Origin of the sequence: Sphingomonas endophytica, from assembly GCF_014199415.1 — a bacterium.
Taxonomy (GTDB): Bacteria; Pseudomonadota; Alphaproteobacteria; order Sphingomonadales; family Sphingomonadaceae; genus Sphingomonas; species Sphingomonas endophytica.
In genome coordinates this window covers 1-111,133 of sequence record NZ_JACIJN010000003.1, presented here as the reverse complement: position 1 = coordinate 111,133, position 111,133 = coordinate 1, and the positions used below count along the sequence as shown (strand labels likewise).

The following is a 111,133-nucleotide window of genomic DNA, read 5'->3' as shown; positions in this document are numbered from 1 at the left end:
CATCCTGTTCATCTGCGGCGGCGCCTTCTCGGGGCTCGAGAAGATCATCGGCGATCGCTTGCAGGGCAAGTCGATCGGCTTCGGCGCCTATGTCGCGACTCCGGAAGAACGCCGCACCGGCGAGGTGCTGCGCCAGACCGAGCCGGAGGATCTGCTCAAGTTCGGGCTGATCCCCGAGTTCGTCGGCCGTCTGCCGGTGATCGCGACGTTGGAGGATCTCGATATCCCGGCGCTGGTCAAGATCCTCGCCGAGCCGAAGAACGCGCTGGTGAAACAGTATCAGAAGCTGTTCGAGATGGAGGAGGTCAAGCTCGGCTTCACCGACGATGCGCTGACCACGGTCGCCAAGAAGGCGATCGAGCGGAAGACCGGTGCGCGCGGGTTGCGTTCGATCCTCGAGGCGATCCTGCTCGACACGATGTTCGACCTGCCGGGGATGGACTCGGTCGACGAGGTGATGATCGACAAGGACGTGGTCGAGGGCCGCAAGGACCCGGTCCGCGTCTATGCCGAGAAGAGCAAGAAGGCCGGCGAGGTCGCCTGATCTTAAGGCGCGGGGCGAAGGGAGCTGGGCTCCCTTCGCCCCGTCGTTCCGGGCTTGACCCGGGACCCCGCTTCTTCTGCTGCCAGTGCGCCGCTCGACCGAGTGGTGCGCGCTGTCTAGATCATGATGACGTCTGGTCGAATGAGCCGACCGTCATTGCGAGCGTAGCGAGGCAATCCACGGCGTCCTGATCCGGCTCTGGATTGCTTCGCTACGCTCGCAATGACTGACGATTTGGCGTTATCACACCCTAGCCCCTACCGCATGGCGACGTGTTCCGGCCTCCACCGTGCGGTGACCGCCACACCCGTCGACTATGTGTAGCCGTGGACCCCGGAACAAGTCAGGGGTGACGAAGTGCTCGAAGGTTTGGTCGAGCTTTGTCGTAGATCGCTGCCACCCGCGATGGCCTGCCCCCATTGCAGACTGTCCCAGATCGTTTCACCCGCGGATCATGTCCGCGCCTCATGCATTGGTCGGGAGAAGGGAGCCCACCGATCGCATGACCCTCGAAGACGACGCCCTGCCGCCCGCCGATGTGCGCCGCTCGCTGCTCCACCGGCTCGACCTGCCGTTGTGGACACTGGCGATGCCGCCGCTCGGACTGCTGACCGTGCTGCTGTCGCTCTACAAATTTGGTGCGGCCGGGACGATCGGTGCGACGGTCGTGCTGTTCGGCTGCGTGCTCGCCGCGGTCCACCACGCCGAGGTGGTCGCACACCGCGTCGGCGAGCCGTTCGGCACGCTCGTGCTCGCGATCGCGGTGACCGTCATCGAGGTGTCGCTGATCGTCTCGCTGATGCTTTCCGACGCCGGCGACGCGTCGGCGCTGGCGCGCGATACCGTGTTCGCGGCGATCATGATCATCCTCAACGGCATCATCGGGCTGTGCCTGCTGGTCGGCGGGCTGCAACATGGCGAACAGCGCTTTACCTTGCGCGGGGTCAGTGCCGCGCTCTGCACGCTGGCCGCGCTGGCGGTGCTGACCTTGGTGCTCCCCAATTATACGCTCACCACGCCGGGACCCTATTATGCCACCTCGCAACTGGTGCTGGTCGCGGTGGTCAGCCTGTTCCTCTACGGCGTCTTCGTGATGGTGCAGACCTTGCGCCACCGCGAATATTTTCTTCCCGAACAGGGCGACGAAGACGGCCATGCCGCGATGCCGAGTCGCGCGACCACCGCGGTCGCCTTCGGCACGTTGCTGGTCGCGCTGGTCGCGGTGGTGCTGCTCGCCAAGGCGCTGTCGCAGACCGTCGAGGAAGCGGTGCTCGGCGCGGGGCTGCCGCTGGCCGTGGTCGGCGTTGTGATCGCGGCGTTGGTGCTCGCCCCCGAGAGCCTCGCCGCCTATCGCGCCGCGGCGCGCAACCGCATCCAGACCAGCCTCAACCTCGCGCTCGGCTCGGCACTGGCGACGATCGGGCTGACGATCCCGGCGGTCGCGATCGTCAGCCTCGTGCTTGATCTGCCGCTCGCGCTCGGGCTCAGCGCGATGAAGATCATCCTGCTCGCGCTGTCGCTGTTCATCGCGACGATCTCGCTCGGCACGGGGCGGACCACCGTGCTGCAAGGCGCGGTGCATCTGGTGATCTTCGCCGTCTATCTGTTCACCACGGTGGTGCCCTGACTCGTCATTGCGTCGCTACGCTCGCAATGACGAGCCCTCAAAGGTTCACCCCCGCTGCCGCGCCGCGAGCGCCAGCCCCGCGCCAATCTGCACCAGCGCATAGAGCCGTCGCCGCCCCGGTCGCCCGACGAACGGCCGCACCGTCCGCTCCGCGCCCAGCGCACGTTCTTTCCACAGATCGGTATGCCGCGCGGTCTGCGTCAGCCCGAGCAGCCCGTCGCCGATCATGAAGATCGCGGCCATCTCGACCACGCGTCCGGTCAGCGGGGCTTTTGTTGCTGCTGTCGCCATTGCTGATATTCCTCCACCGCCACCGAGCGGCGCAGGATGCGCGCCGCCGGATCGATCACCACATGCGCCCCGGGCGGCACCGTGACCGTCGCGGAGCCGTCGGGCAGCTGGACCCGCCGCATCACGCCATCGACCGTCAGCTCGACCGGCATCGCGAAGACGCGCGCGCGCTCCGTCCGCCAGGCGAGCCGCAGCGTGTCGCCGTCGCGCGTCGTCACCAGCTCGGGCAACGCGCGATCGCGCAGATAGGTGTCGAAGAACCACGATAAATCGCGCCCGCTTTCCTCGCGGACGATCGTCTCGAACTCGCGGGTCGAGCCGTAGCGTGGCGTGAAATTGCCCGGTTTCGGATCGCGCCGGCCATAGACGAGCCGCCGCACCGAATCGAAGAAGGCGCGGTTGCCGATCAGCCAGCGCAAGGTGTGGAGCGTCCACGATCCCTTGTAATAGATGTCGGTGCCCGCGCCGCCCTTGCTCGGCTCATAGACCTCTTCCTCGGTCAGTACGCGGTCACGGACGATCGGGGCGCGGTTGGTGACCTGGTTGCGCTGCGCCTCCAGCATCACCGCATAGCGCGCGTCGCCCTCGCGCCACTGGCCGTAGAGCGGCTGCATGTAGCTGCCGAAGCCCTCGTGCAGCCAGTAATCGTCCCAATTGGCGGCGGTCAGCTGGTTGGCGAACCATTCGTGGCTGAATTCGTGGTGGAACAGCCAGTCGAACCCTTCGGGCGCCTTGGCATAGCCGTTGCCGTAGGCATTGATCGTCTGATGCTCCATGCCCTTGTGCGGCGTCTCGACTACGCCGAGCTTCTCGTCGCCGAATGGGTAGGGACCGATCACGCTTTCGAAGAAGTCGAGCGTCGGCGCGAATTCGTCGAACAGCTTCTTGGCCTGCGCACCCTCGCCGGGCAGGTGCCAGTAATAGAGCGGAATGGTGTTGCCGTAGCGGCTCTTGTAGCTGCCCTCGATCACCTCATACGGCCCGATGTTGATCGCGATCGCATAGGTGTTGGGCTGGCGCGCGCGCCAGTGCCAGACGGTGCGTCCATCGGGCAGCGTCTCGACCCTGAGCAGCCGCCCGTTCGACGGCGCTTTCAGGCCCTTGGGCGCGACGATGTGGAGCGTCGCCACCTCCGGTTCGCCGGTCGGGAAGTCGAGGCACGGCCACAGCAGGTCGCAGCCATAGCCCTCGGTCGTGCTCGCGATCCATGGCCGGCCATCGGGCGTCTGCGCCCAGACCATGCCGTCGTCCCACGGCGCGTTGATCGCGACATGCGGCGTGCCTTCATAGACAATCACGACCGTCGCCTGCGTCGTGCGGGTCAGCGCGTGCGGCACGACGATCCGTCCGTCGGGACGCGCCGCGCGCACCGGCTTGCCGTCGACCGTCACCGACTCCACCTTGTAGTTGGAGTCGAGGTCGAGCGTGATCGCCGCCACGTCGCGCCGGGCGGCGACGACCAGCGCGGCGCGCGCCATCATCCGGCGCGTCGCCGGGTCGGGGGCGAACGACAGATCGGCGGAGCGCAGCATCAGATCGGCCTGTCCGGCGGGCCGCACGCCCCCGGAAAGCTGCGTCTGTTCGCTGATCGGCGGCTCGCCCTTGCCCGGCAATTGCGCCGCGCCAGGGGTCGTGGAAACGGCGAGCGCGAGCAGAAGATTGATGCCGCGGGCGAACGCACCATATAAAGAAGGTAGGCCGCCCCCGACCGGCGGCACCGGAGTATCCATGACGTCTGCTTTCCCCGTTCTGCCGCTTCGCGACATCGTCGTCTTCCCGCACATGATCGTGCCGCTGTTCGTCGGGCGCGACAAGTCGGTCGCCGCGCTGGAAGCCGCGATGGCCGCCGACAAGGAGATTTTCCTCGTCGCGCAGCTCGATCCGGCCGAGGACGATCCGGCACGTGACGATCTCTATTCGATGGGGGTTACGGCCACCGTCCTGCAATTGCTCAAGCTGCCCGACGGCACCGTGCGCGTGCTGGTCGAGGGCAAGGCGCGCGCGACGCTGGAAACGCTGGAGGAAAGCGGCGAGTTTCTGACCGCGACGGTTGCGCCGGTCGCCGATGCCGTGGCCGAGGGGCCAGAGGCGGCGGCGCTGATGCGCTCGGTCGTCGACCAGTTCGAGAATTACGCGAAGCTCAACCGCAAGCTCCCCGCCGAGCTGGCCGCGCAGCTCGCCGAGATCGACGATGCCGGCCGGTTGTCGGACACGGTCGCGGGCAATATCCAGGTCAAGGTCGCCGAGCGGCAGGCGCTGCTGATGCAGGCCGATCCGCTCAAGCGCCTCGAGATGGCTTACGCGCTGATGGAGGGCGAGCTCGGCGTCCTGCAGGTCGAGAAGAAGATCAAGAGCCGCGTCAAGCGTCAGATGGAGAAGACGCAGCGCGAATATTATCTCAACGAGCAGCTGAAGGCGATCCAGCGCGAGCTGGGCAATGAGGGCGAGGAAGGCGAGGGCGACGAGATCGCCGAGCTGACCCAGAAGATCGCCACGCTCAAGCTGTCGAAGGAAGCGCGCGCCAAGGCCACCGCCGAGCTGAAGAAGCTCAAGACCATGGCGCCGATGAGCGCCGAGGCGACGGTCGTGCGCAACTATCTCGACGTGCTGCTCGGGCTGCCATGGGGCAAGAAGAGCAAGATCAAGAAGGACATCCCCGCCGCCGAGGCGATCCTCAACGAGGACCATTACGCGCTGGAGAAGGTCAAGGACCGGATCGTCGAATATCTGGCGGTGCAGGCGCGCACCAACAAGCTGAAGGGACCGATCCTGTGCCTCGTCGGCCCGCCGGGCGTGGGCAAGACCTCGCTGGGCAAGTCGATCGCCAAGGCGACCGGGCGCGAGTTCATCCGCCAGTCGCTGGGCGGCGTGCGCGACGAGGCCGAGATCCGCGGCCACCGCCGGACGTACATCGGCTCGCTGCCCGGCAAGGTGGTGACCAACCTCAAGAAGGCCGGCACCAGCAACCCGCTGTTCCTGCTCGACGAGATCGACAAGCTGGGGCAGGATTTCCGCGGCGATCCCGCCTCGGCGCTGCTCGAGGTGCTCGATCCGGAGCAGAACGCGAAGTTCAACGACCATTATCTCGAGATCGACATCGACCTCTCGGACGTGATGTTCGTCTGCACCGCCAACTCGCTCAATCTCCCGCAGCCGTTGCTCGACCGGATGGAGATCATCCGGCTGGAAGGCTATACGGAGGACGAGAAGGTCGAGATCGCCGAGCGCCATCTGGTCGACAAGCAGATCGAGGCGCACGGGCTCAAGCCGGGCGAGTTCACGCTCACCAACGAGGGGCTGCGCGCGCTGATCCAGCGTTATACCCGCGAGGCCGGCGTCCGTACGCTGGAGCGCGAGGTGGCGAAGCTGTGCCGCAAGGCGCTGCGGCAGATCTTGGAGGGCAAGACCGAGAGCGTCACGATCACGCCGGACAATCTCTCCGACTATGCGGGAGTGCTGAAGTTCCGGCACGGTTTGTCGGAAACCGAGGATCAGATCGGCGCGGTCACCGGGCTCGCCTGGACCGAGGTCGGCGGCGAATTGCTGACGATCGAGAGCGTCACCGTCCCCGGGAAGGGGCAGGCGAAGGTCACCGGCAAGCTGGGTGACGTGATGAAGGAATCGGTGCAGGCCGCCTATTCGTTCGTGCAGGCGCGCGCGCCGTCGTTCGGGATCAAGCCCAGCCTGTTCCACCGCAAGGACATCCATATCCACTTGCCCGAGGGCGCGGTGCCCAAGGACGGTCCGTCGGCCGGGATCGGGCTGGTCACGTCGATCGTATCGACGCTGACCGGCACCCCTGTCCGCAAGGAAGTGGCGATGACCGGCGAGGTGACGCTGCGCGGACGCGTGCTGCCGATCGGCGGGCTCAAGGAGAAGCTGCTCGCAGCGCTGCGCGGCGGGATCGAGACGGTGCTGATCCCCAAGGAGAATGAGAAGGATCTCGCCGAGATTCCGCAGAACATCCGCGAGGGGCTGAAGATCGTGCCGGTTGCGCATGTCGACGAGGTGCTGCGGCTTGCGCTGGTGCGTCCGCTCGAGGCGATCGACTGGACCGAGGCCGACGAGCTCGCCGCGCTGCCCCCGGCGCCGATCGCGCCGGTCGGGGGCGAGCTGCACCACTAAATCACATCGATTGTCAGGCGATTGAGACCGCCGTACCGGGATTCCGGTGCGGCGGTTTTGTTTGACTCCGCCATAGGCGGACGCGTTAATGGCCGGGTGCGGGTGCCAATCCGCGAATCCATTCCATCTACGTAATATTTTTTGAAAGTGGGGTTTTGCGGGATGAACAAGCAGGAACTGATCGCGCAGGTCGCGACGGCCGCCGGATTGGGGAAGAATGAGGCGAGCCGCGCGGTCGAGGCGGTGTTCGACACCATTTCGGCGTGCCTCAAGAAGGGGGACGAGGTGCGGCTGGTCGGTTTCGGCACCTTCGCGGTCAGCAAGCGCAAGGCCTCGACCGGTCGCAACCCGCGCACCGGGGAGCCGATGACGATCAAGGCGTCGAGCCAGCCGAAGTTCAAGGCCGGCAAGGTGCTCAAGGATTCGCTCAACTGACGCGAATTTGCTCTGGACAGGGCGGAGGGGCTTGCGTAATTGCGCCGCTCCGCCAACGGATGGGCGCGTAGCTCAGCGGTAGAGCACACCCTTCACACGGGTGGGGTCACAGGTTCAATCCCTGTCGCGCCCACCATCCGGTTCACGAAAAGCCCCGCGGGTCAGCGACCGGCGGGGCTTTTCGCGTCCGGGCGAAGGGGCGGCGCCCCAGGTGCTCGTCAGCCCGGACTTGATCCGGCGTCCCGCCTTTTATCCACGTTCGGAATGGAAGCGGGATCCGGAATCACGTCCGGGAAGACCGCGGCAGCGCGATACGTGAAGCCGGAATGAAGTCCCGTCTCCGGACATGTCATGCAACCGTAACGACCACGTCACGCAACCGTCTTCCAAATCGCATTCAGCCGTCATTTTTACCGCCTAGCGGCGCTCTCGACGATCGGGCGGGCATCAGGCCCGACTCGGATCAGGGCCTTGTAAACCGGCCTGTATTTCGAAGGGAGTGAGTTCATGGTCAGCTTCAGCCGCCGCAGCAAGATGCTGCTGACATCCAGTGCCGCATTGTTGCTGGCGTCGTGCGGCGCGGACGATGTGGCGTCGCCGGGCGCTGGCAGCATTCCGATCACGATCAATCAGCCGGCCCCGACGCCGACCCCGACCGGCCCCGCAACGCCGACCCCGCTGACCGCCGCGCAGTTCGCGCTGGCGACCGCCGTCAACGGCGTCAGCATCACCGCCGATGAGCAGGTCGCGCTGGTCAACGCCGGCCAGAACAACAACCTTCAGGGGTTCGGTACGACGCTGAACGGCGTCTACCCGGTGAGCGGCACCTCGCTCGCCACCGCCAGCAACCCGCAGACGGTGCTGGGCAACAGCAGCTTCCTCCAGAACACCAGCTTCGTCGGCGCGCTCAGCGGCCCGAACGACAATGCCTTTTCGGGCTGGACCTGCAATTCGTCGAGCGCGACGTTCCTCAACAGCAGCGCGTGCACCGCGGTGCCGTCCGTCGGCAGCGGCGGTTCGGCTGCGGCCTGCCCGACCGGGACGATCGATGACGGTCTGGTGCAGACCTTCCGTGCGTGCCGCCTGCCGGCCGTGATTTCTGCCGACCTGACGCTGCCGAAGATTGCCGGCGTGTTGTACCGCTTCCGCGGCCTGACCGAGGTTGGCGTCGACGGCGGCGCGGCGGCGACGCTGACGATCCAGCCGGGCGTCGTGCTCGCGGCGGACTCGACCGAGACCTCGAACGACGTCGTGCTCGTCAACCGCGGCAGCAAGATCAACGCGGTCGGCACCGCCGACGCGCCGATCATCTTCACCGCGCAACAGAACCTCGCCAGCAACGGCGTGTCGGATTCATCGCAAGGGCTGTGGGGCGGGGTGATCCTGCTCGGCAAGGCGCCGACCGCGGTCTGCGCCACCGGCACCGGTCCGAACACCGCCGACGGCACCTCGGCGGGTGCGGCTGCGCCGTGCCAGCAGCAGATCGAGGGCGTCAGCGGTCGCCTCTACGGCGGCACCGATGCGGCCGACAGTTCGGGGACGATGCAGTACGTCCAGATCCGCTACACCGGGATCGCGATCAGCGAGGGCAACGAGCTGCAGGGCCTGACGCTGGGCGGCACCGGCTCGGGCACGACGATCGACCACGTCCAGAGCCACAATTCGGCCGATGACGGGATCGAAATCTTCGGTGGCGCGACCAACCTCAGATATTTCGTCGTCACCGGCGCCGACGACGACGGCTTCGACGTCGACAACGGCTGGCGCGGGTTCATGCAGTTCATCATCGCCGCGCAAAAGGCCGGCGGCTCGACCGCCGACTCGTTCGCGACCGAGATCGACTCGAACAATGCCGAAGACCTGCTGCCGCGCACCTACGGCCGCTACGCCAACTTCACCTTCATCCAGACGAACTCGGCCCCGGCCGCGATCCGGCTGCGCGGCGGTGCGGACTTCGCGTTCGTCAACGGCATCGTGAAGACTCAGTCGGGCGCGGCGTGCCTCAACGTGATCGCGGGCGCCGGTTCGGGCGACACGCGCACGACGATCCGCCCGGCCGACAGCGCGTTGCAGGACGTCGGCCCGCCGACCTTCAACTCGATCTACTTCCAGTGCCAGGGCCGCTGAGCCGCCGCGCTTAGTCCCTCGTGAAAGGGCGGAGCCCGGGGAGCGCCTGATCGCGCCGCCCCGGGCACGCTTTTATTACCTTCGATCGGAACACCCGACCATGCGCCAGCGCACCCTCGCCACGCTCCTTCTCCTGACGACCACGCTGGTCGCCCCCGCGGCGCTCGCACAGGTCGCTCCGGCCCCGTCGACGCCGGCCGGCCCGCCGCCGACCAGCACCACCTCGCCGGGCCCGGCGACCTCCGCCGACCGCCAGGCCGAGGCGACGCAGGATGCCGTCCCGGGCGGCGCCGACGATCAGGCGGAAATCTCCGCGCCCGGCGTCGACGCCAGCACCGCCGGCGACATCGTCGTGGTCGGGCGCAACATCCCCAATGCGGTCCGCGCCACCGCGCAGGTCGTCAACGTGCTGTCGAGCGCCGATATCGCGCGGACCGGCGAGGGCGACATCGCCGGCGCGCTGACCCGCGTCACCGGCCTGTCGGTGGTCGGCAACGGCTATGTCTTCGTGCGCGGGCTCGGCGATCGCTATTCGTCGGCATTGCTCAACGGCTCGCCGCTGCCGAGCCCCGAGCCGCTGCGCCGCACCGTTCCGCTCGACATCTTCCCGACGACAGTCGTCGGCTCGGCGCTGGTCCAGAAGACCTATTCGGTCAATTATCCCGGCGAGTTCGGCGGCGGCGTCATCAACCTGACCACCAAGGCGATCCCCGACGAGAATTTCTTCACGGTCGGCGCGTCGGGCGGGATCGACACCGAGACGACCGGGCGGCTCGGCTATACCTATTTCGGGTCGAAGACCGACTGGCTCGGCTATGACGGCGGCGAGCGCAACGTTCCTGATTTCATCAAGCAGGCACCGGCCGGCAACGGCGTGATCCCCAGCGCGCAGGTACTGCAATTGTCGAACGCGCGCACGACCTTGCTCCAGCGCAACAGCGACACCCCCGCCAATTATTCCGGCAGCCTCGACCTCGGCGTCACCGGCGATCTCGGCGGCACCCGCGTCGGATTGATCGGCAGCGTCGGCGTGTCGAACAATTGGCGCACCCGCGATGCGGTGCAGCAGGACACGGTCAGCGACGACGGCACGATCCGCAACGATTTCCGAACCGTCATCACCGACAATCGCGCGGTGGTGAACGGGCTGCTCGGCTTCGGTGCGGAGTTCGGCGAGAACAAGATCCGCTGGACCAACGTCTATATCCACGACACGCTCAAGCAGGGGCGTGCCTCGGCGGCGACCGTCTACAATAATTCGAGCGGCAACCCGCTGTTCCAGCAGAACACGAGCTGGTTCGAGCGCAAGCTGATCGAGACGCAATTGGTCGGCGAGTTCAAGCCGGTGCAGGATCTGTCGATCGACCTGCGCGGCGCCTATGCCAATTCGCAGCGCAACTCGCCCTATGAGCGGCAGTTCATCTATCTCTGCAACACCTCACTCAACACCGATCTGAGCAACGCGCCGGTGTCGGACACCGGGGTGAGCTGCCCGGGTGTGTGGCAGGCGACCAACGCCTTCGACCGTTTCGCGACGGTGGTGTTCAGCGAGCTGAACGAGAACCTCTATTCGGGTCAGGCGGACGTCGCCTACAAGTTCCAGGGCGAGCGCCCGATGACGCTGTCGGCGGGCTATTATTATTCGGAGAACGAGCGCAGCTCGACGCGCCTGCCGTTTACCTATCAGACGGTGGCGGGCGGAGCGATCCCGTTCCCGTGCAACCTGTTCCGCCCCGATTACCTGCTGTCGCCCGACGTGGTGAACGGCTGCCCGGTGCCGGGCGCGGGCAATCCGTCCGACACCGCGGTGCAGATGCGCTTCGACGCCGGGCAGAACGGCTCCTACGCCTATGACGCGCTGCTGCGCGTCCACGCCGGCTATGTGCAGGCCGAGGCCGAAGCGTTCGATGGCGTCCGCGCGATCGTCGGCGTCCGCTACGAGACCGCAACGCAAACCGTGACGCCCGTCAACGCCACCGGCACGCGGCTCAAGAACGACTATTTCCTGCCCGGCGCGACGCTGACGTGGAATTTCGCGCAGGACATGCAGTTGCGCCTCGCCGCGTCGAAGACGATTGCGCGTCCGCAGTTCCGCGAGCTGGCGCCGCAGGCGTTCCGCGACTTCGAATCGGATCGCCTGTTCTTCGGCAACCCGCGCCTCAAGGACTCCGAGTTGTACAATCTCGAGGCGCGCTACGAGTGGTTCTTCGCGCGTGACCAGCGGATCACGCTGGCGGGCTTCTACAAGCGCATCGACAATCCGATCGAGCAGGTCGGCTTCTTCCCGACTCCCGATGCGCGGCTCCAGACCGGCTTCACCAACCTGCCGCGCGCCAGATTGTACGGCGCCGAGATCGAGGCGCAGAAATATATCCCGCTCGACTTCATCTCCGCCGGCATGGCGGGCAAGCGCGCGGTGGTGATCGCCAATTACACCTGGACGCATTCGGCGCTCACCGCCGACCGCACCTGCGTCCCCGGCGTGCTGGAGGGGACGACGCTCGGCGGCTGCCAGACCAACTTCGCGCCAGCCGCCAGCCTGTTCCGTGACGGCGCACCGCTCACCGGCCAGTCCGACCACCTCGTCAACCTGCAACTCGGGTTCGAGGACAAGGACAATGGCACGCAGGCGACCCTGCTGTTCAACTACGCCAGCGAGCGCGTGACCAACCGCGGCCCGTCGTTGCTCGGCGGTGCCGGCTTCCAGCCCGACATCATCGAGAAGCCGGGCATCCGCCTCGACTTCGTCGCCCGCCAGACGGTCGATTTCCTGACCAAGAAGGTCGAGATCAAGGCCGAGATGCGCAATCTCACCGGCACGCGCTACCAGGAGTTCCAGACCTTCGAGGGCGGCAATCGCGTCGACATCAACAACTACCGGCTCGGCCGGCTGTTTACGCTGGGGGCGAGCGTGACGTTCTGACCGGAGCACAAATCGCTACGTCATTGCGAGCGCAGCGAAGCAATCCAGGGCCGGATCAGGACGCCCTGGACTGCTTCGCTGCGCTCGCAATGACGAAAGCGCTTACCACCCCCACGCCCGCTCGCGATACCATTTGGTGATGATGTACTTCGTCCCGGCGCGCACCTTCATCCCGTGGTGGATCGTCGCCGGGTTGAGCGTGCCGTCGGCGCGGCAATTGTTCCAGCAGACCAGCTTGCCCAGCTCGGGCTGGATCGTCTTGTCGACCGCCTTGAAGCGCGTCGCGCCGCCCGCCTCGGGTTCGTTGAGATAGATCATCGCGGTCCAGGTGCGGTTGCCCGCGACGCTGCAATAACGCGCGAAGTCCGCGCCGTCGGGCTCGAAATAGTCGGTATGCGCCTTGAACTCCTGCCCGACCGCGTAACGCTGCCCCTGGATCGGCTCGCCGTGGCGCGGGTCGAGCCCGGTCGCCGCTGCCAGCGCCGCGTCGACTGCCGCCACCACCCGATCGGTTGCGGGCAGGTCGCAGGTCTCACTGGTGCGGAACGCGGTGTCGCCGTTCGGGTCGGCGATCGTCGATGGACGACGGCCGAGGTCGATCAGATCCACTAGATGCGCGCAATCCGCCGGGTCGAGGAACGCCCGCCTGACGAACAGCGTCAGCTTCGGACTGGGCAGGCGCTGGAAGCCGGGCAGGGTGGCGAGCCGGGCGGCGATCGGGTCGGTGGCCATTGCGGGTTAGTGCCACAGGTAAAGGCGCGGGCCCAAGCGCAGAAATATTACACAAAGCTGCAATAGCCACGTAATATGGTTTACCTAGCGGCCGTTCGCGGGGAGTTGGCCTGGCCGATGCGATTGAAGTTCGATGCCCGTGCGCGGGCGATCCTGCGGCGGCTGCCCGTGGTAAACGTCTATTCCGCGGCCGAATTGGCGCTGCTCGCGGTGCTGGCGGTGCAATGCGCGCGGCTGGCGTGGGTGTTGCTCACGCCCGTTGCGCCGCTGGGCGCGTGGGTGCCGGCCGGACCGACCATCCCCGCCGATGCTGCCGGGGTGCTGGCCGGCTTCGATCCCTTCTACCGCGTCAGCGGCGCGGCGCAGGCGCAGGGGCCGAGCGCGGTCACCTCGCTCCAGCTCACGCTGTACGGCACCCGCATGGACAATGCGCAGGCACGCGGCGCGGCGATCATCGCCGGCCCGGACGGCGTGCAGAAGAGCATCGCGGTGGGTGAGGAGGTTGCGCCCGGCGTCACGCTCAAGGCGGTCGCGTTCGATCACGTCACGCTCGACCGCGGCGGGCGCAGCGAGGATCTGTTCCTCGATCAGTCGGGCAGCAGCGGGATCGTCACCGCGCCGTCCGGCGAGGCCGCGCAGAACCCCCCGCCAGCGGCGCGCCCGCCGGCCGCGCCCGGCCCGGTCGCGCCGCTCGACACGCCGGGCGGCGGGCCGGTCGCGCCGGGCGCCGCCAACGTCTCGCCGCAGCAACTCCGTACCGAGATCAACGCGATCCCGCGGATCGAGGGCGGCAAGGTCACCGGCGTCACCGTCCGCGGGCAGGGTGGCACCGCCTTCCGCGCCGCCGGGCTGCGCGACGGCGACGTCATCACCACGGTCGCGGGTCGCCCGATCAGCGGCCCGTCCGATCTCGACATGCTCACCCGCGCGCGCGCGTCGGGCGGCACCCTGTCCCTCACGGTGGAACGCGGCGGCCAGCCGCTGCCGCTCACCATTCCGGTAACACGATGAACCGCACCGCTATTCTCCTGTCTCCGCTCGCGCTCGTCGCCGCCGTGCAGCCCGCGCTGGCGCAGACCACGCTCAACGTGCGCGATGCCGACATCCGCGCGTTCATCGCCGATGCCGCCAAGGTGACCGGGCGCACCTTCATCATCGACAATCGCGTGCAGGGCAAAGTGACCGTCGTCACCGATCGCCCGCTGTCGCGCAGCGAATATCTGGAGGTGTTCCTCTCTACGCTGCGCGCCAACGCGCTCATCGCGGTGCCGACCGCCAATGGCGCGTTCCGCGTCCAGCCGATCGACAATGCCGCCAGTCAGCCGGGCCGGATCGGGCTCGCCGGGTCACAGCGCAACCAACTCGTCACCGAGATCATCCGGTTGCGTTCGGTCGATGCCGCGCAGGCGGTCGACACCGTCCGGCCGCTGGTCAGCGCGCAGGGTTCGGTCACCGCCAACCGCGGCGGGAACAGCCTCGTCGTCGTCGACTTCGCCGACAACGTCCGCCGCGTCCGCGAAGTGGTGCGGCGGATCGACGCCGACACGTCGGCGACGCGGATCATCGCGCTCAAGAACGCACGCGCCAGCGAGGTCGCGACCGCGCTGACCGGCCTGCTCGGCGGCGGCGCGCAGGGCGGCGCGGCGGCGGCGACCGGCGGTGCCTCGGCGGTCGCGATCGAGAGCAGCAACGCGGTGGCGCTGCGCGGCGACCCGCAGACCGTCGCGCGGCTTGCCGGGCTAGCGCGCGAACTCGACCAGAGCGCGCGCAACGCGACCGAGATCCGCGTCGTCTTTCTCGAAAACGCCGACGCCAATCAATTACTGCCGGTGCTTCAGCAACTCGTCGGCCAGGCGCCCGACGCGGTGCAGGAACAGGGGCTCAGCCGCACCGGGCTCAGCACGTCGAGCACCGGTTCGACCGGCGTCGGCGCGACCCCGCAGCCCGCGACGCGCAGCCAGTCGCAGCAGACCGCGACCCAGCAATCGGGCAGCCAGCCGCAACAGGCCGCGATCCGCGGCGAGGGCGCGCGCACCGCGGCGGTGGTGACGCGCTATGCCGGCGCGAATGCGATCGTCGTCGCCGCCCCCGCCGACGTCCAGCGCCAGCTCGCCGAGGTGATCCGCAAGCTCGACCAGCGCCGTCAGCAGGTGCTGGTCGAGGCGATCGTCGCCGAAGTGTCGGACAGCACCGTCAACCGGCTCGGTGCGCAATTCCTGCTCGGCAACATCGACGGCGGCGCGTTCGCCGCCTCGACGTTCAGCAATTCCGCGCCGAACATCCTCCAGATCGCGGGCGCGGTCGGCGCGCAGCGGCTCGGCAGCACGCAGACGACGGTGGTCGCGCCGGACGGCACCCGCACCACCACCAACGTCAACAACAGCGCGTCGAACCAACTCACGCAATCCGCGATCAGCTCGATCATCGGCTCGCAGGGCGGGTTCGGCGGGTTCGGCGGGCAGGTCGGCAGCACGATCTTCGGCGCGATCATCAACGCGGTGAAGAGCGATACGCAGTCCAACCTGCTGCAAGTCCCGCAGATCATGACGCTCGACAATCAGGAAGCGCATACGCTGGTCGGGCAGGAGATTCCGATCACCACCGGCGAGGCGCTGTCGAACAATTTCGACAATGCCTTCCGCACCACGCAGCGCCAGAACGTCGGCATCGGGCTCGACGTCCGCCCGCAGGTCAATTCGTCGGGCACGATCAAGATGAACCTCCATCTGGAGGTCAGCTCGATCGCCGGCCCGGTCAGCAGCAACAATTCCGACCTGATCCTCAACAAGCGCGAGGTCGAGACGGTGCTGACCGTCGACGACGGCGCGATCGGCGTCATCGGCGGGCTGCTCTCCGACGAGGAGCGGCGCACGATCGAGAAGATCCCGTTCCTCGGCGACATTCCGGTGCTCGGCAACCTCTTCAAGAGCCGTGCAAAGACGCGCGCCAAGTCGAACCTGATGATCTTCATCCGCCCGACCGTGATCCGCTCCGCGGAAGAGAACCGCCGCGTCACCGAACGCCGCTACGGCTATCTGCGCCTCCAGCAGGGCTTGCAGGACCCGACGGCCGAACCGTCGATCGACGAGCTGGTGCGCGATTACATGGGCGCGACCCCGCCGCTGCCCGCGCCGGGCGAACCGGGCAGCATCGAGGACCCGCGCGTCGGCGTGCCCGTCTACCGCAACTCGACCAGCGTCATCACTGGGAGCAAGCGCAAATGATCCTGCGCACCGGCGCGGAGATCGATGCGGCTGCCGCGCCGCTGCCGCCCGCACCGGACGGCGCGACGGTGCTGAGCGACTCGGTGCCGGTCGTCCCGCCACTCGCCTTGCCTTATGCGTTCGCGCGTAAATTCGGCGTCGTCCTCGATGGGGACGGCGTCGCGCTGCGCGAGGGCAGCGACCCGCGCGCGTTGATCGAGGTGCGGCGCGTGCTCGGTCGCGCCTTCGATGTCGCGGTGGTCGCACCCGCCGCGTTCGACCGGCTGCTCGGCGAAAATTACGCGATGGACGGGCAGGCGACCGCCGCCGCCGCGGTCGGCATGGGCGACGAACTCGATCTGCTCGCCGAGGGCTTGCCGACCGCCGAGGATCTGCTCGACACCGCCGACGATGCGCCCGCGATCCGGCTCATCAACGGGATCATCGCCGATGCCGCGCGCAACGGCGTGTCGGACATCCATATCGAGCCCTATGAGACCGGCCTCGTCGTGCGGATGCGCATCGATGGCGTGTTGCGCGAGACGCTGCGGATGCCGCCGCATGTCGCGCCGGTGGTGGTCAGCCGTATCAAGGTGATGGCGCGGCTCGACATCGCCGAGCGGCGCGTGCCGCAGGACGGCCGCATGGGGCTGACGCTCGGCGGCAAGTTGCTCGACGTCCGCGTCTCGACGCTGCCGAGCCGTGCGGGCGAGCGCGTCGTGCTGCGTATTCTCGACAAGGAGAATGCCGGCATCGACCTCGACGCGCTCGGGATGAGCGCGCCGATGTACGCGCTGCTGCGCGAGGCGATCGCCGAGCCGAACGGCATCGTGCTGGTGACCGGGCCGACCGGCAGCGGCAAGACGACGACGCTCTACGCCGCGCTGCGGTTGCTGAACGACGGCAGCCGCAACATCCTGACCGTCGAGGACCCGGTCGAATATGCGGTCGAGGGCGTCGGTCAGACGCAGGTCAACGCCAAGGTCGGGCTGACCTTCGCCGCCGGGCTGCGCGCGATCCTGCGGCAGGACCCCGACGTGGTGATGATCGGCGAAATCCGCGACCGCGAAACCGCCGAGATCGCGGTGCAGGCGTCGCTGACCGGCCATCTCGTGCTGTCGACCGTCCACACCAACGACGCGGTCGGCGCGATCACGCGGATGCGCGACATGAAGGTCGAGTCGTTCCTGCTCGCCTCGACGTTGCGCGCGGTGATCGCGCAGCGCCTTGTGCGACGCTTGTGCAAACATTGCGCGCGCCCGGTGGCAGCATCGAAGACGGTCGCGCCGCTGCTCGGCATCGATCCGGCGACGACCGTCTACGAGGCGGTAGGCTGCGAGAATTGCAACAGAACCGGCTTCCGCGGCCGGATCGGCGTCTACGAAGCGGTCCGCGTCGATGCGACCGTCCGCCGCCTGATCAACGAGGGCGGCGACGAAGATGCCATCGCGCGCCACACCTTCGCCAACAACGACACGCTCGCCACGGCGGCGCGGCGGCTGGTGGAGAGCGGCCAAACCACTGCGGAAGAAGCGATTCGCGTCTCGCGCAGTGAAAATGCCGACGCCGCCGAGGTGGCGATCGTCGATGCGCACTAAGCCTCAACGTGCCCCCCTCCCTCTCAGGGAGGGGCTGGGGGAGGGTAGCGTGTCCGCGGTACGTTCCGACGCGCGCTGGCGGCTCCGCACCACCCGGCCGCTACCCACCCCCGACCCCTCCCTTTCAGGGAGGGGCGGGTAAGGTCATGGCTGACTTCGACTATCTGGCGATCGACACGCGCGGGAACGAGACGCGCGGGCACGTCAGCGCCACCGACATGGACGCCGCGCGCGCCGCGCTCGACCGCAAGCGGCTGTACGTCGTCCGCCTCGAACCCGGCAGTACCCCGCAGGCGCGCAGCCGCCCGTTGTTCGGCCTCGACCTCGGCCGCGCGAAGATGTCGGGCAAGCAATTGACCTTGTTCACCCGTCAGTTGGCGACGCTCAACCGCGTCTCGCCGCTGGAGGAATCGCTCCGCACGATCACCCGCCAGACCGAGCAGGAGAGCGTCCGCGCGATCGTCCAGACCGTCCACAGCGCGGTCGTCGAGGGCCGCCGGCTCGCCGATGCGATGGCGCGCGAGCCGAAGAGCTTCCCGCCGCTCTACCGCGCGATGGTCGCGGCGGGCGAAAGTTCGGGCAGCCTGCCCGAAATCATGGAGCGCCTGTCGACGCTCCTCGAACGCCAGGCCGAAATCCGCGGCAAGTTGCTGACCGCCATGGCCTATCCCTCGGTGCTCGCCGCCGTGGCGCTCGGTGTCGTGCTGGCGCTGATGACCTTCGTCGTCCCGCAGGTGGTTGAGCAATTCGACACGGTCGGTCAGGAACTCCCGCTGCTCACCCGGCTCGTGATCGGCCTGTCCGACGTGCTGGTCGGCTGGTGGTGGCTCATGCTGCTGGTGCTCGTCGCGCTGGGGTTCGGCGCATGGGCGGCGCTCCGTCAGCCGCCGATCCGGCTGGCGTTCGATACGTGGCTGCTCCGCGTACCGCTGCTCGGGCGGCTGTTCCGCGATCTCCATGCGGCGCGAATGGCGCGAACCCTGTCGACGATGGTCGCCAGCCGTCTCCCGCTGCTGGAAGGGCTTAGCCTCACCGCGGGCACGATCCGCAACCGCCGGCTGAAGGCGGCGTCGGACGAGATCACCGAATCGATCCGCGGCGGCGGCAGCCTCTCGGCGGCGATGCGCCGCGCCGGGGTCTTCCCGCCGCTGCTCGTCTATCTCGCGGCGAGCGGCGAGGCGGCGGGGCGGCTCGACGAGATGCTGGAGCGCGCCGCCGATTATCTGGAGCGCGAGTTCGACCGCTTCACCGCGACCGCGATGTCGCTGCTCGAACCGTTCATCATCGTCATCATGGGCGCGATCGTCGCGACGATCGTGCTATCGATCCTGCTCCCCATTCTTCAGCTCAACACGCTGGCCGGACAATGAGATTGCCTATGTCGACCGAACAGAAGAACCGCCGCCGGAAGCGCAACGGCTTCACCCTCGTCGAACTGATGGTGGTGATCGTCATCATCGGCCTGCTCGCGACGATCGTCGCGCTCAACGTGCTGCCCTCGGGCGACACCGCGCGCATCCAGAAGGCCAAGGCCGACATCGCGACGATCGAGCAGGGCCTCGAACTCTACCGGCTGCAAATGGGCAATTACCCGACGACGACGCAGGGCTTGCAGGCGCTGGTCACCCCGCCGGCGGGTGCCGACGCCGCGCGCTATCAGGCCGGCGGCTACATCAAGCGCTTGCCGCAGGACCCGTGGAACCGCCCGTACCTCTACGCCTCGCCCGGTCAGCACGGCGCGGCGGACGTCTGGACGCTGGGGGCCGACGGCAAGGACGGCGGGCAGGGGATCGATGCCGATATCGGGTCCTGGCAGTAACGCGCTACCGGCGCGCCAGCGCGGCTTCACGCTGATCGAGCTGATGGCGGTCATCACCGTCATCGGGCTCGCGTCGGCGGCGGCGGTGCTGATGATGCCCGACACGCGCGGCCGGCTGATGGACGAGGCGGCGCGCTTCGCGGTGCGCACCCGCGCCGCGCACGATGCCGCGATCGTCGAGGCGCGTCCGGTCAGCCTGTGGGTGACGCCGGGCGGCTATGGCTTCGACCAGTGGCGCGGCGGGGCATGGACCCCGCTCGACGGCGCGCTCGGCGTCGAGCGCTGGAAGCCGGGCACCGCGACCACCGGCCCGGCGCGCGACCGGCTTACCTTCGACACCACCGGGCTCGCCGATCGCGCGATGACCGTGACGCTGACGCGCGAGGGGATGCGGACCGACGTGGTGATCGATGCCGACGGGACCGTCCGTGTCGCGGGCTGACCCGCGCACGCGCGGCTTCACGTTGGTCGAGATCATGGTCGCGCTCGTCGTGTTCAGCCTCGCCGCCTTGGCGCTGATCCGGCTGGAGGGACAGACGATCCGCTCGACCGGATTCGTATCGTCGGCGCTGCTCGCGCAGATCGTCGCGCGCAACGTCGCGATCGAGGCGGTCACCGACGCGCAGCCGCCGACGCGCGGGCGCGCCACCGGCGTCGAGCAGGCCGGCGGGCGCACCTGGACGTGGGTGCGCGATACGCAGCCGCTCGGCGATGGCGATGTGCAGCGGATCGACGTCGCGGTCAGCGACGCGGGCGGCGCGGTGATGGGTCGCGCGACGATGGTCCGTCCCCCGCCCGCGCCGGTCGCACAAGTCAGGACCGGGCCGTGACCCGCCGTAGGACGCATGACGCTGGCTTCACCTTGGTCGAGGTGATGATCGCGCTGATGATCTTCGGGATGATCGCCGCGGCGGGTGTCGCTCTGCTCGCGTTCAGCGTCCGTGCGCAGGGGGCGACCGGTGCGGCGCTCGACGACAATGCCGCGCTCAACCGGCTGGTGTCGATCATGACCGCCGATATGGCGCAGGCGCAGGATCGCCCGACCCGCGACGCCGCGGGCACGCTGTTCCCCGCCTTCTCGGGCGACCGCAGCGCCCAACCGATCCTGCGCTTCGTGCGCGGCGGCTGGGCCAACCCCGATCAGGCCCCGCGCGCGACGGTGCAAAAGGTCGAATATCGCCTGTCCGCCGACGGGATCGAGCGCGTCGCCTATCCCGCGCTCGACGGCGCCGCGCCGCTGCCCGCGGCCTTGCTGGTCGACCGCGTGCAGGAGGTGCGCGTTCGCTTCCGCTACGCCGGTGCGTGGAGCGATACGTGGCAGGGCGACGAACGCGCGTCGCTGCCGCAGGCGATGGAGCTGTTCCTCGTGCGTGCCGGCGGGCAATCCTACCGGTTGCTGTTCCTCGTCGGCACCGGCGCCCCGCGCACCACCGACGACACCAACAACGGCCAGCAGGGGTCCGGTCCCGGCACCCCGGCCGGCGCGATCGATGCGCCGCGCTAGGCCGGGCGAGCGCGGCGCCGCGCTGCTCACCGTGCTGCTGCTCGTCGCGGTGATCGCGGTGATGGCTGCGAGCGCGCTGGAGCGGTTGCGGCTGTCGACGCGGCTCGCCGCCAATGCGGTCGCGCTCGATGCCGCGCGTGGTTACGCCTATGCCGCGGAGACGCTGGCGACGCGCCGCGTCTCGACGCTGCTGCAACAGAGCCGCGACCGCGTTGCGCTGACCGGCGGGTGGAGCGGGCGGCCGTTCGGCTTGCCGATCCCGGGCGGCACCGCGACCGCGCGGGTCACCGATGGCGGCAATTGCTTCAACCTCAACGGGTTGGTCACCTTCGGCTTCGGCGACGCCTATCTCGTCAACCCGCAGGCGCTGACGCGCTTCCAGCGGCTGTTGCGGTTGCTGCGCGTACCCGATGGCGATGCGATCGCGGTGGCGACCGCCGACTGGCTCGACAGCGACGACGATCCGCTGCCCGGCGGCGCGGAGAACAGCGCCTACCGCGGCTATCGCACCGCCGGCACGCTGATGGCCGATGTCAGCGAGTTGCGCGCGGTGAAGGGTGTCACCCCCGAGGCGTACAAGCTGATCCAGCCCTGGGTCTGCACCCTGCCGGTCGCGCGGCAATCGGTGCTCAACGTCAACACCCTGCTCCCGGAACAGGCGCCGTTGCTCGCGATGCTGCTGCCCGATACGATGGGCGTCGCACAGGCGCAGGGGCTGCTGCTCCGCCGCCCGCCGGGGGGCTATGCGCAGGCCGGGCAGTTCTGGGCGCAACTGGCGAGCGCGGGCGGGGCGACCGATATCGGCGCGCAATCGCAGACCGGCGTGACGACCAAATGGTTCGCGCTGCGCATCGACGTGGTCAATGGCGGCGCGGAATTGCATGAGGAAGGGCTGATCGACGCGCGGACTCTTCCCGTCCGGCTCGTGACGCGGCAATGGGGGGATGTACCATGACCGTTGCGACGCTCCTTTTCCTGCCCCCCGACGATTCGCAGCCGTGGCGCTGGTGGCGGATCCGCGACGATATGGTCGAGCGTGAAGGTGAGGGATTGCCCGAGGTCACGGCGGAGGACCGCGTCGTCGCGGTCGCGCCCGCCGATGCGGTGACGCTGCACTGGGCGTCGCTGCCCGCGCGTTCCCCGGCGCAGGCGCTGGCGGCGGCGCGCGTCGTGGTCAGCGACGCCACTGCCGAGCCGGCGCATGACCTGCATGTCGCGGTCGGGCGCGAACGCGATGGCGAGCGCGCGATCGCTGTCGTCGCCCCGGCGCGAATGGCGGGGTGGCTGGCGGCGCTGGCGCGCGGCGGGGTCGATCCGGCCGCGGTCGTGCCTGCGCCGCTGCTGCTGCCCGAACCCGAAGAGGGCTATGTCCGCGCCGACCTCGGCGGGCAGGTGGTGGCGCGCGGCCGCACGACCGGCTGGGCGGACGAACCGGTGCTGACCGGGCTGGTGACGCGCGGCGAGACCCCGCGGCTGGTTGATCGCGACGCGCTGCGCGCCGCGGCGATCGGGGCGGTCGCCGAGCCGGTGATCGATCTGCGGCAAGGCGCGTTCGCGCGGCGTCGCAGGCGAACCGCGATCGACTGGGTGCTGGTGCGGCGGCTAGCGGTGCTCGTCGGGCTGACGGCGCTGGCGACGCTGGCGATCGATGTCGTGCGGATCATGCGTTATTCGTTCGGCGCCGACGCGATCGAGCAGCGCGCCGCGACGATCGCGCGACAGGGGTTGCCGCGCGGGACCGGCGACGGCGATGCGAGCCGGATGCTCGGCGAGCGCCTGTCGGCGCTGCGCGGGCCGGGGCAGGGCTTCACCCGCACCGCTGCGGCGGTGTACGCGATCGTCGAGGCGGTGCCCGACACCGAAATCACTGCCCTGCAATTCGAGCCGAACGGCGCGCTGCGCGTGTCGCTGTCGCTGGCGGGCGAGGCGCAGGCGAATACGGTCAAGTCGCGGCTCGCCGACGCCGGGTTCACGGTCGAGTCGAGTGTCTTCCAGCAATCGGCCGGTCGCCTGACCGGCGACATGACGGTGCGGTCATGACGGCGTTGAAGGCGTGGTTCGACGGACGCTCGCTACGCGAGCGGCGATTGTTGCTGGTGATGGTCGCGCTGGCGGCGGTGACGCTGGTGTGGGGCGCGGTGATCCGCCCGGTCCGCGATGGCCTGTCCTCGTCGCGCGAGCGCTATACCGATGCGGTGATCCGGCTCGGCGCGGCGCAGGCCGGGCTCCGGCAGGTCAAGGCGTTGCAGCGCCGCGCGACCCCGCTGTCGGCACCGCTCGCCGACATCGTCCGCGCGCGCGCCGACGCCGCGGGCTTCACGCTCGCCAGCCTCGACGTCGAGGCGCCCGACCGCCTCCGCGCCGCGATCGCGACCGCGCGCGCCGGCGCGCTGATGCAATGGATCAGCGGACTGGAAGCGGAGGGGATTCTGGTCGACTCGCTGAGTGTCTCCGGCAATGGCGCGGGGAGTGTCACCGCGACGATGACGCTGCGCGCACGGGGGATCTGATGCGTATCCCGCTCACCACTGGTCGCCGCACGTTGTTCCTTGCGCTCTTCGCGGCGGCGATGCTCGCCTTTCTCCCGCTGCGGCTCGCGCTCGGCTGGAGCGGGCTCGACGGGCAAGGGTTCGCCGCGCGCGAAGTGACTGGCAGCCTGTGGTCGGGGCGGCTGGTCGAGGCGCGGTTCGGGGATATCGCGCTCGGCGATCTCGACGCCGGTCTGTCGCCGTTCGCGCTGCTGATCGGTCGCGCCCGGATCGCGCTGGCGAGCGAGTCGAACGATCCGGCGCAGCGACTGGCGGGCGTGGTCGAGATCGGGCGCAATCGCGCCGCGGTGCTCGACGCCAGCGGCCCGCTCTCGCCCGGCAACGCCTTTGCGCCGCTCCCCGTATCCGCGCTCAACCTCGACGGCGTCACCGTACGGTTCGTGGATGGCGCCTGCCAGGCCGCCGAGGGCCGTGTCCGCGCCAGCCTCGCCGGCGCGTTCCTCAGCCAGCCGCTGCCCGGCGCGCTGAGCGGCAGCGCGCGCTGCGACGCGGGTGCGCTGCTGCTGCCGCTCGCCAGCGGCGCCGGGGAGGGCGTCAATCTCCGGCTCTGGCCTGATGGCCGCTATCGCGCCGACCTTACCCTCGTCCCGACCGATCCGGTGATCGCGGCGCGGCTGGATGGCGCGGGCTTCGCGGCCAATGGCGCGGCGCGGACCTTCTCGATCGATGGACGCTTCTGAACCGCTTGACGAACCCGCTGCGGTGCCGCTAGGGGCACGGCCTTCGCGGCGATCGTAGCTCAGTTGGTTAGAGCATCGGTTTGTGGTACCGAGGGTCGCGGGTTCAAGTCCCGTCGATCGCCCCATCCCTCCATTTCTGTTTCTTGCTGGCGTTTTTCGGCCGACAAGATTATTGCGTCCGGCGGTAATTTAACGTCGTGCGCACTGGAGAGACGATGACCTCGGTCTGGGACTATCCCGATTTCGACAGCCATGAGGGGCTGCATCTGTTCACCGACCCGACGTCGGGGCTCAAGGCGGTGATCGCCGTCCACTCGACCACGCTCGGACCGGCGGCAGGCGGGGTGCGCTTCTGGCATTATGCCGATGATTCCCGGGCGATTACCGATGCGCTGCGGCTCTCGCGCGGCATGAGCTACAAGAATGCGATGGCCGGGCTCGAGCTGGGCGGCGGCAAGGGCGTCGTGCTCGCGGACCGGCCGGGCGCGACGATCAGCGACGAACAACTGGTGGCGTTCGGCCGCGCGGTCGAGTCGCTGGGCGGGCGCTACGTCACCGCCGAGGACGTCGGCATGTCCGAAGCGCGGATGAAGGTGATCGCGGGCGAGACGCGCTACGTCTCGGGCCTGCCGGTCGCGCAGGGCGCGGCGGGCGGCGATCCCGGGCCGTACACGGCGCGCGGCGTCTATCTCGGCGTACGCGCCGCCGCGAAGCGCGGGCTCGGCAGCGATGACATGAAGGGCGTGCGTGTCGCGATCCAGGGGCTCGGCTCGGTCGGCGGCGGACTTGCGCGGCTGCTGGCGAAGGACGGCGCGGTGCTGACGCTCGCCGATGTCGATCAGGCGCGCGCCGAGCGGATGGCGGCGGAACTGGGCGCGACCATTGTCGCGCCGGACGCGATCCTGTCGGCGGATGTCGATATCGTTAGCCCCAACGCGTTGGGCGCGATCCTCACCGAACGCTCGATCCCGACGCTCAAGGCGAAGATCGTCGCGGGCGGCGCGAACAACCAGCTCGAGACGCGCGCCGACGGGCAGCGGCTGCACGACGCGGGGATCGTCTATGCGCCCGATTACGTGATCAACGCCGGCGGGATCATCAACGTCGGGCTTGAATATCTCGGCCACGGCGACGAGGCCGAGGTGATGGCGCGGATCGCGCAGATTCCCGGCCGGCTCGATCAGGTGTGGGACGAGGCCGCGACGTCGGGCGATCCGACCGCCGAGGTCGCCGACCGGATCGCCCGCCGGCTGATCGGCAGGGCGGCGTGACGGTGATCTGACACATCGCCGTCGCATCTAGCGGCGGCGATACGCTAGACGAAGCAGACATGGCCCCTGCCTCCGCAGAAGCGACAGCGCCTCAAACGCCGTCGCTCCTGGCGAGGCAGGGGCCCATGTCTGTCGCCTCCACCGACACGCGTGCCGGACAAGCCGACGCAATTGGGTCCCTGCGCCGCCATTGTGTCCCTGTGTCACCGATCACCCCAACGCCGGGGGTGACGACCGCCCCCGGTTCGCCTATCCCGGCGCCGTGCCTGCGCTCCATGCCTTTGCCAATCCGGCGCGTTTCCTGAAGATCGCGCGTCCGCTCACCCCGATTCTGTGGTGGGCGGGGGTCGCCTTGATCGCGATCGGCTGTTGGGCGGGGCTGACCCAGACCCCGGCCGATTATCTGCAGGGCGAAACCGTCCGCATCCTGTACATCCACGTTCCCGCCGCCTGGCTCGGGATGGGCGGCTGGAGCAGCATCGCGATCGCCAGCATCGTCTTTCTCGTCTGGCGGCACCCGCTGGCGATGATCGCCGCGCGCGCGATCGCCGCGCCCGGCGCGATCTTCGCCGCACTCTGCCTCGTCACCGGCGCGATCTGGGGACGGCCGACCTGGGGGACGTGGTGGCAGTGGGACGGGCGGCTGACCTCGATGCTGCTGTTGTTCTTCGTCTATCTCGGCTTCATCGCGCTGGCGCAGGCCGATCGCGAACGTGACGGCGACGGACGCATCCCCGCGCTGTACGGGATTGCGGGGACGGTGCTGCTTCCCGTCATCCGCTATTCGGTCGTGTGGTGGAACACGCTGCATCAGGGGCCGAGCATCGGGCTGACCGGCTCCAGCATCGACCGTTCGTTGCTCTGGCCGCTCCCGATCATGCTGGCGGGCTTTTCCTTTTTCTTCGGAGCGGTGGTGCTGATGCGGATGCGCACGATGCTGGCGCGCGAAAAGGCCGAGGCGCGGCTGCGGCGGCGGGCGCGCGCATGAACCCGTGGCCGTTCGTCACTGGCGCCTATGCGCTGACCCTGCTCGCCGCCGCGGCACTGGCGTGGTGGAGCTGGCGCCAGATGCGGGACGCCGAGAAGTGACCCGCAAGAATCAGCGGCTGATGCTCGTGCTGCTCGGGCTCGGCGCGATCGCCGCGGCGGCGCTGCTGGCGCTCTCCGGGCTGCGCGACCAGGCGGCGTTCTTCTACGCGCCCGCCGACGTCGCGGGCAATCTGCCGCCACCCGACAAGGCGGTGCGGCTGGGCGGGATGGTCGAGCGCGGCTCGCTCAAGCGCGCCGCCGACGGCGTGTCGATCGACTTCGTCGTGACCGACGGCAAGGCGACCACGCCGGTGCGGTTCAGCGGGATCGCCCCCGATCTCTTCCGCGAAGGTTCGGGCGTGGTGGCGGAAGGCCACTTCCGCCCCGATGCGTCGTTCGTCGCGACCAACCTGCTCGCAAAGCACGACGAGAAATACATGCCGCCGCAAATGGCGGGCAAGATGCATGAGACCCGCACGCTGGAGGATCAGCACTGATGGGCTTCGTCGCATTGCTGCTGCTCGCGGCCGCCGCCTTTGCCGCCATGGCCTTCTGGCTGCGTGTCGATCGATTGTTGTGGTCGATGCTCGGCGCGGCGCTGTGTCTGGGCGGCGTCGGCTATGCATGGCAGGGGCGGCCGATGCTCGACGCGGCCGCGCCGCAACGCACCACCACGACCCCGCCGATCGACGTCGAAGAGACGCAATTGCGCGACAGCATGTTCGGTCGCTTCAGCGGCGACACCGCCTATCTGGTCGCTGCCGATGCGATGACACGCAGCGGCAATGACAATGCGGCGGCACGGGTGGTGCTGGGCGGGCTGTCCAAATTGCCGCAAAGCTTCATTCTGTGGACATGGGCCGGGGTGACGTTGGCGGCGGAGGCCGGACATCGCGTCTCTCCGCCGGCGCTGCTCGCCTTCCAGCAGGCGGCGCGGCTCGCCCCGGAACATCCGGCCCCGCCTTATTATCTCGGCTTTGCCTATCTGGAGGCCGGGGATGTCGCCAAGACCCGGACCTTATGGGCGCGTGCCGTCCAGCTTTCGCCGGACGGCACACCCTATCGTACCGAAATCGCGCGCCGGCTGGCATTGCTCGACCGCCTCATCGCGGCCGGCGCGGCGCGCTGACCGGCGCGGCTATTTGCCGCGGCCGGTCTGTTCCTGAAGCGCGTCGATCCGCTTCGAGGCGTCACCTTTGGTCAGCGACTCGTCGAATGGCTCGCCGGCCTCTTCGCTCAGCGTCTTGAGATAACTTGCCTGAGCGCCGGTCATCGGTTCGTCGCCGGTCGTCCAGTCGTCAGGGTCCTTCTCGGCATTGGAGAAGGGCTCGCTCTTCGGGTTGTGGGTATCGCTCATGATCGCAAGGTCCTTTCACTGAACAGAACATTTATGTTCGCTAGCTGTTCCGCGTTGCGGGCGCATCGGGCGCGTGCTAGGCGCGCCACCTTATGGCCACACATGCGGACGACCTCTCGATAGCGGTGGCCAGCGCGTGAGCGTCAGCACCGTCGACCCTGCCGTCCGCGCCCAGGCCGGCGCCGTGCATCACCAGCACAGCGGCAGTCTCGCGAAACTGGCGCTGGGCGCGATCGGCGTCGTCTATGGCGACATCGGCACCAGCCCGCTTTACGCGATGAAGGAGGTGTTCGTCGGGCACCATCCGCTCGCGGTCGATCCGCTGCACGTCTTCGGCGTCATCAGCCTCGTCTTCTGGTCGCTGATGCTGATCGTAACGTTGAAATATGTGCTGATTGTGCTGCGTGCCGACAACAACGGCGAGGGCGGCAGCCTCGCGCTGCTCGCGTTGATCCAGCGGCGCTCGGGCGCGGGAAAGAAATGGGGGTCGAGCCTCGTCATCCTCGGCGTGCTCGCCACGGCGCTGTTCTTCGGCGATTGCATGATCACCCCGGCGATCTCGGTGCTGTCGGCGGTCGAGGGGCTGGCAACGGTCGAGCAGGGCTTCGACTCGTTCGTGCTGCCGATCGCGGTGACGATCCTGATCGCGCTCTTCTACATGCAGTCGATCGGCACCGAGAAGGTCGGGCGGCTGTTCGGCCCGATCATGGCGGTCTATTTCGTGGTGCTGGCGGTAATGGGCGTCTCGCACATCATCCAGCGCCCCGACATCCTGTTCGCGCTCAACCCGCTGTACGCGGTGCGCTTCGCGATGAACGACGGCGGGCTGGCGTTCCTTGCGCTCGGTTCGGTCGTGCTGGCCGTCACCGGGGCCGAGGCATTGTACGCGGACATGGGGCATTTCGGTCGCCGCCCGATCGAACTGGCGTGGCTGGCGTTCGTCCTCCCGGCGCTGATGCTCAATTATCTCGGGCAGGGTGCGTTGCTGCTCGAACAGCCGGCCGCAGCGGAGAATCCGTTCTTCCTGATGGCGCCCGAGAACTGGCGACTGCCACTCGTGATCCTCGCGACCATGGCGACCGTGATCGCGAGCCAGGCCGTCATCACCGGCGCTTATTCGGTCGTCCAGCAGGCGGTGCAGCTCGGGTTGATGCCGCGCATCCGCATCACCCATACCAGCGCGTCGGAGGCGGGGCAGATCTACATCCCGGCTGCCAACTGGGCGCTGATGGTGATGGTGCTGCTGCTCATCTTCGGATTCGGCGAGTCGTCGAACCTCGCCGCGGCCTATGGCATTGCGGTGACGGGGACGATGTTCATCTCGACCTGCATGATCGGCGTGCTGATCCGCCGCGTCTGGCACTGGCCGCTGTGGGCGACCGCGCTGTTCGAGATCGTGTTCCTGTCGATCGACGGCCTGTATTTCGCGTCGAACCTCACCAAGGTGCCCGATGGCGGCTGGTTCCCGCTGCTGGTCGCGGTGATCGTCTTCGTGCTGCTCACCACCTGGTCGGAGGGGCGCAAGCTGATGATCGAGCGGATGCGCGAGGCGGCGATGCCGATCAGGATCTTCATCGATTCGGCAGCAAGTTCCGCGACGCGCGTCTCGGGTACCGCGGTGTTCATGACCTCGACTCCGGAGGGCGTACCGCACGCGTTGCTCCACAACCTCAAGCACAATCGCGTCCTGCACGAGCGTGTGATCCTGCTGACGGTGCGCGTCACCGATATGCCCTACTTCCCCGAGGAGGACCGGTTCCTTCACGAGGATCTGGGGCAAGGCTTCCACCGCGTCATCCTGCGCTACGGCTTCATGGAGGAGCCCGACGTACCCGCGCATCTCAAGACCTTCGACGGCTGCGGCGCGGCGTTCCGGATGATGGACACGAGCTTCTTCCTCAGCCGTCAGACCCTGCTGGCGTCGGAGCGGCCCGGGATGGCGATCTGGCGCGAGAAACTGTTCAGCTGGATGTTGCGCAACGCCGAAAGCGCGATGGAATTCTTCCGCCTGCCCACCAACCGCGTGGTCGAGCTGGGCAGTCAGATCGAGATTTGACCGCGCCCTTCGAACCTGCGCCGATCATCGTCACCGCCTTGTTCGGGCCGGCCGATCAGGCGTTCTTCGATGGCGAGCGCAGCGCGTATTTTCCGCCCGAGCGCAACCACCTGGCGGCGCATCTAACGATGTTCCACCATCTGCCCCCTTCGTTGGCGCCGGAGCTGCGCCGGCGGCTGGTCGCCGAGACGCGAGGCCATCCGATGCCGCGCGCGCGGCTCGCCGACGTCTTCTCCCTCGGCCGCGGAGTCGCCTACCGGATCGACAGCGAGGAATTGGCGGCGATCCGGGCGCGCCTCGCCGCGGCGTTTGCGGGGCTGTTGACGCCGCAGGATGCCGGCGGCTGGCGCGCGCATGTCACGGTGCAGAACAAGGTCGAGCCGGCGGCCGCCAAGGCGCTGCTGACGGCGCTGCGTGACGGCTTTCGACCGCGCCCGGTCGCGATCGCCGGGCTGGCGGCCTATTGGTATCGTGGCGGGCCGTGGGAAATGCTGTCGAGACACATGTTCTCGGCTTGACCGCTGAGATTCGGCTGGTATAGCCCGCGCCTCACGAGCGCTGGTTCCCTCGGAAAACGGGGCGGAGTAGCTCAGCTGGTTAGAGCAGCGGAATCATAATCCGCGTGTCGGGGGTTCAAGTCCCTCCTCCGCTACCAAGCGTTCGTGTTTCCCTTCATTCGAAGATGATGACGCACAATGCGACCGCTCGCGTTCGCGTCGTCCCGATTTGGCACGATCCTCCGAAACGGTGCAGGATCGAACTGTTAAGCAGGTCATTTCAAATACTAGATAATCTCGGTGACAAATTCAGGCGCGAGTCACCGGCGGCCCGATAGCAAGCGGGCGTTGCGGTGAAGGGGATGTTCTAGGTGTCGGTGACTTTTTATGCTCCGGCGCCCATTCCCAACGACGAATATGCCCGAAATCTGGCGGTGCGCGCATCCGGGCTGCTCGACCGCACCAACGATCCCGCGCTGACGGCGCTGGCGCAGGCGGCGCGGAAGGCGGTGCGGGCCGACTGGGCCGGGGTGGCGCTGATCGTCGACGATTTGCAGATCGTGATCGCTTCGTCGGGCGGACAGCTCGGTCGATACGAGCGCGCGCGGTCGATGTCGGCGCATGCGATCGTCACGCCCGACCGCGTGTTTTGCGTTCCCGACACGATCGCCGATGGGACGTTCCGGTCGAATCCGTTCGTGCGGGTCGGCCTGATCCGGTTTTTCGTCGCGGCACCGATCGTCGACGCCGCGGGTCACGTGCTCGGCGTGGTATGTGCGTCGAGTCGGAACCCGCGCGCGGCGCTCGATGAAGGCGAGGCGCGCGTGCTGCGATCGCTGGCGGCGCGGGTGCTCGATCCGCCGCCCGCGACCTGAGGAGGCCCGTCGGGCGCGTGTGACGATCGGCCGGTCAGGCGGCCATCGCGGCGAGGATGTCGCTGTCCGAGGCGAGATGATCCTCGATGACGCACCGGAAGTTCAGCCCCGCGACGCCATGGTCGCTCGGCACCGAGGCCTGCGCCACCACCAGCCGGTCGAGCGATTGTACCCGCCCGCCTGGCGCGTCGACGACATGCGGGTGCTGCTCGTGGAAGCGACGCGTTCCCGTCGTCGCGACCACCCGGCCGTGCGGGTCGACGATCGAGATCGTCGCGCGCTGCGAGGAGCGGTTCATGATGCCGATCAACTGCGCCACCTGGCCCTCGAAATCATATTCGAGATAGCAGACCCCAACCCTCACGCCCTCGACCACCACCGGCGCGACGAAGATCAACACCTTGCGGTCGTGCGACCATGGATTGGCCCAAACCTCGTCGGTCGCCCAGCCATTCGGCAGCGACCCGTCCATGACGTTGCGGAATTGCGTGTAGTTATCGAAGCGGACGGTACGGATCGTGGCATTGTCGTGCGCGCAGACACCGACCTGCCCGTCAGCGGCGACAACGAAAGCGTTGAGGAAATAGGGCGAGAAGCCCAGTAGCGACCGCATCCGCTCCAGCGCGCGCGCCTCGGCACGCGCGTCGCCGGGCAGCAACAGGCTTTCGCGCACCGCATGGTCGCTCGCCAGCACGCGCACGTCGATGGTCCGGTCGAACAGGGTGCGCGACAAGGCGTCGGCGATCGACTGCGCCAGCTCGCCCAGCCGTCCACCTTCCAGATCGCGGACCAGATCGGCGGCGATCTCGCTTCCCTGGTGCAGTCGCCCGAGCAGATCCTCGCGAAAGGCGCGGGAGGACAGGCTGGCCTGCGCGGCGAGCGTCTTCACTTCCTGAGCCACCACGCCGAACCCGCGGCCTGCCTCGCCGGAGCGCGCCGCCTCGATCGCGGCGTTGAGCGCGAGCAGCCGGGTCTGCCCGGCGATCGCCTCGGAGCGATCAGCATGCGCCGCCACCTCGGTGCTCAGCAATGACAGCAAGGACCGGATTCGGCGCGGCATGACGTCTCCATCGATGGTCGGTCCGATGTAGAAGCGCCAGGTTAACTAACGGTATGAAAACCGCTTATTTCGGCAGGATCCCGGTCAGACGCGCGCTGCGGGCACGCCGAACAGATCGTGTTCGTCGGCGTCCTCGATCACGACCGGGAGGATATCGCCGGGCGCGAGATGCCCGGCGTCACGGAGGTGGACCTCGCCGTCGATTTCCGGTGCGTCGGCCATCGACCGTCCGGATGCGCCACCGCTCACGGTGTCGACCGCGTCGACGATCACCGCCAGCGTCCGCCCGACCTTGGCGGCGAGCTTCGCGGCGGAGATCGCGGCGGTCTTCTCCATAATCCGGGCGTAGCGTTCTTCCTTGACCGCCTCAGGCACCGGATCGGGCAGCGCGTTGGCCGACGCCCCCTCGACCGGCTCGAACCGGAACGCGCCGACCCGGTCGAGCTGCGCCTCATCGAGCCAATCGAGCAAATACTGGAAGTCCTGCTCGGTCTCGCCGGGGAAGCCGACCACGAAGGTCGAGCGGATCGCGATATCGGGGCAGATTTCCCGCCACCCCTTGATCCGCCCGAGCACCTTGGCATCGTTGGCAGGGCGCTTCATCCGGCGCAGCACCGCGGGCGCGGCGTGCTGGAACGGAATGTCGAGATAGGGCAGCACCAGGCCCTCCGCCATTAGCGGGATCACCTGATCGACGTGCGGATAGGGATAGACGTAATGCAGCCGCACCCACGGCGCGATTTTGCCCAGCTCGCGCGCGAGATCGGTCATGTGCGGGCGGACCTCCGCGCCTTTCCACAGGCGCGACTGGTCACGAATGTCGATGCCGTATGCCGACGTGTCCTGGCTGATCACCAGCAATTCCCTGGTGCCCGCCGCGACCAGCTTCTCGGCCTCGCGCAGGATCGCGTCGGGGCGACGGCTGACCAGATCGCCGCGCAGGCTCGGGATGATGCAGAAGGAGCAACGGTGGTTGCAGCCCTCCGAGATCTTCAGATAGCTGTAGTGACGCGGGGTCAGCTTCAGCCCGGCATCGGGGATCAGGTCGACGAACGGGCTCAGCGATGCGGGGGCGGCGGCGTGAACCGCCTCGACCACCTGCTCATATTCATGCGCCCCGGTGATCGCCAGCACGTCGGGGAAGCGCGAGCGGATCGCCTCGGCTTCCTTCCCCATGCAGCCGGTGACGATGACGCGGCCGTTCTCGGCGATCGCCTCGCCGATCGCCTCCAGCGATTCTTCCTTCGCCGAGTCGAGAAACCCGCAGGTGTTGACCAGCACCACGTCGGCGCCTGCATAATCGGCCGACATCTGATAGCCGTCGGCGCGGAGCTGCGTCAGGATCCGTTCGCTGTCGACCAGATTCTTGGGACAGCCGAGCGAGACCATGCCCACGCGGGGCGGTGAGGGGATTTGCGTTGCCATGGGATTGTCCGCACATAATGCGGGACGACGCGATTTGCCAGTGGCGGCGACGCGCGCGATAGCAACGTCGGGGTAGAGGACGGAAAGGGCGCGTATATGCTGGCGATCGGATTGATGTCGGGAACGTCGCTCGACGGGATCGACGCGGCGCTGATCGAGACCGATGGCCAGCGCGCGGTCCGCCACGTCGCCTTTCGCGGCGAGCCTTATTCGGACGTCGCGCGTGCGCAACTCGCGGCGGCGACCGCGCTCGCGCTCACCTATCCGCGCCCGCGCGCCAGCCCGCCGCTCGTCGAGGCCGCGGCGCTGATCACGCGCACCCATGCGATGGCGGTGCAGAAGCTGTTGCGCGATGCCGGCGCGACGCCGGACGAGATCGGCGTGATCGGCTTTCATGGCCAGACGGTCGCGCATCGCCCCGACCGGCGCTGGACGTGGCAGATCGGCGACGGGCAGGTGCTCGCCGATGTCACCGGGATCCGCACGGTCGCCGATTTCCGGAGCGCCGATGTCGCGGCGGGCGGGCAGGGCGCGCCATTGCTCCCGATCTATCATGCGGCGCTCGCCGCCGTGCTGGACGGCGCCGTGGCGATCCTCAACCTCGGCGGCGTCGCCAATATCACGCTGATCGAGAACGGCGAGGCGATCGCCGCCTTCGACACCGGCCCGGCCAATGGACTGATCGACAGCTGGGTGGAGCAGGAGAGCGGCGCACGTTTTGACAAGGATGGCGCGCTCGCCGCGGCGGGCCGGGTCGACGAGACGGTGCTCACCGCGATGCTCGACCATCCGTTCTTCGATGCGCCTTACCCCAAGTCGCTCGATCGCAACGACTTTACCGTCCAGCCCGCGCGCGGCCTGTCGGCGGCGGATGGCGCGGCGACGCTGACCGCCTTCACCGCGGCAAGCGTCGCACAGGCGCTGACGCTGCTGCCGGTCGCACCCCGGCGCTTGCTGGTGGCAGGCGGCGGGCGCCACAATCCGACGATGGTGTGCATGATCGCAGACCGAACCGGCCTGCTGCCCGAGCCGGTGGACGCGCTCGGCTGGCACGGCGACGGTCTGGAGGCGGAGGGGTTCGCCTATATGGCGGTGCGGACGCTGGCCGGACTGCCGATCAGCTTTCCCGGCACCACCGGCGTGTCGCGGGCGCTGCCGGGCGGAACGGTGTTCACGCCCACAACCGGTTGACACCTCCCTTCGCTAGGGTTCGATCCACTTACGTGGGCACGGGCCGGCGCCGCCGCTGATCCAGCCTTGCTGGATCAGGCTCTAGCGTTCCAGCGTCACCGTCGCGGGATGGTGGCGATCGAGATGCTTCTTGATCCGCTTGAGGTTGCGGGTGTTCGATCGATAGAAGAAGTCGGCGGCATCGCCGACGAGCGGCACCATGCCCAGGACCGTGTCGAATCCGACCCGCGCGGTCATCCCGAACAGCGCCAGCCGCCCCATGCCGAGGTTGCGCGCCTCCCAGACCAGCCACATTCCCATCGCGCCGGCCAGCAGGTCGCCGACCACGGGCACGAGGCCGACGATCGCATCCAGCCCGACCCGCCGGTTGAGCCCGGGAATGACATACAGCCCTTCCAGCAAGCGCTCGACCGCCTCGACGCGGCGGCGTACCGCGGCGGGATCGGTGCCGACGGGCAGGCCGGCGAAGAGGCCGGCGTTCAGCGGCGTGGGACGCGCGTTCATGGACAATCAATTGGGGTCGGTGCGCAGCCGGTTCAATGGGTGCCAGGCGCGGGGGTTCGGCTGCCATTGCCGCAACCGCAGCGCGACCAGCGACCAGCGGAACGGCCGCGAGAGCGGGACGAACGCGACGTCCTGCGTCAGCAAGCGGTCGGCGAGCGCCGCTGCCGCGGCGCGCTGCGGCAGCGTGTCGGCCAGCCGTGCCGCCTCGATCGCGCCCCGCGCCTCCACCGAGCAGGCGACGCACGCCTCGGCGAGATACCAGCGCGCATTGTCATAGGGTGCGACCAGATCGACCAGCCGCAGATCGGCGTCGGCGTCGTCCTGCGCGACCCGCACCGGCCGGACGCCGATCGCGTAGAGATCGCGCGCCAGATGTCCCCACAGCAGCGTGCCGCCGGGACCGCCGGGCAGCGCCAGCCTTAGCACCGGCGCGCTGCCATGCGTCGCACGCCAGGCGGCCACGCGCGCGCGGGCGGCGGCGGGACGTTGCTCGGGGGGCAGGGTCGCCCAGGTCGGGACCATCGGCGGCGCCCCCGAGTCGAGCTGTTCGGGCAGGATCGTCTCGCGCGCCGGCCAGTCGGCCGCGATGCTGCCGGTCAGGTCGGCACGGTCCACCGCCTGCGCGATCGCGCCGCGATTGTCGGGATCGGACAGAAAACCGTCGCGGCGGACGATCGCCAGCCCGAACAGCCCGGCGGCGGGATCGATGCGGACGTTCGCGGGCGCCGGGTTGGCGGCTTGCAGCACCGGCCAGTCGTCGAGCGTGCCGCCGGTGACGAGATCGGAATGGCGTTCGACGAAGCGCAGGATCGCCGTCGCCGCTCGCTCGCCGCGCAACAGCACGTTCTGCTCGGGGGTCGGGCGCTCTTCCTCGGGGTCGCGATCGGGGTCGAGCGCCGGGGTCAGCAGGATGCCGTCGCGCGCGCCGTCGCGGCGCCGGAACGGCCCGGCACCGCCCGCCGCGCCGCCGCGCACCAGCGCCAGTTCCGGCTGTGCGAACAATTTGAGCAGATCGGGACGCGGTCGCGCGAGTTCGATCTCGATCACCTCGGGTGTCATCTCGACCACCGAGGCGACCGCGGTCAGATACGGTTCGATGCGGTTTCTGGCGGTGCGGGCGAGCTGGCGACGGAGCAGCGGGACGATCTCGCGCGCGCGCACCGGCGCACCATCGGCCCACACGGCATTGCGCAGACGGAATATGTAGCTGCGCCCGTCGTCGATGACGATCCAGCGCTCGGCGATCCCCGCCTCGATCTGCCCGACCGCATCGAAGCGGACCAGCCCTTCGGCAAGTGAGTCGGTCAGCAAGCGGTCGGGGGTGGACAGGTCGGTGCGGTCACGTTCTGCGACGTGCGGCTCGCTACCGATGACGCTGACCACCACCGGTCCGACATCGGCGCGTCGTCCGCACGCCATCGCGGACAAGGCGAGAAGGGTGCCGATCGCCAGCCGGACGATGCTGGTGCGGGCGGCGGGACTCGAACCCGCACGCCAATGGCAGAGGATTTTAAGTCCCCAGCGTCTACCGATTCCGCCACGCCCGCGCATCAGCGGCCACGAAGCCGTTGCGGCGCGCCGCGTCAAGCCGTTGCAGCACGCGGCGTCAGGCGACGTTGAGGCGCTGGCGCATTTCCTTGCCGGGTTTGAAGAACGGCACGCGCTTGGCGTCGACCTCGACGGTTTCGCCGGTGCGCGGATTGCGGCCGACGCGCGCGTCGCGCGCGCGCGTGGAGAATGCTCCGAAACCGCGCAATTCGACCCGGCCGTTCGCCGCGAGGCGCTGGGTGATTTCATCAAAGAAGGTCGAGACAATCGCCTCGACATCGCGCTGGGACAGGCTGGGATTGTCCTTCAACAATGCCTGCACCAACTCCGACCGTATCATCGTCCGCGGTTCCTTCGGGCTGGGATTAACGTCACCGCGGCCTGATACATGTAAGTTTGACCCATCGGTAGCACCGATCTGGCATCGATTGCGCAAAGTGGGTCACCTTATTGTCAGTCAAAGAAAAAGGGGGACCGGCCAGCGGCCGATCCCCCCATGTTCGCCAGAAGGCGGTCTGCTTACTTCTTGGTCTCGCGCGCCTTGAGCGCCTCGCCGAGGATGTCGCCCAGCGACGCACCCGAGTCCGACGAACCATATTGCGCCACGGCCTGCTTCTCCTCGGCGATCTGCATCGCCTTGACCGAGAAGGTCGGCTTCTTGGAGCGGTCGAAGCCGGTCACCATCGCGTCGAACTTCTGCCCGACCTGGAAGCGCTCCGGACGCTGCTCGTCGCGGTCGCGGCCGAGATCGGTGCGCTTGATGAAGCCGGTCGCGCCATCGTCGCCCGCCTGCACTTCGAGACCCGCGTCGCGAACCTCGAGAACGGTAACGGTGACGACCTGGTTCTTGCCCAGGCGATCGCCCGCGCCCGCCGCGATCGGACCGCCGCGCTCGAGCTGCTTCATGCCGAGCGAGATGCGCTCCTTCTCCGGATCGATGTCGAGCACCACGGCCTGCACCATCTCACCCTTGCGGTGCAGGTTCAGCGCGTCCTCACCCGAGACACCCCATGCGATGTCGGACATGTGGACCATGCCGTCGACGTCGTTGTCCAGGCCGATGAACAGGCCGAACTCGGTGGCGTTCTTGACTTCGCCCTCGACGGTCGAGCCGATCGGGTGCGCGGCGGCGAACGCCTCCCACGGGTTGTTCTGAGCCTGCTTCAGGCCCAGCGAGATGCGACGCTTGTCCTCGTCGACCTCGAGCACCACCACTTCGACTTCCTGCGAGGTCGAGACGATCTTGCCCGGATGGACGTTCTTCTTGGTCCAGGACATTTCGCTGACGTGGACCAGACCCTCGATGCCGGCTTCCAGCTCGACGAACGCACCATATTCGGTGATGTTCGTGACGCGGCCCGACAGCTTCGCGCCGACCGGATACTTGGCGGCGGCGCCATCCCACGGATCGCTCTCGAGCTGCTTCATGCCCAGCGAGATGCGCTGCGTGTCCTTGTTGATGCGGATGATCTGCACCTTCACGGTGTCGCCGATGTTGATCATCTCGCTCGGGTGGCCGACGCGCTTGTAGCTGAGATCGGTGACGTGCAGCAGGCCGTCGATGCCGCCCAGGTCGACGAACGCACCGTAATCGGTGATGTTCTTGACGACGCCGTCGATGATCTGGCCTTCATGCAGCGACTGGATCAGGCCCGAACGCTGCTCGGCGCGGGTCTCTTCCAGAACGGCGCGACGCGACACGACGATGTTGCCGCGCTTGCGGTCCATCTTCAGGATCTGGAACGGCTGCGGGATGTCCATCAGCGGGGTGACGTCGCGCACCGGGCGGATGTCGACCTGCGAACCCGGCAGGAACGCCACGGCGCCGTTCAGGTCGACGGTGAAGCCACCCTTCACGCGGCCGAAGATCACGCCCTCGACGCGCGCGGTCTTGGCGAATTCCAGCTCCAGCTTGTCCCAGGCGGCTTCGCGGCGGGCGCGGTCGCGCGACAGCATCGCTTCGCCGTGCATGTTCTCGACGCGGTCGACATAGACTTCGACTTCGTCACCGACCTTCAGGTCGGCCTTCTGGCCAGGCGCGGGCGCGAACTCGCGCAGCGGCACGCGGCCTTCGCTCTTCAGGCCGACGTCGATGACGACCAGGTCGTTCTCGATGGCGGTAACGGTGCCCAGCACCACGCGGCCCTCGAAGCTGTCGGCGCCGCCGAACATGTCATCGAGCATCGCCGCGAATTCGTCACGCGAGGGAGTTGCCACTGAGGCCATAAAAGAAACTGTCCTATGTCGTTTTCCGGCCAGGCGGTTGGTTCCGCCGGTCTTGGCCATCACTGTCGCACCGGCCCCGTGCCGTGCGCGACATCCGTTCGATCTGGGGAGCGGCGGGGGCTATTCGCGGATGTGCGAAAAGGCGCGAGGGGCAAGCCATCGCGCCGCGCCTCCGCGAGCCACAGCCCGCCGGACCGCCGCGCCCTAGCCGAAAAGCGCCCGGCAAGCAAGCGTTGACAATCTTTGCCAACCACCGGCATCTTGGCGATATGGCCACGATGAACATCTCGCTCCCCGATGCCATGAAGGACTGGGTCGAGCAGCAGGCGGCGACCGGCCGCTACAGCAATTCCAGCGACGTCGTGCGCGACCTGATCCGCCGCGAACAGGTGCGTGCGGAGAAGATCGCGAACATGCAGCGGTTGGTGGATGAAGCGCGGGCGAGTGGGATCGATCCACGGTCAGTGGACGAGATTATGGCGGACGTACGCGCCAAGGCAATGGAGGCGGCCGCTGTCTCGGTTCAGACTTAGGCGTAGGGCATCACTCGATTTCGAGGCGATCTATCTTAGCGGGGTGGAGCGATATGGTGCCGAACAGGCGGATAATTATGCAGCGGGATTCTGGCGAACGGTAGAGTTTCTGAGCCAGTTTCCGCACGCCGCTCGATTGCGACATGAACTCGAGCCGCCGGTTAGAGCTTACCCATATCGCGCGCATTTAATCGTCTATGGCGTTCGTGATAACGGCATTGAGGTTCTCCGCATCCGCCACGCCCGAGAGGACTGGCAGCACAACGCCTAATCAGCCTTGCACCCTCGCCTCCACCAGCGCGATCGCGCGCGACACGGCGGCGTCGATCGACAGAAAGCTCGTATCCAGCTCCATCGCATCGTCCGCCGCCACCAGCGGCGCGGTGGAGCGGGAGCTGTCGCGATCATCGCGCGTCCGAATATCGGCCAGCACCTGGTCGTAATTGATCGCACTGCCCCGCTTCTGGAGCTCGTCATGGCGCCGCCGCGCGCGGATGGTCGGGGTGGCGCGTATGAACAATTTGGCGTCGGCGTCTGGCGCGATCACCGTGCCGATGTCGCGGCCGTCGAGCACCGCGCCGCCGGGCTGGTGTGCGAACCGCCGCTGCCGCTGGAGCAGCGCGGCGCGTACCAGCGGATGCGCCGAGACGATCGAGGCGGCCTGCCCGGTGGCATCGTCGCGCAGCATCGGCTCCGCGAGCAACTGATCGTCGAAGTCGCACGCAGCGACCGCATCCGCCTCGATCGCGGGATCGAGATCGAGCCGCGTCACCTGCGTCGCCACCGCGCGATACAACAGCCCCGTATCGAGATGCGGAATGCCATAGTGGCGGGCGAGCGCGCGGGCGATCGTGCCCTTGCCCGATGCGGCGGGGCCATCGACCGCGATGATCATGCGCCGTCCTCCGACAATTGCGCGAGCTGCTGATAAAAGGCCGGATAGCTGGTCGCGACCGGCGCGACATCGTCGATCGTCACCGCATCGCGCGCGTGCAGCCCCGCGACGGTCATGCTCATCGCGATCCGGTGATCCAGCTTGGTCGCGACCGTGCCGCCGCCCGCGATCTTCTCGCCGCCAGAGCCATATACGGTCAGCCCGTCCTCATGTTCGTCGGTCGCGACCCCGTTGGCCGACAGCGCGGCGCGCATCGCTGCGATCCGGTCGCTCTCCTTGACGCGCAGCTCCTCCGCCCCGCGCGCGACCGTCGCGCCCTCGGCGAAGGCAGCGGCGACGAACAGCGCCGGATATTCGTCGATCATCGACGGTGCGAGATCGTGCGGCACGACGATCCCGGCGAGCGTTGCATGGCGGACGCGAAGATCGGCGACCGGCTCACCGCCGACCACGCGCGCGTCGAGCTCGGTGATGTCCGCCCCCATCATGCGCAGCGCGGTGAGCAGCCCGGCGCGCGTCGGGTTGAGCCCGACATTCTCGATCAGCACGTCGCTGCCCGGCACGATCGAGGCGCCGACCATCCAGAAGGCGGCGGAGGAGGGGTCGCCCGGCACCACGATCGACTGCGGCTTCAGTTCCGCCTCGCCGGTCAGCGAGATCACCCGCCCGCGCGGCCCCTGTTCGACGGTCAGCTGTGCGCCGAACCCGGCCAGCATTCGCTCGCTGTGATCGCGCGTCGGCACCGGCTCGATGACGCGCGTGATCCCCGGCGTGTTGAGTGCGGCGAGCAGCACCGCCGACTTCACCTGCGCCGAGGCGACCGGCAGCTCATATTCGATCGGCACCGCGGGGCACGCCCCGCGCACCATCAGCGGCAGCTTCGTCCCCGGCGACGCCTCGATCGACGCGCCCATCTGCGCCAGCGGCACCGTCACGCGCGCCATCGGGCGCGACGACAGCGAGGCGTCGCCGGTGAAGGTCGCGGTGATCGGATGGCTCGCGACCAAGCCCATCAGCAGCCGCGTCGAGGTGCCCGAATTGCCCATCTCCAGCGCCTGCCTCGGCTGGAGCAGCCCGCCGACCCCGACGCCGTGGATACGCCAGATCGCGTCGTCGCCACGCTCGATCGTCGCGCCCATCGCGCGCATCGCCGCGGCGGTGGCGAGCACGTCCTCGCCCTCCAGCAGCCCCTCGACGCGGCTTTCGCCGACCGCCAGCGCGGACAGCATCAGCGAGCGATGGCTGATCGACTTGTCGCCGGGAACGCGGATCCGTCCTGCCAGCCGCGCGGGCGAGGGGACGGTGAACGGAGCGGGGGAGGAGGAATGCGCCATGCGCGCCGCGCCTTGCCAGCCGCCTTGCGCTATGGCAAGGCACGCGCCACTTCACAGGGCAACCTGTTTGATCCACCCATCCGAAAGGCTTTTCACGGCATGATCCAGCCGGAATGGGGCACGAAGCGTACGTGCCCGAAATGCGCGACGCGTTTCTACGACCTCCAGAAGGACGAGCCCGTCACCTGCATCAACTGCGGTTATGCATGGCAGCCGGAGCCGATCCTCAAGTCCAAGCAGCCGCTGCCGTTCGAGGCCGCCAAGCCCGACAAGGAGAAGGTCGACGCCGATCTGGCCGGTGACGACGAGGATCTGGACACCGGTGAAGACGAGGAGCCCTCGCCCGACGACGAGGTCGATCTCGGCGGCGACGACGATCTGGGCGTCGAAACCAGCAACGAAGACGACGAAAACAACTGACCTTCCAAAAAGCTTGGCGAGCGGTGAAATTGCCGCTTGCCAAGCCGGCAGCCCCCGGTTAGTGGGCTGCCTCCCGGACGGAATGGGGCCGTAGCTCAGCTGGGAGAGCGTCGCAATGGCATTGCGAAGGTCAGGGGTTCGATCCCCCTCGGCTCCACCATTCCCGTCCCGCGTTGGCGTATCGCGCTAGCGGCATCATCCTTACTTTGCCGACAGTCCGTCCCGCGCTGCTCGCCGGTTGCGGGTAATCGTGTGCAGCCAATCGCTGCGGCCGGATAATCATCCTTTTTCGCGTCAGTCGCTTCCCGCCGCTGATTGGCCACCGTGTCGAGGCCAGGACGTTGGCGGGCGCGGACCATGGCTGGTCCTGCCGGGCACGCGCGCTCCGTAGTGTTCGCACCCTCGGTGCCGATCCGGGGGGCGGGCACGATCACCATCGCATTGATGCCGGCGATCGCTGGCTTGTGCGCAGCCGTAGACCGACCCGTCCGGTCGCCGCGCGGGCATCCAAAAACCATCCGGTCACGTATCTCTCACCGGAGGGTCCGCGATATGTGCCACGTCCTGATCATCGAAGACGAGCCGTACATCGCGATGCAGATCGAGGACGTGCTCCGCGCAGGCGGGGCGCGCTCGGTCACGATCGCCACCACCGAAACCGACGCCATCGCCGCGGCGCAAGCGCGTCGTCCCGATTTCATCACGTCGGACGTTCGATTGTCGGACGGGACGGGGCCGTCCGCCATCAAGGCGATCCGCGCGATGTTCGCGGTCGTGCCGGTCACCTTTGTCACGGCGTGGCCGCAGGCGTGCGGCGATGTCGGACGAGCGGAGGTGCTGCAAAAACCCGTGACGGCAGCGGCGTTGCTGGCGTCCTTCCGGCGTGCCTTGCCGGGTTGTTGACGGTCCGCCTGCCGGAGCTTGGGGGGGATCGGCAATCTTCTGGGGCCATCTGCTTCATTGCACCGGCCCGCTCCTGATCCGCGACCCCGCACCGCTGCGAAGGCGTCCCTGAAGGCGCCGTCGCGGTCAGGCGTTCCGCCAATTCGCCGTGCCTCGACTGCTGCGTGCTTGTGAACGGCTTCGCGGTGCCGGGATGCGCAGCGCCCGCGCCCGGCACGAAAAAAGGCGGCCCCGAAGGGACCGCCTTTTTCCTGTCCGATCCGTCGGCGGCAAGCGCTGCCGCCGGGCGGAGACGATCAGCGCGAGTAGAACTCGACGACCAGGTTCGGCTCCATCTTCACCGGATAGGGCACTTCGTCCAGCGTCGGCACGCGGACCAGCGTCACCTTGGTATTGCCGTCCTGCGCCACGTAATCCGGCACTTCGCGCTCAGCGAGGTTCTGCGCTTCCATGACGAGCGCCATTTCCTGCGCCTTGCTGCCCAGCGAGATCTCGTCGTTGATCGAGCAGCGGCGCGACGCGACGTTGCACTTCACGCCGTTGACGCGGATGTGGCCGTGGCTGACCAGCTGACGCGCCGCCCAGATCGTCGGCGCGAACTTGGCGCGATATACGATCGCGTCGAGACGACGCTCGAGCAGGCCGATCAGGTTCTGCGAGGTATCGCCCTTCATGCGCGACGCTTCGTCATAGGCGTGACGGAACTGCTTCTCGGTCACGTCGCCGTAATAGCCCTTGAGCTTCTGCTTGGCGCGCAGCTGGATGCCGAAGTCCGACACCTTGCCCTTGCGGCGCTGACCGTGCTGGCCGGGGCCGTACTCGCGCTTGTTGACCGGGCTCTTCGGACGGCCCCAGATGTTCTCGCCGAGACGACGGTCGAGCTTGTACTTGGCGCTATGGCGCTTCGACATGAAATAACCTTTTGCAATAAGCGAACAACGTAGGTCCCGGTCTCGCGCCGCACCCCGGATCGAGGTGCAGGCCCGCCGCTTCACCGGGATGCGGGGGCGATTGCGAAGCGGCGCGCCTAGCCGGGCAGCGCGCTCAAGTCAAGCTGGACAGACGCCGCGCCGGTCGCCAAGCAACGCGGCATGAGCGAGATCCTGCCCGGCCAGCATTGCACCACGATGAGCGACGTCCGTACCGGCGTCGACGCGCTCGACCGCGAGCTGGTGGCGCTGCTGCGGCGCCGCTTCGACTATATGGACGCCGCCGCGCGCATCAAGCCCACGCGCGGCGCGGTGCGCGACGAAGCGCGCAAGGCGCAGGTGATCGCGCAGGCCCGCGACGAGGCGGAGCGGCTCGGCCTGCCCGGCGACGCGGTCGCCGCGATGTGGGAGACGCTGGTCGAGGCGTCGATCGCCTATGAGCTGGCGGCGTTCGACGCGCGATAGCCGCCAGGCATAGCTGCGAAACGTCGCCCCGAACGTGATCCGGGGCCCGCGCAGGACAGCGGGACCGAGAATAAAGAGAGCCGCGCGGCCCCGGATCACCTCCGGGGTGATGCGAGTCTCGGCGAGCTCACACCTTCGCGGCGTAGATCATCCGCCCCGGCCCGAGCCGCTCGAACACTTCGGTCAGCTCGTTCTCGCCGACCGCGAAACAGCCCTGGCTGCGGCCCAGCATCCCGCGCTCGCGGATCATGTCGGGGTTGGCATACCATGCTGCATGGACCACGATCGCGCGGTCGAGCGCATTGTTGTTGGTCGCGTCCAGCCCGATCAGCCGCTGCGAGCGGCCATGCTTGCCGACGTAGTAATCCGACGTCGCGAACGCGCCCTCGCACGAGGCGTTCGAGCCGTTCTGGTTCGAGAAGCGCTGCAGATAGCCGGTGTGCCCCGGATCCGAGCCGCTGCCGTGTGCGACGAGCTTCGACACGGTGCGTCCGTCCTCGAGATTGATGAGGTGGAAGCGCGGCGCGCTCGATCCCGCCGAAAAGTCCGCCACCGCGATCCGGTCGCGCTTGGCGATCCGGCTGCCATGCCGATCGAGCGCCGCCAGGGCGCGCTTCAGCAATTGCGGATTGACGCCCGGCGCGTCGAGCGCCGGCGGCACGGTCGCGCTGGCAACCGCGGGCTGGGCGACCGGCGTGGCGGACGGATGGAAGAAGTCATCCGGGATCAGCGACTCCGGCGTGCCGCGGCGCGCGCGGTCGCGCATGCCGGCCGACACCGCGCCCGGGATCATCAAGGCGCCGACGAACAATCCGCCGGTCTTCAGCAAAGCACGGCGTGACGACACCGTATCCTGCGAGTGCATCATGAGTAACGTTAATCCCCGCTCCAATGCCGATGATGTAGCATGGAACGGGTTAATTATCGTCAACGTTAACTCCTGTTTGCGCCTGATCCCGGCGCATTTGCCGCAGATGCTGAACGCTTCGTCGCCGGCACCGAAAGGGCCGCCGCGCGTTGACTGATCCACGACAGCCGGACGGGCCGGCCTTCGTAACGAAAGTCGGAAAGCCATCGCCATGCGCCGAATCGCTCCTTTCCTGCTCGCCGCCCTGCTGACGACGGGTGTCGCGATGCCGGCGTCCGCGGCGGGAAGCGAAGCGCTGGCGATCACCGAGGCGGCGGCGACGCTGCCCCCCAACCGCTTCGTCTGGACCCCCGCGGCCGATCGTCCCGGGCGGGTCAGCGTGCTGATCTCGATCCCCGACCAGCGCGCCTACGTCTTCCGCGGGCAGCAACTGGTCGCGGCCTCCTCGGTATCGACCGGATCGGACGACCGCCCGACCCCGACCGGCACCTTCACGATCCTGCAGAAGAAGGCGCAGCACCGCTCGAACCTTTATGACGACGCACCGATGCCGTTCATGCAGCGGCTGACGTGGGACGGCGTCGCGCTCCACGCCGGGCGCAATCCCGGCTTTCCGGCATCGCACGGCTGCATCCGCCTGCCGTCGCAATTCGCCAAGAAGCTGTTCGACGCGACGCAGCTCGGTGCGACCGTCGAGGTCACCGACGAAGCCTATGTCGCGGGCGCGTTCCTCCCGAGCGGCGATGCCGAGGACACGGCGCACGCCAACGACTATGCCAGCCGCTGAGCCGTCAGCGGCCCAGCCACGCCCATAACGGATTGGCCGGGTCGGACAGCAGCTTGATCGTCAGCGCGATCGACATCACGACCAGCAGCAGCCGTACGCCCTTACCGCCGAAGCGCAGCGCCGCCCACGCGCCGCATTGATTGCCGGCGACGTTCGCCGCCGCCATCGCCCCGCCGAGCAGCCACAGAACCTTGCCGCCCGCGATCATCGCGCTCAGCGCGGCGACGTTGGTGGCGAGGTTCAGGAACTTGGTATTGGCGATCGCGCGCACCAGCCCGAGCCCGCCGAGCGCGACCAGCGCGGTGGTCAGGAACGAGCCGGTTCCCGGTCCGAAGAAGCCGTCGTAGAAGCCGAGCAGGGTGGTCACGCCGGTCAATCCGGCACGCCCGAGCCGGGCATGGCGATCCGCCTCGCTCATCGGCGGGGCGAGCAGGAAATAGAACGCCATCGCGATCAGCAGCACCGGAACGAACGCCGCGAGAAAGCGCGGATCGACATGCTGCACCGCGACGGCTCCGACGACCGACCCGCCGAATGCCCCCGCGGCAGGCAGCGCGAAGCGGCGCAGGTCGACATGCCCGGCGCGCCAGAAGGTCAGAAACGCCGAGCCCGTCCCGACCGCGCTCTGCAACTTGTTGGTGGCCAGCGCCGCGACCGGCGGCACGCCGGCCGCGAGCAGCGCCGGGATCGTCAGCAACCCGCCGCCACCCGCCAACGCATCGATCGCGCCCGCGACGAACGCGACGAGGACGAGGAACGCGAAGATGTCGGGCGCGAGATGCATGGCGCTGGCTTATTCGCTCACGTGGCGGGCGCAAGCGAGACCTGCGCCTCGAGCGGCGCAGGTGCTACCTGACCTTCAGGCGGGCGGAGCGCGGTCCGTCGCCGCAGGCGCAAAGCTGCTCCCGTCAAGCCGAAGCCGCAGATCATCAACGCCCAACTCGTCGGTTCGGGCACCGCGCTGGCCGTGGAGATCGCGAAGCTGAACACGCTGGAGTTCGAGAAACGCGTCGATCCCGCGCCCGCCTGATATGGTATTTCGTTACGTCCGGGCGAGTCTGACCGGTCGATCTTCAGCTCATAGATATGACCGGCTCGGACTTGGGCGGACACCCTATCCGCCAGATCTGTTCCGCCCATCCAGCGCAACAGACCCGAGTCGGGCGAATATTCGGTCCGATCAAAGAACTGGAAGTTGTTTTTGAAGCACGCGCAAACCGGACCCGATAACAAATAGTCGATCGTGAACGTCGCATCCTGATCGGACGAGAACAGATAAATGAAGTGATTCTCGGTAAACGACTCCCCAAAAGCTTTCTGGGTTCCAGATACGTCGGAGGCGAATGTCCCGGCAAAGGTAATCGTCCCTTTGGCTGCCGACTCGAACGCGGCTGTCGCGCTGCCGGTGGCGCTGGCCGAAGCAGTCGTGTCCCCACTCGCATCCGACGTGCTGATTTGGGTGGACAGCGAAATCGCGGAGCTGGGCAGCGTGTTCGTCTCCACCGTTTTCACGTCATCACGCAGCGGGGTGTTTCGCGTCGTGTCCGAGGTCGCGTGGGCACCACTTCGATTGAATATCTGGATCGACTGAAATTTGTCGGTTCCAGCCAAGGTGACAGCCGCCTGTACCGGCATGGCAACGACGCTTGTTGCCACTAATGCGGTTGCGAGTGCTCGTATCATGACAGTCTCCCTGCGTTGAAGGAGTGGAATGTGCGAGCAACAGGCACGACCCCGCTCCTTTACGCAGCGGCCTTAACGCCGCCCTTTTGAACAGAGGAGCGGGAGACTTTGGCGATTGCTGTTCTGAATTGAGACTATGCGTCGATGCTATTTATACACATCGCCATTAAGGCATTGAGATATAGATCGTGCATCAAGAACGTTACGATACGGGCATACGGTGTACGTCGCTTTCTTGTAAGAAATACCCGCATGCCCCTAGAGGTGCCGTATTCGCCCGGGACCTCGATCGCGGCCAGGCCACCTTTTCGCGGCTGCCTATGTGTCCTAGCATGCGGCGGTGATTCAGCTGCCAACGATCGTCGTTCTCACCGGCGCCGGCATCTCGGCGGAAAGCGGGATCGCTACCTTTCGCGCGCCGGGCGGGTTGTGGGAGGGGCACCGGGTCGAGGATGTGTGCACGCTCGAGGCGTTGGTGCGCGATCCCGCGCTGGTGCACCGCTTCTACGATCTGCGGCGCGCGGCGTTGGCTTCGGTCGCGCCCAATGTGACGCATGACGCGCTGGCGCGGCTCGATCGCGAATGGCGCGGCGCGTTGCTGATCGTCACGCAGAACGTCGACGATCTCCACGAGCGGGCCGGGGCGGTGCGGCTGCTGCACATGCATGGCGAGCTGCGCTCCGCTCTGTGCGCGGCGTGCGGGGCGCGGCGCGTGTGGGAGGCGGCGTTGCCGCCGCGAACCGGCTGCCCGGCGTGCGGCGCTCCGGCGTTGCGACCCGACATCGTGTTCTTCGGTGAGATGCCGTATCAAATGGAGCGGATCGCGGACGCTTTGTCGCGCGCTAATCTGTTCGTGTCGGTCGGTACGTCGGGCGCGGTCTATCCGGCAGCGGGGTTCGTCCGGCTGGCGCGGGAACATGGCGCAGCGACGCTGGAGTTGAACCTCGATCGGTCGGAGGGCAGCGGGTGGTTTGACGAAACACGGCGCGGACCGGCAGGCATACTGGTGCCGGCGTGGGTCGATGAGGTTCTTACATCATACCCTCCGTCATCCCGGACTTGATCCGGGATCCCGCTTCTTACCCCGGTCGCCGGGAAACGGGGCCCCGGATCAAGGCTCTCCTGAGCGTGTCGAAGGGTCCGGGGCGACGGCAGCTACTTCGCCGCGCCGCGGCCGCGTCGCTCGCCGCGGCGCTCCTTGCGCACCGTCTTGGCATGCGCGCGCGCACGCGCCTTCTTCTCCTCGCGGGTCGGCGGGAGCTTGACGTCGAGCGGCATCATGTCGCCCGCCATCACCTCGAACCCCAGACTCGCGAGGCTCTCGCTGAAGTGCGTCGGCAGCTCCGCGGTGACGTCGATCTCGCCGCCATCGGGATGGTCGACGCGGATGCGGCGCGCGTGAAGGTGCATCTTGCGGCTGATGTTGCCGGTCAGGAACGCCGCCGGGCCGCCGTACTTGCCATCGCCGACGATCGGATGCCCGATCGCCGCCATGTGCACGCGCAATTGATGCGTACGCCCGGTGAACGGTTGCAGCTCCACCCAGCAGGCACGGTTGCCGGCACGCTCGATCACGCGGTAGCGGGTGCGCGCCGGCTGGCCGTTCTCCTCGTCGACGTGCATCTTCTCGCCGCCGGTGCCGGGCTGCTTGGCGATCGGCAGCTCGATCATCCCGTCGTCGATCGACGGCACGTCCACCACCAGCGCCCAATAGACCTTCTTGGCGGTGCGGCTGGAGAAGCTCTTGGCAAAGGCCGCGGCCGCGCGCGCGTTGCGCGCCACCAGCAGCGCCCCCGACGTGTCCTTGTCGAGCCGGTGGACCAGCTTCGGCCGTCCCTCCGCCTCATATTGGAGCGCATCGAGCAGCCCGTCGACGTGCTGGACGGTCTTGGTGCCGCCCTGCGTTGCGAGGCCCGGCGGCTTGTTGAGCACCAGCGCGGCGGAGTCCTTGTGGATCACCAGCTCGCGCGCGAACGCGGCCTCATCGTCGCTGAGCGGCGGACGCTCGCGCTTCGGGCGTTCCTCGGCACGCTCGGGCTCGGGCGGCGGGACGCGCAGCACCTGCCCGGCCTGGATCCGGTCGCCGGGACCGACCCGCGCACCGTCGACGCGCAACTGTCCGGTGCGCGCCCATTTGGCGACGGTGGTGAAGCTGGTGTCGGGCAGATGCCGTTTGAACCAGCGGTCGACGCGGATTCCGTCATCGTCATAGCCGACGGTGAACTGGCGGACGGCGTCGCTCATGCCGGCACCCGTGCGAGCGCGAGCCCGGCGAACAGCGCGACCACCGCACCGACCACCGACAGCAGCACGTAACCGAGCGCGGCGACCAGCGCGCCGCGCTCGATCATCCCGACCACGTCGAGTGCGAACGACGAAAAGGTCGTGAAGCCGCCGAGCACGCCGACGCCGAGCAGCAGCCGCCACGTCTCGCCGCTCGCATACGCTGACCGCGCGAGCACGCCGACCAGCAGCCCCATCAGCAGGCCGCCGACGAGATTGACGGTCAGCGTGCCCCACGGCCAGCCGGTCCCGAGCGCCTGCGTCATCGCGCGCCCGGTCAGATGGCGTGCGCCGGCGCCGACCGCGCCGCCCGCCATGACAAGAAAGAGGGAGTTCATCGCCGCGCCCTATCGTGTTTCCGCGTCCAAGGGAAATCAGCCGTGCGCGCTGTTCGAGAACAGGTTCATGACCAGCACGCCCGCGATGATGAGCGTCATGCCGGCGATCGCCGCGACGTCGAGCCGCTGCCCGTGCCACAGCCAGGCCACGGCGGTGATCAGCACGATCCCGACGCCCGACCAGATCGCATAGGCGATGCCGGTCGGCAGCGTCCGCAGGGTAAGCGACAGGAAGTAAAAGGCGATCGCATAGCCCGCCACCGTCACCAGCGTCGGCCATGGTCGCGTGAACCCGTCCGACTGTTTCAGCGCGGAGGTGGCGGTGACTTCGGCGACGATCGCGATCAGCAGCAGCAGATAGGCCATGCGCCCCTTGTCGCGCGTTGGTGTCGGCTTGGCGAGCCGTCAGACGTGTCTTGCTCTTGCAGGACACCGGTGGAGGGGCCATGTTCGGCGCATGCTGAACCTGTTCTCGATCGCCATCGGCCTCGTCGCGCTCCTGCTCGGGATCGTGCCGTTCCTGCCGTTCTTCGCCTGGGGCTATTGGTTCGTGATCCCGATCGCGGTGGTCGGCGCGGCGATCGGCGCGCTGTCGTCGCGCAATGGCGGGCGCAACCTCAACCTCGTGCTGATCCTGATCTTTGGTCTGCGTCTGATGCTGGGTGGTGGGCTGATCTGACGCACGCCCGTGGCATGAGCGGGGGAGGGCTGCTCCGCCACGCGTGCCGCCCACAACGAAGCGCCCGGCGTGTCACCGGGCGCCCGTTCTTCAGCGGCAGACCACCTGGCCGCGATCGACCTGCCGGCCGAGCAACGCGCCGCCGCCCGCACCGACCAGCGTCCCGAGCAGCCGCGATCCGCCACCGGCGATGACGTTGCCGAGCGCACCGCCGGCCAGCCCGCCGACGATCAAGCCGGTCGTGCCGTCGTTCCGCCGGCAATAATAGCGACCGTCGCCGCCGCGATAGACGCGGTCGTTGCGGGTCAGCGCGCGCTGCCGGTAATTGCCACCGTCGCGATAGTAACGGTCGGCGTAATAGCGGCGCTGGCCGGGCTCGAGCTGGTTGTAGTCGTAGCGTCGCGACTGCCGCCAGTCGCGCACACGGTCGTTGCGATCGCGCTGCGCGTCGCGAACATTGTCGCGATATTCGCGGCGGGCCTCACGCACGTCGCGCCGCGAGTCCGCATCGCGCAGATCCTCGCGATATTCCTTGCGCGCGTCGCGCACGTCCTCGCGATACTCGCGGTTCGCCTCGCGCGGACGCTGCGCCTGCGCGGGCGCGACCGACAATGAGGTCAAGGCGGTCGCCCCGAGCACCGCCGCCATGATGATACGCATAACTCGCTCCCTTCTGCTAACCAGAGTTAGGCGAGAACGTGGACGGCGGGGCGTGGGTTGCGTGAACGCAATACTACCTTGCGTTCATTTTCAGGACATTATTGTTCCAGCTCATGCGTAAGGCTGATGTCGGCCTTGAGCAACTTGGAGACCGGGCAGTTCGCCTTGGCCTCTTCGGCGATGCGCGCGAATTCATCGGCATCAATCCCCGGGACCTTCGCCTTCAGGTTCAGCTTGGACGCGGTGATGGTGAAGCCGTCGCCGTCCTTTTCGACCGTCACGCGTGCGTCGGTCTCCAGCGTGCCATCGTTATAGCCCGCACCCGCCAGCGCGAAGCTCAACGCCATCGTGAAGCAACTGGCGTGCGCCGCGGCGATCAGTTCCTCCGGGTTGGTGCCCGGCCCGTCCTCGAACCGCGAGCCGAAGCCGTACCGCGTGTCGTTGAGCACGCCCGACTGGGTCGATGTCCAGCCATGACCGTCCTTGCCGAAACCTTCGTACCGTGCCGATCCGCTGCGGGTAGGCATGTTCTGCTCTCCTTGTCGTCACACGTAAAAGGCGCGACCCGTGCCGTCACGGATCGCGCCTCCTCAAACGTCGCTTGCTCCCGAAAGGCGCATCGACGGGTTATTTTTCGTGCCTCAGCGGCACTGGCGCTTGCCGCTCCGCTCGATCTCGCGACCGGCCAGCGCCCCGCCGACGCCGCCCAGCACCGTGCCGAGCGTCCGGTCGCCGCGCGAGTCGATGGTGCGGCCGAGCAGACCGCCGGCGACGGCGCCGACCACCAGCCCGGTGGTGCCGTCGGGCTTGCGGCAGCGCAGGCGACCGTCATTACCGCGCCATTCGCGATATTTGTGGCGGCGCTGCGCATCGGCATCGACCGTGGTGGCGACCAGCGTCGGTGCGACCATGGCGACCGCGCCGAAGGCGAGCATGAGCTTACGCATGAAACAATCTCCCGTTCATTCAATCGTGATGCGACCGAAACGTGTTTCTTTTAGCGCAGTTGCATGAACCTGTAACAACGTCGCGTTCATCATGGGACATCCCGGCGTCGCCCCCGAACCGCACCGGAGCGGACCACGATCCGATGCGGCGTTGCGCGCGCCCGGCGGGTGTGTAGAGGGCGAGCGATGGATTGGGACCCGACCGCGATGGCGCGCTACCTGCTGGAGACCCCGTCGGTCGCCGGGCACGGCGGACGGCTCGGCCAGCGCTACCACGCGCACGGCGTCGGCTGGATCGAGGTCGCACAGCCGTGGCACGAGGATCTGGTCGGGGATGAAGAGACCGGCATCATCGCCTCCGGCCCGATCATCGCGCTGATGGATGTCGCGACCAGCCTCGCGGTCTGGCACCGCTGCGCCACGTTCGTCGCGCATGCCACGCTCGACCTGCGCATCGACTATCTGCGCCCCGCCCGCCCGCGGCAGATCGTGATCGGGCGCGGCGAATGTCTGCGCGTCACGCGCTCGATCGCCTTCACGCGCGGCATCGCGCACGACGGCGATCCCGCCGATCCGATCGCGCAGGTCGCCGCCACCTTCATGGCGACCGCTGGCAATTATCCGCGGGTGGCGGCGTGACGCTGCCCCCCTATGCGGGGCTGCTCGGCGTGACGCTGGAGCTGGTCGACGGCGTTCCCGAGATCGTGATGCCGTTCGGCCATCATGTCGTCGGACGGCCCGGCTATTTGCAGGGCGGCGCGATCGCCGGGTTGCTGGAGGTCGCGGCGGTCGCGGCGGTGCGCCACGCGCTGGCGGCGGAGACGGCGCGGATCAAGCCGATCAACGCCACGGTCGACTTCATGCGCGGCGGGCGCGATCACGTCACGCGCGCGGCGGGCGAGATCACCCGGCTCGGCGCGCGGATCGCAACCGTCACCGCGGTGGCGTGGCAGGACAACCGCACGCGCCCGATCGCCACTGCGCGGATGAACTATCTGATCGAGCGCGCGACCGGATGACTCCGCCGCTCGACCCGGAGGTGTTGCTGCCCGCATTCGCGCCGTGGCTCGACGTCGCTGGGCTGGCGGTATTCGCCGCCTCGGGCGCGCTGGCGGCGGCGCGACGCGCGCAGACGCCGGTGACGCTGGCCTTTTTCGCGCTCATCACCGGGGTCGGCGGCGGGACGGTGCGCGACCTGCTGATCGGCGCGCCGGTGTTCTGGGTGCATGATTCGCGCGTCGCGGCGGTGTGCCTGCTGGTGGCCGGGGTGATCTGGATCACGCCCGAGCGCTGGTGGCGCGGGGCGGCGCTCGACTGGTTCGACGCGGTCGGGCTCGCCGCTTATGCCGTCTATGGTGCGGCCAAGGCGCTCGGCTATGGCGTGCCGCCGCTGCCTGCCGCACTGATGGGGGTGGTGACCGGCTGCGTCGGCGGGATCATCCGCGACGTGCTGGCCGGCGAGCCCTCGATCCTGATGCGCCCCGAATTGTACGTCACCGCTGCCGCGCTGGCGGCCGGGTGCTACGTGGGGCTGCGCGAGATGGGAATGGTGCCGTGGCACGCCGCGGTGATCGCGGCGCTTGCCGGCTTCGTGCTGCGCGCGGCCGCGATCCGCTTCAAGCTGGCGCTGCCGGCTTATGGTGAGCGATAGGGCAACGCGGGCGGCCGCCGTTAAAACGCCGGTTCTTCGCCCGGCTTTTCCGCGACATGGATGCCGCATTCGACCTTGTCCCAGCCGCGCCAGCGCCCGGCGCGCGGGTCCTCGCCCGGCCGCACCTTAGACGTGCACGGCGCGCAGCCGATCGACAGATAGCCCTGCGCCTCAAGCGGGTGGCGCGGCAGGTCGTGCTCGGCGAAATAGCCATCGAGCTTGTCCTTGGACCAGTCGGCGAGCGGGTTGATCTTCAACCGGCCCTCATCCTCCTCGAAGCGCGGCAGCGCCTTGCGCGTGCTCGCCTGAAAGCCCTTGCGCCCCGAAATCCACGACTGGAACGGCAGGAGCGCGCGGCGCAGCGGCTCGACCTTGCGCAAGTCGCAGCAGCCGTCGGGATCGTAGGACCAGCGCAGCCCCTTTTCATCCTTCAGCCGCAACAGGCGCGGGTCGGGGCGGAACACGCGCAGGTCGGTCAGCCCCAGCCGCTCGGACAATTCGTCGCGATAGGCCAGGGTCTCGCCGAACATCTTCTGCGTATTGGTAAAGATCACCGGCACGTCGCGGTCGACCGACGCGATCATGTGCAGCAGCACCGCCGACTCGGCCCCGAACGACGATACTGCCGCGATCCGGCCGGCCAGCTCGCCGGTCAGCAATTCACGCAGCATGTCGGGCGCGGACACACCCTCGAACCGCTCCTGCATTGCCGCGGCATCGGTGGCGGTAAAGGCGGGGCGGACGTCGATGACGTCAAGGTTGTGGAGCGGGAGATCGTGGGCAGGCTCACCCATGGCGCAATTTCCAGACCGGGACCGCCGCATCGGCGGCCTTTTGATAGACATGGTCGTAGCGCTCCAGCGAGCGCTTGAGCACGACCGGGTCGACCGCAGCATGCGGCGCGAAGGCGTCGAAGCCGCAGCGGCGCATCAGCGGGATCTGATCGACCAGCACGTCACCCTCGGCGCGCAGCTCGCCGGCATAGCCCGCCTCGCGCAGGATCCGCGCGACCGAATAGCCACGCCCGTCCCGGAACGTCGGGAACGACACCTCGACCAGCGCCAGCCGGTCGAGGTGCGGGATCAGCGCGCGCGCATCGTCGCCGGGTTCGATCCGCACCGCAGTTGCGTTCGACTGGCCGGCGAGAAAGGCGTCGAGCGTCACCGCCGGCTCTTCATGCGCCGCGCCGTCGCGGAAGCGCAGATGCGCGCGGTCGTCGATCACGTCGACCTCGAACGCCTCAACCATAGATCGCCTCCTTGAACGGCTGCATGCCCACGCGGCGATAGGTGTCGACGAAGCGCTCGCCGGTCTCCCGGATGCGGACATAAGTGTCGGTGACGCGCTCGATCGCATCGACCACGCCGTCCTCGTCGAAGCCGGGGCCGGTGATCTTGCCGAGCGACACGTCCTCCGCGCCCGAACCGCCGAGCAGCAGCTGGTAATTTTCGGTGCCCTTCCGGTCGACGCCGAGGATGCCGATGTGCCCGGCATGGTGGTGGCCGCAGGCGTTGATGCAGCCGCTGATCTTGAGTTTCAGCTCACCCAGATCGCGCTGCCGGTCGAGGTCGGCAAAGCGCTGCCCGATCTTCTGCGCGAGCGGGATCGAGCGTGCATTGGCGAGCGCGCAATAGTCGAGCCCCGGGCAGGCGATGATGTCGCTGATCAGGTCGAGGTTGGCGTCGGCCAGCCCGGCCTCGCTGAGCGCCTCCCAGACCGCCTTCAAATCGGCAACGCGGACGTGCGGCAGGACGATGTTCTGTGCGTGCGTCACGCGCAGCTCGTCGAAGCTGTAGCGTTCGGCGAGATCGGCCATCACGTCGATCTGCTCGGCGGAGGCGTCACCGGGGATGCCGCCGATCGGCTTGAGCGAGATGGTGACGATCGCATGGCCGGGCTGCTTGTGCGCGCGGACGTTCTGGTCGAGCCACACCGCGAAGCCCGGGTCGCTGCGGTCGGCGACCGCGCCGTCAGAGGCGGCGAAGGCGGGCGCGGCGAACATCGCGCTGATCCGCGCCAGTTCGGCGGCGGGCGGGTCGATGCCGAGCTGGCGAACTTGCTCAAATTCCTCCTCGACCTCGGCGCGATACTTGTCCGCGCCCAGTTCGTGGATCAGGATCTTGATCCGCGCCTTGTAGATATTGTCGCGCCGGCCATAGCGATTGTAGACGCGCAGGCACGCCTCCAGATAGCTCATCAGCTGGTCGGCCGGGATGAAGTCCTTGATCTCCGGCGCGATCATCGGCGTGCGCCCCATGCCGCCGCCGACGAACACCTTCGCGCCCAGCACGCCGTCACGCTCGAGCAATTGCAGCCCGATGTCGTGGAGCCGCATCGCCGCGCGATCCTCGTCCGCCGCGATGACCGCGATCTTGAACTTGCGCGGCAGGTAGGTGAATTCGGGGTGGAAGGTGCTCCACTGCCGCAGCAACTCCGCGAACGGACGCGGGTCGGTGACCTCGTCGGCGGCAGCGCCCGCGAACTGGTCCGAGCTGATGTTGCGAATGCAATTGCCGCTGGTCTGGATCGCGTGCATCTCGACCGTCGCCAGCTCGGCGAGGATGTCGGCGGCGTCCTCCAGCTTGATCCAATTATACTGGATGTTCTGGCGGGTGGTGAAGTGGCCGTAGCCGCGGTCGTATTTGCGCGCGACATGCGCCAGCATCCGCATCTGCCGCGCGTTCAGCGTGCCATAGGGCACCGCCACACGCAGCATATAGGCGTGCAGCTGCAGGTAGAGACCATTCATCAGCCGCAGCGGCTTGAACTGATCCTCGCTCAGCTCGCCCGACAGCCGCCGCTGGCATTGGTCGCGAAACTCCTCGACCCGCGCATCGACGATCGACTGGTCATATTCGTCGTACTTGTACATCGTTGCTTCCTCGATCCCCGCACAGGCGGCGGGGAGGGGTTCAGATCACCCAGTCGCCCGCGAGGGCATCGGCGGGCTTGAGCGTCAGATCGGGGCGGACGGTCGGGCCGAGCGCGCGAATCCGGTCCTTGATATGCGCGGGGCGGGGACCGTCGGGGGTCTCGCTCGCCTCAATCACATAAGGGACGTTGACGCGCCGCGCGGCCTCTTCCTCGCGCGCGATCGCCTCGGCGCGTTCACCGGCGTCGCTGGCGTCGGCGATATGGCGCGACCAGTCGCGGCCGGTCCACCACACCACGTCGCCGGTCGCCAGATCGTTGCCGGTCACCAGCCTCATGCCATCGTCTCCGCCACCTTCGCATAGCCCGCCAGCCGGTCTTCGGCGTCGGACAGTTCCACCACCTCGCCGACGACGATGATCGCCGGGCTCGCAACCTGCTCGCGCGACACCATCGCGCCGAGGTCAGCAAGCAGTGTTCGCAGCGCGCGGTGACCGGGCAACGTGCCCTTTTCCAGCACCGCGACCGGCATGTCGGGCGCGACGCCGTCGGCGATCAGCTTGTCGGCAATCGCCTCGGCGGTCGCGACGCCCATGTAGATCACCAGCGTGCGGCCCTGCCCGGCGAGTCCCGACCAGTCCTGATCGGTCAGCCCCTTGCACTGGCCGGCGACGAAGGTGACCGCCGAGCTGTGGTCGCGGTGGGTGAGCGGCAGCATCGCCTCGGCGGCGCAGCCGAGCGCGGCCGACACGCCCGGGATCACCTCGACCGCCAGCCCGGCGGCGCGCACCGCCTCGACCTCTTCGCCGCCGCGCCCGAAGATGAACGGATCGCCGCCCTTCAACCGCACGACGACGCTGCCGGCCTTCACATGTGCGACGATCAGCGCGTTGATCGCTTCCTGCGGCAGCGTGTGACGCGCGCGGCGCTTGGCGACCGAGATGCGATGCGCTTCGGGCGGGGCGAGATCGAGGACGCGCGGGTCGATCAACCCGTCGTGGACGACGACGTCGGCTGAGCGCAGCGCCTCCACCGCACGGACGGTGAGCAGGCCGGGATCGCCGGGGCCGGCACCGACGAGGATGACGCGGCCGCGCGCGTCGGGATCAAGAAGCGTCGCCATGATGCCATCGCACATGGGGCAGGGCGGCAGGGGGTGCAATCGAGCGATGCTTGGCGGCGGCGTAGGATTGGTTTGGTGGTGGTTGTTGCTGCGGACACAGCGGCGTGCCGTCTGGGGCGGCCGGTCGTGTCAACTCGACAGACATGGGCCCCTGCCTTCGCAGGGGCGACGGTGGAAGTGGCGAGCGCCCAATCAACAAGCGCCGTCGCCCCTGCGAAGGCAGGGGCCCATGTCTGTCGAGTTCAAGCGCGACACCGTCACGAAGGCGACAAGCCTGTGTCGAACCTCAATGCCGCGCCGCATGAACCTTGTGCATCACCAAGGCGATCACCCCGCCGACGATCAGCCCGAACACCCCCGCGATCCCCGCGCTGACGAGCCAGCCGAGTGCCCCGCCGCCTGCACCCTCGGCGAGATGGTGGACGAACGCGGCCGGCGCCGGCATGCCGACGTCGGCGGCGTTGTGGATCAGCAGGTCGCCGCCGACCCACAGCATCGCCGCGGTGCCAACAATGGTCAGCACCTGCATCAGCACCGGCACGCCCTTCACCAGCCCGCGTCCGATCGCCTGCGCCGCTGCCGAGGGCCGCTGCGCCAGATACAGGCCGACGTCGTCCGCCTTCACGATCAGCGCGACGACGCCGTAAACGCCCGCGGTGATCGCCACCGCGACGATCGCCAGCGTCACCGCCTGCGTCAGCAGCGGCTGGTCCGAGACCTCGCGCAGCGCGATCACCATGATCTCGGCCGACAGGATGAAATCGGTGCGGATCGCGCCCGACACCTTCTGCTTCTCCAGCGCGACCGGATCAGTGGTCACGGCTTCCTCGTCCGCGCCGTGCCCGCCGGACACCGCCTCGATCACCTTCTCCGCGCCCTCGAAGCACAGGAACGCGCCGCCCAGCATCAGCAGCGGCGCGAGCGCCCAGGGCGCAATCGCGCTGAGGATCAGCGCGGCGGGCAGCAGGAACAGCAACTTGTTGCGGATCGATCCCAGCGCGATCTTGCCGATGATCGGAAGTTCGCGCTTCGGCGACAGCCCGACGACATAGCGCGGGGTGACCGCGGTATCGTCGATCACCACCCCCGCCGCCTTCGTCCCCGCCTTGGTGGCGGCGGCCCCGACATCGTCGAGCGATGCCGCCGCCAGCCGCGTCAGTCCGGCGATATCGTCGAGCAGCGCGACCAGTCCGCTTGCCATTGTCTGTCGATCCTTGTTCGGGGTCAGGCGTCGGCGAGGCCGATGCCGATCGTCGCGCGCGCTGCCTCGGCCTCGTTCGAGACGACCGGATAGGCGCAATAATCGGCGGCGTAATAGGCGCTTGGGCGGTGATTGCCCGACCAGCCGACGCCGCCGAACGGCGCCGCCGACGACGCACCGTTGGTCGGGCGGTTCCAGTTGACGATCCCGGCGCGCGCGCCCGCCCAGAAGCGGTCGAACAGCGCGGGCGTCTGGCTGATCAGCGACGCGGACAGGCCGTAGCGCGTGTTGTTGGCCTCGGCGATCGCGCCGTCGAAATCGTCGGCGCGGATCACCTGCAGCAAGGGGCCGAACAGCTCGATGTCCGGGCGGTCGCCAACATCGGTGACGTCGATGATGCCCGGGGTGACGAACGGCCGATCCTCGACCGGGCGCGCCATATGCTGGACCGGACGCCCGCCCTTCATCATCAGCGCGAGGAAGCTCTCGGTCAGGCCGTCGGCTACCTCGTTGTCGATCACCGGCCCCATGAACGGCGCGGGATCGTCGTGCGGCGCGCCGACGATCAGCCGGCGGGTGAGCGAGGCCAACTCCGCAAGCAGCGGTTCGGCCAAGGATTCCTGCACGATCAGCCGCCGCGCGGCGGTGCAGCGCTGCCCGGCGGTGGTGAAGGCGGACTGGACGATCAGCACCGCGGCGGCGTGCAGGTCGGGGGTGTCCCACACGAGGATCGGGTTGTTGCCGCCCATCTCCAGCGCGAGGATCTTCTCGGGCTTCTCCGCGAAGGCGCGGTTGAGCGCGATCCCGGTGCGCGCCGAGCCGGTGAACAGCAGTCCGTCGATCCCGTCATGCGCCGCCAGTGCGCGACCTTCGTCTGGACCGCCGATCACCAGCCGCAACGTCTCGGCGGGCACCCCGGCGGCGTGGAAACAGTCGACCAGAAATGCGCCGGTCGCCGGGGTTTTCTCCGAGGGTTTGAAGACGATGGCGTTGCCCGCGATCAGCGCGGGCACGATATGGCCGTTGGGCAGATGCGCGGGGAAATTGTACGGCCCCAGCACCGCCAGCACGCCGTGCGGCTTGTGGCGGAGCGCCATGCGGGTGTTCATCGGGGCGTCGAGCCGGCGCTGCGCGGTGCGCTCGGCATAGGCGCTGACGGAAATGTCCACCTTGGCGGCGACGGTGTCGACCTCGGTGCGCGCCTCCCACAACGGCTTGCCGGTTTCGCGGGCGATCAGATCGGTGAAGGCGTCGGCGCGCTGGCGGACGACATTGGCGAAGCGGCGCAGCGTTTCGATGCGGAACGACAAGGACTTGGCCGCCCACGGCACGAAGCCGGCACGCGCCGCCGCGACCTCGGCATCGACGTCGCTCGTCTCCGCACGCCACAATTCCGCACCGGTGGCGGGTTCAAAGGAGATCAGCTCAGCCATGCCGCTGGTCTTAGCCGTAACTTTCATCAGGGCGGAAGAGGGGATCGTCAGCGCAACGCGTCACCCATCGCGCGGATATTGGCGATGGTTGCGCCAAACGGCCCCCAATCGTCGGCGTCGGCGATCGGCGACCAGATCGCCTCGACCCGGTCGATCAGCATCGAGCACGGCTCGCCCTGCCAATAAGCGTGATCGCGCGCGCGGCGGGGCGAAAAGGCCGCTAGATGTTGGCGGACCTCGTCCCACGCGTTCCCGTAAGTTTGCGGTAGCGGTTGCGCAAAGGCATCGAAGAAGAACTGGTCGACCGGCGTGAGCGTCGCGCGCAACGCCCGTTCGACCGCCTGTACCAGTGCGCGGTTCTCCTCCGGTGCGCGCGGCACCCGGCCGAGCCGCCACAACACGGCCTCGGCAATCGCGGGCTGATAAAGGCCGGCGAAGCCGTCGAGCGCGGCGATCAGTGGCTCGGACTCGGCGATCTGCGCGAGCGAGGAGGCGAGCTGCATCACGTCCCACAGGATCGCCTCGGGCTGGCGACCGAAGGCGTAGAGCCCGGCATGGTCGAAATAGGCCGCGACGAACCCCGGGTCCCAGACCGGCGCGAACCGCCACGGTCCATAGTCGAAGCTCTCGCCGGTGACGTTGATATTGTCGGAATTGAGCACGCCGTGGACGAACCCCGCCGCCATGTAGCGCGCCGCGAGCGTCGCGGTGCGCGCGACGACCAGTTCCAGCAGCCGGACGGGATCGTCGCTGTCCTCGCCGTAGAGTTCGCGCAGCACATAGCCGGTCAGGCGGCGCAGCGCGTCCTCGTCGCGATGGTAGGCGAGCCGCTGGAACGTGCCGATGCGGATGTGCGAATGGCTGAGCCGCACCAGCACGCTGCCGCGCGTCGGCGAGGGTTCGTCGTTGCGCTCCAGCGCCTCGCCGGTCTCGATCAGCGAGAAGCTGCGCGAGGTCGGGACGTTCAGCGCCTCGAGCATCTCGGTCGCCAGCACCTCGCGGACGCCGCCCTTCAGCGTCAGGCGGCCGTCGCCGAAGCGGCTCCACGGCGTCTGCCCCGAGCCCTTGGTGCCGAGGTCGAGCAACCGCCCGCGGTCATCGCGAAGCTGCGCGAAGGTGAAGCCGCGTCCGTCGCCGATGTCGGGATTGTACACGCGGAACTGATGCCCGTGGTAGCGCAGCGCGAGCGGCCGTTCGAGCGTGCCGGGCAGCGGCGTAAAGCGACCAAAATGCGCGACCCATTCGGCGTCGTCGAGCGTGTCGAGCCCGACCTGCGCGGCGGCGCGATCGTTGCGGAAGCGTAAGGTCGCTTGCGGGGAGCGCGCCGCGGCGACCTCGTCGTAAAAGGGGTCGCCGAGTGCGGTGAGGGTGCGCTCGGGGCGATATGCTTGCGGGTCGACGGCCATGCCGCGATATGGGGGGCGGTCGGCAGGGGGCGCAAGCGATGGCGGAGTTTCGGGACATCTATTGGTGGTCGAGCGACGGGCTGCGGCTCCATGCGCGCGACTATCCGGGTGCCGATGACACGCCGCCGGTGCTGTGCCTGCCCGGACTGACGCGCAACGCGCGCGATTTCGCCGATGTGGCGCGGTCGATCGCGCCCGCGCGCCGCGTGATCGCGGTCGAATTCCGCGGGCGCGGCGAGAGCGGCTATGCCAAGGACCCGATGAGCTATGTCCCGCTCACCTATGCGCAGGACGTGGTCGCGTTGCTCGACGACCAGAAGATCGACCGTTTCGTCACGATCGGCACCTCGCTCGGCGGGATCGTGACGATGCTGCTTGCCGGGCTGGTGCCGGGGCGACTGGCGGGGGCGCTGCTCAACGATGTCGGGCCGGAGATCGAACCGGCCGGGCTCGCGCGCATCCGCGGCTATGTCGGCAAGCCGAGCACCTGGCCGACGTGGATGCACGCGGCGCGCGGGGTGCAGGAGGGCAATGCCGCCGCCTATCCCGACTGGGGGATCGAGCAATGGCTGGCTATGGCCAAGCGGCTGTACCGCGTCAATTCCGCGGGGCGGATCGTGCTCGATTACGACATGAAGATCGCCGAGCCGTTCCGCCTGCCCGGCAACGAGGCGGGGCCGGACATGTGGCGCGCGCTGGCGGCGCTGGCCGGGGTGCCGGTGCTGGTGGTGCGCGGTGCGCTGAGCGATATCCTGTCCGCGCGCACCGCCGAGCGGATGGTCGCGACGCTCCCCGACGCCACGCTGGTGACGGTGCCGGAGATCGGCCACGCGCCGATGCTCGACGAGCCGGCGGTGCAACCTGCGTTGCGGCACTGGCTGGCGCGGATCGGGAACCGCCCGGCGGACTGAGGCGCTGTCGCGGGGCTTTACGACGGACGTTTGGAGAGCCCGCATGATCAGTCTTCCCCGTCATCCCGGACGCGATCCGGGATCCCGCTTTTGCCTCGACCGAGACGAAGGAGCGGGGCCCCGGATCAGGTCCGGGGCGACGTCTTACGTGGAGGTCGAGCGGCCTGATCGTGGGACGCTCGCATGACCGGCGTTCGGGACGCTCATACCGCCGTGTTGCCCCTCAAGGGACGCCGCGCCGCGATCACCGGCGGGACGACCGGGATCGGGCGCGCAATCGCGCGGTTGCTCGCCGCCGAGGGCGCGTCGGTGTTCATCGGCGGCACCGATCAGGCGCATCTCGACGAGGCGCTGGCGGATATCCGCAAGGTGGGAACGGGCGAGGGCGCGCTCCACGACCTGTCCGATCCCGACAATGTCGGCGCGTTCCTGTCCGCCGCCGATGCGGCGCTGGGCGGCTATGACATCGTCGTCGCCAATGCCGCCGAGGCAGCCTCTGGGCTGATCGAGATGGACGAAGCGGCGGTGCGCCACGCGATCTCGCTCAACTTCACCCACTATCTGCTGCTCGCACACCGCGCCGCGACGACGATGGCAGCGGGCGGCGATATCGTGATGATCGGTTCGACCAGCGCCTATGTGCTCGGGCCGCATTCGACCGTCTATGCGGCGATCAAGCACGGGTTGCAGGGCTTTTCGATCGCGCTGCGCCGCGAGCTGGGTGGCAGGGACATCCGCGTTGCTTTGGTCGAGCCGGGCAAGACCGGCTCCGACATGCAGATGCCCGACGTCAGCCCCGACGAGCAGCGCGAACAGATCGAGGCTGGGACGATGCTGCGCGCCGAGGACATTGCGGTCGGCGTCCAGTATCTGCTCACCCAGCCGCGCCGCACCGTGATCCAGCGGCTGACGATCAGCCCGCGCGTGCAGGAGGAGGAGTGATGGCCGACTGGCCGCATGACGCGCTGGTGCTGACCCCGCACGATATCGACCTGTCGCGCTCGCCGCTGGCGGGGAAGATCGACGCCGAGACCTATGTGCTGGGTGCGTTCAATCCCGGCATGACGCGGCTGCCGAATGGCAATCTGCTGCTGATGGTGCGCGTCGCCGAGGCGCTGCGCACCCCGGTCCGCGAGCAGCAGGTCCATGCGATCCGCTGGCACGACGGCGGCTATGTGCTCGACGCCTGGCCGCTGTCGCTGGTCGACACGTCCGATCCGCGCAAGTTCATGATGCGCGGCGGCGGGTGGAAGGTGATGGCGCTGACCTCGCTGTCATGGCTGTTGCCGGTCGAGCTGGATGCCGAAGGGCGCGCGGTGAAGGCAATCCATTACGACCGCGCGATCGCGCCGCGCACCGATTACCAATGCTATGGCGTTGAGGATGCGCGGATCACGCAGGTCGACGGGCGCTATTACATGACGACCTGCTCGGTCAGCCCCGAGCGGCATTCGACCACGCTCTACACCAGCGACGATGCGCTCGACTGGACGCTGGAGGGAATCGTCCTCGATCACCAGAACAAGGACATGCTGATCTTCGAGGGCAAGGTCGGGGGCAAGTTCTGCGCGCAGACGCGGCCGCTCGGCGATCTGTATTTCGCCTACCCGCCCGAGTCCGAATGGCGCGCGGGGCCGTCGATCAATCTCGCGACATCACCCGACGCCTTGCACTGGAAGCCGTACGACAAGCCCGGCATCCGGCCGCATGCGCAGACGATGGCGACCGCGCGGATGGGCGGCGGTGCGCCGCCGGTGCTGGCGGAGGTCGGCGGGCAGCAGGGGTGGCTGTCGCTGTGGCACGGCGTCGAGCCGTCTGGCGTCGTCGGCATCTATCGGACGTACTGGACGCTGCTCGACCGCGACGATCCATCGCGCGCGTTGGCGACCGATCATGCCCCGCTGCTCGAGCCGGCACCCGAATTGCTCAAGCCGCTGGAGAATCTGCTGTACGTCACCGATGTCGTGTTCACGACCGGGATCGCGGACGGCGGCGACCATTGGGTGGTGGCGAGCGGCGAGGCCGATCTGGCGTGCCGGATCACGCATGTGCCGAAGGATCGGATCGGGTAGCCGCTCGTCATTGCGAGCGGAGCGAAGCAATCCAGGGCGTCCTCTTCCGGCTCTGGATTGCTTCGCCACGCTCGCAACGACGAATGGGGAGTTTTCGTGCACGAAAAAGGCCCGGAGCGCGCGTGCGCCCCGGGCCTTTCATCATCACGCCGCCGAAGCGGCGCGACGTCTCGGATCAGTTGCTGTCCGAATCGTCGTTGTCGTCGACGGCGATCACGACACCGGCGGCGACAACCGCAGCGGCGAGCACCAGACCGACGATCGCGCCCGGCGCGGCCAGCTTGCTCTTGCCGCTGGTCGCGGTGGCGGCGCGCGCCGACTTCGCGACCGACAGCGAGGCCGCCGGGCTGGCGGCCGGGGCGGCGAGGGCGGGGGCGGCAGCCAGCGTGAGCGAAGCGGCAGCGGCGAACATGGAAGCGATCTTCATGGTGCGTCTCCTGTTAGTCGCGGATAACAGGTCAGCTCTTGTCCTGTTCCGCTGCGGCAGGGAAGCAGAACATGGTGCGCGGCAACATTTGCCGTAGTATGTGGCGGGTATGTCACAGTCGCTGTCCCTTCTTTATCTTTTCGGCGAAAGTGCCGAACGCGACGCCGATCCGTGGCGTCGGCGCGCGGTGCAGTTGATGACCGCCTTCGGCGGTCGCGCGCGGCAGGTCGCCGCTGTCGATAAGCTGCCGAATGGCGTGCCGGCGACGCTGGCGCAGAACCCGCCGCCGCTCTCCGGCGCGGTGTCGGTTGCGCGCTACGAGGCGATCGCGCGCGCGATGCGCGGATATGATCTGGTGCTCAGCTTCGGCGCGGGGGCGATCGACGCGGTGATGGCGCGGCGCGCCTTTCCGCGCGGTGCGCCGCCGATCGTCCATCATGAGGACCCCGCCGCGATGACGAGCGGCGGCAGCGCGCGGCTGTACCGCCGCATCGCGCTGGGCGCGGCGGCGGGGCTGGTCGTCACCGGCAAGGGTGCGGCGGAGGCTGCCGCGGGGTGCTGGAAGGTCGCGGCCGCGCGGCTGCATACGATCGCCGACGGCGTCGACCTGTCGGCCTTCGCGCGCGGGCCGGACACGAAGACGGTGGCCGGCTTCCGCCGCAAGCCCGGCGAGGTCGCGATCGGGATCATGCTCGACGGCGCGAGCGACGACGAACTGGCGTTGCTGGTGCGCGCGGTCGCGGGGTTGGCGGCGCGCTTCCGGCTCATCGTGGTCGGCGAAGGCGAAGGGCGGGCGGCGGTCGAGCGCACCGCGCTGGCGATGGGGATCGACGACCGGCTGGTGCTGCCCGGCGCGCTGTCGCCGGGCGCGGCATGGCTCGGCGGGCTCGACGTGCTGCTGCTGCCGCTGCGGCTGGCCCGGGCGCCTGCGATCGTGATCGAGGCGATGGCGGCGGGCGTGCCGGTGATGGCGCTGCGGGGCGGCGCGGTCGAGGTGCTGCTCGCGCCGGACAATCGCGCATTGCTGTCGGCGCACGCCGCGGAGGTGTCGTTGCGCGACGCGCTGCAACCGCTGGCGAGCGACGCGACGCTGCGGGCGGCGACCGGCGCGGCCAATCGCGCGCAGGCGCTGGCGGTGCACGATGTCGCGGCGATGATCGCGCGCTCGGCCGCGGTCTATTCGGATGCGATCGGGGGGCCGGCTTTGCTCGGGTGAGTCGCATTTCGGTCGCGTTGCGGCCCGATTGCTTTATATGGGGCCGCTGCATCATTGGTGAAAACGGGAATTCGCGTGTTCAAGGGGCTGAAGCCGATCGTCTATGGAGGCCGCGAGGTCTGGCCGCTGGTGGAAGGGGGCAAGGGGGTTGCCGCCACCAATCACGCCTCGGCGGGCGCCTGGGCGGCGGCGGGCGGCATCGGCACGGTTTCGGCGGTCAACGCGGACAGCTATGATCCCGAGGGCAAGATCATCCCGCAGATCTATCGCGCGCTGACCCGGCGTGAACGCCACGAGGAACTGATCGCCTATGCGATCGAGGGCGCGGTGCAGCAGGTGCAGCGTGCGTGGGAGATCGCGGGCGGCAAGGGCGCGATCAACATCAACGTGCTGTGGGAGATGGGCGGCGCGCCGCGCGTGTTGCACGGCGTGCTGGAGCGGACGCGCGGGCTGGTGTCGGGCGTCACCTGCGGCGCGGGGATGCCGTACAAGCTGAGCGAGATCGCGGCGTCGTACAACGTCAGCTATCTGCCGATCGTCAGCTCCGGCCGCGCGTTCCGTGCGCTGTGGAAGCGCGCCTATTCCAAGGCGAGCGAGTGGCTGGCGGCGGTGGTCTACGAGGATCCGTGGCTGGCCGGCGGGCACAACGGCCTGTCGAATGCCGAGGACCCGCTGAAGCCCGAGGACCCCTATCCGCGCGTCAAGGCGCTGCGCGAGACGATGCGCGAGGGCGGCATTCCCGACACCACGCCGATCGTGATGGCGGGCGGCGTCTGGTATCTGCGTGACTGGAACGACTGGATCGACAATCCCGAACTCGGCCAGATCGCCTTCCAATACGGTACGCGCCCGCTGCTGACGCAGGAAAGCCCGATCCCCGAAGGGTGGAAGGCCAAGCTGACGCAGATCGAGGAGGGCGAGGTGCTGCTGCACCGTTTCTCGCCGACCGGCTTCTATTCGTCGGCGGTGCGCAACCCGTTCCTGCGCGCGCTCGAAGCGCGGTCGGAGCGGCAGATCGCCTTTTCGACGCAGGAAGCCGGCGACCATGTCTTCCAGCTCGACGTCGGGGTGAAGGGCAAGAATTTCTGGGTGACGCGCAACGACCTGCTGCGCGCACGCGAATGGTTCGGCGCGGGCTTCACCGATGCGCTCAAGACCCCGGACAATACGCTCGTCTTCGTGACGCCGCAGGAAAAGGGCGAGATCCGCAAGGATCAGGCCGATTGCATGGGCTGCCTCAGCCAGTGCCTGTTCTCGAGCTGGGCGGATACCGAGACCAATTCGACCGGGCGGCTCGCCGATCCGCGCAGCTTCTGCATTCAGAAGACGTTGCAGGACATCGCGCATGGCGGCGACACCGATGCGAACCTGATGTTCGCGGGCCACGCGGCGTATAACTTCAAACGCGATCCCTTCTACTCCAACGGCTTCGTGCCGACGGTCAAGCAGCTCGTCGACCGCATCCTGACCGGCGACTGATGTTCGGCGCGGCGCTGGCGCAGGTCGCGGCAGCGCTGCGTCCGGCGCGCGACCCGTGGTGGGTGATCGGCAGCGCGGCGGTGCGGCTGCATGGGGCCGAAACGTCGGTCGCCGACATCGACGTGCTGACGAGTGCCCGAGACGCGGAGCGGTTGCTCGCCGACTGGCCCGGCGTGGCGACGATCTGCGGCGCGAGTGACCGCTTCCGCTCGCACCCGTTCGCGCGGCTGGACGGCGCGGCCTTGCCGGTCGAGGTGATGGGCGATCTCGAACTTTGCACCGCGAACGGCTGGCAGCCGGTGCGGCCGCTGACGCGCGTGGCGCACGGGGATGTTTTCATACCGGACCGTGACGAGTTGCGGGCGATCCTGCGTGCGTTCGGGCGCGAGAAGGATCGGGCACGCGCGGCGCTGCTCGACCTACCCGACGCGCGACTAATCGATGGCTGAGATGGGGTGCGGGCCAGCAAGCGAATGATGCCGTTCCTTCTGATCGGCCCGACGTTATGACGTTTCCATGAGCAGCCCCATTCATCGGCGTCATCTTCTCGTGGGCGGCGCGGTCGCGCTGATCGGCGCCGCGCCGGGGCAGGAGCCCGTAACGGAGGCGCTGCGCACGCTAGAACGCCGGTCCGGCGGGCGGCTCGGCGTCGGCATCGTCGACACCGCGCGCGGTACGTCCGCAGGCTGGCGACAGCACGAGCGTTTCACGCAGGCCAGCTCGTTCAAGCTGTCGCTGGCGGCGATGATCCTCGCCGAGGCGGAGCGCGGACGGCTCGCCTTGACCGACGTGCTGCGCTGGCCGCGTGACGATCTCCTCCCGCATAGCCCGGTCACCGCAGCCGCCATCGCCGGATCACTGCCGATCCGCGACCTGGCGCGCGCCGCCGTGGTCACCAGCGACAATACCGCGGCCAACGTGCTGCTGCGCCGGATCGGCGGCCCGGCACGGCTGACCGCCTTCTGGCGATCGACCGGCGACCGCATCAGCCGGCTCGACCGCTACGAGCCGGCGTTGAACGTCACGCCGCCGGGAACGAGCCTCGACACGACAACGCCGGCGGCGATGGCGGCGACCGTCGGCCGGCTGCTCCGCGGCAAGGTGTTGCAGCCGGCGAGCCGCACCGTGCTTGGCGACTGGATGATCGCCGCGGATACCGGACGACAGCGGCTTCGCGCCGGCTTCCCGAACGACTGGCGGGCGGGCGACAAGACCGGCACCGGCGGCGCGGCGGGACACCCGATCTTCGTCGACCTCGCCTTCGGTGCGCCGCCCGGCCGCGCCCCGCTGATCGTGACGGCCTATTTCGAGTCGCCTGCCGCGATGGCGTCGGCGGAGGCCGAGGCGGTGCTGGCAGCAGTGGGGCGGATCGCGGCGGGGAGTGCGAAGTAGCGCGGGTCGACGTCAACTTGATCCGTCATTGAGCGGGATGGTCGACTTCGTGTCATCATGATCTGGCGCCTCGCTAGCTGCCGGCAGCAGCGAAAAGCGGGATTCCGGATCAAGTCCGGGATGACGAACTGCGTGAGGGTATGTTAAGCTCGATTGGTCCGGGAGCGGTCGGCGGGCCACCCCTTTTCCGCTCCAAAGCAGAACGGCGCGCCACCCGCCGGGTGACGCGCCGTCAAGGTCAGCGACCCGGCTCGCTGCGTCAGTCGACGACGGTACCCACCACCGCGCCGCCGACGCCGCCGACCGCCGCGCCCTTCTCGACGCTGCCGCCGGTCGCGGCCGCGACACCGGCGCCACCCGCGCCGCCGATCGCCGCACCGCGCAGCGTCGAACAGGCCGACGTCGACACCGCAGCGGCGACGAGCAGGGCGGACAATGCGATCTTCTTCATGGATAGGCTCCGGTTTTTACAATGAATGGCGGCTTAATGCGGAGCAAGGAGCGACGGTTCCGACCAGACATGCTTCGTCACGCATCGCCGCGCCGCGACACAGATTGCACGGCGGCAACGCGCTCGACATGCAGGGGCAACGTCGGGCGTCGATGACGGACGGGCCATGACGGAGAGCCCGATGCCACATGATCGCCACGCCGCCTATCACGCCGACCGCGCCCGCGGCGAAGCCGTTCGCGCGATCAGCGCCGCCAGCGCGGACGCGGCGGCGATCCATCAGGAACTCTGCCTGCGCTACAGCGGGCGCGTCATCGCCGCGCTGATCCTCGGCGCGGCGGGGAAGGGGATGGATTAACCCCTCGCCGCCTCGGATTCGCTCCACTGCGGCAGAGTGAGCACGAGCGTTAGGCCCAGCCTTCGAGCACCTGATCGGGCGGGCGGTGGCCGTCGGCCCACATGCGGATGTTGGCGATCACCTTCTCGCCCGACGCGACGCGGCCCTCCCACGTCGCCGAGCCCATATGCGGGGTCATCACGACGTTGGGCAGCGCGAGCAGCCGCGGATCGATCTCGGGTTCGTGCCGCCACACGTCGAGCCCGGCCCCGGCGAGCCGGCCGTTCTCCAGCGCCGCGACCAACGCATCCTCGTCGAGGATTCCGCCACGGCTGGCGTTGATGACATAGACGTGCGGGCGCAGCAGCGCGATCCGGCGCGCGTCGATCAGGTCGCGGCTGTCGGCGTTGAGCGGGGTGTGGAGCGTCAGGATGTCGATCGCGCCGAGCAGCTCGTCGAGGTTGGGGTGCCAGACCGCGTTCAGCTCCCCCTCGACCACCTTCGGCAGCCGGTGACGATTGTGGTAATGGATCGACAGCCCGAAGGCGCGCGCGCGCCGCGCCACCGCCTGGCCGATCCGCCCCATGCCGACAATTCCCAGCGCCTTGCCGCCGATCCGGTAGCCGAGCATCCCGCCGGGGCTCCACCCCTTCCACGCACCGGCGCGCACCAGTTTCTCGCCTTCCGCCAGCCGCCGGGGCACCGAGACGATCAGCGCCATCGTCATGTCGGCGGTATCCTCGGTCAGCACGCCGGGGGTGTTGGTGACGATGACGCCGCGCGCGCGCGCCGCCTTCAGGTCGATGTGGTTCACGCCCGCGCCGAAATTGGCGATCAGCCGCAGCCGCGGCCCGGCATCCGCGATCAGCGCGGCGTCGATCGTGTCGGTGACCGCGGGCACCAGCACGTCGCAATGGGCCATCGCGGCGGCGAGCGCGTCGCGCGACAGGGGCACGTCGTCGGCGTTGCCGGTCACGTCGAATAATTCGTCCAGTCGCCGCATCACCACGTCGGGGAGCGCCCGCGTCACGATCACCTTGGGATGGGCGCAGCGTCGCGTATCGGCCATGCGCCGGGATTGGCGAAGCCGTGCCGATGCGTCAACGGTTGATGCGGCAGGGTCCGCATGGCTACAGGGCGACAATAACCAGAGGGCGGAAGTGAACAGGGACCATCTCACGATCGTGGCGGCGGCGGCGGCACTCCTGCTGCCCGTCCCGGTGCCGGCCGCGGCGGACACCGCGCCGAAGCAGCCGCCCTTCATCGGTTCGATCGCCGCGTCGCGCGCGCGGATGCGCACCGGGCCGGGGCGCAACTTCCCGGCGAGCTGGGTCTATGTCCGCGCCGATCTGCCAGTGCGCGTGCTCGAGGCGTTCAAGGAATGGCGCCGCGTCGAGGATCCCGACGGCACCCAGGGGTGGATGCTCAACGCATTGCTCAGCAGCCGCCGCACCGCGATCGTGCGCGGGACCGAGCCTGCCGAGCTGCGCGACCGGCCAGGCGGACCGACGATCGTGTGGCGCGTCCAGCCGGGGGTGGTCGGGCGCATCACGCGGTGCGGCAACGGCTGGTGCCGCTTCGACGTCAAGGGGCAGGCGGGGTTCATCCAGACCGACCGGATCTGGGGTGTCGAGGCGACGGAGCAACTGCCATGACCTTCACGCTCGAAGGATTCGACCTCGACGCGTTCGTCGCCGCGACGCTCGCCGAGGATCTGGGGGCGGGCGGCGACGTCACCTCCGCGGCGGTGATTCCGGCCGAGGCGCGCTTCGAGGCGGTGATGGACAGCCGCGACGCGATCACGGTCTGCGGGCTGGACATCGCCGCGGCGTTCTTCCGGCATCTCGATGCGGCGGCGGCGATCACGATGCTGGTCGTCGACGGCGACCGCGTCGCACCGGGCACCGCGCTGATGCGCATCACCGGCAATGCCCGCGCGCTGCTGACCGCCGAGCGGTCCGCGCTCAACACCGTCCAGCATCTCTCGGGCATCGCGACGCTGACCGCCGCCTATGTCGATGCGATGGCGGGAAGCGGCGCGACCTTGCTCGACACGCGCAAGACCATCCCCGGCCTCCGGCGGCTCGAGAAATATGCGACGCGCACCGGCGGCGCGCGGAACCATCGCATGGGGCTGTGGGACGCGGCGATGATCAAGGACAATCACGTCGCGGTCGCCAGCGGGGTCGGCCCGGCGGCGGCGCTGGCGAAGGCCGCCGGGATCGCGACGATCATCGTCGAGGTCGACCGCCTCGACCAGATTGAGCCAGCGATCACCGCGGGCGCCACTCATCTCTTGCTCGACAACATGGCCCCCGACATGCTGCGCGCGGCAGTGGCAATCGTCGCGGGTCGGGTGCCGACCGAGGCGTCGGGCGGGGTCACGCTGGAGACGATCGGCGCGATCGCACGCAGCGGCGTGCGCTACGTCAGCGTCGGGCGGATCACCCAGTCGGCTCCCGCCGCCGACATCGGGCTGGACTTTGCAGAGCTATGAGCGAGCACGGGAAAAAGACGATCACGTCGGTGGAGAGAAAAGCGCCGCTGGCCTATTTCGGCGCGAACGGCCGGCCGCCGTCGATCGTGCGGTTCGAGCGGTTGTACCTCGCCTCGTTCGCCGCATCGCTGATCGGCTGGGCGTTCAGCTGGCAGCAGACCGCCGACCGGCTCGCGATCGACCCGAAGACCGCCAGTTATACATGGCTGTTGCCGGCGGCGTTGCTGCTGAGCTGCGCGATCACGCTGACCTTGTGGTATCTCGTCGCGCGCCGCGCCAGCCTCGCCGCCAAATGGGTGGTGACGATCCTGACCGGGCTGGCGGCGGTGCGCTTCGCGATCAACCTGCTGGTCGTGGCGCGCGGCAAGGTTCCGGTGCTGGCGCTGTTGCTGTCGGCGGCGATCCTCGTGCTCGGCGTCGCGGCGGTGGTGCATTTGTTCAGGCCGGACGCGCGGCTGTGGTTCGGCGAAGGGCTGGAGCCGGAGGAAGAAGAGGCATGACGATGGTGACGACGCGGATGATGATGATCGGCGCGCTGGCCGCCGTGGCGACGCCCGGCGTGGCGGCGGCACAGGCACTGTCGTGCGCGATCCCAGCCGAGCTGCCGCGCCCGCGCCCCGATCTGCCGTCGGCCAGCCAGCCGGCGCGACGGCTGCCGATTGGCAGCTACACGCTCGCGATCAGCTGGAGCCCCGAATATTGCCGGAGCAGCGGCGACCGCCCGAACGCGCGTTTCCAGTGCGGCGGCAGCAACCGCTTCGGCTTCGTGCTGCATGGTCTATGGCCGGACGGCGTGGGGAAGGACTGGCCGCAATATTGCCGCGCGACGCCGATCCTGTCGCGACAGGTGATCCGCCGCCACGTCTGCACCACGCCGTCGCCGCAACTGCTCCAGCATGAATGGGCCAAGCACGGCACCTGCATGGCCGGCTACACGCCTGAGCGCTATTTCGCCAAGTCGAACGCGATGTTCCATGCGCTGCGCTTCCCCGACATGGCGCGGCTGGCGCAGACGCCGCTGACCGCCGGGCGGCTGGCCGAGGCGATCGCCGCCGCCAATCCGGGGCTGCGCGCCGACATGATGCGCGTCACCGGCACGAAGAGCGGGGCGCTCGACGAGGTGTGGCTCTGCACCGACAAAAGCTTCCGTTATACGCGCTGTCCCGCGCATCAGGGCGGGCTCGATCCCGCGGCTCGGATCACGATCACGTCGCTGCGGTGAGCTGAGCGACGGGGCAGTCGCCGAACGTCGTCGTTGCGAGCGTAGCGAAGCATGCCAGGGCGTCCTGGTCTCTCTCTGGATTGCTCCGCTACGCTCGCAACGACGGTCGGTGCGGCGAGCGCGACTGCGCCCGCTTCGTCCTTCGCACGCAGGCGGGAATCCAGACGCGCAGGTTTTCGGTCAAGGTGCATCGTCGAAGGTTCTGGATCTCCGCCTTGGCGCGGATGACGGGCGCGTGCGGTATGGTGGTCGGCCGATCATTCCCTCCGCGCTTGGCTTGACGCGGACCTCTGCCTTTCACCGAGGCACACCGAAGAAGCGGGATCCCGGGGCGGGCCCGGGATGACGATGGTGAAGATCAGCGAACAAAGCAACGAAGCGCAGGTCAGGCCTGCTCCGCCGGCATCGCTGACCCCAGTCCATCTCACCAAAAAAGCCGCCGCCCGGCATCCCGGACGGCGGCTCTTTCACGTCAGGCGCGTGCCCGAAGCAAGGATCACTCCTTGTTCAGATACTCGCCGGCATCGGCATCGGTGCCGGTGCCCGAGGGGACGACCTCGGCGAGCGGATCGCTGCCGGTGCCGACGTCCTCGCGGGGGCTGCGCTTCTCCTCGGCGGCGCGGGTCTGCGCCGCGGTGCCGGCCGAGCCGGCCGCGACCATCGCCTCCTGCAGCTTGCGCTGCTGGACGCGCAGCGCCGCATCGCGCGACGAGGCCGCCACGCGCAGGCGGTTCATGCCCGCGCCGGTGCCCGCCGGGATCAGGCGACCGACGATCACATTCTCCTTGAGGCCCATCAGCGTGTCCTGCTTGCCCTGGACCGCCGCCTCGGTGAGGACGCGGGTGGTCTCCTGGAACGACGCCGCCGAGATGAAGCTGCGCGTTTGCAGCGACGCCTTGGTGATGCCGAGCAGGACCGGCTTGCCCGCCGCGCGCGCCTGACCGTCCTCCAGCTTCTCGTTGATCGCGTCCATCTCCTCGCGATCGACCTGCTCGCCCACCAGCAAGGTGGTTTCGCCGGACTCGATGATCTCGACCTTCTGCAGCATCTGACGAACGATCGTCTCGATGTGCTTGTCGTTGATCTTCACGCCCTGCAGTCGATAGACTTCCTGGATTTCGCTGACGAGATATTCGGCCAGCGGCTCGATCCCCATCGTCTCCAGAATGTCGTGCGGGTTCGGCGAACCGCCGATCAGGTTGTCGCCACGCTTGACGTAGTCGCCTTCCTGAACGTCGATCACCTTCGACTTCGGCACCAGATACTCGACGACCTCGCCGCCATCCTCGGGCTGGATGCCGATCTTGCGCTTCGCCTTATAGTCCTTGCCGAACACGACGCGGCCCGAGACCTTGGCGATGATCGCCGCCTCCTTCGGGATGCGCGCCTCGAACAGCTCGGCGACGCGCGGTAGACCGCCGGTGATGTCGCGGGTCTTGGCGCTCTCGCGCGCCACACGCGCCAGCACGTCGCCGGCATGGACGGTGCCATTGTCCTCGACCGACAGCACCGCGCCCGGCGCCAGCAGGTAGCGGGCGGCCTCGCCCGAACCCTCGTCGAGCAGGGTCATGCGCGGACGCAGATCCTCCTTCGACTTGGTGGTCGCACGATATTCGATCACCACGCGCTGCGCGATACCGGTCGCCTCGTCGACCTGCTCGGTGAGCGTCTTGCCCTCGATCAGGTCCTGGAACTTCACGGTGCCGCCGGTTTCCGTGATCACCGGCATGGTGAACGGATCCCATTCCGCCATCCGGTCGCCCTTGCTGATGATGTGGCCATCATCGAACATGACGTACGCGCCGTACGGAATCTTGTGCACCGCCAGCTCGCGGCCGTCCATGTCGACGATCGCGATCTCGCCCGAACGGCTGAGCACCACGCGACGGCCGCGCTGGTCCTCGATCAGGCGCAGGTCGCGGAACTCGACCGTACCGTCGACCGGCGATTCGAGGTTCGACTGCTCGTTGAGCTGCGCCGCGCCGCCGATGTGGAAGGTCCGCATCGTCAGCTGCGTGCCCGGCTCGCCGATCGACTGCGCCGCGATCACGCCGACCGCCTCGCCGATGTTGACCGGCGTACCGCGGGCGAGGTCACGCCCGTAGCACTTGCCGCACACGCCGACCTTGCTCTCGCAGACCAGCGGCGAGCGGATCTTCATCGCCGGAACACCCAGCGCCTCGATCTGCGCGACCATCGGCTCGTCGAGCAACGTGCCGACGGGGATGACGACCTTGCCGGTCTTGGCATCCACGACGTCCTCGGCGGTGGTACGACCGAGGATACGCTCGCCGAGCGAGGCGATCGTCGAACCGCCCTGCACGATCGCCTTCATCTCCAGCGCGCGCTCGGTGCCGCAATCCAGCTCGACGATCGTGCAGTCCTGCGACACGTCGACCAGACGGCGGGTAAGATACCCCGAGTTGGCGGTCTTCAACGCCGTATCCGCGAGGCCCTTGCGCGCGCCGTGGGTGGAGTTGAAATATTCGAGGACGGTCAGGCCTTCCTTGAAGTTCGAGATGATCGGCGTCTCGATGATCTCGCCCGACGGCTTGGCCATCAGCCCGCGCATCCCCGCCAGCTGCTTGATCTGCGCGGGGCTACCACGCGCACCGGAGTGCGCCATCATGTAGATCGAGTTGATGTCGCGCTCGCGGCCGGCCAGCGGGCCGTCCTCGTAATGGCGCACCGCCTTGATCTCGTTCATCATCGAGTTCGCGACCTGATCGCCGCACCGGCTCCAGGCGTCGATGACCTTGTTGTACTTCTCCTGCTGCGTGATCAGGCCGTCCTGATACTGCTGCTCGAAGTCCTTCACGAGATCGCGCGTCTCGTCGACCAGCTTGTCCTTGTCCGGCGCGATCAGCATGTCGTCCTTGCCGAACGAGATGCCGGCGCGGAACGCGTGACGGAAGCCCAGCGACATGATCGCGTCGGCGAACAGCACGGTCTCCTTCTGGCCGGTGTGACGATAGACCTCGTCGATCACCTCGCCGACGTCCTTCTTGGTCAGAACTCGGTTGACGACGTCGAACGGCACCTTGTGGCTCTTGGGCAGGCACTCGCCCAGCAACATGCGACCCGGGGTCGTCTCATAGCGCTTGAGATACTGGTTGCCCTGCTCGTCGGTCTGCGGAACGCGGCTGACGATCTTGGTGTGGAGCGTCACGGCGCCCGCGAACAGCGCCTGGTGCACCTCGGCCATGTCGCCCAGCAACATGCCTTCGCCCGGCTCGTTCTGCTTTTCGAGCGAGAGGTAATAGAGACCCAGCACCATGTCCTGCGACGGCACGATGATCGGCTTGCCGTTCGCGGGGCTCAGGATGTTGTTGGTCGACATCATCAGGACGCGCGCTTCCAGCTGCGCTTCGAGCGACAGCGGGACGTGCACGGCCATCTGGTCGCCGTCGAAGTCGGCGTTGAATGCCGAGCAGACCAGCGGGTGAAGCTGGATCGCCTTGCCCTCGATCAGCACCGGTTCGAACGCCTGGATGCCGAGGCGGTGGAGCGTCGGCGCGCGGTTCAGCAGCACCGGATGCTCGCGGATCACCTCGTCGAGGATGTCCCAGACTTCCTTGCGCTCCTTCTCGACCCACTTCTTCGCCTGCTTCAGCGTCATGCTGAGGCCCTTGGCGTCAAGGCGTGCGTAGATGAACGGCTTGAACAGCTCGAGCGCCATCTTCTTCGGCAGGCCGCACTGGTGCAGCTTCAGCTCCGGCCCGGTCACGATGACCGAACGGCCCGAATAGTCGACGCGCTTGCCGAGCAGATTCTGACGGAAGCGGCCCTGCTTGCCCTTGAGCATGTCGGACAGCGACTTGAGCGGACGCTTGTTGGCGCCGGTGATCGTCCGGCCGCGCCGGCCGTTGTCGAACAGCGCGTCGACCGCTTCCTGCAACATGCGCTTTTCGTTGCGGACGATGATGTCCGGCGCACGCAGCTCCATCAGCCGCTTGAGGCGGTTGTTGCGGTTGATGACGCGGCGATACAGATCGTTGAGATCCGACGTCGCGAACCGGCCGCCGTCCAGCGGCACCAGCGGGCGCAGCTCGGGCGGGATCACCGGCACGACCTCGAGGATCATCCACTCCGGACGGTTGCCCGACTCCAGGAAGCTCTCGACGACCTTGAGGCGCTTGATGATCTTCTTGGGCTTCAGCTCCGATTTGGTCGTCGCCAGCTCTTCGAGCAGCGTGACCTTCTCGCCTTCGAGGTCGAGGCTTTCGAGCATGATGCGGACCGCTTCCGCACCGATCCCGGCCGAGAAGGCGTCCTCGCCATATTCGTCCTGCGCCTCGAGCAGCTCATCCTCGGTGAGCAGCTGATACTTTTCGAGCGGGGTCAGGCCCGGCTCGATGACGATATACGCCTCGAAGTACAGCACGCGCTCGAGCTGCTTGAGCTGCATGTCGAGCAGCAGGCCGATGCGGCTCGGCAGCGACTTCAGGAACCAGATGTGCGCGACGGGGGCGGCGAGCTCGATATGGCCCATCCGCTCACGGCGAACCTTCGACACCGTGACCTCGACACCGCACTTCTCGCAGACGATGCCCTTGTACTTCATGCGCTTGTACTTGCCGCACAGGCATTCGTAATCCTTGATCGGACCGAAGATGCGCGCGCAGAACAGGCCGTCACGCTCGGGCTTGAACGTGCGATAGTTGATCGTCTCGGGCTTCTTGATCTCGCCGAACGACCACGAGCGGATCTTGTCCGGCGACGCGATCCCAATCTGGATCTGGTCGAAGGTTTCCGGCTTCGCGAGCGGATTGGCGAAATTGGTCAGTTCGTTCATCTTGAACTCCTTAGCCCCTCCCTTTCAGGGGAGGGGTTGGGGTGGGGGCCGCATGAGCGGACCACCCCGGAAAGTGTCGGAGGCGCGTTCCCCACCCCAACCCCTCCCCCTGAAGGAAAGGGCCAGAGAAGGGTCGTTACTCGGCCGCGATGGCGATGCCGTCGTCGTCCTGCGCCTCTTCCATCGACTTGAGGTCGACGTTGAGACCCAGCGAGCGCATTTCCTTGACGAGCACGTTGAAGCTCTCCGGGATGCCGGCCTCGAACGTGTCGTCGCCCTTGACGATCGCCTCATAGACCTTGGTGCGGCCGACCACGTCGTCGGACTTCACCGTCAGCATTTCCTGGAGCGTGTACGCCGCGCCATAGGCCTGGAGCGCCCAGACTTCCATTTCGCCGAAACGCTGGCCACCGAACTGCGCCTTGCCGCCCAGCGGCTGCTGGGTGACGAGCGAGTACGGCCCAATCGACCGGGCGTGGATCTTGTCGTCCACGAGGTGGTGCAGCTTGAGCATGTAGATGATGCCCACCGTCACCTTGCGGTCGAACTTGTCGCCGGTGCGCCCGTCGAACAGGTCCGACTGACCCGAGGTGTCGAGCCCCGCCAGCTCGAGCATGTCCGACACGTCCTTCTCGACCGCGCCGTCGAACACCGGGGTGCCCATCGGGACGCCGGGCGTCAGGTTCTGCGCCAGCTCGATGATCTCGCCCGCGTCACGCGAGTCGATGTCGTCGAGATAATGCTCGCCATAGACGGTGCGCAGCCGGTCCTTGACCGCGTCGGGCATGTCGCCCGCCTTGGCGTCCGGGTTGGCCTCGCGCCAGTCTTCCAGCGCGTGCTTGATCTGCTGACCAAGGCCACGCGCCGCCCAGCCGAGGTGCGTCTCGAAGATCTGCCCGACGTTCATGCGCGACGGCACGCCCAGCGGGTTGAGCACGAGATCGACCGGCGTCCCGTCGGCGAGGAACGGCATGTCCTCTGCCGGCAGGATGCGGCTGATGACGCCCTTGTTGCCGTGACGGCCGGCCATCTTGTCGCCCGGCTGCAGCTTGCGCTTCACCGCGACGAACACCTTGACCATCTTCAGAACGCCCGGCGGCAGCTCGTCGCCACGCTCCAGCTTCTCGCGGCGATCCTCGAACTTGTCGCGGATGCGCTTGGCCGCCTCGTCATACTGACCCTTCACGGCCTCGAGGTTCGACTGGACCGCGTCGTCGGCCACCGCGAACTTCCACCATTCGTGGCGCTCGACGCTGTCCAGCACGTCCATGTCGATGGTCACGCCCTTCTTGACGCCCTTCGGCGCCGCGGTCGCGACCTGACCCAGCAGCATTTCCCGCAGACGCGACCAGGTCGCGCGGTTGAGGATCGTGCGCTCGTCGTCCGAGTCCTTCTTCAGGCGTTCGATCTCCTCGCGCTCGATCGCCATCGCGCGCTCGTCCTTGTCGATGCCGTGGCGATTGAAGACGCGCACGTCGACGATCGTCCCGGCGACGCCCGGCGGCAGGCGCAGCGACGTGTCGCGCACGTCCGATGCCTTTTCACCGAAGATTGCACGGAGCAATTTCTCTTCCGGCGTCATCGGGCTTTCGCCCTTCGGCGTGATCTTGCCGACCAGGATGTCGCCCGGCTCCACTTCGGCGCCGACATAGACGATCCCCGCCTCGTCGAGGTTGCGCAGCGCTTCCTCGCCGACGTTCGGGATGTCGCGGGTGATGTCCTCCGGCCCGAGCTTCGTGTCGCGGGCCATCACCTCGAACTCGTCGATGTGGATCGACGTGAACACGTCGTCCTTCACGATCCGCTCGCTGATGAGGATCGAGTCCTCGTAGTTGTAGCCGTTCCAGGGCATGAACGCGACGAGCGCGTTGCGGCCCAGTGCCAGCTCGCCGAATTCGGTCGACGGGCCGTCGGCGATCACGTCACCGGCGTTGACCACGTCGCCGACCTTCACCAGCGGACGCTGGTTGATGCAGGTCGACTGGTTCGATCGCTGGAACTTCATCAGCGTGTAGATGTCGACGCCCGACTTGCCGGCATCGACCTCACCCGTCGCACGCACCACGATACGCGCCGCGTCGACCTGGTCGACGATGCCCGCCCGCTTGGCCGAGATCGCCGCGCCCGAGTCGCGCGCCACGGTCTCTTCCATGCCGGTGCCGACGAACGGCGCCTCGGCGCGCACCAGCGGCACGGCCTGACGCTGCATGTTCGAGCCCATCAGCGCGCGGTTGGCGTCGTCGTTCTCGAGGAACGGGATCAGCGACGCCGCGACCGACACGAGCTGCTTGGGACTGACGTCCATCAGCGTCACCGTTTCCGGCAGCGCCATCAGGAATTCGCCCGCCTGCCGCGCGGAGACCAGCTCCTCGGCGAACGAGCCGTCCTCGTTCAGCTCCGCCGACGCCTGCGCGACGGTGTGCTTCTGCTCTTCCATCGCCGACAGATAGACGACGTCGCCCGTCACCTTGCCGTCGATGATCTTGCGGTACGGCGTCTCGATGAAGCCGTACTTGTTGACGCGCGCGAAGGTCGACAGCGAGTTGATCAGACCGATGTTCGGGCCTTCCGGCGTTTCGATCGGGCAGATGCGGCCATAATGCGTCGGGTGAACGTCGCGAACCTCGAAGCCCGCACGCTCACGCGTCAGGCCGCCCGGCCCGAGCGCCGAAACACGCCGCTTGTGCGTCACTTCGGACAGCGGGTTGGTCTGGTCCATGAACTGCGACAGCTGCGACGAGCCGAAGAACTCGCGCACCGCGGCGACCGCGGGCTTGGCGTTGATCAGGTCGTTCGGCATCACCGTCGAGACGTCGACCGACGACATGCGCTCCTTCACGGCGCGCTCCATGCGGAGCAGGCCGACGCGATACTGGTTCTCCAACAGCTCGCCCACTGAACGCACGCGGCGGTTGCCGAGGTTGTCGATGTCGTCGATCTCGCCCTTGCCGTCCTTCAGGTCGACCAGCGTCTTGACCACCGCGAGGATGTCCTCGGTGCGCAGCGTCGTCACCGTGTCCTCGGCATCGAGGTCGAGGCGCATGTTCAGCTTGACGCGGCCCACCGCCGACAGGTCGTAGCGGTCCGGATCGAAGAACAGCCCCGCGAACAGCGATTCCGCGGTCTCCAGCGTCGGCGGCTCCCCGGGGCGCATCACGCGATAGATGTCCGACAGCGCTTGCTCGCGCTCCTCGGCCTTGTCGGCCTTGAGCGTGTTGCGGATCCACGGACCGGTCGCGACATGGTCGATGTCGAGCAGCTCGATGCGGTCGATCCCCGCCTTGTCGAGCTTTTCGAGATTCTCCGGACCGATCTCGTCACCGGCCTCGACGTAGATTTCGCCGGTGCCCTCGTTGATCAGGTCATAGGCGCTGTAGCGGCCGTAGATTTCCTCGGTCGGAATCAGCAGCGTCTCCAGACCGTCCTTGCCCGCCTTGTTGGCGGCGCGCGGCGTGATCTTGGTGCCGGCGGCGAAGATCACCTCGCCCGACTTGGCGTCGACGATGTCGAAGGTCGGCTTCACGCCGCGCCAGCTCTCGACCTGGAACGGGATCTGCCAGCCGCCGTCGCCGCGCACGAAGGTCAGGCGGTTATAGAAGTGGTTGAGGATTTCCTCGCCGTTCATCCCCAGCGCGTACAGCAGCGCGGTGACCGGCAGCTTGCGCTTGCGGTCGATACGGACGTTGACGATGTCCTTGGCGTCGAACTCGAAATCGAGCCACGAGCCGCGATACGGGATCACGCGCGCCGCGAACAGATACTTGCCCGAGGCATGGGTCTTGCCGCGATCGTGATCGAACAGCACGCCCGGCGAGCGGTGCATCTGGCTGACGATGACGCGCTCGGTACCGTTGATGAAGAAGGTGCCGTTCTCGGTCATGAGCGGCATGTCGCCCATGTAGACGTCCTGCTCCTTGATATCGAGCACCGAGCGGGTTTCCGTATCCGGATCCACCTCGAACACGATCAGGCGAAGGGTAACGCGCATCGGCGCCGCATAGGTGATGCCGCGCTGACGGCATTCCTCGACGTCGAACTTCGGCGGCTCCAGCTCGTAATTGACGAAGTCCAGCTCGGCGGTGCCGGCGAAGTCGCGGATCGGGAACACGCTGCGCAGCGTCTTCTCGAGCCCGGAGACATAGCCGATCGACGCGTCGGACCGCAGGAACTGCTCATAGCTCTCGCGCTGGACCTCGATCAGGTTCGGCATCTGCACCACTTCGTGGATGTTGCCGAATACCTTGCGGATGCGACGCTTGCGCGTCCCCGCCTTGTCGGTCCGCGCGGAGCCCGCGTCGATCGGATTGGTCGCCATAAAAGCTCGTGCCTCGTCAGCCGTCAAAATGCAGGCGCAGGGTGGAACGAAGAAAAGCCGATCGCAAAGATGCGTCGGCTTTCAGCGTCCTGAACCGCGGCTTCCCAATCCGATCGACACGCTGCGCAAGGCGCGCCGTTTCCCGGAAGCTGTGGTGATGGGGCGGATATAGGAGCGGGGAGGGGGCGTGTCAAACCGGGCGGGCTCGCCTCCGTCATCCCGGACTTGATCCGGGATCCCGCTTCTTACTTCTTGCACCGAACCCGAGAAGAAGCGGGGCCCCGGATCAAGTCCGGGGCGACGAACGACGGCGCACGAAAAAGGGGCGGCACCCGCGTGGGTGTCGCCCCTTTTCTGCTGGCGGCCACGTCATGGAAGTGAATTCCATGACGTCGAACGAGCGGGCTTGGGCCGCTCGTCGGCCGGCCTCGTGCGAGGGGGACGGCGTTGGCCGTCCTCCCGCACTTCGGCTTACTTCAGCTCGACGGTCGCGCCGGCTTCTTCCAGCTGCTTCTTGACCTTCTCGGCCTCGTCCTTGCTCACGCCTTCCTTGACGGGCTTCGGCGCGCCTTCGACGAGCGCCTTGGCTTCGGTCAGGCCCAGGCCGGTGATCGCGCGGACTTCCTTGATGACGTTGATCTTCTTGCCACCGTCGCCGGTCAGGATCACGTCGAACTCGGTCTTCTCTTCAGCGGCCGGAGCAGCAGCGCCGCCGCCAGCTGCCGGAGCCGCAACCGCTGCAGCGGCCGAAACGCCCCACTTCTCTTCGAGCAGCTTCGACAGCTCGGCTGCTTCCAGGACGGTCAGTTCGCTCAGGCTCTCAACGAGCGCGTTCAGGTCTGCCATGATAATATTTCCTAACTAAACGGGGACAGGCCCCAATTCCAAACATCAACCGGATGCGGCCTGAAATCAGGCTGCCTCCTTCTCCGAATAAGCTGCAAGCACGCGCGCGATCTGCGCGGCCGGGGCCTGGGTGATGGTCGCCAGCTTCGTGGCAGGCGCCACGATGAGGCCGACGATCTTCGCACGCAGCTCGTCCAGCGACGGCAGCGTGGCCAGTGCCTGCACGCCCGCCACGTCGAGCGGGGTCGCGCCCATCGCACCGCCGACGATCTCGAACTTGTCGGTCGTCTTGGCGAACTCGGCGGCGACCTTGGCGGCCGCGACCGGATCGGTCGAGGTCGCCAGCCCGACCGGACCGGTCAGCATGTCGCTGATCGAACCATAATCGGTGCCGTCGAGGGCGATTCTGGCAAGCTTGTTCTTCGAGACCTTGTAGGTCGCGCCGGCGTCCCGCATCCGGTTGCGCAAGTCGGTCGACTGCGCCACCGACATCCCCAGGTTGCGGGTGACGACCACCACGGCAACCTCGGAGAAGGTACGGTTGAGCTCGGCGACGGCCGCGGTCTTCTGACTACGATCCATGCCATTCTCCACATTGGGAAGGGACGTGCCGAAACACGCAGCCCTTCCGGGTACGAACCGCCGACCGCGCGGATGCGCGAGCGGCGGCATAGTCCAGCGATGGGGAAAATGACCGGCGACCGGCCGCACGATGATCGTGGCGGCGCGGGGAGCGTCGATCCTGTCCCCGTCTCGGCGGGGAATTAAGGCCCGAGGGGCCACCCGCTGTCTCGGACGGTGTGCCATGCCCGCAAGCGGACCGGCGACGCGGCGGCCTATAGCGGATCGCGCCGGCTGGTCAAGCGCCAAGGGAATGTCACGGGGCTGTCGCCTAACTGTCGTGCGCGCGTCGCCAAACTTTCACACCCCTGCCTTTGTAGCCCGCAATAGCCCCGCCGGACAGCAAATCCGGGGAACGCTCATGACCAGCCTGCGCCACGACGACGTCATCGAATTCACCGATGGCGATGTCGACTCCAACCCGTCCACGACCACCACGCTTGGCGAGTTGGTCGACCAGCGTTACTCGCGCCGGCAGATGATGGGCGGGATGACCGCGATGACCAGCGCCGCGTTCGGCACCGCGCTGCTCGGCGGCTGCGACTCCGATGACAAGAGAAGCGACGCGATCACCGTCTCGGACGGCACGACCGTCCAGACGCAGGGCGGCCGCGTCGTGACGCTGACCGCCACGGCCAGCGCCAATGCCACCAACACCGGCTGGTCGCAGGCGAGCGGGCCGACCGTGGCGCTGAGCACCACCGGCACCTCGGTCAGCTTCGTCGCGCCCAACGTCACCACCGCGACCAACGTCGTCCTGCAGTTCACGGCGAGCAACGGCAGCACGATCAGCAAGGCCAATTCGACGGTCGTCATCAGCCCGGCGACGCTCGACTTCACCGCCGTCGCCAAGAACAAGAGCGACATCGTCACCGTACCGACCGGCTATACCGCGTCGATCCTCTATCGCTGCGGCGACCCGCTCGCGGCCGGCGTGGCGGCCTATGCCAATGACGGCACCGACGGCAATTTCGCGCAGCGCGCCGGCGACAATCACGACGGGATGAGCTTCTTCGGGCTCGCTGCGACCGGCACGAGCCCCGATGCGAGCAACAGCACGCGCGGGCTGCTCGTGCTCAATCACGAATATATCAATCCGCGCTACATGCACGTCACCGGGCAGACCATCGCCGACAAGACCACCCGGACCGTCGAGGCCGAGGTCGTCAAGGAGATCGAGGCGCATGGCGTCTCGGTGGTCGAGGTGACGCGCGCCGGCAACACGGGCGCCTGGAGCTATGTGCAGGGCAGCAGCCTCAATCGTCGCGTCACCCCTAACACGCCGGTCGCGTTCAGCGGGCCGGTGAAAGGCGATCCGATGCTGCGCACCGTCTATGCCAAGGACGGCACCACCGGCCGTGGCACGATCGCCAATTGCGCGAACGGCGCGATGCCGTGGGGCACCTACGCGACCTGCGAGGAAAATTGGGCGGGCTATTTCAGGCGCGCGACCGGCGATGCGGCGATCCGCACCGCCGCCGGCCTTGCGAAGCAGAACGTCTCGTTCGCGCGCTACGGGATCGGCGAGGGCGCGAAAGGCAATCATCTCTGGTCGACCGTTACCCCGGCCGATGCGAGCAGCACCGTCTACCGTCGCTGGAACGCCTCGGCCTCGGCGTCGCTCCCCGCGGACGGCACCGGCGATTTCCGCAACGAGCCGTTCACGTTCGGCTGGGTGGTCGAGATCGATCCGTACGATCCGGCCTCGACCCCGCGCAAGCGCACCGCGCTGGGCCGCATGGCGCATGAGGGCGTCATGGCGGGCCGGGTGATCGCGGGCGTGAAGCCGGCCTTCTACATGGGTGACGATTCACGTAACGAATATATCTACAAGTTCGTCTCGGCCACCGCCTGGTCGGCTGCTGACGCCGCCCCGTCCAACCGCCTTGCCGCCGGCGACAAATATCTCGACGCTGGCACGCTTTATGCCGCGAAGTTCAACGCCGACGGCACCGGCCAGTGGCTGCCGCTGATCTTCGGGCAGAACGGGCTGGATGCGAACAACGCGCTCTATCCGTTCGCGGACCAGGCCGACGTGCTCGCCAATGCGCGACTGGCCGGCGACGCTTTGGGGGCGACGCCGATGGATCGTCCGGAATGGACCGCCGTGAACCCGGTCAACGGCGAAATGTATTGCACGCTCACCAACAACTCGGGGCGCGTCGGGATCGCGAGCAAGAGCAGCGAGCGCGCGATCGACCCGGCCAACCCGCGCGCCTATGTCAACACCCGCAACGACGGCAAGGTCAATTCGGGCAACGCCAACGGCCACGTCCTGCGCCTGCGCGAGGCCAATGACTCGACCGAGTCGCTCACCTTCACCTGGGACGTCTATGCCTTTGGCGCGCGCGCCGGGGCCGATGCGGCGAACGTTAATCTCTCCGGCCTCGACGACACCAACGACTTCTCCTCGCCCGACGGCCTGTGGTTCGGTCTGCCGACCAATGCGGGTGGGCAGGCGTCGCCGTTACTGTTCATCGAAACCGACGACGATGCCTATACGGACGTCACCAACTGCATGTTGCTGATCGGAATGCCGGGCCGCGTCGGCGACGGCACGACCAAGAGCGTAACCAGCTCTTATGGCGGCACCGCCACCACCACTGCCCGGATCGGTGCGGCGCCCGGCGCCAAGCTGAAGCGCTTCCTCGTCGGACCGAAGGAGTGTGAGATCACCGGCATCACCTCGACCGCCGACGGCCGCTCGATCTTCATCAACATCCAGCATCCGGGCGAGGAAGGCGGCTACGACAACATCACCTCGCATTGGCCGCAGACCCAGGCGACCGGCACCGGCACGGGTCGTCCGCGCTCGGCAACGGTGGTCATCACCAAGAACGATGGCGGCGTGGTCGGGCTGTAAGTTGCCCCGGCCGGTTTCACCCGCCTGCCCGGTTGGCTGGCGGGGCAGGCGGTAAAACGGAAACGGCGACCGTAGCACGGGCTACGGTCGCCGTTAATTCATACCGCCGGTTCCGCTTACACTCGTCATCGCCAGCGTAGCCAAGAAATCCAGGGCATCCTGATCCGGCTCTGGATTGCTTCGCTACGCTCGCGATGATGAAATCGGGTCGGATTACCGCCGCGGGCGCGGACCGCCGCGCGGCGCGCCGCCGCCGCCGTGGCGCCGCTGCGGCGGGCCGCCGGCGTTGCGGATCGGCACCGCACCGCTCGGCATCGGTTCGATCCGCACGCCGCTCTCGTCCTCGCCGTCCGCGTTGGCGGACGCCTTGACCGCCGCCGCGAAACGCGCCGCCAGCGCGCGCGGCACCTGGAATTGCGTCTCGGTCGCGCCGATACGGATCGCGCCGATCTCGGCCTTGGTGACATGCCCGCGACGACACAGCAGCGGCAGCACCCAGCGCGGATCGGCGTTCTGGCGGCGACCGACGTTCATGTGGAACCACACCACGTCGTCGAAGCCGTCGCGATGGCCCTTTTGCTGGCGCTCGGTCATCTCGCTGCGGTCGGCGAGTTCCTCGGGCGCGGGCAGCGCGGCGCGCTGTGCGGCGACCAGCGCCGCGGCGATCTCCTCGGGCGTGCGCTGCTTGAGCAGTTCCGCCGCCAGCGCCTGATCGTCGTCATCGACCTCGACCGGCGCGAGCAGCCGTTCGAGCAACCGCTCGCGATCCTTGGCGCGGATCGCCTCGGCGCTCGGCACCTCGCCCCATTCGGCGGCGATGCGCGCACCGCGCAGCATCATCTCGACGCGGCGACGACGCGGATAGGGGACGATCAGCACCGCGGTGCCCTTTTTCCCCGCGCGCCCGGTGCGGCCCGAGCGATGCTGCAACACCTCGGCATCGCGCGGCATTTCCACGTGGATGACGAGGCTGAGCGTCGGCAGGTCGATCCCGCGCGCGGCGACGTCGGTCGCGACGCACACCCGCGCGCGGCGGTCGCGCAGCGCCTGCAACGCATGATTGCGCTCGTTTTGCGAATGCTCGCCCGACAGCGCCACCGCCGCGAAGCCGCGCTCGACCAGCCCGGCGTGGAGATGCCGGACGTTGTCGCGCGTCGCGCAGAACAGGATCGCGGTCTCGGCCTCGTAGAAGCGCAGCAGGTTGATGACCGCATGCTCGATCTCGGACGGCGAGACGGTCACCGCGCGATAGGTGATGTCGCCGTGCCCGCGCTGCTCGCTGACCGTCGAGATGCGGAGCGCGTCGCGTTGATAGGCCTTGGCGAGCGCCACGATCGGGCGCGGCAGCGTCGCGGAGAACAGCAGGGTGCGGCGCTCGGTCGGCGTCTGGTCGAGCAGCGCCTGGAGGTCGTCGCGGAAGCCCATGTCGAGCATCTCGTCCGCCTCGTCGAGCACTGCGGCGCGGATCTGCGACAGGTTGAGCGCGCCGCGCTCGGCATGGTCGCGCAGGCGGCCCGGCGTGCCGACGACGATATGCGCGCCGTGGTTGAGCGCGCGGCGCTCGCGGCTGGCGTCCATGCCGCCGACGCAGGTCGCGATCCGCGCGCCCTCGTAGAGCCACGTCAATTCCTTGGCGACCTGCAACGCCAGTTCGCGCGTCGGCGCGATCACCAGCGCGAGCGGCGGACCGGCGACGGGCAGATTGCCGTCCTCGCCAAGCAACTGCTCGGCCATCGCGAGGCCGAAGGCGACGGTCTTGCCGGAGCCGGTCTGCGCGGAGACGAGCAGGTCGCGACCGTGCGCGACCTCGGCGGTCACCTCGGACTGAACGGGGGTGAGCGCGGTGTAACCACGCGTGGCGAGCGCGCTGGCGAGCGCGGGGGGGAGATTCGGGAAGTCCATGAAGGCTTCCACATGGGCCTTTTGCTCGACAAATGCCAGTGGGAACGCAGCATGAACCCGCCGCGTTGGGCACCTTCCCCGACAATCACGGAATTCCCGCCATGACGCTCCCTGCCGATCCGGTCTGGTTCATCACCGGTTGCTCGACCGGCTTCGGTCGCGAACTGGCGACGCTGGTGCTGGCGAAAGGCTGGCGCGCGGTGGCGACCGCGCGCGACGTGGCGCGCGTTTCCGATCTCGGCCAAGGGCAGGACGACAGGCTGCTCCCGCTCGCGCTCGATGTCACCGACGCGGCGGCAATCACCGCCGCGGTCGCCGCCGCCGAGGAGCGGTTCGGCCGCATCGACGTGCTCGTCAACAACGCCGGCTACGGCTATCAGTCGAGCATCGAGGAAGGCGAGGAGCACGAGATCCGCGCGCAATTCGACGCGAACGTCTTCGGCCTGTTCGCCATGACCCGCGCGGTGCTGCCGGGGATGCGGGCGCGCCGAGAGGGCGCAATCGTCAACATCACTTCGGTCGCCGGGCTCGTCGGCTTCCCGTCCTCGGGCTATTATGCTGCGTCGAAACACGCGGTAGAGGGCTTCTCCGACGCGCTCGCCGCCGAGGTCGCACCGCTCGGCATCGCGGTGACCTGCGTCGAGCCGGGGCCGTTCCGCACCGACTGGGCGGGGCGCTCGCTGCGCCAGACCGAAAGCCACATCGCCGATTATGCCGAGACCGCGGCGGCACGGATGGCGATCACCAAGGGCTATTCGGGCAACCAGCCCGGCGATCCGGTGCGCGCGGGGGAGGCGATGATCGCCGCGGTCACGCGCGAGGCGCCACCGCGGCATCTGGTGCTCGGCAAATGGGGCTATGACGCAGTGACCGAACGGTTGCGCGCGCGCGTCGCGGAGATCGAGGGGCTGCGCGACGAAGCGCTTGGCGCGGATTTCCCCGACGCTACCAGCGGTAGTTGAAGCTGACGCTGATCCGTTCGGCCCTGGCGGTGCTGGTCATCACCTCGTGCCGCAGCCAGCTCTCCCACAGGAACAACGCGCCGTCGCGCGGCTCGGCATAGACGAACGTGCCGTCGCGCGGCGGCGCGGCCATCAGCATCGGCAGCCGCGGGTCCTCCAGCTTGAGCGCCCCCGACCCTTCGGGTACCGCGACATAGAAGGTGCCGGAGACGACGCTGTGCGGGTGGAGATGCCCGGAATGCGTGCCACCCGGTTTCATGACGTTGACCCACAGGCTGTCGAGCTTGAGCTTGCGCCCGCCGAGATCGAACCCGGCTTCCTTCGCGAACGCCGCGACATGGCGGTCAAGCAGCTTCTTGAGATCGGCGAACACCGGATCGCGCAGCGGCAGGTCGTTGAGCGAGGCGTAGCTGGTATAGCCGCGATAGCCATGCGCCTTCGACCAGCGCTTTCCCGCGACATCCTCCTCGGCCAGCGCGCGGCACGAGGCGTCGAGGTCGGCGAGCAGCGCGGCATCGGCGACATCGGCGTCGTAGAACAGGGTTGGGAACAGCTGGCGGGTCGGCATGGTGAGGGTCCTTAGGTCCGTCCACTCGTCATTGCGAGCGTAGCGAAGCAATCCAGGGCGTCTTGGTCCGTCACTGGATTGCTTCGCTACGCTCACAATGACGGCAGGGAGGGCCCGCTCACCCCAGCCGCAGCGCCACGTCGTTCATGAACCGCACGTCGTCACCCTGCGCGAGCCACTCCGCCTCCGCCGCCAGCGCGCCGAGCAGGTCACTCAGCGCATCGATCTCGCTCTTGGCGTAATTGCCGAGCACGTGCCCGGTCACGCGGTCCTTGTGCCCGGGGTGCCCGATCCCGATCCGCACGCGGCGGAAGTCTGCACCGAGATGCTGGTCGATCGAGCGCAGCCCGTTATGCCCGGCGGTGCCGCCGCCCTGCTTCACCTTGATCTTCATCGGCGCGAGGTCGAGTTCGTCGTGGAAGACGGTCAGCGCGTCGGTGCCGAGCTTGTAGAAGCGCAGCGCCTCGCCGACCGAGCGGCCGCTGTCGTTCATGAAGGTCGCGGGCTTGAGCAGCAGCACTCTGGTCGTCCCGATCCGGCCTTCCTGCAACCAGCCTTGGAACTTCTTGGCCGGCGCGGCGAAGCCATGGACCGCGGCGATCGCGTCGATCGCCATGAAGCCGACATTGTGGCGGTGCATCGCATATTGCGCGCCCGGATTGCCGAGCCCCACCCACAATTGCATCGCTGATCCTTCTCTCCAAAAGCAAAGGGCAGGGGAGCGTCGCCGCTGCCCTGCCCCCGAACATTGGTCCGCACGCGATCGGCGGACCGGCGATTACTCGCCCTTGTCCTCGCCTTCGCCCTCGGCGGCAGCCGCCTCGGACTCGGCCGCCTGCGCCTCGGCCACTTCGGCGTCGGCCTGCTCGTCCGCGGCGGTCGGCACGGTCGGCGCCACCAGCGTGGCGACCGCGACCTCGCCCTCGGCGGCCGGCTTCGCGCCCTTCGGCAGCTTCAGATCGGCGATGTGGATCGTGTCGCCGATCTCCAGACCCTTGAGCGAGACGGTGATCTCGCTGGGGATGTCGGCGGCGTCGACGACCAGCTCGACGTCATGCTGGACGATGTTGAGCACGCCATTGCCCTTCTTGATGCCCGGCGCGTCGTCCTCGTCGGTGAACACGACCGGCACCGCGATCGTCACGGTCTCGTGTTCGCCGATGCGCAGGAAGTCGACGTGCGTCGGACGGTCGGTGACCGGGTGGAACGCCACGTCCTTGGCCAGCGTGCGCGTGCCGTCGACCATGATGACCGAGTTCATGAAGTGGCCGGTCATCAGCGCCTTGACGAGCGCCTTCTCCTCGAGGTGGATCGAGGTCGGCTCCTTGTTCTGGCCATAGATCACGGCGGGGACGCGGCCGTCGCGACGGAGTGCACGGGAGGCTCCCTTGCCAACCCGGTCACGCGTCTCGGCTGCGAGCGTAATGGTGTCGCTCATCTCAAATGCTCCGAAATACGGTGATATGCCTTCCGGACCACGCCTCCAGGGATGACCATGACCGGAAGCCCGCGCGCTTAGCGGGGCGAGGCGGGATTTGCAATATACACCGTCGCCCCTGCGCAGGCAGGGGCCCATGTCTGTGTCGTCGTTGTAAAAGGTCTGACACGGAAGCGGCGGGCTGTGTGTCCCGGTTCCGCGAGCACGACACAGCCATAGGCCCCTGCCTCCGCAGGGGCGACGGCGATTGATGTCGCCGCCTGTCTACCTCCGCTGGAGGCGACGGCTCAATACTTTACCCGCACCGCCTTCAGCTTGTACACCCCCAGCTGGTCCTGCACGCTGCCCGCGCCGGCCAGATGCCCCGCGCCGACCGCGATGAACACCGTCCCCGGCCGCTTCATCCGCTCGGCGATCCACGCCGCCCATTGCTTGTTGCGGTCGGTGAGCAGCACCCTGGCGACCTCGGGCGAGTCCTTCAGCGACTCGTTCATCTCCTTGGCCACACCCTCGGGCCTGCCGCTCGCCCAGGCATCGACCAATGTCGTGAAGGTCGCATCGACCTTGGGCAGCTCGTCGAGCGTGCTCTCCAGCAACTGCACCTGCGCGGGCTTCGACAGCTTGCCAAACACGCCCAGCTGCCCCTCGAACGTCTCCAGACCGACGACCGGCTTGCCCGCCGCCTTCGCCGCGTCGGTCAGCACCTTCTCGGGCCCGTTCGCCGGATCATAGCCGAGCTGGCGCACCGGCAGCAGCGACAGCGTCACCGCCGCGAACCACGGGCGCATCTTCTCGTAGACCGCCGGCTGGACCTGCCCGTCGCCCATCGCCTTGGCGAAGGCGGCGCGGTAATTGGGCGAGAGCTGCTGCGTCAGCGGCGTGCCGTTCGGGTCGAAGGCGGCGGCGCTCACCACGCGCTGCTGCGTGGCGGCATCGGGCTCGACCATTTCCAGCACCAACGTCTGCGAGCGATCGAACGCGGTCTTCACCGCCTCGTCGAACCACGAAAGCCCCGGCTTCAGGACGTGGATCGTCCCGAACAGATAGATGGTCGTGTCCTTGTCCCTGACCACCCACAAGGCGGGATCGGCATCCTGCGCGGTCGCGGCGGGCGCGGGGGCCGGCTGCGCACAGGCGGGCAGCGGCAGGGCGAGCAACAGCGCGAGCAGCGGAGCGGCAATCTTCATGCCACCCTCCATGGCGAGCCGCACGGCGAAAGTGAAGCGTCACCGTTTTGTTGATTCCGCGCCGCCCTTGCGCCACAGGCTCGGCCCCGTGACCGACAACATGACCGACATCAGCGCTCCCCGCCCGCTCAGCTTCCAGGCGATGATCCTGCGGCTCCACCAATATTGGTCGGAGCGCGGCTGTGCGATCCTCCAGCCCTATGACATGGAAATGGGGGCCGGCACCTTCCATCCCGCCACCACGCTGCGCGCGCTGGGGCCGGACACGTGGAACGCCGCCTATGTCCAGCCGTGCCGCCGCCCGACCGACGGGCGCTATGGCGAGAACCCAAACCGGCTCCAGCATTATTACCAATATCAGGTGATCCTGAAGCCGAGCCCGCCCGATTTGCAGGAACTCTACCTCGGCAGCCTCGCCGCGATCGGCGTCGACACCGGGCTGCACGACATCCGCTTCGTCGAGGACGATTGGGAAAGCCCGACGCTTGGCGCTTGGGGGCTGGGCTGGGAGGTCTGGTGCGACGGGATGGAGGTGACGCAATTCACCTATTTCCAGCAGATGGGCGGCTTCGACATGAAGCCGGTCGCGGGCGAGCTGACCTACGGACTCGAACGACTGGCGATGTATATCCAGAACGTCGACAACGTCTACGATCTGGCGTTCAACGATGCCGGCGTCTCCTATGGCGACGTGTTCCTCGAAAACGAGCGGCAGATGTCGACGTGGAATTTCGAGGTCGCGGACACCGACGCGCTGTTCGATCTGTTCAAGAAGTCTGCGGCGGAGTGCGAGCGTAGCCTCGTCGCCAAGCTGCCGATCCCCGCCTATGAACAGGCGATCAAGGCCAGCCACACGTTCAACCTGTTGCAGGCGCGCGGCGTGATCTCGGTCGCCGAGCGGCAGGCGTATATCGGCCGGGTCCGCGATCTCGCGAAGGCGGCGTGTGCGGCCTATATGGAAAAGAACGGGTGGGCGGCGTGAGCGATTTTCTTCTCGAACTCCGCTCGGAGGAAATCCCGGCGCGGATGCAGGCCAAGGCGCGCGAGGATCTCGCGCGGCTGTTCGCGGCCGAGCTGGCGAAGGCCGGGCTCACCGCCGCCGCGACCGTTACCTATGCGACCCCGCGCCGCCTCGCGCTGATCCTGCGTGATCTGCCTGACGCCACGCAGGCGGTCAGCGAGGAAGTGAAGGGACCGCGCGCCTCGGCCCCGCCGCAGGCGCTGGAGGGCTTCCTCCGCAAGACCGGCCTGACCCGCGAGCAGCTTACCGAGCGTGACGGCGTGCTCTACGCGATCACCGAAAAGCCCGGCCGCGCGACTGCGGACGTGCTCGCCGAGGCGATCCCCGCCGTCATCCGCGCCTTCCCGTGGCCCAAGTCGATGCGCTGGGGCGACGCCTCGCTGTCGACCGAGAGCCTGCGCTGGGTCCGCCCGCTTCAAGGCATCATCGCGTTGTTCGGCGAGCAGGTTGTGCCGGTCACGATTGCAGGGGTCGAGAGCGGCGCGGCGACGCTCGGGCATCGCTTCCATCATCCTGGGGCGATCACGATCGGCTCGGCAGCGGATTACGTCGAGAAGCTGCGCGCCTGCCACGTCATCGTCGACCAGGACGAGCGCGCCGCGCTGATCCGCGACCGCGCCACCGCGCTCGCCGCCGAGGCCGGGCTGGTGCTGGTCGAGGACGAGGGGCTGGTCGCCGAGAATGCCGGGCTGACCGAATGGCCGGTGCCGCTGCTCGGCCGCTTCGACGCCGACTTCCTGTCGGTGCCGCCCGAGGTCATCCAGTTGACCGCGCGGGTAAATCAGAAATATTTCGTGTGCCGTGACGGGACGGGCAAGCTCGCGAACGCGTTTGTCTGTACCGCTAACATCGACGCGCATGACGGCGGCGCGAAGATCGTCGAGGGCAACCGCAAGGTCCTCGCCGCCCGGCTGAGCGATGCGCGCTTCTTCTACGACACCGATCTGAAGGTGCCGTTGGAGGAACAGGCCAAGAAGCTCGACCGGATCGTCTTTCACGAGAAGCTCGGCACGGTCGCCGACAAGGTCGAACGCGTCGCCAAGCTGGCGCGCTGGCTGGTGGAGGAGGGCGTGGTTAAGCCCTCTCCCCTCAGGGGAGAGGGTTTGGGTGAGGGGCAGGTGTCTCACCGAGACCGCCCTCTCTGCGAGACCCCGACCCCTCACCCCGACCCTCTCCCCGGAGGGGAGAGGGAGCAGCTTGCCGCTCAAGCCGAACGGGCAGCGCGACTGGCGAAGGCCGATCTCGTCACCGGCATGGTCGGCGAGTTCCCCGAGCTGCAAGGCCTGATGGGCGGCTATTACGCCGCCGCCCAAGGCGAGGACGAAGCCGTCACGAACGCGATCCGCGACCATTACAAGCCGGTCGGGCAGGGCGACGAGGTGCCGACCGATCCGGTGACGGTGGCGGTGTCGTTGGCGGACAAGCTGGATACGCTTGTAGCGTTCTTCGTAATCGATCATGCCCCCACCGGCTCAAAGGACCCTTACGCTCTGCGTCGTGCAGCGTTGTCCGTGTCACGTCTGCTCTTAGCAAACGGACTTCGTCTAGAGTTGGCGTCGGCTGTCGTCGAAGCTTGGGGTCTCGTTCGCGATACTATCACGACACGGCTACATGAAGAAAAGTTTGCCGAGTTCTCCAAAGCTTCTTCGGGGCTGCCTTCCGAGCCGCGGGGAAGATTGATGACTCATATCTTTAGCTCCCTTCAACACCGGCGATCTTCGTCGAGCGACGAGGAGTTTGCAACTTTTGGTCCTCGCTTGCGTGCGCTCCTCGACTTCTTCGCCGACCGCCTCAAGGTCCAGCAACGCGAGGCCGGCGTCCGCCACGACCTGATCGATGCTGTCTTCGCGCTCGGCGGCGAGGACGATCTCGTCCGCCTGCTCGCCCGCGTCCGCGCACTCCAGTCGTTCGTCGGCACCGACGACGGCGCGAACCTGCTCGCCGGCTACAAGCGCGCCGCCAACATCCTGAAGAAAGAGAACTTCCCCGTCGCCCCTGCGCAGGCAGGGGCCCATGTCTCTGTCGATCAGGCGGCCTCGCCCGAGGAAGCAGACATGGGTTCCCGCCTGCGCGGGAACGACGGGGGACTGTCCTACACGCCCGAAAAGGACGAAGCTGCGCTGATCGCCGCGCTCGACGCCGCCGAGCCCGCCGCCGCACAGGCGATCGAGCGCGAGGATTTCGAGGGTGCGATGGCGGCGCTCGCGTCGCTCCGCGCGCCGATCGACGCGTTCTTTGATAGCGTTACCGTAAATGACAGCGATCCGGAAAAGCGTTCAACACGTTTAATCCTGCTGGCGCGCGTTCGCGCCGCAGTGCACAAGGTGGCCGATTTTTCGAGAATCGAGGGCTGACGAGCAAACCCGCCAGCGTCTCAACTTTCGCAACATTCGCGCCGCCCGCCGACGCAAGATCAAGGACTTGGCAGATGACCCAGCGTTACGTCTATCGCTTCGGTGGCGGCGTCTCCGACGGGGGCAAGGGCGACAGGAATTTGCTCGGCGGCAAGGGCGCGAACCTGGCCGAGATGGCGTCGATCGATCTGCCGGTGCCGCCGGGGTTCACGATCTCGACCGCGATGTGCACGCGCTATTACGAGGAAGGCGAGCGCTTCCCCGACTCGCTCAAGGCCGAGGTCGCCGAAGGGATCGCGCATATCGAGCGGATCACCGGCAAGACGTTCGGCGACGCCGCCGATCCGTTGCTGGTGTCGGTGCGTTCCGGCGCGCGCGTCTCGATGCCGGGGATGATGGACACCGTCCTCAACCTCGGGCTCAACGATGCGACGGTCGAGGGGCTGGCCGCGACCAGCGGCGACGAGCGGTTCGCCTGGGACAGCTATCGCCGCTTCATCCAGATGTATTCGGACGTGGTGCTCGAACTCGATCACGGCGCGTTCGAGGAAGCGCTGGAGATCGCCAAGGAAGACCGCGGCTATACGCTCGATACCGAGCTGTCGGCGGCGGACTGGCGCGAACTGGTCGCCGAATACAAGGGCGTCGTCGAAAAGGAATGGGGCAAGCCGTTCCCGCAGGACGTGCACGACCAGCTCTGGGGCGCGGTCGGCGCGGTGTTCGGCTCGTGGCAGTCGGAGCGCGCCAAGGTCTATCGCCGCCTCAACCACATCCCCGGCGACTGGGGCACTGCGGTCAACGTGCAGGCGATGGTGTTCGGCAACATGGGCGACACCAGCGCCACCGGCGTCGCCTTCACCCGCGATCCCGCCAAGGGCGACCGCGCCTATTACGGCGAATTCCTCATCAATGCGCAGGGTGAGGACGTCGTCGCCGGCATCCGCACCCCGCAATATCTGACGAAGGCGGCGCGCGAGGAAGCGGGCGCCAAGCCGCTGTCGATGGAAGAGGCGCTGCCGGAGGTCTATACCGAGCTGGCGGCGGTCTTCGACACGCTCGAAACCCACTATCGCGACATGCAGGACATCGAGTTCACGGTCGAGCGCGGCAAGCTGTGGATGCTCCAGACCCGTTCGGGGAAGCGTACCGCCAAGGCCGCGCTCAAGATCGCGGTCGAAATGGCGAGCGAGGGGCTGATCACCCGCGAGGAAGCGATCGCGCGCGTCGACCCGCAGGCGCTCGACCAGTTGCTCCACCCGACGCTCGATCCGAACGCGCCGCGCGACGTGCTGACCAAGGGGCTGCCCGCCTCGCCGGGCGCGGCGAGCGGGCTGGTCGTGTTCGACGCCGACACCGCCGAGCGGATGGCGGCGGACGGCAAGGCGGTGATCCTTGTCCGCACTGAAACCAGCCCCGAAGACATCCACGGCATGCACGCCGCCAAGGGCATCCTCACCGCGCGCGGCGGGATGACCAGCCACGCCGCGGTGGTGGCGCGCGGGATGGGGCGGCCGTGCGTATCCGGCGCGGGGTCGCTGGCGATCTCGGCCAAGGACAAGGTGTTGCGCGTCGGCGGCCGCGAGGTGCGTGAAGGCGAGACGCTGACGATCGACGGCGCGACCGGCGAAGTGATGGTCGGCGAGGTCGCGACGATCCAGCCCGAACTGGCCGGCGATTTCGGGACGTTGATGGAATGGGCCGACGGCGTGCGTCGCCTCAAGGTCCGCGCCAATGCCGAGACGCCGCTCGATTGCCGCACCGCACGCGATTTCGGTGCGGAGGGCGTCGGGCTGTGCCGTACCGAGCATATGTTCTTCGACGCGGCGCGGATCACCGCGGTGCGCCAGATGATCCTCGCCGAGGACGAGGCGGGGCGGCGCGCGGCGCTGGAGAAACTGCTCCCCGAACAGCGCGCCGATTTCACGTCCATTTTCGAGGTGATGGCGGGTCTGCCGGTGACAGTGCGGTTGCTCGACCCGCCGCTTCATGAATTCCTGCCGCACGAGGAAAACGAGTTCGCCGAAGTCGGGCGGGCGACCGGGCTGTCGGTCGAGCAGTTGAAGCGCCGCGCGGCCGAACTGCACGAGTTCAACCCGATGCTCGGGCATCGCGGTTGCCGGCTGGGCGTTACCTATCCCGAAATCTACGAGATGCAGGCGCGTGCGATCTTCGAGGCGGCGATCGACGTCGCCGAGAAGTCGGGCGAGGCCCCGATCCCCGAGGTGATGATCCCGCTGGTCGGGACGAAGCGCGAGCTCGAGTTGATGAAGACCGTCGTCGATACTGCGGCGAAGGCGGTGTTCGCCGAGCGTGGGCGAACGGTCGATTACCTCGTCGGCACGATGATCGAGCTGCCGCGCGCCGCGCTGCGCGCGGGCGAGATTGCCGAGGCGGGCGAGTTCTTCTCGTTCGGCACCAACGACCTGACGCAGACGACGCTGGGGGTCAGCCGCGACGACGCGAGCCGCTTTCTCGGCGCCTATGTCGAAAAGGGCATTTACGCGCGCGACCCGTTCGTCAGCCTCGACGTCGAGGGCGTCGGCGAACTGGTCGAGATCGCTGCCGAGCGCGGGCGGAAGACGCGCCCCGGCATCAAACTCGGCATCTGCGGCGAACACGGCGGCGACCCGGCGTCGATCGCCTTCTGCGAACAGGTCGGGCTCGATTACGTCTCGGCCTCGCCGTATCGCGTGCCGATCGCACGGCTGGCGGCGGCGCAGGCCGCGCTGAAGGCGGCGTCATGAGCGTGCGGATCACCGCTCCCGCGATCGTCGCGGGTGCGCTGGCGCCAATTCCCGCACACGCTGCGGTGACGATCGGCACGCAGATCGTCGACACGCGGTTGAGCGGCACGATCGCGGGAATGCCGGCGGACTCGTCGGGCAGCGACGCCGCGACGGGGACGGGCCGGGTGAGCGCGACGGCGCAACTGGTCGAGCGCGGCACGACCGGTTTTCCGATGGTTCGCGGACGGTCGACGGTCGCCGCCGAGCTTGGCAGCGCCGAGCGGGGACGGATCACCTTTCAGCGGTCGCTGACGCCGGGCGCGGGCGACAGCGGCAATGCGGTAGCGGCAAGCAGCGCCAATTACCGCTATTTCTTCACCACCGACGAACAGACATTGTTCGACGTGGATTGGGGGGTCGGGGCTTATGGCGACAGCGCGGACGGGCAGCTGCCGGGGCAGGCGCTGTCGCTCGCGGCGCGTAGTGGCGCCGCGCCGCTGTTGCAGCTCGGCGCGCTGGGCGATGGTGCGAACGGCACGCGGCAAGTGTTGCTCGCACCCGGCAGCTATGAATTGCGCATCGAAGATGCGTTCGGTCCGGTCGCGGCAGCCGGGCGGAGCAGCGGTTTGTCGAGCCAATACAGCTTCACGCTGCGCGCGGTGCCGGAGCCGGGAACATGGGCGCTGATGTTGATCGGCTTCGGCATGATCGGGGTGGCGGCGCGACGGCGCCGCCGAGCTACCGCATCGTCGTTGCTTCGTACCACGTCCGAAGCGACGGGAGCGATATCCGTCAGATAAAGCCGCGGTCGCGCGGGTGCCCGGGCGAAAGGCGGTCGCCGTCATACCGGTCATCGTCGAATGGTCGGTCGTCACGGACGAATCGGTCGCCGGCGAGCGGCGGCGCCGCCGACAGGCGGCTGTTCTCGCGCTCCAGTTCGTCGTTCTCGCGCTTCAACTCCGCGACGCGCTCGTTGGCGAGATCGCGCTCGCGCTCCAGCTCGGTGACGCGCGTCCCGACGGTGCCGTGGTCGCGCTCCAGCTCGGCGGCGCGCTTGGTGGCGGTATCATGGTCGCGTTCCAGCTCGGAAACACGCTTGCTGGTCACGGCGTGCGCGTCGCGCTCGGCGACGTAGCGCGCCTTCCACTTGCGCCCGCCGGGATGGCTGGCCAACCCGAACAGCCATCCGGCGACCAGCGCGATCGCCAGTGCGATATATTGCGTCGTCGTGGTGAACAGCATGACGGACCTCCGCTTCTGGTCGTGGCTCAACGACGCAGCGGGTTGGCTGTTCCTACGGCTTGGCGTTGATGAACGAGTCGTTGAGCGAGCAGGCCGCCGGGCCGAGGATGACGATGAACAGCACCGGCAGGATGAACATGATCAGCGGCACCGTCATGATCGCCGGCAGCCGCGCCGCTTTCTCCTCGGCGCGCATCATCCGTTCGTGACGGAATTCCGCCGACAGCACGCGCAGCGCGCTGGCGAGCGGGGTGCCGTATTTCTCGGTCTGGATCATCGTCGTGACCACGCCGCGCACCGCGTCGAGGTCGACGCGATTGGCGAGGTTCTCGAACGCCTGCCGCCGGTCCGTGAGGAAGCCCAGCTCGATCGCGGTAAGCGCGAATTCCTCGCCGAGTTCGGCATAGGCCTTGCCCAGTTCGCGCGACACGCGGTGGAAGGCGGCGTCGACCGTCAACCCGGCCTCCGCGCAGATCACCAGCAGGTCGAGCGCGTCGGGCAAGCCCTTGCGGATCGCGTCGGTCCGCTTGGTGATCTTGTTCTTCAGGAAGATGTCGGGCGCCTTGTAGGCGAGCACGAACGTGCCCGCGACCAGCCCGTAGCGCTTGAGCGCCCCCCAGTCGGGAAAGGCGTCGAGCAGATAGACCCAGATCACCATCAGCCCGCCGAACACGATCGGGAGCACCAGCCGGCCAAAGATCACGGCGACCGCCCATTCCTTGTTGCGGATGCCGGCCTGGATCAGCTTGCGCTGCGCCTCCTTGACCTGCTCGTCCTGCAACACGCGCAGCGACGACAGCAACGCGCGGACCCGATCGGCGGCGTTGCTCTGGTGGACGAGCTTGGTGCGGCGCTTCGCGGTCGAGGCGGTGATGCCCGCCTTGAGCTGTTCGCGCCGATCGTTGAGCGCGCGGACCCGCCGCGTCATCGGATCGCGCCACGCACGGGTGGCGTAACTGCCGATCAGCAGCGCCGCACCCAAGGCGGGCAGCAAGGTGGCGAGCATCAACAGGTCGAGGCCGAAGAACATGGGCATGTCAGATCTCGAAGCTTACCATACGGGCCATGATGAAGGCGCCGATGGCCATCCAGACGAGCCCGCCGACCGCGGTGACCGTCAGCCGGATATCGCTGAAGAACGTCTGCATGTACGGTGGGTTGATGGTGTAGATCAGACCGAAGACGATGAACGGCAACGAGCCGATGATATAGGCGGATGCCTTCGATTCCGACGACATCGCCTTGATCTTGAGCTTCATCTGCCCGCGCTGACGCAGAACCGTCGCGAGATTCTGCAACGTTTCCGCCAAGTTGCCGCCGGTCTCGCGCTGAATCGAGATCGTGATGACGAAGAACTGGAATTCGGCGGTCATCAAACGGTCGGCGGTCTCCTGAAGCGCGACGTCCATCGAGCGGCCGATCCGCATCTTGTCGGACACCGAGCGGAATTCCTCGCCGACCGGGCCGGGCACCTCGGCGGCGACGACCTGCATCGTCTCCGAGATCGGCAGGCCCGAGCGCAGGCCGCGGACCAGCAGCTCGATCGCGTCCGGGAATTTGGCGATGAACGCGCCGATCCGGCGCTTGATAAGGAACGCCACCGCGAGGTGCGGGGCCAGGACGCCGAGCATCATGCCGACCGGCAGCGCGATCAGCACCGGCACGCCCTGCAGCAGCAACAACAGCAGCGTGACGACACCGATCGTCCCGGCGGCGATACCATATTGGCCGACGGTCCATGCCTTGCCGGTCATCGACAGCCGTTTCCGCAACTCGGCGGCATTGGGCAGAATGCGCGTCATCGCCAGATCGGCGCGCGTGGCGCTGCGTCCGGTGATCCGGCGCATCTGCGCCTCGATCGTGTTGGTCGGGACCGGAACGTGTCGCGCGCGCAACCCCGCGAGCCGGCGCGCACCAGCCTTCTGCGTCGATGGCGTGGCGAGCGCGAAGGCGAGCAGTCCGAGCGTGATCGCGCTGGCCAGCAACAGCAGGATCAGCGGCGACATGACGGCTCCGCGGCGAGGGGGGCGGGGGCGATCACGTCCGCGCCGGCTTCTTGGCGACCAGTTCGGTGATCCGCGCGAGCAAGGAACCGCCGCGTGCCGCGCTTTTGGTCAGCGGCACCGCATCGTCGCCGGACGCGGCCAGCAACCGCTCGGCGAGCTGGGCGAGTGGGGCGAGGGTCTTGGAGCCTTTGCCCGCCGCCGCCATCGGCTTGCCGAGCTTGGCCGCCTGCGACGCCAGCTTGTGGTCATAAGGGATCGCCACGTCGATCTTGCGCTCGATCGATCCCTCGAAATCCTTGCGGAGCACTTCCTGCTGTGCGCCGGGATGGACGCGGTTGGCGAGGACGCAGACCTGCGCCTGCGGGGCGTTGGTGCGCAGCCACGACAGCAAGCGGATCGTGTCGCGCGCCGCGGCGAGCGTCAGGTCGGTGACGAGCACCACCGCCTGCACTTCGGCCATCAGATGCGGATGCTGGATCAGCATCGCGCGCGGCAGGTCCATGACACTGATGTCGAACGCGCTGCGCAGCTCGTCCTGAAGCTGGTAATAGGCCGTGCCGTCGGTGACGATCGGATTGCTGATCGGCGCTTCCGCCGACAGCACCGACAATTTGTCCGAGGCGCGGACGAGTGCGCGTTCGAGGAACAGGCCGTCGATACGGCTGGGATTGTCGATCGCGTCGATCAGCCCGCGCCCCGGCTCGAGGTCCATCGCCAGCGCATTCGTGCCGAAATGCACGTCGAGGTCGAGCAGCGCGGTTGAGCGCTTGCCGGCCTCGCTCAGCTGCCACGCCAGCGAGGTCGCGATCGTCGAGGCACCGACGCCGCCGCGGCACCCGACCACCGCCAGCGCCGAATGGACGCGCTCGGCGGCGGTATCGGCGTACCGCGGGGTGTTGAGCATCGCCTGCGCGGACGCGAAGGCGTCGCGCACCGCATCCACGCCGAGCGGCTTGAGCAGATAGTCGTGGATGCCGCTCGCCAGCAGGTCGCGATAGAGCCGGACGTCGTTGACCTGCCCGGCGGCGATCACGATCGTACCCGGCTCGCAGACCTCGGCCAGGCTGTTGATGTCGGCGAGCGGATCGCTGGTCTCGCTCAGGTCGACGAAAAGCAATTGCGGGCTGGAGGAGACGGCCAGCGTCTGCACCGCCTGACGAAGGCCGCCCTTGTACACGTTCTCCTGCGGCCAGCCGAGCTCGTCGACGACCGCGCGCAGCGTCATGCTGGCATTGTCGTCGCAGCAGAAGGCGAGGAAGGGCGCGCGGGCTGCTCCGCCCGCGACTTTCCACGGTGCGTTCATGTCAGCGGCCCCCCATGGTGGTCGATTCGCTCTTCAGCGCGGTTCCGCCGGCTCCGGTCGGGGCCGCCTTGCGCCAGACGCCGATTGCCTTGGCGGCCGTGGTCGCGGTCGTCGCCCCGTCGTCGCTCTTGCCGTGCAGCAGATCGTTCGGATCGGCGACCATCGCCGCCAGCGTGCCGTTGATCGCGCAGCCGAAAGAGCCGCTGGCATGGGCGTCGAAATTGACCAGCGTCGCGGCCGGCGCGGGGGCGGTGCAGCTCGGCACCGATGCGCTGCTGCGCGTCACGACCACGCGCAGCGTGCCGGGGGGCGGCGCATCGCCCTGCGGTGCGGCGCGTGTGGCCAGCCGCAGCCCGTGGTCGGCCGCTACCGCCGCGATCTCGGCGCGCGCGCCCGGCGGGGCGGCGGGATCGTCGATCGCGATCGTGGCGCCGTGCGGCGGAGCGAGCGTGTCGAGCCAGCCGCGCAGCCGCTGCGCCTCGCCGCCGCCCAGACGGTCGGGCCCGGCCAGCAGGTCCAGTGTATAGTCGGTCTGCGTGACGACCGGCTGGTGGATCGTCTCAAGCCCACGATAGCCGCCGCATCCGGCGAGCGGCAGCGCTGCAGCGAGCGTCAGGACGAGGAGGAGCGGACGCGGAGTCATGGAGAGCATCCTCACTTGATCGAAAAGCCGGGCGCCGGCGGCGCAGCGGGGGTGTCGAGCTTCGGCTTCGGCCGCTCGACGGCGCGATTGCCGCTGTCGAGCTTGCCGAGGAACGCACGCTCCAGATCGGTCGGCGCCTTGTAGCCGTCGGTCGGCAGCTTGACGGCCGCGGCGTCGACCGGGCGGACCAGATACGGGGTGATGACGATCACCAGCTCGGTCTCGTTGCGCTGAAAGCCGTTCGAGCGGAACAGCGCGCCGAGGATCGGCAGATCGCCGACGCCGGGCGTCTTGGTATAGCTGTTGTTGTGCGTGTTCTGCATCAGCCCGGCGATCATGAAGCTCTGGCCGGAGCCGAGCTCGACGGTGGTCTCCGCACGACGCGTGGTCAGCGCCGGGACACGCGCGCTGCCGACCGAAACCGCATTGCCGTAATCGAGCTGCGACACCTCGGGCTTGACGCGTAGGGAGATGCGCCCGTCGGACAGCACGGTCGGCGTATAGGCGAGGCTGACCCCGAATTGCTTGTATTCGATCGAGTTGGTGCCGAGCGCCTGCGCGATCGGGATCGGGATCTCGCCGCCGGCGAGGAAGGTCCCGGTCTCGCCGGACAAGGCGGTCAGGTTTGGATTGGCGAGCGTCGTCACCTGACCCAGCGTCTCGCCGAGGTCGAGCGCATTGATGAAGTCCGTGCCGAGCAGCCGGCCGAAGAGGCTGAACGTGCCACTGCCGTTGACCACCCCCGGCAACGTGAAGCTGGTGCCGCCGTTCGGCAGGTTCGGATCGGTGCCGGGCAGCACGTTGGTGATCGAACCCTGCCGACCGAAGCCAAGCCCTAGCAGCGGGTTCTTGTTGCCGAGCGTGCGCGTGGTGATGTTGTTGGCGATGTTCTTGAGGAACGAGCGGCTCACTTCGGCGAACTTGACCTGCAGATTGACTTGCAGCGGCGTCGCGACCTTGATGCGATTGATGACCGCCATCTTGAGCGCTGCATTGTCGGCACTCGGATCGACGCCCGGGTTGAGCAGGCTCGTCACCAACCGCTGTGCCTGTTCGGCGTCGGCAGGCGCGACGGCATTGCCGTTGATGACTGCGATCTGTCCGACGAGGGTTACGTGGAAGTCGCTGCCCGGCAACGCCGCCTGAAGCATCCGGTCGATCTGCGTCGCATTCTGTGCGACGCGGACCGAGGCCGAATAGATCACCGCACCGGCGCGATCGGTGGCGAAGATCGTCGCCTCGCCATCGGCCTTGCCAAATAGATGGATCTGGCGCGGATTGGCGACATAGACGTCGGCGGCGGCGGCATTGGAGGTCCATACCTCGCTGACCGCGGCGGGCAGGGTGATAAGCTCACCCTCGCCGATCGACAGCCACTTCTCGACGCTCGGCTTGGTGACGCCGACCGGCGGCAGGCCGCTGCGCACCACCGGCCGGGCCGGAGCCGCCGGGCGTTGCGCGGCGCGCGGAGCGGCGGCGGTGATGGCCGGCGAGAGTGCCGCCGTCAGCGCCATGGCCAGCGCCGCGCCATGAAACAGGGGAGCGCGCATCTCAGTTCTTTCCTGCGACGGAGACTTCGGTCACGGCATTGCCGCGGGCGATCCGGACCAGCGGGCCGGTGGGGGCGGTGCCGGCGGCGGCGGCCGCAACGGGCGCGCCAGGCATCGACGGTCCCGGTGCCGCCGGGGTGCTGCGCGCCGGCATGGTACGCCGCTGAAAGCGCGAGACGTCGGCGCCGACCGCGTAAGTGGTGTTGCCGGTCTGCGGGGTGTTCGCCAGCCGGTCGAGCACCGCTTCCTCGGCGGTGGCATCCTTCGCGTCGCCGACGCTCACGTTGCCCGAGGCGATCGCGCGATCGAGTTCCGAGGCATTGTCGGCGAGCGAGCGCAGCGACAGCGACAGCGTACCGATCGTCTGCGCGACCGCGATCTGCTCGGCGATCTTCGGAGTCGCCTCGACGGTAACGGTCGAGAAGGTCTGAACCACGGTATTGCCCTGATCGTCCTTCTGGTCGGTAGTGCGCTGATCGGTGGCGAGGACGCGCAGGTTGCGCATCACCGTCTCGCTGGCGCGCAGCGGCGGCCCGTCGCCCTCGACCGACTGGGTGAGGATGAGGTCGATGTGATCGCCCGGGAAGACGAAGCCCGCGACGCTGGTTTGCGCCGATACCGGCACCGTCACCGCGCGCATCCCCGCCCCGAGGGCGGCGGCGAGGAAGCCGCGGTCGCCGGGCTTGACCAACTGCCCTTGCGTCACCGGCTGCCCGGCCGTGATCGGAAGCCGGACGACCGTGCCGATCAGCTTGCCCAGATCGGTGCCGCTACGCAGGTAGTAAGCATTTTCGACGAGTTCCTTGGGCCACGGCTGGAACTTCAGCGCGCCGGCGTCGAGGATCGTGCCGACCGGCAGCGCGCGGGTTGCGACCAGCACCTCCGGCCCGTCGATCTTCGGCGCGACGACGCCCATCGCCGCGGCTTCCGGGGCGGGCGAGCCGACCAGCATCGAGCGTGCGGCAAACGCGGTGATCGCGGCGACCATCAAGGCTCCGACCAGCAGAATGAGCTTGCGACTGTCCATCAGTGACCCTGTCCCCGCGCCGCCCTGGCAGCGCCTGTGTGACTGCAATTATTGGGTAAATTGGTTAAGGAGCGGTTCGCGAAGCGCGAGAAGACCGGCCAGCGCGATTGCCACGCCATACGGAACCTCGATCGAACCCGCGCCGCGCCGGACGCGCTGCTCGATCAGCATCGCCAGCGTCAGCGCACCGCCGATCACCGACATGGCCAGCAGCATGTCGAGCAGGTGCAGCGGCGTCAGCCAAAGCGACAAGGCACCGATCAGCTTGACGTCGCCGCCGCCCATCTGACCGAGCGCGAACGCGCCGACGAACAGCGCGAAGACGAGCAAGGCAACACCGGTCTGCACCGCCATGCCCGGCCATGGATCGAGCCCGATTGCCAGCCACCAGAGCGGTGCAAGCAGGGCGATGATGACGTTTTTCCAATTGGCGATTTCACGCGAGCGCACATCCTGGATTCCTGCCGACAGCAGCAGCGCGCCCATCAGCGCGGGCAACAGCCAGACGAGAAATCCCCAGTTCATGCTGCTTGGCGCTAGACGGAATGGTTTGAGAAACCGTAACCATGCCGCGAAATGTCGATGACGACCGATCCCGCTGCGGTACGCCGTGCCTTGCCGAGCGACGCGCGCCTGACATTCGATAGCGCGGCGGACGGGTGGCGGCTGCGACGTTTCTCGCGCGCCGGGCGCGGGCGCGGCGCGCTGATGTTCCAGGGCGGGCGCGGCGACATGATCGAAAAATATCTCGAGGCATTCTCCGACTGGCATGAGCGCGGCTGGGCGGTCACGGCGTTCGACTGGCGCGGGCAGGGCGGGTCAGGACGACTCTGCGCCAACCCGCATGTCGGGCATTGCGACGACTTTTCGCCGTTGATCGACGATCTGGCGGTGGTGTGGCGCAACTGGCGCGCGCAGCAGCACGGGCCGCACGTGCTCGTCGGCCACTCAATGGGCGGCTATATGGCGCTGCGCGCGCTGCTCGACGATGTAGTGCGCGCCGACGCGGTGGTGCTGGTCGCACCGATGCTCGGGCTGCGCTCACCGATCGGGTCGTGGCTGGGGAGGCGCGTGGCGCAGGCGATGGCGAGGGTCGGCGATCCGGCGCGTCCGGCGTGGAAGAGCCATGAACGGCCGGGCATGCTACCGCGCCGGCGGCTGCTCACCGCCGATAAGGCGCGCTATGGCGATGAGGAATGGTGGCTGACCGAGCAGCCCGATCTGCGACTTGGGCCGCCGAGCTGGGCGTGGCTTGCCGAGGCGTTCGCGGCGACGACGCGGCTGCGCACCGATCCGGCCCTGCCGCGGCTGACGACGCCGGTGCTGATGCTGATCGCCGAACACGATCGGCTGGTCGACCCGCGCCCGGCCGCGCAGGTCGCGGCGCGGCTGCCGAACGCGACGCTGGTGCGGTTCGGGCGCGGCGCGGCGCATGAATTGCTGCGCGAGGCCGACCCGGTTCGGCAGCGGGCGATGGCGGCGATCGACGCCTTTCTCGATCGGCACGCGGCATGAGCTACGACATCGCGATCGTCGGGGCCGGAATCGCCGGGGCCAGTCTCGCAGCGGCGATCGGCGACCGCGCGCGCGTGCTGTTGCTCGAGGGCGAGGAGCGGCCGGGGTACCATGCCACCGGGCGCTCGGCGGCGTTCTGGTCCGAGACTTATGGTGGTCCGGACATCCAGCCGCTGACCACCGCTTCCGGCGCGGCATTACAGGCGGGCGGCTATCTCGATCCGCTGGGCGCGGTGCACATCGGGCGCGGCGAGGACGCGCCGGCGATTGCGGCGTTGCTCGACGAGTTTGCCGCGAGCCCGGTCGCGCTCGCGGCGATCGACCCGCAGCCGCTGATCCCCGGGCTGCTGCCGGCGTGGACGCTGGGCGTCAGCGAGCCGACCTGCGCCTATATCGACGTGGCGCGGCTTCACGGCGATGGTCTGGCGCAGGCGGCGCGCAGCGGGACGACGCTGGTGAGCGGCGCGCGGCTCGCGGCAGCGACGCGGCGCGACCGGGCGTGGCGGATCGAGATCGAGGACGGCCGTGCGTTCAGCGCGACGATCCTCGTCGACGCGGCAGGCGCATGGGCGGACGAGGTGGCGGTGCGCAGCGGCGTCCGGCCGATCGGGATCACGCCCTATCGGCGGACGATGGTGCAATTGCAGACCGATCCACTGGTGCCGGCGACGCTGCCGTTCGTGATCGACGTGAACGGCGGCTTTTATTTCAAGCCCGAGGCGGGCGGGCGATTGTGGCTGAGCCCGCATGACGAGCATCCGGTCGTCGCGCATGACGTCGCGGCCGAGGAGCTCGACGTGGCGATCGCCATCGACCGGTTCGAGCAGGCGGTCGACTGGCGGGTGGTGCGCGTCGAGCGGCGCTGGGCGGGATTGCGGTCGTTCGCGCCAGACCGGCTGCCGGTCTATGGCATGGCCGAGCCGGGCTTTTTCTGGTTCGCGGGGCAGGGCGGGTTCGGGATCCAGACCGCGCCCGCCGCTGCCCGGATCGGCGCGGCCTTGCTGCTGGGCGGGGCGTCACCGGACGGCATCGATCCCGGCCGCTACGCGCCGGCGCGTTTCCGGAGTTAGTCGCGGCCGGTCGTCTGCTTGCGTTCGGGGACGGCGGGAACCTGCCCGAGCAAGGTAAGCAGCGTCGGGATATCGCCGGTGATATAGGTGTCGGTAGGAACCCGCAGCGTGGAGCGAAGCGCCCGGCCCATGTCGCTCAACCGCTCCTGACGCTCCCGCTCCTTCGCCTGCACGACCTTGTTCCTACAATCTTGCGATGGTGCCGCTGTCGGAGCGGCGAGTGATGGAAGAACCTGCCCGCGGCCGCCGTGTTCCGTCGCCGCACGCTCGGCTCGTCGTGTTGACGATGCCGGTCGACGGATCGAATTTGTTCAGCGCAGCGCAACCTTTGCCGGCGGCAGCGATTGTGCAGCCATCGACGATAACGGCTCGCAAAGGTCGCCATGTTGAAGACGTTCACCCCCCTCGCTCTTGCGCTCCTTCCGTTGGTCGCCGTGGTCGGCGCGGTGTGGAACGTTCCCTGAATTCATCGTTTCAAGGCCCCCCGAAGGCACCGCCGGGGGGGGGGGGGGCGGGGGGGCGGGGGGGGGGGGGGGGGGGGGGGGGGGGGGGGGGCGGGCGGGGGGGGGG

The 111,133-nt window shown here is 68.1% G+C and carries 109 protein-coding genes, 5 tRNA genes and 1 pseudogene (1 of these 115 cut by a window edge); 63 read left to right on the top strand and 52 right to left on the bottom strand.

All coding sequences use genetic code 11. The features are described 5' to 3' along the window. Positions 1-544: the 3' end of an ATP-dependent Clp protease ATP-binding subunit ClpX gene (gene clpX, locus FHS97_RS05815; RefSeq protein WP_159758985.1), read on the top strand. It extends 725 nt beyond the left edge of the window; 544 of the gene's 1,269 nt are visible here — the last part of the coding sequence; the start codon falls outside the window, past its left edge; its stop codon occupies positions 542-544. Positions 545-1,046: 502 nt separating this feature from the next. Continuing rightward, complete coding sequence (locus FHS97_RS05810; RefSeq protein ID WP_184034440.1) at positions 1,047-2,171, top strand: calcium:cation antiporter; 1,125 nt, start codon at positions 1,047-1,049, stop codon at positions 2,169-2,171. A 45-nt stretch (positions 2,172-2,216) separates the two neighbouring features. On the opposite strand, the gene FHS97_RS05805 is transcribed toward FHS97_RS05810, so the two are convergent. Further along, positions 2,217-2,462, bottom strand: coding sequence for a hypothetical protein (locus FHS97_RS05805; RefSeq protein ID WP_184034438.1), 246 nt, complete (start codon positions 2,460-2,462; stop codon positions 2,217-2,219). Next, on the bottom strand, positions 2,432-4,192 hold the full coding sequence (locus FHS97_RS05800; RefSeq protein WP_184034436.1) for a M1 family metallopeptidase: 1,761 nt from the start codon (positions 4,190-4,192) through the stop codon (positions 2,432-2,434). The genes FHS97_RS05805 and FHS97_RS05800 overlap by 31 nt, the downstream gene beginning before the upstream one ends. On the opposite strand from FHS97_RS05800, the gene lon reads away from it, so the two are divergent. The 5 genes from lon (at position 4,191) to FHS97_RS05775 (ending at position 12,072) form a co-directional block, all read left to right on the top strand. Further along, positions 4,191-6,587, top strand: a complete 2,397-nt coding sequence (gene lon / locus FHS97_RS05795) for an endopeptidase La (RefSeq protein ID WP_184034434.1) — start codon at positions 4,191-4,193, stop codon at positions 6,585-6,587. The two genes, FHS97_RS05800 and lon, sit on opposite strands and share 2 nt — an antisense overlap. A gap of 162 nt (positions 6,588-6,749) precedes the next feature. Further along, complete coding sequence (locus FHS97_RS05790) at positions 6,750-7,022, top strand: HU family DNA-binding protein (RefSeq protein WP_028965329.1); 273 nt, start codon at positions 6,750-6,752, stop codon at positions 7,020-7,022. A gap of 61 nt (positions 7,023-7,083) precedes the next feature. Beyond that, positions 7,084-7,158: transfer RNA gene (locus FHS97_RS05785), tRNA-Val, on the top strand. A 371-nt stretch (positions 7,159-7,529) separates the two neighbouring features. After that, positions 7,530-9,149, top strand: coding sequence for a hypothetical protein (locus tag FHS97_RS05780; RefSeq protein ID WP_184034430.1), 1,620 nt, complete (start codon positions 7,530-7,532; stop codon positions 9,147-9,149). 100 nt (positions 9,150-9,249) lie between these two features. Beyond that, entirely contained in the window at positions 9,250-12,072 is a 2,823-nt protein-coding gene (locus FHS97_RS05775; protein WP_184034427.1) for a TonB-dependent receptor domain-containing protein, read from the top strand. Between the two features lie 102 nt (positions 12,073-12,174). Here FHS97_RS05775 and FHS97_RS05770 read toward each other — a convergent pair whose 3' ends face one another. Further along, complete coding sequence (locus FHS97_RS05770) at positions 12,175-12,804, bottom strand: prolyl hydroxylase family protein (protein WP_184034425.1); 630 nt, start codon at positions 12,802-12,804, stop codon at positions 12,175-12,177. A 117-nt stretch (positions 12,805-12,921) separates the two neighbouring features. On the opposite strand from FHS97_RS05770, the gene FHS97_RS05765 reads away from it, so the two are divergent. The 18 genes from FHS97_RS05765 (at position 12,922) to FHS97_RS05680 (ending at position 27,586) form a co-directional block, all read left to right on the top strand. Then, on the top strand, positions 12,922-13,815 hold the full coding sequence (locus FHS97_RS05765) for a type II secretion system protein N (RefSeq protein ID WP_184034422.1): 894 nt from the start codon (positions 12,922-12,924) through the stop codon (positions 13,813-13,815). Continuing rightward, on the top strand, positions 13,812-16,028 hold the full coding sequence (gspD, locus tag FHS97_RS05760) for a type II secretion system secretin GspD (RefSeq protein WP_184034419.1): 2,217 nt from the start codon (positions 13,812-13,814) through the stop codon (positions 16,026-16,028). Before FHS97_RS05765 ends, gspD begins: the two co-directional genes overlap by 4 nt. Next, positions 16,025-17,605, top strand: coding sequence for a GspE/PulE family protein (locus tag FHS97_RS05755; RefSeq protein WP_184034417.1), 1,581 nt, complete (start codon positions 16,025-16,027; stop codon positions 17,603-17,605). The genes gspD and FHS97_RS05755 overlap by 4 nt, the downstream gene beginning before the upstream one ends. A gap of 146 nt (positions 17,606-17,751) precedes the next feature. Further along, positions 17,752-18,975: a type II secretion system inner membrane protein GspF gene (gene gspF / locus FHS97_RS05750; protein ID WP_184034414.1), complete on the top strand. Its 1,224-nt coding sequence runs from the start codon at positions 17,752-17,754 to the stop codon at positions 18,973-18,975. Between the two features lie 8 nt (positions 18,976-18,983). After that, positions 18,984-19,424 (top strand): type II secretion system major pseudopilin GspG, encoded by a 441-nt coding sequence (gene gspG / locus FHS97_RS05745; protein ID WP_184034411.1) that lies wholly within the window; start codon positions 18,984-18,986, stop codon positions 19,422-19,424. Then, a complete protein-coding gene (locus tag FHS97_RS05740; protein WP_184034408.1) occupies positions 19,399-19,866 on the top strand; it encodes a GspH/FimT family pseudopilin in 468 nt (155 codons plus the stop codon). The genes gspG and FHS97_RS05740 overlap by 26 nt, the downstream gene beginning before the upstream one ends. After that, a complete protein-coding gene (gene gspI, locus FHS97_RS05735) occupies positions 19,853-20,254 on the top strand; it encodes a type II secretion system minor pseudopilin GspI (RefSeq protein WP_343053383.1) in 402 nt (133 codons plus the stop codon). The genes FHS97_RS05740 and gspI overlap by 14 nt, the downstream gene beginning before the upstream one ends. Beyond that, a complete protein-coding gene (gene gspJ / locus FHS97_RS05730; RefSeq protein ID WP_343053382.1) occupies positions 20,251-20,928 on the top strand; it encodes a type II secretion system minor pseudopilin GspJ in 678 nt (225 codons plus the stop codon). Before gspI ends, gspJ begins: the two co-directional genes overlap by 4 nt. Beyond that, on the top strand, positions 20,915-21,883 hold the full coding sequence (gene gspK, locus FHS97_RS05725) for a type II secretion system minor pseudopilin GspK (protein WP_184034402.1): 969 nt from the start codon (positions 20,915-20,917) through the stop codon (positions 21,881-21,883). The genes gspJ and gspK overlap by 14 nt, the downstream gene beginning before the upstream one ends. Beyond that, positions 21,880-22,968, top strand: coding sequence for a type II secretion system protein GspL (gene gspL, locus FHS97_RS05720; protein WP_184034399.1), 1,089 nt, complete (start codon positions 21,880-21,882; stop codon positions 22,966-22,968). Before gspK ends, gspL begins: the two co-directional genes overlap by 4 nt. Continuing rightward, the gene (gene gspM, locus FHS97_RS05715) at positions 22,965-23,438 is read left to right on the top strand and encodes a type II secretion system protein GspM (protein ID WP_184034396.1); all 474 of its coding nucleotides are present in this window, start codon (positions 22,965-22,967) and stop codon (positions 23,436-23,438) included. Before gspL ends, gspM begins: the two co-directional genes overlap by 4 nt. Continuing rightward, positions 23,438-24,157, top strand: coding sequence for a type II secretion system protein N (gspN, locus tag FHS97_RS05710; protein ID WP_184034393.1), 720 nt, complete (start codon positions 23,438-23,440; stop codon positions 24,155-24,157). The genes gspM and gspN overlap by 1 nt, the downstream gene beginning before the upstream one ends. A 48-nt stretch (positions 24,158-24,205) precedes the next feature. Further along, positions 24,206-24,282: transfer RNA gene (locus FHS97_RS05705), tRNA-His, on the top strand. Positions 24,283-24,372: 90 nt separating this feature from the next. Further along, on the top strand, positions 24,373-25,428 hold the full coding sequence (locus tag FHS97_RS05700) for a Glu/Leu/Phe/Val family dehydrogenase (protein ID WP_184034390.1): 1,056 nt from the start codon (positions 24,373-24,375) through the stop codon (positions 25,426-25,428). A 262-nt stretch (positions 25,429-25,690) separates the two neighbouring features. Beyond that, positions 25,691-26,416: a heme ABC transporter permease CcmC gene (gene ccmC, locus FHS97_RS05695; protein WP_184034387.1), complete on the top strand. Its 726-nt coding sequence runs from the start codon at positions 25,691-25,693 to the stop codon at positions 26,414-26,416. Beyond that, positions 26,413-26,517 (top strand): heme exporter protein CcmD, encoded by a 105-nt coding sequence (gene ccmD / locus FHS97_RS05690; RefSeq protein ID WP_156025782.1) that lies wholly within the window; start codon positions 26,413-26,415, stop codon positions 26,515-26,517. The genes ccmC and ccmD overlap by 4 nt, the downstream gene beginning before the upstream one ends. Continuing rightward, complete coding sequence (ccmE, locus tag FHS97_RS05685; RefSeq protein WP_184034381.1) at positions 26,514-26,954, top strand: cytochrome c maturation protein CcmE; 441 nt, start codon at positions 26,514-26,516, stop codon at positions 26,952-26,954. Before ccmD ends, ccmE begins: the two co-directional genes overlap by 4 nt. Continuing rightward, the gene (locus tag FHS97_RS05680; protein ID WP_184034379.1) at positions 26,954-27,586 is read left to right on the top strand and encodes a tetratricopeptide repeat protein; all 633 of its coding nucleotides are present in this window, start codon (positions 26,954-26,956) and stop codon (positions 27,584-27,586) included. The genes ccmE and FHS97_RS05680 overlap by 1 nt, the downstream gene beginning before the upstream one ends. A gap of 9 nt (positions 27,587-27,595) precedes the next feature. Here FHS97_RS05680 and FHS97_RS05675 read toward each other — a convergent pair whose 3' ends face one another. Continuing rightward, entirely contained in the window at positions 27,596-27,814 is a 219-nt protein-coding gene (locus FHS97_RS05675; RefSeq protein WP_184034376.1) for a DUF3072 domain-containing protein, read from the bottom strand. A 136-nt stretch (positions 27,815-27,950) separates the two neighbouring features. Here FHS97_RS05675 and FHS97_RS05670 point away from each other — a divergent pair, with 136 nt between their 5' ends. The 4 genes from FHS97_RS05670 (at position 27,951) to FHS97_RS05655 (ending at position 31,242) form a co-directional block, all read left to right on the top strand. Beyond that, positions 27,951-29,870, top strand: coding sequence for a potassium transporter Kup (locus tag FHS97_RS05670; RefSeq protein ID WP_184034373.1), 1,920 nt, complete (start codon positions 27,951-27,953; stop codon positions 29,868-29,870). Next, on the top strand, positions 29,867-30,388 hold the full coding sequence (locus FHS97_RS05665) for a 2'-5' RNA ligase family protein (protein ID WP_184034370.1): 522 nt from the start codon (positions 29,867-29,869) through the stop codon (positions 30,386-30,388). The genes FHS97_RS05670 and FHS97_RS05665 overlap by 4 nt, the downstream gene beginning before the upstream one ends. Positions 30,389-30,448: 60 nt before the next feature. Next, positions 30,449-30,525, top strand: a tRNA-Met gene (locus FHS97_RS05660). Between the two features lie 213 nt (positions 30,526-30,738). Then, positions 30,739-31,242, top strand: coding sequence for a GAF domain-containing protein (locus tag FHS97_RS05655; protein ID WP_184034367.1), 504 nt, complete (start codon positions 30,739-30,741; stop codon positions 31,240-31,242). 874 nt (positions 31,243-32,116) lie between these two features. Here the strand turns inward: FHS97_RS05655 and FHS97_RS17760 are convergent. Both FHS97_RS17760 and rimO read right to left on the bottom strand, forming a co-directional pair. After that, positions 32,117-32,227: pseudogene (locus tag FHS97_RS17760) on the bottom strand (methyl-accepting chemotaxis protein); the annotation flags it as partial. A 159-nt stretch (positions 32,228-32,386) separates the two neighbouring features. Further along, positions 32,387-33,727: a 30S ribosomal protein S12 methylthiotransferase RimO gene (rimO, locus tag FHS97_RS05645; protein ID WP_184034360.1), complete on the bottom strand. Its 1,341-nt coding sequence runs from the start codon at positions 33,725-33,727 to the stop codon at positions 32,387-32,389. A 96-nt stretch (positions 33,728-33,823) separates the two neighbouring features. Between rimO and FHS97_RS05640 the strand changes: the two genes are divergently transcribed. Further along, positions 33,824-34,918 (top strand): anhydro-N-acetylmuramic acid kinase, encoded by a 1,095-nt coding sequence (locus FHS97_RS05640; protein WP_184034357.1) that lies wholly within the window; start codon positions 33,824-33,826, stop codon positions 34,916-34,918. An 81-nt stretch (positions 34,919-34,999) separates the two neighbouring features. On the opposite strand, the gene FHS97_RS05635 is transcribed toward FHS97_RS05640, so the two are convergent. From FHS97_RS05635 to rpsA, 5 genes are all read right to left on the bottom strand, one after another. Further along, positions 35,000-35,422: a DUF4112 domain-containing protein gene (locus FHS97_RS05635; RefSeq protein WP_184034354.1), complete on the bottom strand. Its 423-nt coding sequence runs from the start codon at positions 35,420-35,422 to the stop codon at positions 35,000-35,002. 6 nt (positions 35,423-35,428) lie between these two features. Further along, positions 35,429-36,808: an ABC transporter substrate-binding protein gene (locus tag FHS97_RS05630; protein WP_343053381.1), complete on the bottom strand. Its 1,380-nt coding sequence runs from the start codon at positions 36,806-36,808 to the stop codon at positions 35,429-35,431. Positions 36,809-36,885: 77 nt separating this feature from the next. Beyond that, positions 36,886-36,969: transfer RNA gene (locus FHS97_RS05625), tRNA-Leu, on the bottom strand. 59 nt (positions 36,970-37,028) lie between these two features. Next, on the bottom strand, positions 37,029-37,310 hold the full coding sequence (locus FHS97_RS05620; protein ID WP_184034348.1) for an integration host factor subunit beta: 282 nt from the start codon (positions 37,308-37,310) through the stop codon (positions 37,029-37,031). A 179-nt stretch (positions 37,311-37,489) separates the two neighbouring features. Next, positions 37,490-39,196, bottom strand: coding sequence for a 30S ribosomal protein S1 (rpsA, locus tag FHS97_RS05615; RefSeq protein WP_184034345.1), 1,707 nt, complete (start codon positions 39,194-39,196; stop codon positions 37,490-37,492). A 278-nt stretch (positions 39,197-39,474) separates the two neighbouring features. On the opposite strand from rpsA, the gene FHS97_RS05610 reads away from it, so the two are divergent. Beyond that, on the top strand, positions 39,475-39,729 hold the full coding sequence (locus FHS97_RS05610) for a type II toxin-antitoxin system ParD family antitoxin (protein ID WP_343053387.1): 255 nt from the start codon (positions 39,475-39,477) through the stop codon (positions 39,727-39,729). Further along, the gene (locus tag FHS97_RS05605; RefSeq protein WP_221233154.1) at positions 39,626-40,000 is read left to right on the top strand and encodes a type II toxin-antitoxin system RelE/ParE family toxin; all 375 of its coding nucleotides are present in this window, start codon (positions 39,626-39,628) and stop codon (positions 39,998-40,000) included. The genes FHS97_RS05610 and FHS97_RS05605 overlap by 104 nt, the downstream gene beginning before the upstream one ends. Here FHS97_RS05605 and cmk read toward each other — a convergent pair whose 3' ends face one another. Together cmk and aroA are read right to left on the bottom strand one after the other, a co-directional pair. Further along, positions 40,001-40,624, bottom strand: coding sequence for a (d)CMP kinase (gene cmk, locus FHS97_RS05600; RefSeq protein ID WP_184034342.1), 624 nt, complete (start codon positions 40,622-40,624; stop codon positions 40,001-40,003). It lies immediately after the preceding gene. Further along, the gene (gene aroA / locus FHS97_RS05595; RefSeq protein ID WP_184034339.1) at positions 40,621-41,958 is read right to left on the bottom strand and encodes a 3-phosphoshikimate 1-carboxyvinyltransferase; all 1,338 of its coding nucleotides are present in this window, start codon (positions 41,956-41,958) and stop codon (positions 40,621-40,623) included. The genes cmk and aroA overlap by 4 nt, the downstream gene beginning before the upstream one ends. Before the next feature lie 99 nt (positions 41,959-42,057). On the opposite strand from aroA, the gene FHS97_RS05590 reads away from it, so the two are divergent. The 3 genes from FHS97_RS05590 to FHS97_RS17430 all read left to right on the top strand — a co-directional run bounded on the left by FHS97_RS05590 (position 42,058) and on the right by FHS97_RS17430 (position 43,281). Then, positions 42,058-42,378: an FYDLN acid domain-containing protein gene (locus FHS97_RS05590; protein ID WP_028965402.1), complete on the top strand. Its 321-nt coding sequence runs from the start codon at positions 42,058-42,060 to the stop codon at positions 42,376-42,378. A gap of 84 nt (positions 42,379-42,462) precedes the next feature. After that, positions 42,463-42,538 (top strand) — tRNA-Ala (locus tag FHS97_RS05585). A gap of 197 nt (positions 42,539-42,735) precedes the next feature. Beyond that, on the top strand, positions 42,736-43,281 hold the full coding sequence (locus tag FHS97_RS17430) for a response regulator (protein ID WP_246346496.1): 546 nt from the start codon (positions 42,736-42,738) through the stop codon (positions 43,279-43,281). Positions 43,282-43,577: 296 nt separating this feature from the next. Here the strand turns inward: FHS97_RS17430 and rpsD are convergent, their stop codons facing one another. Further along, on the bottom strand, positions 43,578-44,192 hold the full coding sequence (gene rpsD / locus FHS97_RS05575) for a 30S ribosomal protein S4 (RefSeq protein ID WP_184034336.1): 615 nt from the start codon (positions 44,190-44,192) through the stop codon (positions 43,578-43,580). Between the two features lie 180 nt (positions 44,193-44,372). On the opposite strand from rpsD, the gene FHS97_RS05570 reads away from it, so the two are divergent. Then, complete coding sequence (locus FHS97_RS05570; RefSeq protein ID WP_184034333.1) at positions 44,373-44,675, top strand: chorismate mutase; 303 nt, start codon at positions 44,373-44,375, stop codon at positions 44,673-44,675. 127 nt (positions 44,676-44,802) lie between these two features. Here FHS97_RS05570 and FHS97_RS05565 read toward each other — a convergent pair whose 3' ends face one another. Continuing rightward, entirely contained in the window at positions 44,803-45,441 is a 639-nt protein-coding gene (locus tag FHS97_RS05565) for a murein L,D-transpeptidase catalytic domain family protein (RefSeq protein ID WP_425506285.1), read from the bottom strand. On the opposite strand from FHS97_RS05565, the gene FHS97_RS05560 reads away from it, so the two are divergent. Beyond that, positions 45,440-45,700 (top strand): hypothetical protein, encoded by a 261-nt coding sequence (locus FHS97_RS05560; RefSeq protein WP_184035090.1) that lies wholly within the window; start codon positions 45,440-45,442, stop codon positions 45,698-45,700. The genes FHS97_RS05565 and FHS97_RS05560 overlap by 2 nt on opposite strands. Before the next feature lie 54 nt (positions 45,701-45,754). After that, complete coding sequence (locus FHS97_RS05555; protein ID WP_184034327.1) at positions 45,755-46,330, top strand: L,D-transpeptidase family protein; 576 nt, start codon at positions 45,755-45,757, stop codon at positions 46,328-46,330. A gap of 4 nt (positions 46,331-46,334) precedes the next feature. On the opposite strand, the gene FHS97_RS05550 is transcribed toward FHS97_RS05555, so the two are convergent. Both FHS97_RS05550 and FHS97_RS17425 read right to left on the bottom strand, forming a co-directional pair. Continuing rightward, entirely contained in the window at positions 46,335-47,114 is a 780-nt protein-coding gene (locus FHS97_RS05550) for a TSUP family transporter (RefSeq protein WP_184034324.1), read from the bottom strand. A 17-nt stretch (positions 47,115-47,131) separates the two neighbouring features. Beyond that, positions 47,132-48,013: a PEPxxWA-CTERM sorting domain-containing protein gene (locus FHS97_RS17425; RefSeq protein WP_246346495.1), complete on the bottom strand. Its 882-nt coding sequence runs from the start codon at positions 48,011-48,013 to the stop codon at positions 47,132-47,134. 340 nt (positions 48,014-48,353) lie between these two features. Between FHS97_RS17425 and FHS97_RS05540 the strand changes: the two genes are divergently transcribed. After that, entirely contained in the window at positions 48,354-49,076 is a 723-nt protein-coding gene (locus tag FHS97_RS05540) for a Sir2 family NAD-dependent protein deacetylase (protein WP_184034321.1), read from the top strand. Positions 49,077-49,168: 92 nt separating this feature from the next. Here the strand turns inward: FHS97_RS05540 and FHS97_RS05535 are convergent, their stop codons facing one another. From FHS97_RS05535 to FHS97_RS05525, 3 genes are read right to left on the bottom strand one after another with little or no spacing between them, the layout of a single operon-like run. Then, entirely contained in the window at positions 49,169-50,257 is a 1,089-nt protein-coding gene (locus tag FHS97_RS05535; protein ID WP_184034318.1) for an RluA family pseudouridine synthase, read from the bottom strand. Continuing rightward, positions 50,254-50,634: a fluoride efflux transporter CrcB gene (gene crcB / locus FHS97_RS05530; protein WP_184034315.1), complete on the bottom strand. Its 381-nt coding sequence runs from the start codon at positions 50,632-50,634 to the stop codon at positions 50,254-50,256. Before crcB ends, FHS97_RS05535 begins: the two co-directional genes overlap by 4 nt. Positions 50,635-50,670: 36 nt before the next feature. After that, the gene (locus FHS97_RS05525; RefSeq protein WP_184034312.1) at positions 50,671-51,000 is read right to left on the bottom strand and encodes a DMT family transporter; all 330 of its coding nucleotides are present in this window, start codon (positions 50,998-51,000) and stop codon (positions 50,671-50,673) included. 91 nt (positions 51,001-51,091) lie between these two features. On the opposite strand from FHS97_RS05525, the gene FHS97_RS05520 reads away from it, so the two are divergent. Continuing rightward, positions 51,092-51,313, top strand: coding sequence for a hypothetical protein (locus FHS97_RS05520; protein ID WP_184034309.1), 222 nt, complete (start codon positions 51,092-51,094; stop codon positions 51,311-51,313). Positions 51,314-51,403: 90 nt separating this feature from the next. On the opposite strand, the gene FHS97_RS05515 is transcribed toward FHS97_RS05520, so the two are convergent. The 3 genes from FHS97_RS05515 to FHS97_RS05505 all read right to left on the bottom strand — a co-directional run bounded on the left by FHS97_RS05515 (position 51,404) and on the right by FHS97_RS05505 (position 52,920). Beyond that, on the bottom strand, positions 51,404-51,973 hold the full coding sequence (locus tag FHS97_RS05515; RefSeq protein WP_184034306.1) for a glycine zipper 2TM domain-containing protein: 570 nt from the start codon (positions 51,971-51,973) through the stop codon (positions 51,404-51,406). Positions 51,974-52,071: 98 nt separating this feature from the next. Next, positions 52,072-52,500, bottom strand: a complete 429-nt coding sequence (locus FHS97_RS05510; RefSeq protein WP_184034303.1) for an OsmC family protein — start codon at positions 52,498-52,500, stop codon at positions 52,072-52,074. 114 nt (positions 52,501-52,614) lie between these two features. After that, positions 52,615-52,920: a glycine zipper 2TM domain-containing protein gene (locus FHS97_RS05505; RefSeq protein ID WP_159758889.1), complete on the bottom strand. Its 306-nt coding sequence runs from the start codon at positions 52,918-52,920 to the stop codon at positions 52,615-52,617. A 186-nt stretch (positions 52,921-53,106) separates the two neighbouring features. Here FHS97_RS05505 and FHS97_RS05500 point away from each other — a divergent pair, with 186 nt between their 5' ends. From FHS97_RS05500 to FHS97_RS05490, 3 genes are read left to right on the top strand one after another with little or no spacing between them, the layout of a single operon-like run. Further along, positions 53,107-53,559, top strand: a complete 453-nt coding sequence (locus tag FHS97_RS05500) for a PaaI family thioesterase (protein WP_184034300.1) — start codon at positions 53,107-53,109, stop codon at positions 53,557-53,559. Further along, entirely contained in the window at positions 53,556-53,939 is a 384-nt protein-coding gene (locus FHS97_RS05495; RefSeq protein ID WP_184034297.1) for a hotdog fold thioesterase, read from the top strand. Before FHS97_RS05500 ends, FHS97_RS05495 begins: the two co-directional genes overlap by 4 nt. Beyond that, positions 53,936-54,571: a trimeric intracellular cation channel family protein gene (locus tag FHS97_RS05490; protein WP_184034294.1), complete on the top strand. Its 636-nt coding sequence runs from the start codon at positions 53,936-53,938 to the stop codon at positions 54,569-54,571. The genes FHS97_RS05495 and FHS97_RS05490 overlap by 4 nt, the downstream gene beginning before the upstream one ends. Before the next feature lie 20 nt (positions 54,572-54,591). Here the strand turns inward: FHS97_RS05490 and FHS97_RS05485 are convergent, their stop codons facing one another. The 8 genes from FHS97_RS05485 to FHS97_RS05450 form a co-directional block, all read right to left on the bottom strand. Next, positions 54,592-55,365 (bottom strand): phosphoadenylyl-sulfate reductase, encoded by a 774-nt coding sequence (locus tag FHS97_RS05485; protein ID WP_184034291.1) that lies wholly within the window; start codon positions 55,363-55,365, stop codon positions 54,592-54,594. Continuing rightward, a complete protein-coding gene (locus tag FHS97_RS05480) occupies positions 55,358-55,819 on the bottom strand; it encodes a DUF934 domain-containing protein (protein WP_184034288.1) in 462 nt (153 codons plus the stop codon). The genes FHS97_RS05485 and FHS97_RS05480 overlap by 8 nt, the downstream gene beginning before the upstream one ends. Continuing rightward, the gene (locus FHS97_RS05475; protein ID WP_184034285.1) at positions 55,812-57,443 is read right to left on the bottom strand and encodes a nitrite/sulfite reductase; all 1,632 of its coding nucleotides are present in this window, start codon (positions 57,441-57,443) and stop codon (positions 55,812-55,814) included. Before FHS97_RS05475 ends, FHS97_RS05480 begins: the two co-directional genes overlap by 8 nt. Positions 57,444-57,483: 40 nt before the next feature. After that, complete coding sequence (locus FHS97_RS05470; RefSeq protein ID WP_184034282.1) at positions 57,484-57,780, bottom strand: DUF2849 domain-containing protein; 297 nt, start codon at positions 57,778-57,780, stop codon at positions 57,484-57,486. Then, positions 57,777-58,565, bottom strand: coding sequence for a uroporphyrinogen-III C-methyltransferase (gene cobA, locus FHS97_RS05465; protein ID WP_184034279.1), 789 nt, complete (start codon positions 58,563-58,565; stop codon positions 57,777-57,779). The genes FHS97_RS05470 and cobA overlap by 4 nt, the downstream gene beginning before the upstream one ends. Before the next feature lie 286 nt (positions 58,566-58,851). Then, the gene (locus FHS97_RS05460) at positions 58,852-59,766 is read right to left on the bottom strand and encodes a DUF808 domain-containing protein (RefSeq protein WP_184034276.1); all 915 of its coding nucleotides are present in this window, start codon (positions 59,764-59,766) and stop codon (positions 58,852-58,854) included. A 23-nt stretch (positions 59,767-59,789) separates the two neighbouring features. After that, the gene (gene astD, locus FHS97_RS05455; protein WP_184034273.1) at positions 59,790-61,199 is read right to left on the bottom strand and encodes a succinylglutamate-semialdehyde dehydrogenase; all 1,410 of its coding nucleotides are present in this window, start codon (positions 61,197-61,199) and stop codon (positions 59,790-59,792) included. Positions 61,200-61,246: 47 nt separating this feature from the next. After that, positions 61,247-62,605, bottom strand: coding sequence for a protein adenylyltransferase SelO family protein (locus FHS97_RS05450; RefSeq protein WP_184034271.1), 1,359 nt, complete (start codon positions 62,603-62,605; stop codon positions 61,247-61,249). 38 nt (positions 62,606-62,643) lie between these two features. Between FHS97_RS05450 and FHS97_RS05445 the strand changes: the two genes are divergently transcribed. The 3 genes from FHS97_RS05445 to FHS97_RS05435 all read left to right on the top strand — a co-directional run bounded on the left by FHS97_RS05445 (position 62,644) and on the right by FHS97_RS05435 (position 65,588). Next, positions 62,644-63,516 (top strand): alpha/beta fold hydrolase, encoded by an 873-nt coding sequence (locus FHS97_RS05445; RefSeq protein ID WP_184034268.1) that lies wholly within the window; start codon positions 62,644-62,646, stop codon positions 63,514-63,516. A 183-nt stretch (positions 63,517-63,699) separates the two neighbouring features. Further along, positions 63,700-64,458, top strand: coding sequence for an SDR family oxidoreductase (locus FHS97_RS05440; RefSeq protein WP_184034265.1), 759 nt, complete (start codon positions 63,700-63,702; stop codon positions 64,456-64,458). Next, complete coding sequence (locus FHS97_RS05435) at positions 64,458-65,588, top strand: glycoside hydrolase family 130 protein (RefSeq protein WP_184034263.1); 1,131 nt, start codon at positions 64,458-64,460, stop codon at positions 65,586-65,588. Before FHS97_RS05440 ends, FHS97_RS05435 begins: the two co-directional genes overlap by 1 nt. 175 nt (positions 65,589-65,763) lie before the next feature. On the opposite strand, the gene FHS97_RS05430 is transcribed toward FHS97_RS05435, so the two are convergent. Continuing rightward, positions 65,764-66,015: a hypothetical protein gene (locus FHS97_RS05430; protein WP_246346494.1), complete on the bottom strand. Its 252-nt coding sequence runs from the start codon at positions 66,013-66,015 to the stop codon at positions 65,764-65,766. Between the two features lie 109 nt (positions 66,016-66,124). Here FHS97_RS05430 and FHS97_RS05425 point away from each other — a divergent pair, with 109 nt between their 5' ends. From FHS97_RS05425 to bla, 4 genes are all read left to right on the top strand, one after another. Then, positions 66,125-67,231, top strand: coding sequence for a glycosyltransferase (locus FHS97_RS05425; RefSeq protein ID WP_184034259.1), 1,107 nt, complete (start codon positions 66,125-66,127; stop codon positions 67,229-67,231). Positions 67,232-67,306: 75 nt separating this feature from the next. Then, a complete protein-coding gene (locus FHS97_RS05420) occupies positions 67,307-68,710 on the top strand; it encodes a nitronate monooxygenase (protein WP_184034257.1) in 1,404 nt (467 codons plus the stop codon). Continuing rightward, positions 68,710-69,159, top strand: coding sequence for a nucleotidyltransferase family protein (locus tag FHS97_RS05415; protein WP_246346493.1), 450 nt, complete (start codon positions 68,710-68,712; stop codon positions 69,157-69,159). The genes FHS97_RS05420 and FHS97_RS05415 overlap by 1 nt, the downstream gene beginning before the upstream one ends. A gap of 67 nt (positions 69,160-69,226) precedes the next feature. Further along, positions 69,227-70,102 carry a class A beta-lactamase gene (gene bla / locus FHS97_RS05410; RefSeq protein ID WP_184034254.1) on the top strand — a complete coding sequence of 292 codons (876 nt, stop codon included), beginning with the start codon at positions 69,227-69,229 and terminating at the stop codon, positions 70,100-70,102. Positions 70,103-70,361: 259 nt separating this feature from the next. Here the strand turns inward: bla and FHS97_RS05405 are convergent, their stop codons facing one another. Then, on the bottom strand, positions 70,362-70,553 hold the full coding sequence (locus FHS97_RS05405; protein ID WP_184034251.1) for a hypothetical protein: 192 nt from the start codon (positions 70,551-70,553) through the stop codon (positions 70,362-70,364). Positions 70,554-70,734: 181 nt separating this feature from the next. On the opposite strand from FHS97_RS05405, the gene FHS97_RS05400 reads away from it, so the two are divergent. Beyond that, on the top strand, positions 70,735-70,911 hold the full coding sequence (locus FHS97_RS05400; RefSeq protein ID WP_184034248.1) for a hypothetical protein: 177 nt from the start codon (positions 70,735-70,737) through the stop codon (positions 70,909-70,911). A 49-nt stretch (positions 70,912-70,960) separates the two neighbouring features. On the opposite strand, the gene FHS97_RS05395 is transcribed toward FHS97_RS05400, so the two are convergent. Further along, positions 70,961-71,959 carry a 2-hydroxyacid dehydrogenase gene (locus FHS97_RS05395; protein ID WP_184034245.1) on the bottom strand — a complete coding sequence of 333 codons (999 nt, stop codon included), beginning with the start codon at positions 71,957-71,959 and terminating at the stop codon, positions 70,961-70,963. A 91-nt stretch (positions 71,960-72,050) separates the two neighbouring features. Between FHS97_RS05395 and FHS97_RS05390 the strand changes: the two genes are divergently transcribed. Genes FHS97_RS05390 through FHS97_RS05375 form a run of 4 tightly spaced genes read left to right on the top strand, consistent with a single transcriptional unit; the run spans position 72,051 to position 74,609 of the window. Next, on the top strand, positions 72,051-72,545 hold the full coding sequence (locus FHS97_RS05390) for an SH3 domain-containing protein (RefSeq protein WP_343053380.1): 495 nt from the start codon (positions 72,051-72,053) through the stop codon (positions 72,543-72,545). Continuing rightward, positions 72,542-73,387 (top strand): carboxylating nicotinate-nucleotide diphosphorylase, encoded by an 846-nt coding sequence (gene nadC / locus FHS97_RS05385; protein WP_184034239.1) that lies wholly within the window; start codon positions 72,542-72,544, stop codon positions 73,385-73,387. The genes FHS97_RS05390 and nadC overlap by 4 nt, the downstream gene beginning before the upstream one ends. Beyond that, positions 73,384-73,887, top strand: a complete 504-nt coding sequence (locus FHS97_RS05380; protein WP_184034236.1) for a hypothetical protein — start codon at positions 73,384-73,386, stop codon at positions 73,885-73,887. Before nadC ends, FHS97_RS05380 begins: the two co-directional genes overlap by 4 nt. Further along, complete coding sequence (locus tag FHS97_RS05375) at positions 73,884-74,609, top strand: ribonuclease T2 (RefSeq protein WP_425506284.1); 726 nt, start codon at positions 73,884-73,886, stop codon at positions 74,607-74,609. The genes FHS97_RS05380 and FHS97_RS05375 overlap by 4 nt, the downstream gene beginning before the upstream one ends. Before the next feature lie 496 nt (positions 74,610-75,105). Here the strand turns inward: FHS97_RS05375 and rpoC are convergent, their stop codons facing one another. The 4 genes from rpoC to rplJ form a co-directional block, all read right to left on the bottom strand. After that, on the bottom strand, positions 75,106-79,404 hold the full coding sequence (gene rpoC, locus FHS97_RS05370) for a DNA-directed RNA polymerase subunit beta' (RefSeq protein ID WP_184034233.1): 4,299 nt from the start codon (positions 79,402-79,404) through the stop codon (positions 75,106-75,108). 136 nt (positions 79,405-79,540) lie between these two features. Continuing rightward, positions 79,541-83,719, bottom strand: coding sequence for a DNA-directed RNA polymerase subunit beta (rpoB, locus tag FHS97_RS05365; RefSeq protein ID WP_184034230.1), 4,179 nt, complete (start codon positions 83,717-83,719; stop codon positions 79,541-79,543). Positions 83,720-84,190: 471 nt separating this feature from the next. Then, entirely contained in the window at positions 84,191-84,565 is a 375-nt protein-coding gene (gene rplL, locus FHS97_RS05360) for a 50S ribosomal protein L7/L12 (protein WP_184034227.1), read from the bottom strand. Positions 84,566-84,631: 66 nt separating this feature from the next. Then, positions 84,632-85,147 carry a 50S ribosomal protein L10 gene (gene rplJ / locus FHS97_RS05355; RefSeq protein ID WP_159760212.1) on the bottom strand — a complete coding sequence of 172 codons (516 nt, stop codon included), beginning with the start codon at positions 85,145-85,147 and terminating at the stop codon, positions 84,632-84,634. A 400-nt stretch (positions 85,148-85,547) separates the two neighbouring features. On the opposite strand from rplJ, the gene FHS97_RS05350 reads away from it, so the two are divergent. Continuing rightward, positions 85,548-88,049: a PhoX family protein gene (locus FHS97_RS05350; protein WP_184034224.1), complete on the top strand. Its 2,502-nt coding sequence runs from the start codon at positions 85,548-85,550 to the stop codon at positions 88,047-88,049. 213 nt (positions 88,050-88,262) lie between these two features. On the opposite strand, the gene FHS97_RS05345 is transcribed toward FHS97_RS05350, so the two are convergent. Further along, positions 88,263-89,951 carry a DEAD/DEAH box helicase gene (locus FHS97_RS05345; protein WP_184034220.1) on the bottom strand — a complete coding sequence of 563 codons (1,689 nt, stop codon included), beginning with the start codon at positions 89,949-89,951 and terminating at the stop codon, positions 88,263-88,265. A gap of 101 nt (positions 89,952-90,052) precedes the next feature. Between FHS97_RS05345 and FHS97_RS05340 the strand changes: the two genes are divergently transcribed. Further along, positions 90,053-90,913 carry an oxidoreductase gene (locus FHS97_RS05340; RefSeq protein ID WP_184034216.1) on the top strand — a complete coding sequence of 287 codons (861 nt, stop codon included), beginning with the start codon at positions 90,053-90,055 and terminating at the stop codon, positions 90,911-90,913. Here FHS97_RS05340 and FHS97_RS05335 read toward each other — a convergent pair. The 4 genes from FHS97_RS05335 to FHS97_RS05320 form a co-directional block, all read right to left on the bottom strand. Continuing rightward, positions 90,897-91,481, bottom strand: coding sequence for a TIGR02466 family protein (locus tag FHS97_RS05335; protein ID WP_184034213.1), 585 nt, complete (start codon positions 91,479-91,481; stop codon positions 90,897-90,899). The genes FHS97_RS05340 and FHS97_RS05335 overlap by 17 nt on opposite strands. Before the next feature lie 118 nt (positions 91,482-91,599). Then, on the bottom strand, positions 91,600-92,166 hold the full coding sequence (gene pth / locus FHS97_RS05330; RefSeq protein WP_184034211.1) for an aminoacyl-tRNA hydrolase: 567 nt from the start codon (positions 92,164-92,166) through the stop codon (positions 91,600-91,602). 93 nt (positions 92,167-92,259) lie between these two features. Beyond that, on the bottom strand, positions 92,260-92,919 hold the full coding sequence (locus FHS97_RS05325) for a 50S ribosomal protein L25/general stress protein Ctc (protein ID WP_184034208.1): 660 nt from the start codon (positions 92,917-92,919) through the stop codon (positions 92,260-92,262). A gap of 287 nt (positions 92,920-93,206) precedes the next feature. Then, positions 93,207-94,106, bottom strand: a complete 900-nt coding sequence (locus FHS97_RS05320; protein ID WP_184034206.1) for a TraB/GumN family protein — start codon at positions 94,104-94,106, stop codon at positions 93,207-93,209. A 100-nt stretch (positions 94,107-94,206) separates the two neighbouring features. Between FHS97_RS05320 and FHS97_RS05315 the strand changes: the two genes are divergently transcribed. The 4 genes from FHS97_RS05315 to FHS97_RS17420 all read left to right on the top strand — a co-directional run bounded on the left by FHS97_RS05315 (position 94,207) and on the right by FHS97_RS17420 (position 101,007). Continuing rightward, positions 94,207-95,088 carry a glycine--tRNA ligase subunit alpha gene (locus tag FHS97_RS05315; protein WP_184035008.1) on the top strand — a complete coding sequence of 294 codons (882 nt, stop codon included), beginning with the start codon at positions 94,207-94,209 and terminating at the stop codon, positions 95,086-95,088. Beyond that, positions 95,085-97,481 carry a glycine--tRNA ligase subunit beta gene (glyS, locus tag FHS97_RS05310; protein ID WP_184034203.1) on the top strand — a complete coding sequence of 799 codons (2,397 nt, stop codon included), beginning with the start codon at positions 95,085-95,087 and terminating at the stop codon, positions 97,479-97,481. The genes FHS97_RS05315 and glyS overlap by 4 nt, the downstream gene beginning before the upstream one ends. Positions 97,482-97,555: 74 nt before the next feature. Continuing rightward, complete coding sequence (ppdK, locus tag FHS97_RS05305) at positions 97,556-100,225, top strand: pyruvate, phosphate dikinase (RefSeq protein WP_184034199.1); 2,670 nt, start codon at positions 97,556-97,558, stop codon at positions 100,223-100,225. After that, a complete protein-coding gene (locus FHS97_RS17420) occupies positions 100,222-101,007 on the top strand; it encodes a PEPxxWA-CTERM sorting domain-containing protein (RefSeq protein WP_246346492.1) in 786 nt (261 codons plus the stop codon). The genes ppdK and FHS97_RS17420 overlap by 4 nt, the downstream gene beginning before the upstream one ends. Here the strand turns inward: FHS97_RS17420 and FHS97_RS05295 are convergent. From FHS97_RS05295 to FHS97_RS05260, 8 genes are read right to left on the bottom strand one after another with little or no spacing between them, the layout of a single operon-like run. Then, on the bottom strand, positions 101,000-101,449 hold the full coding sequence (locus tag FHS97_RS05295) for a hypothetical protein (RefSeq protein ID WP_184035088.1): 450 nt from the start codon (positions 101,447-101,449) through the stop codon (positions 101,000-101,002). The two genes, FHS97_RS17420 and FHS97_RS05295, sit on opposite strands and share 8 nt — an antisense overlap. 52 nt (positions 101,450-101,501) lie before the next feature. After that, entirely contained in the window at positions 101,502-102,485 is a 984-nt protein-coding gene (locus tag FHS97_RS05290) for a type II secretion system F family protein (RefSeq protein WP_184034195.1), read from the bottom strand. A gap of 1 nt (position 102,486) precedes the next feature. Then, the gene (locus tag FHS97_RS05285) at positions 102,487-103,455 is read right to left on the bottom strand and encodes a type II secretion system F family protein (RefSeq protein WP_184034192.1); all 969 of its coding nucleotides are present in this window, start codon (positions 103,453-103,455) and stop codon (positions 102,487-102,489) included. A gap of 31 nt (positions 103,456-103,486) precedes the next feature. Further along, the gene (locus FHS97_RS05280; RefSeq protein ID WP_184034189.1) at positions 103,487-104,758 is read right to left on the bottom strand and encodes a CpaE/TadZ family protein; all 1,272 of its coding nucleotides are present in this window, start codon (positions 104,756-104,758) and stop codon (positions 103,487-103,489) included. Position 104,759: 1 nt separating this feature from the next. Further along, positions 104,760-105,401, bottom strand: a complete 642-nt coding sequence (locus tag FHS97_RS05275) for a CpaD family pilus assembly lipoprotein (RefSeq protein ID WP_246346491.1) — start codon at positions 105,399-105,401, stop codon at positions 104,760-104,762. Between the two features lie 11 nt (positions 105,402-105,412). Next, on the bottom strand, positions 105,413-106,951 hold the full coding sequence (locus FHS97_RS05270) for a type II and III secretion system protein family protein (protein WP_246346490.1): 1,539 nt from the start codon (positions 106,949-106,951) through the stop codon (positions 105,413-105,415). A gap of 1 nt (position 106,952) precedes the next feature. Then, complete coding sequence (gene cpaB / locus FHS97_RS05265) at positions 106,953-107,978, bottom strand: Flp pilus assembly protein CpaB (protein WP_184034182.1); 1,026 nt, start codon at positions 107,976-107,978, stop codon at positions 106,953-106,955. 48 nt (positions 107,979-108,026) lie between these two features. Continuing rightward, a complete protein-coding gene (locus FHS97_RS05260; protein WP_184034179.1) occupies positions 108,027-108,503 on the bottom strand; it encodes a prepilin peptidase in 477 nt (158 codons plus the stop codon). 57 nt (positions 108,504-108,560) lie between these two features. Between FHS97_RS05260 and FHS97_RS05255 the strand changes: the two genes are divergently transcribed. Both FHS97_RS05255 and FHS97_RS05250 read left to right on the top strand, forming a co-directional pair. Further along, entirely contained in the window at positions 108,561-109,493 is a 933-nt protein-coding gene (locus FHS97_RS05255; RefSeq protein ID WP_343053379.1) for an alpha/beta fold hydrolase, read from the top strand. After that, positions 109,490-110,563: an NAD(P)/FAD-dependent oxidoreductase gene (locus tag FHS97_RS05250; protein ID WP_184034173.1), complete on the top strand. Its 1,074-nt coding sequence runs from the start codon at positions 109,490-109,492 to the stop codon at positions 110,561-110,563. The genes FHS97_RS05255 and FHS97_RS05250 overlap by 4 nt, the downstream gene beginning before the upstream one ends. On the opposite strand, the gene FHS97_RS05245 is transcribed toward FHS97_RS05250, so the two are convergent. Beyond that, on the bottom strand, positions 110,560-110,736 hold the full coding sequence (locus FHS97_RS05245; protein WP_184035086.1) for a hypothetical protein: 177 nt from the start codon (positions 110,734-110,736) through the stop codon (positions 110,560-110,562). The genes FHS97_RS05250 and FHS97_RS05245 overlap by 4 nt on opposite strands. Positions 110,737-111,133 lie beyond the last annotated feature (397 nt).

Coding starts and splice junctions, on each gene's coding strand:
- FHS97_RS05680 (WP_184034379.1), top strand. CDS start 26,954: ATGGGCTTCGTCGCATTGCTGCTGCTCGCGGCCGCCGCCTTTGCCGCC.
- FHS97_RS05810 (WP_184034440.1), top strand. CDS start 1,047: ATGACCCTCGAAGACGACGCCCTGCCGCCCGCCGATGTGCGCCGCTCG.
- FHS97_RS05515 (WP_184034306.1), bottom strand. CDS start 51,973: ATGCGTATCATCATGGCGGCGGTGCTCGGGGCGACCGCCTTGACCTCA.
- FHS97_RS17430 (WP_246346496.1), top strand. CDS start 42,736: ATGGCTGGTCCTGCCGGGCACGCGCGCTCCGTAGTGTTCGCACCCTCG.
- FHS97_RS05435 (WP_184034263.1), top strand. CDS start 64,458: ATGGCCGACTGGCCGCATGACGCGCTGGTGCTGACCCCGCACGATATC.
- gspD (WP_184034419.1), top strand. CDS start 13,812: ATGAACCGCACCGCTATTCTCCTGTCTCCGCTCGCGCTCGTCGCCGCC.
- FHS97_RS05260 (WP_184034179.1), bottom strand. CDS start 108,503: ATGAACTGGGGATTTCTCGTCTGGCTGTTGCCCGCGCTGATGGGCGCG.
- gspN (WP_184034393.1), top strand. CDS start 23,438: ATGCGTATCCCGCTCACCACTGGTCGCCGCACGTTGTTCCTTGCGCTC.
- FHS97_RS17420 (WP_246346492.1), top strand. CDS start 100,222: ATGAGCGTGCGGATCACCGCTCCCGCGATCGTCGCGGGTGCGCTGGCG.
- FHS97_RS05315 (WP_184035008.1), top strand. CDS start 94,207: ATGACCGACATCAGCGCTCCCCGCCCGCTCAGCTTCCAGGCGATGATC.
- FHS97_RS05740 (WP_184034408.1), top strand. CDS start 19,399: ATGCCGATATCGGGTCCTGGCAGTAACGCGCTACCGGCGCGCCAGCGC.
- cpaB (WP_184034182.1), bottom strand. CDS start 107,978: ATGGACAGTCGCAAGCTCATTCTGCTGGTCGGAGCCTTGATGGTCGCC.
- FHS97_RS05430 (WP_246346494.1), bottom strand. CDS start 66,015: ATGAAGATCGCTTCCATGTTCGCCGCTGCCGCTTCGCTCACGCTGGCT.
- FHS97_RS05520 (WP_184034309.1), top strand. CDS start 51,092: ATGCTGAACCTGTTCTCGATCGCCATCGGCCTCGTCGCGCTCCTGCTC.
- FHS97_RS05555 (WP_184034327.1), top strand. CDS start 45,755: ATGCGCCGAATCGCTCCTTTCCTGCTCGCCGCCCTGCTGACGACGGGT.
- FHS97_RS05415 (WP_246346493.1), top strand. CDS start 68,710: ATGTTCGGCGCGGCGCTGGCGCAGGTCGCGGCAGCGCTGCGTCCGGCG.
- FHS97_RS05400 (WP_184034248.1), top strand. CDS start 70,735: ATGCCACATGATCGCCACGCCGCCTATCACGCCGACCGCGCCCGCGGC.
- FHS97_RS05635 (WP_184034354.1), bottom strand. CDS start 35,422: ATGAACGCGCGTCCCACGCCGCTGAACGCCGGCCTCTTCGCCGGCCTG.
- FHS97_RS05470 (WP_184034282.1), bottom strand. CDS start 57,780: ATGAGGCTGGTGACCGGCAACGATCTGGCGACCGGCGACGTGGTGTGG.
- FHS97_RS05275 (WP_246346491.1), bottom strand. CDS start 105,401: ATGACTCCGCGTCCGCTCCTCCTCGTCCTGACGCTCGCTGCAGCGCTG.
- gspF (WP_184034414.1), top strand. CDS start 17,752: ATGGCTGACTTCGACTATCTGGCGATCGACACGCGCGGGAACGAGACG.
- FHS97_RS05570 (WP_184034333.1), top strand. CDS start 44,373: ATGAGCGAGATCCTGCCCGGCCAGCATTGCACCACGATGAGCGACGTC.
- FHS97_RS05425 (WP_184034259.1), top strand. CDS start 66,125: ATGTCACAGTCGCTGTCCCTTCTTTATCTTTTCGGCGAAAGTGCCGAA.
- FHS97_RS05780 (WP_184034430.1), top strand. CDS start 7,530: ATGGTCAGCTTCAGCCGCCGCAGCAAGATGCTGCTGACATCCAGTGCC.
- pth (WP_184034211.1), bottom strand. CDS start 92,166: ATGCAATTGTGGGTGGGGCTCGGCAATCCGGGCGCGCAATATGCGATG.
- FHS97_RS05290 (WP_184034195.1), bottom strand. CDS start 102,485: ATGCCCATGTTCTTCGGCCTCGACCTGTTGATGCTCGCCACCTTGCTG.
- FHS97_RS05320 (WP_184034206.1), bottom strand. CDS start 94,106: ATGAAGATTGCCGCTCCGCTGCTCGCGCTGTTGCTCGCCCTGCCGCTG.
- FHS97_RS05480 (WP_184034288.1), bottom strand. CDS start 55,819: ATGGTTGAGGCGTTCGAGGTCGACGTGATCGACGACCGCGCGCATCTG.
- FHS97_RS05700 (WP_184034390.1), top strand. CDS start 24,373: ATGACCTCGGTCTGGGACTATCCCGATTTCGACAGCCATGAGGGGCTG.
- FHS97_RS05640 (WP_184034357.1), top strand. CDS start 33,824: ATGCTGGCGATCGGATTGATGTCGGGAACGTCGCTCGACGGGATCGAC.
- FHS97_RS05395 (WP_184034245.1), bottom strand. CDS start 71,959: ATGGCCGATACGCGACGCTGCGCCCATCCCAAGGTGATCGTGACGCGG.
- rpoC (WP_184034233.1), bottom strand. CDS start 79,404: ATGAACGAACTGACCAATTTCGCCAATCCGCTCGCGAAGCCGGAAACC.
- gspL (WP_184034399.1), top strand. CDS start 21,880: ATGACCGTTGCGACGCTCCTTTTCCTGCCCCCCGACGATTCGCAGCCG.
- FHS97_RS05345 (WP_184034220.1), bottom strand. CDS start 89,951: ATGGACTTCCCGAATCTCCCCCCCGCGCTCGCCAGCGCGCTCGCCACG.
- FHS97_RS05490 (WP_184034294.1), top strand. CDS start 53,936: ATGACTCCGCCGCTCGACCCGGAGGTGTTGCTGCCCGCATTCGCGCCG.
- ccmD (WP_156025782.1), top strand. CDS start 26,413: ATGAACCCGTGGCCGTTCGTCACTGGCGCCTATGCGCTGACCCTGCTC.
- FHS97_RS05525 (WP_184034312.1), bottom strand. CDS start 51,000: ATGGCCTATCTGCTGCTGCTGATCGCGATCGTCGCCGAAGTCACCGCC.
- lon (WP_184034434.1), top strand. CDS start 4,191: ATGACGTCTGCTTTCCCCGTTCTGCCGCTTCGCGACATCGTCGTCTTC.
- FHS97_RS05450 (WP_184034271.1), bottom strand. CDS start 62,605: ATGGCCGTCGACCCGCAAGCATATCGCCCCGAGCGCACCCTCACCGCA.
- rpsD (WP_184034336.1), bottom strand. CDS start 44,192: ATGTCGAAGCGCCATAGCGCCAAGTACAAGCTCGACCGTCGTCTCGGC.
- FHS97_RS05250 (WP_184034173.1), top strand. CDS start 109,490: ATGAGCTACGACATCGCGATCGTCGGGGCCGGAATCGCCGGGGCCAGT.
- FHS97_RS05340 (WP_184034216.1), top strand. CDS start 90,053: ATGACGCTCCCTGCCGATCCGGTCTGGTTCATCACCGGTTGCTCGACC.
- FHS97_RS05560 (WP_184035090.1), top strand. CDS start 45,440: ATGCCGGCCGACACCGCGCCCGGGATCATCAAGGCGCCGACGAACAAT.
- FHS97_RS05505 (WP_159758889.1), bottom strand. CDS start 52,920: ATGCGTAAGCTCATGCTCGCCTTCGGCGCGGTCGCCATGGTCGCACCG.
- gspM (WP_184034396.1), top strand. CDS start 22,965: ATGACGGCGTTGAAGGCGTGGTTCGACGGACGCTCGCTACGCGAGCGG.
- FHS97_RS05350 (WP_184034224.1), top strand. CDS start 85,548: ATGACCAGCCTGCGCCACGACGACGTCATCGAATTCACCGATGGCGAT.
- FHS97_RS05605 (WP_221233154.1), top strand. CDS start 39,626: ATGAAGCGCGGGCGAGTGGGATCGATCCACGGTCAGTGGACGAGATTA.
- FHS97_RS05280 (WP_184034189.1), bottom strand. CDS start 104,758: ATGAACGCACCGTGGAAAGTCGCGGGCGGAGCAGCCCGCGCGCCCTTC.
- FHS97_RS05375 (WP_425506284.1), top strand. CDS start 73,884: ATGACGATGGTGACGACGCGGATGATGATGATCGGCGCGCTGGCCGCC.
- rimO (WP_184034360.1), bottom strand. CDS start 33,727: ATGGCAACGCAAATCCCCTCACCGCCCCGCGTGGGCATGGTCTCGCTC.
- bla (WP_184034254.1), top strand. CDS start 69,227: ATGAGCAGCCCCATTCATCGGCGTCATCTTCTCGTGGGCGGCGCGGTC.
- FHS97_RS05765 (WP_184034422.1), top strand. CDS start 12,922: ATGCGATTGAAGTTCGATGCCCGTGCGCGGGCGATCCTGCGGCGGCTG.
- astD (WP_184034273.1), bottom strand. CDS start 61,199: ATGGCTGAGCTGATCTCCTTTGAACCCGCCACCGGTGCGGAATTGTGG.
- rplJ (WP_159760212.1), bottom strand. CDS start 85,147: ATGGATCGTAGTCAGAAGACCGCGGCCGTCGCCGAGCTCAACCGTACC.
- cobA (WP_184034279.1), bottom strand. CDS start 58,565: ATGGCGACGCTTCTTGATCCCGACGCGCGCGGCCGCGTCATCCTCGTC.
- FHS97_RS05255 (WP_343053379.1), top strand. CDS start 108,561: ATGACGACCGATCCCGCTGCGGTACGCCGTGCCTTGCCGAGCGACGCG.
- rpsA (WP_184034345.1), bottom strand. CDS start 39,196: ATGGCCTCAGTGGCAACTCCCTCGCGTGACGAATTCGCGGCGATGCTC.
- FHS97_RS05805 (WP_184034438.1), bottom strand. CDS start 2,462: ATGGCGACAGCAGCAACAAAAGCCCCGCTGACCGGACGCGTGGTCGAG.
- FHS97_RS05755 (WP_184034417.1), top strand. CDS start 16,025: ATGATCCTGCGCACCGGCGCGGAGATCGATGCGGCTGCCGCGCCGCTG.
- FHS97_RS05590 (WP_028965402.1), top strand. CDS start 42,058: ATGATCCAGCCGGAATGGGGCACGAAGCGTACGTGCCCGAAATGCGCG.
- aroA (WP_184034339.1), bottom strand. CDS start 41,958: ATGGCGCATTCCTCCTCCCCCGCTCCGTTCACCGTCCCCTCGCCCGCG.
- FHS97_RS05460 (WP_184034276.1), bottom strand. CDS start 59,766: ATGGCAAGCGGACTGGTCGCGCTGCTCGACGATATCGCCGGACTGACG.
- ppdK (WP_184034199.1), top strand. CDS start 97,556: ATGACCCAGCGTTACGTCTATCGCTTCGGTGGCGGCGTCTCCGACGGG.
- FHS97_RS05620 (WP_184034348.1), bottom strand. CDS start 37,310: ATGATACGGTCGGAGTTGGTGCAGGCATTGTTGAAGGACAATCCCAGC.
- FHS97_RS05535 (WP_184034318.1), bottom strand. CDS start 50,257: ATGAGCGACGCCGTCCGCCAGTTCACCGTCGGCTATGACGATGACGGA.
- FHS97_RS05325 (WP_184034208.1), bottom strand. CDS start 92,919: ATGAGCGACACCATTACGCTCGCAGCCGAGACGCGTGACCGGGTTGGC.
- crcB (WP_184034315.1), bottom strand. CDS start 50,634: ATGAACTCCCTCTTTCTTGTCATGGCGGGCGGCGCGGTCGGCGCCGGC.
- FHS97_RS05270 (WP_246346490.1), bottom strand. CDS start 106,951: ATGCGCGCTCCCCTGTTTCATGGCGCGGCGCTGGCCATGGCGCTGACG.
- FHS97_RS05610 (WP_343053387.1), top strand. CDS start 39,475: ATGAACATCTCGCTCCCCGATGCCATGAAGGACTGGGTCGAGCAGCAG.
- gspK (WP_184034402.1), top strand. CDS start 20,915: ATGCGCCGCGCTAGGCCGGGCGAGCGCGGCGCCGCGCTGCTCACCGTG.
- FHS97_RS05500 (WP_184034300.1), top strand. CDS start 53,107: ATGGATTGGGACCCGACCGCGATGGCGCGCTACCTGCTGGAGACCCCG.
- FHS97_RS05380 (WP_184034236.1), top strand. CDS start 73,384: ATGAGCGAGCACGGGAAAAAGACGATCACGTCGGTGGAGAGAAAAGCG.
- FHS97_RS17425 (WP_246346495.1), bottom strand. CDS start 48,013: ATGATACGAGCACTCGCAACCGCATTAGTGGCAACAAGCGTCGTTGCC.
- FHS97_RS05445 (WP_184034268.1), top strand. CDS start 62,644: ATGGCGGAGTTTCGGGACATCTATTGGTGGTCGAGCGACGGGCTGCGG.
- rplL (WP_184034227.1), bottom strand. CDS start 84,565: ATGGCAGACCTGAACGCGCTCGTTGAGAGCCTGAGCGAACTGACCGTC.
- FHS97_RS05770 (WP_184034425.1), bottom strand. CDS start 12,804: ATGGCCACCGACCCGATCGCCGCCCGGCTCGCCACCCTGCCCGGCTTC.
- FHS97_RS05440 (WP_184034265.1), top strand. CDS start 63,700: ATGACCGGCGTTCGGGACGCTCATACCGCCGTGTTGCCCCTCAAGGGA.
- FHS97_RS05485 (WP_184034291.1), bottom strand. CDS start 55,365: ATGGGTGAGCCTGCCCACGATCTCCCGCTCCACAACCTTGACGTCATC.
- FHS97_RS05405 (WP_184034251.1), bottom strand. CDS start 70,553: ATGAAGAAGATCGCATTGTCCGCCCTGCTCGTCGCCGCTGCGGTGTCG.
- FHS97_RS05775 (WP_184034427.1), top strand. CDS start 9,250: ATGCGCCAGCGCACCCTCGCCACGCTCCTTCTCCTGACGACCACGCTG.
- FHS97_RS05675 (WP_184034376.1), bottom strand. CDS start 27,814: ATGAGCGATACCCACAACCCGAAGAGCGAGCCCTTCTCCAATGCCGAG.
- FHS97_RS05475 (WP_184034285.1), bottom strand. CDS start 57,443: ATGTACAAGTACGACGAATATGACCAGTCGATCGTCGATGCGCGGGTC.
- FHS97_RS05550 (WP_184034324.1), bottom strand. CDS start 47,114: ATGCATCTCGCGCCCGACATCTTCGCGTTCCTCGTCCTCGTCGCGTTC.
- gspG (WP_184034411.1), top strand. CDS start 18,984: ATGTCGACCGAACAGAAGAACCGCCGCCGGAAGCGCAACGGCTTCACC.
- nadC (WP_184034239.1), top strand. CDS start 72,542: ATGACCTTCACGCTCGAAGGATTCGACCTCGACGCGTTCGTCGCCGCG.
- cmk (WP_184034342.1), bottom strand. CDS start 40,624: ATGATCATCGCGGTCGATGGCCCCGCCGCATCGGGCAAGGGCACGATC.
- FHS97_RS05565 (WP_425506285.1), bottom strand. CDS start 45,441: ATGCGCGACCGCGCGCGCCGCGGCACGCCGGAGTCGCTGATCCCGGAT.
- rpoB (WP_184034230.1), bottom strand. CDS start 83,719: ATGGCGACCAATCCGATCGACGCGGGCTCCGCGCGGACCGACAAGGCG.
- FHS97_RS05295 (WP_184035088.1), bottom strand. CDS start 101,449: ATGCTGTTCACCACGACGACGCAATATATCGCACTGGCGATCGCGCTG.
- FHS97_RS05800 (WP_184034436.1), bottom strand. CDS start 4,192: ATGGATACTCCGGTGCCGCCGGTCGGGGGCGGCCTACCTTCTTTATAT.
- FHS97_RS05335 (WP_184034213.1), bottom strand. CDS start 91,481: ATGCCGACCCGCCAGCTGTTCCCAACCCTGTTCTACGACGCCGATGTC.
- FHS97_RS05285 (WP_184034192.1), bottom strand. CDS start 103,455: ATGTCGCCGCTGATCCTGCTGTTGCTGGCCAGCGCGATCACGCTCGGA.
- FHS97_RS05510 (WP_184034303.1), bottom strand. CDS start 52,500: ATGCCTACCCGCAGCGGATCGGCACGGTACGAAGGTTTCGGCAAGGAC.
- FHS97_RS05790 (WP_028965329.1), top strand. CDS start 6,750: ATGAACAAGCAGGAACTGATCGCGCAGGTCGCGACGGCCGCCGGATTG.